Source organism: Bradyrhizobium sp. URHD0069 (assembly GCF_000701345.1).
GTDB lineage: Bacteria > Pseudomonadota > Alphaproteobacteria > Rhizobiales > Xanthobacteraceae > Bradyrhizobium.
This window is the reverse complement of the sequence record NZ_JNIJ01000022.1, coordinates 1-115,343: the sequence shown is the minus strand read 5'-3', so window position 1 is coordinate 115,343 and position 115,343 is coordinate 1. Positions and strand designations below refer to the sequence as shown.

The 115,343-nt window shown below is 59.6% G+C and carries 101 protein-coding genes, 1 tRNA gene and 5 pseudogenes (1 of these 107 running past the window's edge); 61 read left to right on the top strand and 46 right to left on the bottom strand.

Annotated features, from left to right (window positions below; genetic code table 11):
- From dnaG to N554_RS0115110, 3 genes are all read left to right on the top strand, one after another.
- Positions 1-1,866: the 3' portion of a DNA primase gene (gene dnaG, locus N554_RS0115125; protein ID WP_029584237.1), read on the top strand. It extends 165 nt beyond the left edge of the window; 1,866 of the gene's 2,031 nt are visible here — the last part of the coding sequence; the start codon falls outside the window, past its left edge; the stop codon is at positions 1,864-1,866.
- Between the two features lie 238 nt (positions 1,867-2,104).
- Complete coding sequence (gene rpoD, locus N554_RS0115120) at positions 2,105-4,252, top strand: RNA polymerase sigma factor RpoD (protein ID WP_029584236.1); 2,148 nt, start codon at positions 2,105-2,107, stop codon at positions 4,250-4,252.
- 450 nt (positions 4,253-4,702) lie between these two features.
- Positions 4,703-5,530, top strand: coding sequence for a lytic murein transglycosylase (locus N554_RS0115110; RefSeq protein WP_029584235.1), 828 nt, complete (start codon positions 4,703-4,705; stop codon positions 5,528-5,530).
- Between the two features lie 243 nt (positions 5,531-5,773).
- Here N554_RS0115110 and N554_RS43020 read toward each other — a convergent pair.
- Positions 5,774-5,914 (bottom strand): annotated as a pseudogene (locus N554_RS43020) (acetoin dehydrogenase); the annotation flags it as partial.
- A 273-nt stretch (positions 5,915-6,187) separates the two neighbouring features.
- Between N554_RS43020 and N554_RS39980 the strand changes: the two are divergent.
- From N554_RS39980 to N554_RS0115090, 3 genes are all read left to right on the top strand, one after another.
- The gene (locus N554_RS39980) at positions 6,188-6,490 is read left to right on the top strand and encodes a hypothetical protein (RefSeq protein WP_156041941.1); all 303 of its coding nucleotides are present in this window, start codon (positions 6,188-6,190) and stop codon (positions 6,488-6,490) included.
- A gap of 341 nt (positions 6,491-6,831) precedes the next feature.
- Positions 6,832-8,046, top strand: coding sequence for a GGDEF domain-containing protein (locus N554_RS0115095; protein ID WP_051677508.1), 1,215 nt, complete (start codon positions 6,832-6,834; stop codon positions 8,044-8,046).
- A 133-nt stretch (positions 8,047-8,179) separates the two neighbouring features.
- Positions 8,180-8,803 (top strand): peptidoglycan recognition protein family protein, encoded by a 624-nt coding sequence (locus N554_RS0115090; protein ID WP_029584231.1) that lies wholly within the window; start codon positions 8,180-8,182, stop codon positions 8,801-8,803.
- Positions 8,804-8,945: 142 nt separating this feature from the next.
- Here the strand turns inward: N554_RS0115090 and rpoH are convergent, their stop codons facing one another.
- Complete coding sequence (gene rpoH, locus N554_RS0115080) at positions 8,946-9,845, bottom strand: RNA polymerase sigma factor RpoH (protein WP_029584230.1); 900 nt, start codon at positions 9,843-9,845, stop codon at positions 8,946-8,948.
- Between the two features lie 216 nt (positions 9,846-10,061).
- On the bottom strand, positions 10,062-11,042 hold the full coding sequence (locus N554_RS0115075) for an RluA family pseudouridine synthase (RefSeq protein WP_029584229.1): 981 nt from the start codon (positions 11,040-11,042) through the stop codon (positions 10,062-10,064).
- Positions 11,043-11,127: 85 nt separating this feature from the next.
- Here N554_RS0115075 and N554_RS0115070 point away from each other — a divergent pair, with 85 nt between their 5' ends.
- The 3 genes from N554_RS0115070 to N554_RS0115060 all read left to right on the top strand — a co-directional run bounded on the left by N554_RS0115070 (position 11,128) and on the right by N554_RS0115060 (position 12,323).
- Positions 11,128-11,463 (top strand): hypothetical protein, encoded by a 336-nt coding sequence (locus N554_RS0115070; RefSeq protein WP_029584228.1) that lies wholly within the window; start codon positions 11,128-11,130, stop codon positions 11,461-11,463.
- A 132-nt stretch (positions 11,464-11,595) separates the two neighbouring features.
- On the top strand, positions 11,596-12,114 hold the full coding sequence (locus tag N554_RS0115065) for a DUF2846 domain-containing protein (RefSeq protein ID WP_029584227.1): 519 nt from the start codon (positions 11,596-11,598) through the stop codon (positions 12,112-12,114).
- Between the two features lie 134 nt (positions 12,115-12,248).
- Positions 12,249-12,323, top strand: a tRNA-Glu gene (locus N554_RS0115060).
- Between the two features lie 299 nt (positions 12,324-12,622).
- On the opposite strand, the gene N554_RS0115055 is transcribed toward N554_RS0115060, so the two are convergent.
- The 11 genes and pseudogenes from N554_RS0115055 to N554_RS0115005 form a co-directional block, all read right to left on the bottom strand.
- The gene (locus tag N554_RS0115055) at positions 12,623-13,390 is read right to left on the bottom strand and encodes an SDR family NAD(P)-dependent oxidoreductase (protein ID WP_029584226.1); all 768 of its coding nucleotides are present in this window, start codon (positions 13,388-13,390) and stop codon (positions 12,623-12,625) included.
- Positions 13,391-13,442: 52 nt separating this feature from the next.
- Positions 13,443-14,432, bottom strand: a complete 990-nt coding sequence (locus N554_RS0115050; RefSeq protein WP_029584225.1) for a quinone oxidoreductase family protein — start codon at positions 14,430-14,432, stop codon at positions 13,443-13,445.
- Between the two features lie 13 nt (positions 14,433-14,445).
- Positions 14,446-15,098 (bottom strand): annotated as a pseudogene (locus N554_RS35880) (sulfite exporter TauE/SafE family protein).
- 123 nt (positions 15,099-15,221) lie between these two features.
- A complete protein-coding gene (locus tag N554_RS0115040; protein ID WP_029584224.1) occupies positions 15,222-15,836 on the bottom strand; it encodes a glutathione S-transferase family protein in 615 nt (204 codons plus the stop codon).
- 74 nt (positions 15,837-15,910) lie between these two features.
- Positions 15,911-16,231 carry a Rieske 2Fe-2S domain-containing protein gene (locus N554_RS0115035; protein ID WP_029584223.1) on the bottom strand — a complete coding sequence of 107 codons (321 nt, stop codon included), beginning with the start codon at positions 16,229-16,231 and terminating at the stop codon, positions 15,911-15,913.
- On the bottom strand, positions 16,215-17,276 hold the full coding sequence (locus N554_RS0115030) for a 2Fe-2S iron-sulfur cluster-binding protein (RefSeq protein ID WP_029584222.1): 1,062 nt from the start codon (positions 17,274-17,276) through the stop codon (positions 16,215-16,217). The genes N554_RS0115035 and N554_RS0115030 overlap by 17 nt, the downstream gene beginning before the upstream one ends.
- Positions 17,273-17,638 (bottom strand): Rieske (2Fe-2S) protein, encoded by a 366-nt coding sequence (locus tag N554_RS0115025; RefSeq protein ID WP_029584221.1) that lies wholly within the window; start codon positions 17,636-17,638, stop codon positions 17,273-17,275. Before N554_RS0115025 ends, N554_RS0115030 begins: the two co-directional genes overlap by 4 nt.
- 3 nt (positions 17,639-17,641) lie before the next feature.
- Positions 17,642-18,715 (bottom strand): amidohydrolase family protein, encoded by a 1,074-nt coding sequence (locus tag N554_RS0115020; RefSeq protein WP_029584220.1) that lies wholly within the window; start codon positions 18,713-18,715, stop codon positions 17,642-17,644.
- Between the two features lie 33 nt (positions 18,716-18,748).
- Positions 18,749-20,296 (bottom strand): tripartite tricarboxylate transporter permease, encoded by a 1,548-nt coding sequence (locus N554_RS0115015; RefSeq protein WP_029584219.1) that lies wholly within the window; start codon positions 20,294-20,296, stop codon positions 18,749-18,751.
- Positions 20,297-20,306: 10 nt separating this feature from the next.
- Positions 20,307-20,852: a tripartite tricarboxylate transporter TctB family protein gene (locus tag N554_RS0115010; RefSeq protein ID WP_081851276.1), complete on the bottom strand. Its 546-nt coding sequence runs from the start codon at positions 20,850-20,852 to the stop codon at positions 20,307-20,309.
- Positions 20,853-20,914: 62 nt separating this feature from the next.
- Positions 20,915-21,880 carry a Bug family tripartite tricarboxylate transporter substrate binding protein gene (locus N554_RS0115005; RefSeq protein WP_245283613.1) on the bottom strand — a complete coding sequence of 322 codons (966 nt, stop codon included), beginning with the start codon at positions 21,878-21,880 and terminating at the stop codon, positions 20,915-20,917.
- 141 nt (positions 21,881-22,021) lie between these two features.
- Between N554_RS0115005 and N554_RS0115000 the strand changes: the two genes are divergently transcribed.
- Positions 22,022-23,104: a mandelate racemase/muconate lactonizing enzyme family protein gene (locus N554_RS0115000; protein ID WP_029584216.1), complete on the top strand. Its 1,083-nt coding sequence runs from the start codon at positions 22,022-22,024 to the stop codon at positions 23,102-23,104.
- Positions 23,105-23,164: 60 nt separating this feature from the next.
- On the top strand, positions 23,165-23,950 hold the full coding sequence (locus N554_RS0114995; RefSeq protein WP_029584215.1) for an IclR family transcriptional regulator: 786 nt from the start codon (positions 23,165-23,167) through the stop codon (positions 23,948-23,950).
- 241 nt (positions 23,951-24,191) lie between these two features.
- Here the strand turns inward: N554_RS0114995 and N554_RS0114990 are convergent, their stop codons facing one another.
- The 5 genes from N554_RS0114990 to N554_RS0114970 all read right to left on the bottom strand — a co-directional run bounded on the left by N554_RS0114990 (position 24,192) and on the right by N554_RS0114970 (position 28,574).
- Entirely contained in the window at positions 24,192-24,947 is a 756-nt protein-coding gene (locus tag N554_RS0114990) for an ABC transporter ATP-binding protein (RefSeq protein ID WP_029584214.1), read from the bottom strand.
- 12 nt (positions 24,948-24,959) lie between these two features.
- The gene (locus tag N554_RS0114985; protein ID WP_197033589.1) at positions 24,960-25,856 is read right to left on the bottom strand and encodes an ABC transporter permease; all 897 of its coding nucleotides are present in this window, start codon (positions 25,854-25,856) and stop codon (positions 24,960-24,962) included.
- 75 nt (positions 25,857-25,931) lie between these two features.
- Positions 25,932-27,206 carry an ABC transporter substrate-binding protein gene (locus tag N554_RS0114980; RefSeq protein ID WP_036053245.1) on the bottom strand — a complete coding sequence of 425 codons (1,275 nt, stop codon included), beginning with the start codon at positions 27,204-27,206 and terminating at the stop codon, positions 25,932-25,934.
- A 59-nt stretch (positions 27,207-27,265) separates the two neighbouring features.
- The gene (locus tag N554_RS0114975) at positions 27,266-27,757 is read right to left on the bottom strand and encodes an acetyl-CoA carboxylase biotin carboxyl carrier protein (RefSeq protein WP_029584211.1); all 492 of its coding nucleotides are present in this window, start codon (positions 27,755-27,757) and stop codon (positions 27,266-27,268) included.
- A 16-nt stretch (positions 27,758-27,773) separates the two neighbouring features.
- On the bottom strand, positions 27,774-28,574 hold the full coding sequence (locus tag N554_RS0114970; protein ID WP_210165379.1) for an IclR family transcriptional regulator: 801 nt from the start codon (positions 28,572-28,574) through the stop codon (positions 27,774-27,776).
- Between the two features lie 164 nt (positions 28,575-28,738).
- Here N554_RS0114970 and N554_RS0114965 point away from each other — a divergent pair, with 164 nt between their 5' ends.
- The 9 genes from N554_RS0114965 to N554_RS0114925 all read left to right on the top strand — a co-directional run bounded on the left by N554_RS0114965 (position 28,739) and on the right by N554_RS0114925 (position 39,133).
- Positions 28,739-30,100 carry an acetyl-CoA carboxylase biotin carboxylase subunit gene (locus tag N554_RS0114965; RefSeq protein ID WP_029584209.1) on the top strand — a complete coding sequence of 454 codons (1,362 nt, stop codon included), beginning with the start codon at positions 28,739-28,741 and terminating at the stop codon, positions 30,098-30,100.
- Positions 30,101-30,103: 3 nt separating this feature from the next.
- On the top strand, positions 30,104-31,546 hold the full coding sequence (locus N554_RS0114960; RefSeq protein ID WP_029584208.1) for a pyruvate carboxylase subunit B: 1,443 nt from the start codon (positions 30,104-30,106) through the stop codon (positions 31,544-31,546).
- A 26-nt stretch (positions 31,547-31,572) separates the two neighbouring features.
- On the top strand, positions 31,573-32,412 hold the full coding sequence (locus N554_RS0114955; protein WP_029584207.1) for a 3-oxoadipate:acetyl-CoA acetyltransferase: 840 nt from the start codon (positions 31,573-31,575) through the stop codon (positions 32,410-32,412).
- A gap of 62 nt (positions 32,413-32,474) precedes the next feature.
- Positions 32,475-33,836 carry an MFS transporter gene (locus N554_RS0114950; RefSeq protein WP_029584206.1) on the top strand — a complete coding sequence of 454 codons (1,362 nt, stop codon included), beginning with the start codon at positions 32,475-32,477 and terminating at the stop codon, positions 33,834-33,836.
- Positions 33,837-33,847: 11 nt separating this feature from the next.
- Complete coding sequence (locus N554_RS0114945; RefSeq protein ID WP_029584205.1) at positions 33,848-34,606, top strand: SDR family NAD(P)-dependent oxidoreductase; 759 nt, start codon at positions 33,848-33,850, stop codon at positions 34,604-34,606.
- A 315-nt stretch (positions 34,607-34,921) separates the two neighbouring features.
- On the top strand, positions 34,922-35,935 hold the full coding sequence (bioB, locus tag N554_RS0114940; RefSeq protein WP_051677505.1) for a biotin synthase BioB: 1,014 nt from the start codon (positions 34,922-34,924) through the stop codon (positions 35,933-35,935).
- A 173-nt stretch (positions 35,936-36,108) separates the two neighbouring features.
- On the top strand, positions 36,109-37,239 hold the full coding sequence (locus N554_RS0114935; protein WP_029584203.1) for an 8-amino-7-oxononanoate synthase: 1,131 nt from the start codon (positions 36,109-36,111) through the stop codon (positions 37,237-37,239).
- Entirely contained in the window at positions 37,236-37,877 is a 642-nt protein-coding gene (gene bioD, locus N554_RS0114930; RefSeq protein WP_029584202.1) for a dethiobiotin synthase, read from the top strand. Before N554_RS0114935 ends, bioD begins: the two co-directional genes overlap by 4 nt.
- Positions 37,874-39,133, top strand: a complete 1,260-nt coding sequence (locus tag N554_RS0114925; protein WP_029584201.1) for an adenosylmethionine--8-amino-7-oxononanoate transaminase — start codon at positions 37,874-37,876, stop codon at positions 39,131-39,133. The genes bioD and N554_RS0114925 overlap by 4 nt, the downstream gene beginning before the upstream one ends.
- A gap of 78 nt (positions 39,134-39,211) precedes the next feature.
- Here the strand turns inward: N554_RS0114925 and N554_RS0114920 are convergent, their stop codons facing one another.
- Together N554_RS0114920 and N554_RS0114915 are read right to left on the bottom strand one after the other, a co-directional pair.
- Positions 39,212-40,120 (bottom strand): LysR family transcriptional regulator, encoded by a 909-nt coding sequence (locus N554_RS0114920; protein ID WP_081851274.1) that lies wholly within the window; start codon positions 40,118-40,120, stop codon positions 39,212-39,214.
- 10 nt (positions 40,121-40,130) lie between these two features.
- Complete coding sequence (locus tag N554_RS0114915; RefSeq protein ID WP_245283615.1) at positions 40,131-41,051, bottom strand: YeiH family protein; 921 nt, start codon at positions 41,049-41,051, stop codon at positions 40,131-40,133.
- A 622-nt stretch (positions 41,052-41,673) separates the two neighbouring features.
- Here N554_RS0114915 and N554_RS0114905 point away from each other — a divergent pair.
- Complete coding sequence (locus tag N554_RS0114905) at positions 41,674-43,287, top strand: GMC family oxidoreductase (RefSeq protein ID WP_029584198.1); 1,614 nt, start codon at positions 41,674-41,676, stop codon at positions 43,285-43,287.
- A gap of 119 nt (positions 43,288-43,406) precedes the next feature.
- Here the strand turns inward: N554_RS0114905 and N554_RS0114900 are convergent, their stop codons facing one another.
- Positions 43,407-44,330, bottom strand: a complete 924-nt coding sequence (locus N554_RS0114900) for a bifunctional enoyl-CoA hydratase/phosphate acetyltransferase (RefSeq protein ID WP_029584197.1) — start codon at positions 44,328-44,330, stop codon at positions 43,407-43,409.
- Between the two features lie 11 nt (positions 44,331-44,341).
- Positions 44,342-45,103 carry an IclR family transcriptional regulator gene (locus tag N554_RS0114895; protein ID WP_029584196.1) on the bottom strand — a complete coding sequence of 254 codons (762 nt, stop codon included), beginning with the start codon at positions 45,101-45,103 and terminating at the stop codon, positions 44,342-44,344.
- A gap of 157 nt (positions 45,104-45,260) precedes the next feature.
- Between N554_RS0114895 and xsc the strand changes: the two genes are divergently transcribed.
- Positions 45,261-47,036 carry a sulfoacetaldehyde acetyltransferase gene (xsc, locus tag N554_RS0114890; RefSeq protein WP_029584195.1) on the top strand — a complete coding sequence of 592 codons (1,776 nt, stop codon included), beginning with the start codon at positions 45,261-45,263 and terminating at the stop codon, positions 47,034-47,036.
- A 58-nt stretch (positions 47,037-47,094) separates the two neighbouring features.
- Here the strand turns inward: xsc and N554_RS0114885 are convergent, their stop codons facing one another.
- Positions 47,095-47,991 carry a LysR substrate-binding domain-containing protein gene (locus N554_RS0114885; RefSeq protein ID WP_036053239.1) on the bottom strand — a complete coding sequence of 299 codons (897 nt, stop codon included), beginning with the start codon at positions 47,989-47,991 and terminating at the stop codon, positions 47,095-47,097.
- 167 nt (positions 47,992-48,158) lie between these two features.
- On the opposite strand from N554_RS0114885, the gene N554_RS0114875 reads away from it, so the two are divergent.
- The 8 genes from N554_RS0114875 to N554_RS0114835 all read left to right on the top strand — a co-directional run bounded on the left by N554_RS0114875 (position 48,159) and on the right by N554_RS0114835 (position 57,926).
- The gene (locus N554_RS0114875; protein ID WP_029584193.1) at positions 48,159-49,442 is read left to right on the top strand and encodes an MFS transporter; all 1,284 of its coding nucleotides are present in this window, start codon (positions 48,159-48,161) and stop codon (positions 49,440-49,442) included.
- Positions 49,443-49,517: 75 nt separating this feature from the next.
- Entirely contained in the window at positions 49,518-50,945 is a 1,428-nt protein-coding gene (locus tag N554_RS0114870) for an acylating sulfoacetaldehyde dehydrogenase (RefSeq protein ID WP_029584192.1), read from the top strand.
- A gap of 10 nt (positions 50,946-50,955) precedes the next feature.
- The gene (locus N554_RS0114865; RefSeq protein WP_029584191.1) at positions 50,956-52,083 is read left to right on the top strand and encodes a succinate--CoA ligase subunit beta; all 1,128 of its coding nucleotides are present in this window, start codon (positions 50,956-50,958) and stop codon (positions 52,081-52,083) included.
- Complete coding sequence (gene sucD / locus N554_RS0114860; protein WP_029584190.1) at positions 52,080-52,952, top strand: succinate--CoA ligase subunit alpha; 873 nt, start codon at positions 52,080-52,082, stop codon at positions 52,950-52,952. Before N554_RS0114865 ends, sucD begins: the two co-directional genes overlap by 4 nt.
- 89 nt (positions 52,953-53,041) lie before the next feature.
- A complete protein-coding gene (locus N554_RS0114855; RefSeq protein WP_029584189.1) occupies positions 53,042-54,250 on the top strand; it encodes a SorA family sulfite dehydrogenase catalytic subunit in 1,209 nt (402 codons plus the stop codon).
- Between the two features lie 5 nt (positions 54,251-54,255).
- Complete coding sequence (locus N554_RS0114850) at positions 54,256-54,588, top strand: SorB family sulfite dehydrogenase c-type cytochrome subunit (protein ID WP_029584188.1); 333 nt, start codon at positions 54,256-54,258, stop codon at positions 54,586-54,588.
- A gap of 106 nt (positions 54,589-54,694) precedes the next feature.
- Positions 54,695-55,051: a hypothetical protein gene (locus N554_RS0114845; protein WP_156041939.1), complete on the top strand. Its 357-nt coding sequence runs from the start codon at positions 54,695-54,697 to the stop codon at positions 55,049-55,051.
- 499 nt (positions 55,052-55,550) lie between these two features.
- A complete protein-coding gene (locus N554_RS0114835) occupies positions 55,551-57,926 on the top strand; it encodes a xanthine dehydrogenase family protein molybdopterin-binding subunit (protein WP_029584185.1) in 2,376 nt (791 codons plus the stop codon).
- A gap of 287 nt (positions 57,927-58,213) precedes the next feature.
- Here N554_RS0114835 and N554_RS0114830 read toward each other — a convergent pair whose 3' ends face one another.
- Positions 58,214-58,717: a hypothetical protein gene (locus N554_RS0114830; protein WP_029584184.1), complete on the bottom strand. Its 504-nt coding sequence runs from the start codon at positions 58,715-58,717 to the stop codon at positions 58,214-58,216.
- 210 nt (positions 58,718-58,927) lie between these two features.
- Between N554_RS0114830 and N554_RS0114825 the strand changes: the two genes are divergently transcribed.
- The 7 genes from N554_RS0114825 to N554_RS0114795 all read left to right on the top strand — a co-directional run bounded on the left by N554_RS0114825 (position 58,928) and on the right by N554_RS0114795 (position 66,148).
- Positions 58,928-59,803 carry a dihydrodipicolinate synthase family protein gene (locus tag N554_RS0114825; protein ID WP_029584183.1) on the top strand — a complete coding sequence of 292 codons (876 nt, stop codon included), beginning with the start codon at positions 58,928-58,930 and terminating at the stop codon, positions 59,801-59,803.
- Positions 59,804-60,095: 292 nt separating this feature from the next.
- Positions 60,096-60,293 (top strand): hypothetical protein, encoded by a 198-nt coding sequence (locus N554_RS0114820; protein WP_036053232.1) that lies wholly within the window; start codon positions 60,096-60,098, stop codon positions 60,291-60,293.
- Positions 60,290-61,375, top strand: a complete 1,086-nt coding sequence (locus N554_RS0114815; RefSeq protein ID WP_029584181.1) for a S1C family serine protease — start codon at positions 60,290-60,292, stop codon at positions 61,373-61,375. The genes N554_RS0114820 and N554_RS0114815 overlap by 4 nt, the downstream gene beginning before the upstream one ends.
- Before the next feature lie 189 nt (positions 61,376-61,564).
- On the top strand, positions 61,565-63,892 hold the full coding sequence (locus N554_RS0114810) for a xanthine dehydrogenase family protein molybdopterin-binding subunit (RefSeq protein ID WP_029584180.1): 2,328 nt from the start codon (positions 61,565-61,567) through the stop codon (positions 63,890-63,892).
- Positions 63,893-64,144: 252 nt separating this feature from the next.
- Positions 64,145-64,753 carry a LemA family protein gene (locus N554_RS0114805; protein ID WP_029584179.1) on the top strand — a complete coding sequence of 203 codons (609 nt, stop codon included), beginning with the start codon at positions 64,145-64,147 and terminating at the stop codon, positions 64,751-64,753.
- Positions 64,754-64,775: 22 nt separating this feature from the next.
- A complete protein-coding gene (locus N554_RS0114800) occupies positions 64,776-65,654 on the top strand; it encodes a TPM domain-containing protein (protein WP_029584178.1) in 879 nt (292 codons plus the stop codon).
- A gap of 2 nt (positions 65,655-65,656) precedes the next feature.
- A complete protein-coding gene (locus N554_RS0114795; RefSeq protein ID WP_029584177.1) occupies positions 65,657-66,148 on the top strand; it encodes a TPM domain-containing protein in 492 nt (163 codons plus the stop codon).
- Positions 66,149-66,225: 77 nt separating this feature from the next.
- Here the strand turns inward: N554_RS0114795 and N554_RS0114790 are convergent, their stop codons facing one another.
- Positions 66,226-66,837, bottom strand: a complete 612-nt coding sequence (locus tag N554_RS0114790; RefSeq protein ID WP_029584176.1) for a glutathione S-transferase family protein — start codon at positions 66,835-66,837, stop codon at positions 66,226-66,228.
- A gap of 464 nt (positions 66,838-67,301) precedes the next feature.
- Between N554_RS0114790 and N554_RS0114780 the strand changes: the two genes are divergently transcribed.
- Positions 67,302-68,264 carry a hypothetical protein gene (locus N554_RS0114780; RefSeq protein ID WP_081851273.1) on the top strand — a complete coding sequence of 321 codons (963 nt, stop codon included), beginning with the start codon at positions 67,302-67,304 and terminating at the stop codon, positions 68,262-68,264.
- Between the two features lie 165 nt (positions 68,265-68,429).
- Complete coding sequence (locus N554_RS0114775) at positions 68,430-69,989, top strand: hypothetical protein (protein WP_029584174.1); 1,560 nt, start codon at positions 68,430-68,432, stop codon at positions 69,987-69,989.
- Positions 69,990-70,089: 100 nt separating this feature from the next.
- On the opposite strand, the gene N554_RS0114770 is transcribed toward N554_RS0114775, so the two are convergent.
- The 3 genes from N554_RS0114770 to N554_RS40995 form a co-directional block, all read right to left on the bottom strand.
- Positions 70,090-71,295 carry a CaiB/BaiF CoA transferase family protein gene (locus N554_RS0114770; RefSeq protein WP_029584173.1) on the bottom strand — a complete coding sequence of 402 codons (1,206 nt, stop codon included), beginning with the start codon at positions 71,293-71,295 and terminating at the stop codon, positions 70,090-70,092.
- A 246-nt stretch (positions 71,296-71,541) separates the two neighbouring features.
- The gene (gene putA, locus N554_RS0114765) at positions 71,542-74,634 is read right to left on the bottom strand and encodes a bifunctional proline dehydrogenase/L-glutamate gamma-semialdehyde dehydrogenase PutA (RefSeq protein WP_029584172.1); all 3,093 of its coding nucleotides are present in this window, start codon (positions 74,632-74,634) and stop codon (positions 71,542-71,544) included.
- Entirely contained in the window at positions 74,631-74,807 is a 177-nt protein-coding gene (locus N554_RS40995) for a hypothetical protein (RefSeq protein WP_197033587.1), read from the bottom strand. Before N554_RS40995 ends, putA begins: the two co-directional genes overlap by 4 nt.
- Between N554_RS40995 and N554_RS0114755 the strand changes: the two genes are divergently transcribed.
- Positions 74,806-75,408: a hypothetical protein gene (locus N554_RS0114755; RefSeq protein ID WP_051677504.1), complete on the top strand. Its 603-nt coding sequence runs from the start codon at positions 74,806-74,808 to the stop codon at positions 75,406-75,408. The two genes, N554_RS40995 and N554_RS0114755, sit on opposite strands and share 2 nt — an antisense overlap.
- 142 nt (positions 75,409-75,550) lie before the next feature.
- On the opposite strand, the gene N554_RS0114750 is transcribed toward N554_RS0114755, so the two are convergent.
- Together N554_RS0114750 and N554_RS0114745 are read right to left on the bottom strand one after the other, a co-directional pair.
- Positions 75,551-75,751, bottom strand: a complete 201-nt coding sequence (locus N554_RS0114750; protein ID WP_029584170.1) for a cold-shock protein — start codon at positions 75,749-75,751, stop codon at positions 75,551-75,553.
- Between the two features lie 488 nt (positions 75,752-76,239).
- Entirely contained in the window at positions 76,240-77,976 is a 1,737-nt protein-coding gene (locus tag N554_RS0114745; protein WP_029584169.1) for an adenylate/guanylate cyclase domain-containing protein, read from the bottom strand.
- A gap of 406 nt (positions 77,977-78,382) precedes the next feature.
- Between N554_RS0114745 and N554_RS0114740 the strand changes: the two genes are divergently transcribed.
- A complete protein-coding gene (locus N554_RS0114740; protein ID WP_051677509.1) occupies positions 78,383-79,918 on the top strand; it encodes a glycosyltransferase family 39 protein in 1,536 nt (511 codons plus the stop codon).
- Here N554_RS0114740 and N554_RS0114735 read toward each other — a convergent pair whose 3' ends face one another.
- Positions 79,919-80,950, bottom strand: a complete 1,032-nt coding sequence (locus tag N554_RS0114735; protein ID WP_029584167.1) for a YcjF family protein — start codon at positions 80,948-80,950, stop codon at positions 79,919-79,921.
- Complete coding sequence (locus N554_RS0114730; RefSeq protein WP_029584166.1) at positions 80,947-82,416, bottom strand: YcjX family GTP-binding protein; 1,470 nt, start codon at positions 82,414-82,416, stop codon at positions 80,947-80,949. Before N554_RS0114730 ends, N554_RS0114735 begins: the two co-directional genes overlap by 4 nt.
- A gap of 182 nt (positions 82,417-82,598) precedes the next feature.
- Here N554_RS0114730 and N554_RS0114725 point away from each other — a divergent pair, with 182 nt between their 5' ends.
- A complete protein-coding gene (locus N554_RS0114725) occupies positions 82,599-83,294 on the top strand; it encodes a PAQR family membrane homeostasis protein TrhA (protein WP_029584165.1) in 696 nt (231 codons plus the stop codon).
- Positions 83,295-83,319: 25 nt separating this feature from the next.
- A complete protein-coding gene (locus tag N554_RS0114720; protein WP_029584164.1) occupies positions 83,320-84,114 on the top strand; it encodes an SDR family oxidoreductase in 795 nt (264 codons plus the stop codon).
- 140 nt (positions 84,115-84,254) lie between these two features.
- Here N554_RS0114720 and N554_RS42035 read toward each other — a convergent pair whose 3' ends face one another.
- The 8 genes from N554_RS42035 to N554_RS0114685 form a co-directional block, all read right to left on the bottom strand.
- A complete protein-coding gene (locus tag N554_RS42035; protein ID WP_245283611.1) occupies positions 84,255-84,671 on the bottom strand; it encodes a thiamine pyrophosphate-dependent enzyme in 417 nt (138 codons plus the stop codon).
- A complete protein-coding gene (mdlC, locus tag N554_RS35870; RefSeq protein ID WP_245283610.1) occupies positions 84,587-85,879 on the bottom strand; it encodes a benzoylformate decarboxylase in 1,293 nt (430 codons plus the stop codon). The genes N554_RS42035 and mdlC overlap by 85 nt, the downstream gene beginning before the upstream one ends.
- A gap of 170 nt (positions 85,880-86,049) precedes the next feature.
- Complete coding sequence (locus N554_RS0114710; protein ID WP_029584163.1) at positions 86,050-86,901, bottom strand: HTD2 family dehydratase; 852 nt, start codon at positions 86,899-86,901, stop codon at positions 86,050-86,052.
- A complete protein-coding gene (locus tag N554_RS0114705) occupies positions 86,898-88,028 on the bottom strand; it encodes a CaiB/BaiF CoA transferase family protein (protein ID WP_029584162.1) in 1,131 nt (376 codons plus the stop codon). Before N554_RS0114705 ends, N554_RS0114710 begins: the two co-directional genes overlap by 4 nt.
- A 9-nt stretch (positions 88,029-88,037) precedes the next feature.
- The gene (locus tag N554_RS0114700; protein ID WP_029584161.1) at positions 88,038-89,204 is read right to left on the bottom strand and encodes an acyl-CoA dehydrogenase family protein; all 1,167 of its coding nucleotides are present in this window, start codon (positions 89,202-89,204) and stop codon (positions 88,038-88,040) included.
- Positions 89,201-89,638, bottom strand: coding sequence for a PaaI family thioesterase (locus N554_RS35865; RefSeq protein ID WP_051677503.1), 438 nt, complete (start codon positions 89,636-89,638; stop codon positions 89,201-89,203). The genes N554_RS0114700 and N554_RS35865 overlap by 4 nt, the downstream gene beginning before the upstream one ends.
- A 123-nt stretch (positions 89,639-89,761) precedes the next feature.
- Positions 89,762-91,036 (bottom strand): cytochrome P450, encoded by a 1,275-nt coding sequence (locus N554_RS0114690; protein ID WP_029584159.1) that lies wholly within the window; start codon positions 91,034-91,036, stop codon positions 89,762-89,764.
- 30 nt (positions 91,037-91,066) lie between these two features.
- Positions 91,067-92,338, bottom strand: coding sequence for a cytochrome P450 (locus tag N554_RS0114685; RefSeq protein ID WP_029584158.1), 1,272 nt, complete (start codon positions 92,336-92,338; stop codon positions 91,067-91,069).
- Positions 92,339-92,573: 235 nt separating this feature from the next.
- Here N554_RS0114685 and N554_RS0114680 point away from each other — a divergent pair, with 235 nt between their 5' ends.
- From N554_RS0114680 to N554_RS35860, 3 genes and pseudogenes are all read left to right on the top strand, one after another.
- Positions 92,574-93,746 carry an isovaleryl-CoA dehydrogenase gene (locus tag N554_RS0114680; RefSeq protein WP_029584157.1) on the top strand — a complete coding sequence of 391 codons (1,173 nt, stop codon included), beginning with the start codon at positions 92,574-92,576 and terminating at the stop codon, positions 93,744-93,746.
- An 86-nt stretch (positions 93,747-93,832) separates the two neighbouring features.
- Positions 93,833-94,984 carry a DUF898 family protein gene (locus N554_RS0114675; RefSeq protein WP_029584156.1) on the top strand — a complete coding sequence of 384 codons (1,152 nt, stop codon included), beginning with the start codon at positions 93,833-93,835 and terminating at the stop codon, positions 94,982-94,984.
- Positions 94,985-94,987: 3 nt separating this feature from the next.
- Positions 94,988-96,105, top strand: a pseudogene (locus tag N554_RS35860) (M48 family metallopeptidase).
- A 4-nt stretch (positions 96,106-96,109) separates the two neighbouring features.
- Here the strand turns inward: N554_RS35860 and N554_RS0114665 are convergent.
- Positions 96,110-96,280: pseudogene (locus tag N554_RS0114665) on the bottom strand (DUF2927 domain-containing protein); the annotation flags it as partial.
- A gap of 260 nt (positions 96,281-96,540) precedes the next feature.
- Here N554_RS0114665 and N554_RS0114655 point away from each other — a divergent pair.
- A complete protein-coding gene (locus tag N554_RS0114655; protein ID WP_081851271.1) occupies positions 96,541-97,293 on the top strand; it encodes a tellurite resistance TerB family protein in 753 nt (250 codons plus the stop codon).
- A gap of 293 nt (positions 97,294-97,586) precedes the next feature.
- Here the strand turns inward: N554_RS0114655 and N554_RS0114650 are convergent, their stop codons facing one another.
- Positions 97,587-98,399 carry a DUF2927 domain-containing protein gene (locus tag N554_RS0114650; RefSeq protein WP_029584152.1) on the bottom strand — a complete coding sequence of 271 codons (813 nt, stop codon included), beginning with the start codon at positions 98,397-98,399 and terminating at the stop codon, positions 97,587-97,589.
- Between the two features lie 59 nt (positions 98,400-98,458).
- On the bottom strand, positions 98,459-99,040 hold the full coding sequence (locus N554_RS0114645; RefSeq protein ID WP_029584151.1) for a L,D-transpeptidase: 582 nt from the start codon (positions 99,038-99,040) through the stop codon (positions 98,459-98,461).
- A 282-nt stretch (positions 99,041-99,322) separates the two neighbouring features.
- Between N554_RS0114645 and N554_RS0114640 the strand changes: the two genes are divergently transcribed.
- The 4 genes from N554_RS0114640 to N554_RS0114615 all read left to right on the top strand — a co-directional run bounded on the left by N554_RS0114640 (position 99,323) and on the right by N554_RS0114615 (position 104,400).
- Positions 99,323-100,867 carry an acetolactate synthase large subunit gene (locus N554_RS0114640; RefSeq protein WP_029584150.1) on the top strand — a complete coding sequence of 515 codons (1,545 nt, stop codon included), beginning with the start codon at positions 99,323-99,325 and terminating at the stop codon, positions 100,865-100,867.
- Between the two features lie 194 nt (positions 100,868-101,061).
- On the top strand, positions 101,062-101,574 hold the full coding sequence (locus N554_RS0114630) for a hypothetical protein (RefSeq protein ID WP_029584149.1): 513 nt from the start codon (positions 101,062-101,064) through the stop codon (positions 101,572-101,574).
- Positions 101,575-102,340: 766 nt separating this feature from the next.
- On the top strand, positions 102,341-103,402 hold the full coding sequence (locus N554_RS39975; protein WP_156041938.1) for a hypothetical protein: 1,062 nt from the start codon (positions 102,341-102,343) through the stop codon (positions 103,400-103,402).
- Between the two features lie 695 nt (positions 103,403-104,097).
- Positions 104,098-104,400, top strand: a complete 303-nt coding sequence (locus tag N554_RS0114615; RefSeq protein ID WP_029584146.1) for a hypothetical protein — start codon at positions 104,098-104,100, stop codon at positions 104,398-104,400.
- Positions 104,401-104,487: 87 nt separating this feature from the next.
- Here N554_RS0114615 and N554_RS0114610 read toward each other — a convergent pair whose 3' ends face one another.
- On the bottom strand, positions 104,488-105,354 hold the full coding sequence (locus tag N554_RS0114610; protein WP_029584145.1) for a hypothetical protein: 867 nt from the start codon (positions 105,352-105,354) through the stop codon (positions 104,488-104,490).
- A gap of 437 nt (positions 105,355-105,791) precedes the next feature.
- On the opposite strand from N554_RS0114610, the gene N554_RS35855 reads away from it, so the two are divergent.
- From N554_RS35855 to N554_RS39970, 8 genes are all read left to right on the top strand, one after another.
- Positions 105,792-107,039 (top strand): DUF1214 domain-containing protein, encoded by a 1,248-nt coding sequence (locus N554_RS35855; protein WP_371259489.1) that lies wholly within the window; start codon positions 105,792-105,794, stop codon positions 107,037-107,039.
- A 17-nt stretch (positions 107,040-107,056) separates the two neighbouring features.
- Complete coding sequence (locus N554_RS40990; RefSeq protein ID WP_197033585.1) at positions 107,057-107,572, top strand: hypothetical protein; 516 nt, start codon at positions 107,057-107,059, stop codon at positions 107,570-107,572.
- Positions 107,573-107,793: 221 nt separating this feature from the next.
- Positions 107,794-108,276: a DUF1214 domain-containing protein gene (locus N554_RS0114600; protein WP_210165378.1), complete on the top strand. Its 483-nt coding sequence runs from the start codon at positions 107,794-107,796 to the stop codon at positions 108,274-108,276.
- 327 nt (positions 108,277-108,603) lie between these two features.
- On the top strand, positions 108,604-109,545 hold the full coding sequence (locus tag N554_RS0114595) for a sulfite exporter TauE/SafE family protein (RefSeq protein ID WP_081851270.1): 942 nt from the start codon (positions 108,604-108,606) through the stop codon (positions 109,543-109,545).
- A 163-nt stretch (positions 109,546-109,708) separates the two neighbouring features.
- Positions 109,709-110,776, top strand: a complete 1,068-nt coding sequence (locus N554_RS0114590; protein ID WP_029584142.1) for a Cj0069 family protein — start codon at positions 109,709-109,711, stop codon at positions 110,774-110,776.
- 76 nt (positions 110,777-110,852) lie between these two features.
- Complete coding sequence (locus N554_RS0114585) at positions 110,853-111,884, top strand: patatin-like phospholipase family protein (RefSeq protein WP_029584141.1); 1,032 nt, start codon at positions 110,853-110,855, stop codon at positions 111,882-111,884.
- Positions 111,885-112,153: 269 nt separating this feature from the next.
- Positions 112,154-112,549 (top strand): hypothetical protein, encoded by a 396-nt coding sequence (locus tag N554_RS0114580; protein ID WP_156041937.1) that lies wholly within the window; start codon positions 112,154-112,156, stop codon positions 112,547-112,549.
- An 801-nt stretch (positions 112,550-113,350) separates the two neighbouring features.
- Positions 113,351-113,584, top strand: a complete 234-nt coding sequence (locus tag N554_RS39970) for a hypothetical protein (protein ID WP_156041936.1) — start codon at positions 113,351-113,353, stop codon at positions 113,582-113,584.
- A 172-nt stretch (positions 113,585-113,756) separates the two neighbouring features.
- Here the strand turns inward: N554_RS39970 and N554_RS38320 are convergent.
- A pseudogene (locus N554_RS38320) lies at positions 113,757-113,939 on the bottom strand (zinc-finger domain-containing protein); the annotation flags it as partial.
- A gap of 277 nt (positions 113,940-114,216) precedes the next feature.
- Here N554_RS38320 and N554_RS0114570 point away from each other — a divergent pair.
- Both N554_RS0114570 and N554_RS0114565 read left to right on the top strand, forming a co-directional pair.
- Positions 114,217-114,981, top strand: coding sequence for a glycoside hydrolase family 25 protein (locus N554_RS0114570; protein WP_197033579.1), 765 nt, complete (start codon positions 114,217-114,219; stop codon positions 114,979-114,981).
- Positions 114,982-115,067: 86 nt separating this feature from the next.
- On the top strand, positions 115,068-115,343 hold a 276-nt coding region (locus N554_RS0114565), incomplete at its 3' end, for a hypothetical protein (protein ID WP_029584138.1).

The window sequence follows — 115,343 nt, the reverse complement described above, 5'->3', positions numbered from 1 at the left end:
TTTTACCACGACTTCTCCTCCGGCAAGCACGGCGACATCATCAGTTTCCTGATGGAGACCGAGGGCGTGGGCTTCACCGAAGCCGTCGAGCGTCTGGCGGCGATGGCCGGCGTGCCGCTGCCTGCCGCCACGCCGGATGCGGCGCGTCACGAGCAGCGCCGCAAGACACTGCATGACGTGATGGAGCTTGCCGCGAAATTCTTCGCCGACACGCTGGCCTCGCGCAACGGCGCGAAGGCGCGCGGCTATCTCGGCGACCGCGCCATTTCGCCGTCAGTGCAGTTGCAGTTCCGCATCGGCTATGCGCCCGGCGAGCGCTTCGCGCTGAAGGAGCATCTCGGCTCCCAGGGCATTCCCGTGGAGGACATGGTGGAAGCGGGGTTGCTGATCGCAGGCGATGACATCCCGGTGCCGTACGATCGTTTTCGCGACCGCGTGATGTTTCCGATCACCGACTTGCGCGGAAGGGTGATCGCGTTCGGCGGCCGTGCGCTGGAAAAGGACGTCGCGGCGAAATACCTGAACTCGCCGGAAACGCCGCTGTTTCACAAGGGCGACAATCTCTACAATCTGGCGCCGGCGCGGCTCGCCACCCATAACGGCGCGCCGCTGGTGGTGGTGGAAGGCTATGTCGACGTCATCGCCATGGTCGGCGCGGGCTTTGCCGCGAGCGTCGCGCCGCTCGGCACCGCGCTCACGGAAAATCAGCTCGCGCTGCTCTGGAAGATGGCGGACGAGCCGATCCTGTGTTTTGACGGCGACAAGGCCGGGCAGAAGGCGGCGTGGCGCGCCGCCGACATGGCGCTGCCGCATCTCAAGCCGGGAAAGAGTTTGCGGTTTGCGCTGCTGCTTGAAGGCCAGGACCCCGACGATCTCGCGCGCTCCGGCGGGCGCGGCGCGATCGAGGAAGTGATTGGCGCGGCGCGCGGGCTCGCCGACGTGATCTGGTCGCGCGAAATCGAAGCCGGCACGTTTGCGACCCCCGAGCGGCGCGCGGCGCTGGAGGCGCGGATTCGCGAATTGTCCAACGGCATCGGCGATGAAGTGGTGCGGCGCTATTACCGCCAGGACCTGGCGGAACGCCTGCAGCGGACGTTCGCGCCGGAAGCCGGGCGCGGCGGCTATGGGAGAGGCGGATATCGCGCGGCTGGGGGCGCTTTCGGTGGCGAATCAGGCCGGCGCTTTGCGCCGCGCGGCTCGTTCACTCCGGGCGCCGCAGGCCGATTCGAGCCTCGAGGCGGCCGCGCGCAAGCCTCGGCCAGCAGCCAAACCATCAACCGCGGGCCCTATCAGGCGGCGAGCCCCCAGCTTGCGACCAGCTCGATCATGCGCGGCCAGCGCAGCGCGATCTCCCGCCGCGAAGCCTTGATTTTGCAGTCCCTGATCAATCATCCTTGGCTGCTGCACGACCACCTGGAAGAGGTGGCGGCGCTGGAATTGGCCCATCCGGAGGCCCACAAACTGCGCGCCGGCATCATCGCCGCTTTCGCCAACGACCATCACCAGAGCCCGGAGCCCTCCGAACAAGCCGAGAAAATGCGCGCCGACCTCGCCGCGGGCGGATTTTCACAATCTCTTCAAAGGGTTGAACGAGCAATCACGACTTCGGCGGTGTGGGGCACGCAAGGCGGCGCCGCGCGGGAGGACGTTCTTTCCACTTGGCACCAGCTGGTATCCTTGCATCGTCAATGGCACTCATTACTTAGGGAATTGAAGGATGCCGAGCGGGCCTTGGGAGATGAGGCAAGCGAGGCGAATTTGGCGTGGCTGCGTGACGTTAAGGCCCGAATGGAGGAAGTCGACGGCACCGAGGCCCTGATCGAGGGATTCGGGGAGTCTTCGGGTCGGTTCCAGCGGAGCGTTTGATTAAAGAATCATGCGGATGGGCGCGGTTGGGACCGCGAAATGACTCGCCAAATCCATGATTTGGCTGCAAAAACAGGGTTAATCGAAGCTTAGAACGTTACAGCTAAGAGCTTGAAATCGACGCGAGCAATGCAGGGGTGGCGATGGTTTGCGCCGCCCTTTGCGCGTCGTAAGTGACATCAGTAATTCAAGCGGGCGCGGCAACGCACCCGACATGAGCGCGTTTCGGGAGCAATGAATGGCCAGCAAGGCAAAGACGCTGCAGGTAAAGGACAAGGAAAAAGACGACAAGGCAGCGGACGCTCCTGAGAAGGATTCGCCGGACGCGCCCTCGCCGTTGCTCGACCTGTCCGATGCCGCCGTCAAGAAGATGATCAAGCAGGCCAAGAAGCGCGGCTTCGTGACCTTCGATCAGCTCAATGAAGTGCTGCCGTCCGACACCACCTCGCCGGAGCAGATCGAAGACATCATGTCGATGCTCTCCGACATGGGCATCAACGTTTCCGAGGCAGAGGACGCCGACAGCGAGGAAGAGAGCAAGGAAGAGGCCGAGGACGAGACCGACAACGAGCTGGTCGAGGTCACGCAGAAGGCCGTCACCGAGGTCAAGAAATCCGAGCCCGGCGAGCGCACCGACGATCCCGTCCGCATGTATCTGCGCGAGATGGGCACCGTGGAGCTGCTGTCGCGCGAGGGCGAAATCGCGATCGCCAAGCGCATCGAGGCCGGCCGCGAGGCGATGATCGCAGGCTTGTGCGAGAGCCCACTGACCTTCCAGGCCATCATCATCTGGCGCGACGAACTCAACGAGGGAAAGATCTTCCTTCGCGACATCATCGATCTGGAGGCGACTTACGCCGGGCCCGACGCCAAGAACAACATGAACTCGGCCGCGCTGCTTGGCGCGCCGGTCGCCGCCGACGGCCAGCCGCTCGGCGAAGCCAATGGCAATGGCGCGGCGCTGTCGGCGCAGGCCACGCCTGCGCACGTTGCTCCGCCGGCCGCGCCGCCGGCGCCGACCCCGTTCCGTCCCGCGCCGGCCGTTGAGCCCGAAGCCGAGAAGGATCCGGCCGAAGCCGCCGCCGAAGGCGACATGGATGACGATGAGTTCGAAAACCAGATGTCGCTGGCCGCCATCGAGGCCGAGCTGAAGCCGAAGGTGGTCGAAACCTTCGACAAGATCGCCGACAATTACAAGAAGCTGCGCCGCCTGCAGGAACAGGATATCGCCAACCAGTTGCAGAGCGAATCGCTGTCGCCGTCGCAGGAGCGCAAATACAAGAAGCTGAAGGACGAGATCATCGTCGAGGTGAAGTCGCTGCGCCTCAACCAGGCCCGCATCGATTCACTGGTCGAGCAGCTCTACGACATCAACAAGAAGCTGGTCTCGTTCGAGGGCCGTCTGCTTCGCCTCGGCGACAGCCACGGCGTCGCGCGCGAGGACTTTTTGCGCAATTATCAAGGCTCGGAGCTCGATCCGCGCTGGCTCAACCGTGTCTCGAAACTCTCCGCCAAGGGCTGGAAGAATTTCGTTCACCACGAAAAGGACCGCATCAAGGATTTGCGCCACGAGATCCAGTCGCTGGCCGCGCTGACCGGGCTTGAGATCGGCGAATTCCGCAAGATCGTGCACGGCGTGCAGAAGGGCGAGCGCGAGGCGCGCCAGGCCAAGAAGGAAATGGTCGAGGCCAATCTGCGGCTCGTGATTTCGATCGCCAAGAAATACACCAACCGCGGCCTGCAGTTCCTCGATCTGATCCAGGAAGGCAATATCGGCTTGATGAAGGCGGTCGACAAATTCGAATACCGCAGGGGTTACAAGTTCTCGACCTATGCGACGTGGTGGATCCGGCAGGCGATCACGCGATCGATCGCCGACCAGGCGCGCACCATCCGCATTCCCGTGCACATGATCGAGACCATCAACAAGATCGTGCGCACCTCGCGCCAGATGTTGAATGAGATCGGCCGCGAGCCGACGCCGGAAGAGCTTGCCGAAAAGCTCGGCATGCCGCTGGAGAAAGTTCGAAAAGTTCTCAAGATCGCGAAAGAGCCGCTGTCGCTGGAAACGCCTGTCGGCGACGAGGAAGACTCGCATCTCGGCGATTTCATCGAGGACAAGAACGCGATCCTCCCGATCGACGCCGCGATCCAGTCCAACCTGCGCGAGACGACTACGCGGGTTTTGGCCTCGCTGACCCCGCGCGAAGAACGCGTGCTGCGCATGCGCTTCGGCATCGGCATGAACACCGACCACACCCTAGAAGAAGTTGGCCAGCAGTTCTCGGTGACCAGAGAGCGTATTCGTCAGATCGAGGCGAAGGCGCTGCGCAAGCTGAAGCATCCGAGCAGGAGCCGGAAGCTCAGGTCGTTCCTCGACAACTGATGTCTCGCCTTACCCTGAGGAGCCGCGCAAGCGCGGCGTCTCGAAGGGCGGGGTCGGCACTTGCTTCGAGACGCGCGTTCCGCGCTCCTCAGCATGAGGCTACCGGGTGATCGTCATGCTCAGGCTCGACCCGGCAATCCATCGAAACAAAACGGCGGGCGAAAGCCCGCCGTTTCAGTATTGGCCCTTGCTTCACGCTTGCCGTGAGATCCGCGCAATCAATTATTGCAAATTGGAACTGTTGCTTTTCATTTAAGTAGTGGGGCAGGGTGAATAAGAGAAAGGCAGATAGAGTTTTGGACGGCAGAACTTAGGCTGAGCATCCAGTCCGCAAAGCGACACCAGAACACTACGTCTGCATCTAAGGTCGCTCGCGGATTTGACTACGACTTTGAGTCTTGCGAGCGACATGGCATCATGAGCGTTTCGTTGAAAAATAAGGACGCTACAATGAACGTTTTCAGAAAAATTTGTTTCCCGGTTGTCCTTTGTACGCTTGCCTCCACCTTCCTCCTCTCCACCCCCACCTTCGCCGCCCGCTGCGGCGGCGACTTCAACAGCTTCGTGGCGAGCATGTCGGCGGAGGCGCAGGCGGCGGGGGTTTCGCCAAGCGTGATCAGCTCGGCGCTGTCAGGCGTGACGCCCGATCCGGCGGTATTGAGTTTCGACCGGCGCCAGCGCGGCACTTTCAACAAGACCTTTGAGCAATACATTGCAACCCGCGTCGGGCCGGGACGGATCAACATTGGACGGGCGATGCTGCAGCGTCACGCCGCGTTGTTGTCGCGGATCGAGCAGCGGTTCGGCGTGCCGCCGCAGATCATCGTCGCGATCTGGGGGCTGGAAAGCGATTACGGCAAGGGCGACCTCGGCAAGATGCCAGTGATCCGTACGCTCGCCACCATGGCGCATGATTGCCGCCGCACTGAATTATTCCAGGGCGAACTGCTGGCGGCGCTGAAAATCGTGCAGCGCGGCGATCTCCCGTTGCGGGATCTGATCGGCGCCTACGCCGGCGAAATCGGCCAGACGCAATTTTTGCCGTCGTCCTACATCAAATACGGCGTCGATTTCGACGGCAACGGCCATGTCGATCTGCGCCACAGCGTGCCCGATGTGCTGGCCTCCACTGCCAACCTGCTGCACGTCTCCGGCTTCAAGAACGGCGCGCCTTACAGCGAAGGCACCGCGAACTTCGAGGCGATGCGCGAGTGGAACAGGGCGACGATCTATCGCAAGACCATCGGTTATTTCGCGGACCGGCTGGTGGGGCGGTAAGGCAGGGCGGGTCGAATGATCTATGGCAGCGGAAGCCGTCAGCCATCGTGCCGAAACGCGAGGCCGCGGCGTAGCGATGAGCGCAACTGCGCTCACGCTGGGGTCCCCGCGCCCGTGCGCAATTGCGCACTAGGCGGGGACGACATTGAGAGGCTACATCCAAGGTCCGTTACGATGTGCTTCCCGTCATTGCGAGGCGCGTAGCGACGCAGCAATCCACGTTTCCTGACGTTGGCTGTGGGTTCAGCTCTTCCCCGCCCGCGCCATTTTCTCCAACCGCCGCGCCAGCACCGCCCAGTAGGTGCTTGGCCGAAAGCGCTGCAGCAGGTCCATGAAGCGGGCGTCGTTGCCGATCAGGATGCGCGGCTTGCCGCGCTCGGCGCCAGGCTGGCGTTCGCGGAGCGGTGATTCCTCACCGTCATGCTCCGGCCTGACCGGGGCATCCAGTACTCCGCAGCGTTTGTTTTGCACTGTGCTCCTCAACCAGCGCTCCGGAATACTGGGATCGCCCGGCCAAGCCGGCCGACGACGAGTGGAATCAAGACGAGTGGAATCAAAAGGCGGGCTCAAGGCCCGCCGTTTTGCTCAAAACTGTTTTCCGATCGCACCGGGTGCCCGGGCGGAGCGTGAGCTCCACCCGGGCTTGAAAGCTACTTCTTGGACTTTTTCTTCGACTTTGCCTTCTTCGCCTTTTTTGCCTTCTTCGCTTTCTTAGCCATAGCATCCTCTCAAGGTTTAATGGATGGAAACGCGACACGAGGCATGCTCAGCGGAGGGCCAGCCTTGCAATATCCTCGAATGCAATCCCAACAGATTCGCGGCGTGCTGCCCCACACTGTCACGCCGTTGTCATTGCGTTATCCACAGTTGTTATGCGTTTTGATGCACTTTCATCCCCGTGATGCGCTCGGCGTCGCCAAACGAGCGCCGCATACGATCGAATTGTCTCGGCAAGGTTAACGACGCGCCAACGCTGCGGCGTATTCTGTATCGATCCGGATCAGGCGCCAGAACGCGGTCCCAGCCAAACTACAAATCCGGTCTGCGTCCGATCACGCTCGATTTAAAAATGGCGCATGATCTTGTCACCAAGCCCCTCAAACCCTCGGGTCAAGCCCGAGGGCATGCTTTGGCGGATCACGCGCATCTTCATGATTTCAAAACCACGGCGCGGATTGCTCCGCTTTGGTGAGAGTCCGTTAAGCGGCGCGGCTGCACTTTACCCGCAAGACAACGGGGATCGACATGGGTGGGCTGTTCGAGAACGGGGGAGGCAGGGCCATGCGCGTTCTGGCTTCGCGATGCTGAGCGTTCCGACGCTGTGGACGGTATTCGTCGTCAACTTTCTCGCGCTGAGCCTGATCTGGGCCTATGTGATGCGCAGTTACCCCAAGTTCGAGGCCGCCCCGTTCTGGACCGGCTCGGCGTTTGCCGCAGCCCTTGGCGCGGCGCTGGCGATGCTGCGCGCGGTCTTTGTGGAATCGCTGGTGCCACTGCTGGCCGGCGCTGCCGTGCTGATTTTCGCCGCCTGCCTTGCCGCGATGGGCATCAAGCGGTTTTACCACCAGCCGACATCGTGGCGCGGCACCCTGCTGATCACCGGACTGAGCTTCGCCGGGGTCATGTTCTTCACCTTCGCCTACGACAGCATACCGATCCGGGTCGTCATCTATTCGCTGGGCCAGTCGCTGCCGTTCGCGCTGACGCTAAAACTATTGCTGTCGCGGCAGGATGACCGCAGAAGCCCAGGCGCCCGGCTCGCAGGCGTCGTCGCGGTTCTCATGATCACCGTTTATGTCATCCGTGCCGGCGGCAGCCTGCTGCAATCCGGCGGCGATTTCTCGTTCATGAGTAACGGCCTGGTGCAGGCCTCTATGAGCCTGGTGCTGATGTTTCTGTCGCTGGCGCTCAATTTCGGCTTTCTGCTGATGGCGATCGACCGGCTGCGTAACGAGGTCGCCGATCTGGCGCTGCTCGACGATCTCACCGGCGTGGGCAACCGGCGGCGCCTGTTGCAGCGGCTGACCGAGGAATGCGCGAGGTCGGAGCGCAACGGCGAGCCATTCGCCTTGCTGGTGATCGATCTCGACGACTTCAAGGCGGTCAACGACACCTACGGCCATGCCGCGGGCGACGCCTGCCTGCAGCATTTCACCCTGATGGCGCAGACCCGACTGCGGGCCGGCGACATGCTGGCGCGCACTGGCGGCGACGAGTTCTGCATCGTGCTGCCCGCCTCAACGCTGCGCGAGGGCGCGATGATCGCCCGCCGCATCCTGCAAGTTTGCCGCGATGACGCCGAGGGCTGCGTCGGCGCCGATATCCCGATCGCGGTCTCGATCGGGGTTGCGCAATGGACCAGGGAAATGGGCTCGTTTCCGGACCGGCTGATCGCCGCCGCCGACCACGCGCTTTACGCCGCCAAAAAGGATGGCAGGAATCGCCACGCGGTTTACGACCCCGCGCCGCCGCTGGTGCCCGCAAGCCACAGCGGGACGATGCCGCAGATGGCGTAAAGCTTTTTCGGTTCTGATTGAATCAGAACCAGGCTCCAGCTCTTTTGTTTGATGCGCTTCTTTCACGCGAACCGGTTTCCACTTCGCTCGAAAACGCTCTAGACCTATCTGCGGTAGAATACGCGCAACCAGTATGAACCTCCGCCTGCTTGTTACGGCGCTCTGCGTCGTCGCGATCCTCACTCCGGCGACGGCCGAGACGCCTGATGTCGCGGCGATCGCGCGTGTCTCGGGCAGGCCCGAAATCCCGGGGCTGAAAATGGTCTGGCTGGCGCCGTGGGGCGAGGTATCCAAAGCGCATCGATGGCGCAACATCATCGTCCACCAGACGGAGGGGCCGGCGGGCTCAGCTCGCTCTGGGGCGCTGGCGCAGGCCAAAAGCCCGGCGCGGCGCGGCGTCACGGTCTGGGTGGAAACCGATGGCACGGTATATTGGGCGGTGCCGGAGAATCTGGTGCCGACCCATGGCGACGGCGCCAACCGCAACGACAATAAGTACATCGACAACGCGCCGACCTTTCGCCAGGTGATCGGCAGCAATTCGATCGGCGTGGAGTTCGCCGGCAATTATCCCGACGTGGCGCGCGGCGCCACCGCGGCGCAGATCGCGGCGTGGCGGATCCTGGTGAAGGTGTTGCGGGCGCGTTACGACATTCCGCTCGACCGGGTCTATGCGCACAATTGGATCGACTACAAGGACGCGCGCTATTGCGAAGGCTGCGCGCTGGCGACCCTGGCGCGGCAGTCAGATTTTTAGCTTGGTCATTCCCCGATACGCAATTGCACCTCTGAGGGCGCCCCGCTTTCGCGGGGCATGCCGAGTGCATTGAAGCGGTTGCGCCCAACAAAAAAGCCGGCGTTGCCGCCGGCTTTCAAGTTTCGTCTCGACACCGCGAAAATTAAAGCGCGGCTTCCATAGCGGCCTGTTCCTGCCGGGCGATCGTGCCCTTCACGGCCGACTGCACCTTCTCGAAGGCGCGGACCTCGATCTGCCGCACGCGTTCGCGCGACACGCCGAATTCGGCTGCGAGGTCTTCCAGCGTCATCGGCTCTTCCGCCAGACGCCGCGCCTCGAAGATGCGGCGCTCCCGCGGGTTGAGCACGCCAATCGCGCCGTTCAGCGCCTGCCGGCGATGATCGAACTCCTCGTGCTCAGCCATAATGGCTTCCTGGTTAGGCGCGGTATCGACCAGCCAGTCCTGCCATTCGCCGGCTTCGCCGTCGTCGCGGATCGGCGCGTTGAGCGACGCATCGCCGCCGAGCCGGCGGTTCATGTCGATCACGTCCTGCTCCGTCACGCCGAGGCGCTTGGCGATCAGCTTCACCTGGTCGGGGTGAAGATCACCCTCGTCCAGCGCGGAGATCTTGCTCTTCGCCTTGCGCAGGTTGAAGAACAGCTTCTTCTGGTTTGCGGTGGTGCCCATCTTGACGAGCGACCACGAACGCAGAATGTACTCTTGTATTGACGCCTTGATCCACCACATGGCGTAGGTAGCGAGCCGAAAGCCCTTATCGGGCTCGAACCGCTTGACCGCCTGCATCAGGCCGACATTGCCTTCCGAGACGACCTCGGAGATCGGCAAGCCGTAGCCGCGATAGCCCATGGCGATCTTGGCCACGAGCCTGAGATGGCTGGTGACAAGGTGATGTGCCGCGTCGCGATCGTCATGTTCGCGCCAGCGTTTGGCGAACATGTATTCCTGCTGGGGTTCCAGCATCGGGAATTTACGGATCTCGGCGAGGTATCGAGATAGGCCGGATTCTCCATTGAGAACCGGCAAGGTAGCTGTACGGGCCATTCGAGCGCCCTCCAGTGGTTCAAGCCCCCGATAGCGGCGGGCCAGGCAGACGGACGCTGTGTTAAAGCCGCCCGGACTGCGATGTTCCGCGTTGGATATTCAACGCAAGTGCAGCATACACCAAATCGACCGGCATTTGGAAGGATAACGGGGGTCACGTCCCCGTGTGACAAGCTTAACTTATTGTCATGATAGCGCTTTTCCAACCGTCCTGCGTCATTGCGTCGCCCGCAGCGCGCTCTTCAGAAGCAGCAAATCCTTCGGCAGAGGCGACTCCCAATGCAAAATCTCCCCGGTTTGGGGGTGTTCCAATACCAGCAGGTATGCATGCAGCGCTTGCCGGTCGAGGGCGGCGAGGGCGGCCTGACTTTTCGCGCCCAGATGACTGGATTTGGTTTTGAAATGAGGGCCATAGACGCTGTCGCCCATCAGGGGATGGCCGATATGGGCAAGATGGACCCGGATCTGGTGGGTGCGGCCGGTCTCGAGCTGGCAGGCTAGCAACGCCGCGACCGGCTTGCCGGAGCGCCCGCCGAAGCTTTCCTGAATTTCCCAATGGGTGACCGCCTCACGCCCGCTGTCGCGCACCGCCATTTTCTCCCGGGCATGCGGATGCCGGTCGATCGGCGCGTCGATGGTGCCGCTCTGGCGGTTCGGCACGCCCCATATGAATGCCATGTAGCCGCGCCGCATCGCGCCGGTGCGGCCGTGGTCGGCGAATTGCTCGGTCAGCGATTGATGGGCGCGGTCGTTCTTCGCCACCACCATTAGCCCCGTGGTGTCCTTGTCGAGCCGGTGCACGATGCCCGGGCGCTTGACGCCCCCGATGCCTGAAAGGCTTGCGCCGCAATGGGCGATCAGCGCGTTGACCAGCGTGCCGGTCTCGTGGCCCGCGGCGGGATGCACCACCAGGCCTTTGGGCTTGTCGATGACGATGATGTCGTCATCCTCATAGACGATATCGAGCGCGATATCCTCGCCCGCGGGCTCGGCGGCGACCGCCTCCGGCACGTCGATTGTGATCGTATCGCCGACGGTGACATGATAAGCGGGGTCGCGGATGGGGGCGCTTCCCATGGTAACGGAGCCTGCGAGGATCAGCGCCTTCAGCCGCGAGCGCGACAGCTCCGGACGGCGCACTGCGAGCACGCGGTCGAGCCGGATCGATCCCTCGTCGCCGGCGACGGTAACCTCCAGTCTCTGACCGCTATTCGAAGATGAGCTTTGTTCCAAAGAAGAGCCTTGTTCCAAAGAAGAGCCTTGTTCCAAAGAAGAGCCTTGCATGACCGAAATAGTTGCGCCCGAACCGACCCCCGAGCAGGCCGCGTTGTTCGCGCGGGTGCGGCGGATGATGCTGATTGCGGGCCTTACCACGGCGCTGGCGGTTGCGGCCGTTCTGACCGCTATCGGCTATCGCCTTTTCCGCGCCGAGGGAAGCGCTGTTGCTGCCACCGACGTCACGGCGACACTGCCGAAAGGCGCCCGCATCGTCGCAACCGGGTTCGCGGGGGACCGGCTGGTGGTGACGCTGGATATCGGCGGCATTACCGAAATCCGCACTTTTGATGCGCATACGCTAAAGCCGACAGGCAAGCTGAAATTTGCCAACGAACCGTGAAAAACCGATCCCGAAAAGGACTGCTGCTGCCGCGGACAAAGGGCCGGGGCGCAAGCCCCTTTCAGGCGAGCGTTGCCAACCTAAACAACTTTTGATTTAGATCGCCGAAGGGGACATCGGCTGAGATTGGGAATGGGGAAACTCTATCGTATCGTCATCGCGTTCTGTGTTGCCTTCCAGTTGGCCGCATGCGCCGGAACTTCATCGATTGAATCTCAATCAAAGCAAAGGGACTCGCGGCTGGCGAGAATGTACTTCCTGCGCGAGCAGGGAGTTCTCGGCGCTTTGGGCGGAGCGGCACCTGCGGCAGAAATAAAGATCGATGGGAAAGCCGTCGGATCGGTAACCAACGGTTCCTACATCTTTGTCGATCGTTCGCCAGGGCTTCATAAACTTTCTGTTCAGTCTGGAATATCTCTCGCGTTCGAAACCGAAGTTCAGGTCGAGGCCGGCAGAGCGTATTATTTTAACATCGGGGTGCCGAAGACGGGGGCTCCCGGAATGGACCTTCTGAATCAAGCCTATGCGGGCGGCAGCGGGCAGCAGATGCGTGCTCAATCCCCAATGAGCTCCGGATTTTCAGGAGCAGTCTTTTACAGTCTTGACCCTTCCGCCGGCGCTGCCGCGATTGAACGCCTAAAAGCGCCCTAAACCAGATCCGCGGACACTTCCGTGCCCTGATCCCGGTCTGCTGAAGTTCGCTCGCAGATTCCCGTCGTGGGCGAGCCATGATCTTCAGCCGCCTTGCAGCCGGCCGCTTTCGAGGCTATTCCCTGAAGCCGCACGCTCCCTTCGTCTAGCGGTTAGGACGCGGCCCTCTCAAGGCTGAAACAGGGGTTCAATTCCCCTAGGGAGCGCCAGTGATTTCAAGGGCTTACCTGATGATTTCGTAAATCGCGGTGGCCTTCTTTTCAGGTCTTCCGCGCCGACTCCACTACTCTGGTTTCAGGATCCTCGTTGGTGGGGGATCGGCGCAACTGGTTTTCTCTCGGTGACGGGTCTCTTGCTTCAGTGGCGGTATCGCAGTTCGGACAAGAAAAACGATGCGGCTTCGGGGCTTTTCGATGGCGACATAGAGGACCCGATCATAAGCTTTTTCGCAAAAGCCCTATCAATTGCGTACTGGCTAAATTTTCCACAGTAACCGAGCTTCGCTATTTCAATCGAGCTCACCGGCGCGCGCTTTGGTCGATACCCAGCCACCATCCACCTTCAGCTCTGCACCCGTGATATAACTCGACTCATCGAGCGCAAGAAACAAAGCAGCATTCGCGATGTCCTCTGGTGTCCCCCAGCGCCCAACGGGGGTTTCTTTGCCCCAATTATTTTCTTCGTCGGTTGCTTGCGACGCATTCATCGGCGAATTGATCGATCCGGGCGCGAGCGCGTTTACCGTGATTCCCATGCCACCAAGATCGATCGCCATCGCGCGCGTCATGCCAAGCAAGCCCGCTTTGGCCGATACGTAAGCAACCCTGTTCGGCCGCCCAACGAAACTGGCGATGGAGGCAGTGTTGATGATTCTGCCGCTTCCACCCTGTTTCATGAACGGCACCACCGCGCGGGCGCATAAAAACGGACCCGTCAGATTCGTTGCGATCATGACGTTCCAGTCCGCATCCGAATGATCGAGGAACGGCTTCACGATGCGCACACCGACGTTATTCGCAAGAATGTCGATCCGTCCGAATTGCTTATGAATGTCCCGCGCCATCGCATTGGTTGAGGCCGAGTCGGTGACATCGACGCGGATACTCGTAGCCTTGCCGTGAGCTGCAATCTCGACCACAGCCGCCTGCGCCTTGCCCTCGTCGATATCGGCAACAACGACATTTGCGCCCTCGCGCGCGAAAGCCACGCACATGGCCTTCCCGATACCGCTCGCACCACCCGTGACGATTGCGACTTTTCCATTTAAGCGATTCATGAATTTCACTTTCTGTTTTCTTCGACGTGTATGCGCGTTTGATGCGTTGAGGTCAGGATACGCGAAGCAACAATTTGCCCCGCGTTTTGCCAGCTTCCAGATATCGATGAGCGTCCGCGGCGTCGGCCAAGGCAAACTCCTTGTCGATCGTCACGTCCAGCCTTCGTTCCAAGTACAGACGGAACAGATCGTCGGTTCGTTCGCGGATTTCCGCCGAATTCGCCATATAGTCCGCAAGATGAGGCCGTGTGAAAAATACCGAGCCTGCTTCTGCCAGCGCCAATGGCTCAACCGCATCAACGACTCCCGAGCTCGCGCCGAACAGTACGCAAAGACCGCGTCGTCTTACCGAGCGGATGCTTTTCATAATGGTGTCTCGACCGACCGAGTCGTAAACAACGTGAACACCCTCGCCCGATGTCAGGCGCATGATTTCTTCCTGAAAATCACGGTCTCGATAAAGAATGCAGTGATCTGCTCCTTGCTTGGTGGCGATCTCCGCTTTCTCCTTGGTGCTCACGGTTGCAAATACGGTCGCTCCCGCATTTTTGGCCAGTTGTATCAGCAACTGACCGACGCCACCGGCGCCCGCATGAACGAGGCAGCTCTGCCCCGGCTGAAGCGGAAACGCCGAGTGACTTAAATAGTGAGCGGTGCAACCTTGCAGCATGAGGGCCGCCGCGATGTTAAACGGCACATTGACCGGAACAGGAACCAGCTTCCACGCCGGAACGGAAACAACATCGGCGTAGGTTCCTCGCGACAGGCAAAACGAAACGCGTTGCCCACGTTCCAAGCCGATAACCTCCTCACCAAAAGCTTCAACGACGCCAGCCGCCTCCATCCCGATAATCATCGGAAGAGGAGTTTTGTAAGTGTGCGAGCGCGCATAGGTACCGTTGCGCATATAAACATCGATAAAGTTCACGCCCGCGTAAGCGATTTTTACGGTCGCCTCTCCTGGGGCAGGCTGAGGAGCCGAGACGTCTTCGATCCTGCAGACAGAGGGATCGCCAAATCTACCAATGCTGATTGCTTTCATCGACTCTTCATTCTCAAAAATATGGGACCAGTCCCTTGATCGTCACGAGTATTCCCGTAGCAGCTACAGAGAGGATCGAGATCGTCCGATATTTCTGCGCATCGATACGAACGAATAAATACGCTCCGAGGATCTGGCCCAATAGAAGTCCCGGCAGGCCACAGGCGGCGATGACGACGCATTCCCTCGTCACGACACCCCGCCAGACGCCAATAACCAGGCTTGCAGTCCCGAGCAGCAAGAAGAAAAGAGATAAAGTCGCCCTGCAACGCGCGGCCGTCCACGAAGACGCCAAAATCAGGACGATCAGCGGCGGCCCCGCCATTGCGACGGCGCCTTGCATGAGGCCACTCAGCGCTCCAGCCCCCAGCAATTCGATCGGCCGCGGCGGTCTGTTGATTTTGATCCGAACGCCAGAGTGATAGTCGACAAGACAACGGCCGCGCCAACCACAAGACGCATCACGTCGGCAGAAGCGTTCGCGACCAAATACAGACCGGGGACAAGCGCCGGCACCCCAGCGATCCAGGCGATTCCCGCCGCGCGAAAATCGGTATCCGGCCAATCCCGAAACACCGTCGGAAGCCCGGAGGGTATCTGGAGAAGAATCGCAACCGGCACAGCGATAGAAGGCGGCATCACAAACGCCAGCAACGGCGTCGCCACGATGGCAAACCCGAATCCTGTCAACCCCCGCAGAAATGATGCGAGAGCAATGAAAAATGCACCGCTCAGAACGATGGCCCAGTCCACGGAGCTAGCCTCTTCGTAACCGCATCTGGATCGTCTTCACGGCTTGCCGATCGCGACGTGCCTTTTGAACCCGCCCCGCCCGGCGAGTTCTTCATGGTATCGCCGGACACGGTCATCAAGAGAATCTGCGTTGAGAAGCGACACGTGACGATGCAACATCACGCCGAGACATACATCCGCTGCGCTCATTGCCGATCCGAACATGAAGTTTTTCGGCGGCAGGGCATTGGCAAGAACTGTCTTGAAAAGTTTGTTGAGGTTCGTTGTGGTGTCTACCACGATCCGCTCGTCGCGTTTATCACCGAGCCGGGTTTGAGCGAAAAGCGTCTGCAAAAGCGGATTGAGCGTGCCAAGCTGCCAATCCATCCATTGCGACACTTTCGCCGCGCTTGAGTGATCTCGACCGGCGAACTCCTTCTCCGGAACGCGCCCGGCGAGGTAACGAATGATGGTGTTGGATTCCCAAATCTTGGTATCACCATCGACGAGCACCGGAACGAGACCGGTCGGATTCATCTGACGATATTCGAGAGTATCCGTTTTTCCGAATGGGCCTCCGTAGTCCTCCCGCGACGCCTCCAATCCGAGTTCGTCCATGGCCCACAAAACTTTTCGTACATTCAACGAATCGGATCGCCCCAGAAGTTTCATCGCGGTTTTCCCGTTCTCTTATTTGATAGAACTGTTCGACGACATTTCCTTACCAACTCGCAATGTGGGGCGAATTAGGCGCGGATCAGCCATTTACCGTTCTCCTGACGGAGTTCGAAAATCTCGAGCGGCGCCTCTGCAACACCCATTTCTTCCCCTGTTTCGATGTTCCACTGCCAGAAATGCAGCGGACAGGTCAGGACGTTGCCGTCGAGCATTCCCTCAGCAAGCGGCGTCGCTTGGTGCGGGCAATCGGCACAACATGCGCGCAGACCACTCTCGCTTCTGATCAACAAAACCAGCTTGCCGCTCGGCAGCGCGACCTCTCTCATCTCGCCGACCGCGAGGTCATCGAGTTTACCTAGCGACTGCCAGACCTCAACCAAAACGGTCATATCGAATCTCCGTTGGGCTTATCCTGCGTTCGGCGACAAGGACACGCAGCGTTGCGTTGACCATGATGGGAGGCCCGGCAACGAAGAACAGCGGGCTTTTCATTTGAGCGAGACCTGAACTGCTGCCTGCATCGAAGCTCGCGCGCACGACGTCGTGGACGAAGCCTCCGGCAAAATCCAGCGAGGGATAGCGAGCAGCCAATTCTGCGGAACATGGTACATTCGAAAATGCGACCGTCACCCGCAACCGTCTCTCCGACCGGACGACAGCGGATGAAAGCTCATCGAGCAAATAGCCGCTCTCGGCATCGCGCAAACCGAAGAAAATATGCGACGGATGTTTTTCAAAATGGTCCTTGGCAAGAGCGTGATCGAGAATTGCAAGAACACCGGCAATCCCCGAACCGCCGGCGATCGCGATGAATGGGCGATCTTCATCGCTTGAAAAGGTCGCGCGGCCGAGTGGGCCAAAAACAGAAACCTCGTGGGACGTTGACGAATCGTTAAACAGCGCCCCCGTGAATGCACCGGCCGGGTCTTTGCGAATGAGAAAGCTCAGTTCTGATTTCTGCGGCTGATGCTCCGTCATTGAGTAGGCGCGTGGTCCGTTGACATCCAAACCCGAAATCAGGACAAATTGACCTGGCTTGTAAGCTATTGGATCGTCCAGCGTCACTGTGAACGATGAAATCTCCGGAGTGAGCACGCGCGTGCGTGATAGCGTGCCGCGCATCACGGCGCATGGCGGATCGCATGGCGGCGTGAAAGCCGCCCGCAATGTCAACGCGACCGGGCCATCGGCAGCCGACTGGCATAGCAATGTTTCCGCCGGATTGCGGCAAACCTTTGCGCCGGGGGCATTCGGCCACAGTCGACGCACCTCACCGCTCACGACGGTGGCTTTACAGTTGCCGCAAGTGCCTGTCGCGCATTCGTGCGGAAGACCGAGTCCTGCGGCCAGGCCTGCCTGAAGTAATCGTTGTCCGCTGGCAGCCGGGAACGACGCGAGAACACCATTTTTATCGGATATGTCGATGGTGATCATATCGTGACCACAACATCATCGCCTTCGACCTCCACATCAAAAAGGCGGAGCTTCATCGGCAGATGACCGGTGCCCGGGACAACCGAACGGCCGTCGATCAAAGAGAATTCGAAGCCATGCCACGGGCATCGCAATGTCTCACCATAGTCGCAGAACGCCAGCTCATTTGGCGCTTCGCTTTCGGTCCTGCCGGAAATGCACCCGTGTTCGAGTCCGGCGCCCTGATGCGGACACCGCCCTCCCATCGCACGAACCTGTCCCGAAGGTAATTTTGAAACGATAATGGGAGTCCGCCCGATTTTTGCTGGCGTGATCTTGCCGACATCCAGTTCGTCAAACCTGCATACGATGTGTTTTGCCATCTTCTACTCTGCCGCCTGGTTCGGGATTGTTTTGTCGTGCATGTCGAGCTCGTAGAAATTGGCGGCGTTCTTCCAAATGATTTTCTCGCGCGTTGCTTCAGGAATCGCTTTCGGAATCGCGGCATTCGGATCGTCGAAATCGAAGTGCGGATAGTCCGTCGAGAACACGAGAATGTCGTCGGTGCCCATGAGATCGATCAACTTCATCCAATCTCCGCTGGAAATATCCTCGGTCGGCTGCGTCGACAGCCGAAGTCGTTCGCGACAATGCTGGCTCGGCAATTTCTTGATCCAAGGCACCTCGACGCGGCCCTGACGATACTCACGGTCCATGCGCCACATCACGTGCGGGAGCCAGCTGAAACCGCCTTCGAGGATCATGAACCGAAGATTCGGATAGCTGTCGAACACGCCATTGGCGATCAGACTGATAACTTGCGGCATCAGCGAGATCGGGATGAGGCAGTGTCGCTCCATATAATGGAGTCCCATCCCATAGGGGCCTTGGGCGAATGTGGTGTGATGAAACGCGACCATCAGCCGGTTGCGCTCCGCAGCGACGAAAATCGGTTTGTACATCGGATGCCCGTAGGCGATGTCGTCCACGACCGGGAGCATGACTTGGCGCATCTGCGGGTGCGCCGCCATTCGATCGATTTCGCGCGCAGCCGCCTCGGGATCGCGAGCGTTGATCTGAATGCTTCCAATGAACCTTTTGTCCTTGGAAATCCAATGTTCGACGACATAGTCGTTGTAAGCACGAGCCAGTGCCGTTGCGAGGCCGTACTGCAATTTGAGACCGGTCGGATAAAAATATCCCGTCAATACTGCGTAGGTCAGGTTATACGGATCGAGCAATTGCGCGCGCATCACTGAGTAATCGGAAACCGAAGCCGATCCGTCCGCACTCCGCACGTCGGCGCGATTTCCATTTCCTGGCGAGGTATAGGCGAACGGCTGACTGAATCCTCTCCATGCGCCGGCTGCGATCCAGCTTTTGTAGGGTTCAGGAAGATACGGCACCAAGTCCGTCAAGCTTGAAAAACTTTCGTGGACGTCGGTATCGATGATGCGCATGGTTATCCTCGTAGTTTTCACAAAGGCAATTGCTTAGCCGGAGTTTGCCGATATCGCAGCCTCCACCAACGTCACCTGACGTGACCGCCGTCTTGACTGAAGTGCGCTCTTGATCATCGGGAACACCAGCGACACCAGCGACAGCAACATCAACACTGCGCTGATCGGTGATTGGAAGAACACCGTCCAGTCATCGTGAAAGGTGATCATGCTTCGCGTGAACGAATCCTCGGCAATGGGGCCAAGGATGGCGCCGAGCACCATCGGCGCGACCGGCAACTTCACACGCTCCATGATCCAGGCGATGACGCCGAAGACGACGACGATCCACAAATCCGACATGCTGTTGCGATCGGCAAATGCACCGATCAGCGCGAACAACGCGATGACGGCGATCAGAATGCCCTGCGGCACCTTCAGAACCTTGATCACGAGGCGGATCCACACGAAGCCAAGGAGGCACATGCCGATCACCGACACGAACATCGACGCCAGAATGGTGTAAACGATCTGCGCGGACTCCGGGTTCTTCAGCATGAACGGACCCGGCTGGACGCCATGCAGAAGAAACGCCGCGAGTATGACCGCGGTCGCACCGCTGCCTGGCAGACCCAGCGTCAGCAACGGCACCATGTGACCAGCGACAGATGCCGTCGATGCAATCTGCGGCGCGACAATTCCTTCAGGAATTCCTGTACCGATCTGGCGCCCGCGTTTGCCGTATTGCCTTTCGATGCCGTACGACACGAATGACGAAATCGTCGCTCCCGCGCCGGGAATGAGACCGAGCAACGTGCCGATAGCCGTGCTGCGCGCAAATGTTGCTCTCAGCCCCCATAACTCCGACCATGACGGAAGGCTCGTCGCGGTGCTTCCGACCGCCGGTAACGTGATGGATTTAGAGCCCTGCCCGATCTTGTCGAGAATTTCCCCAAAACCGTACATACCGACCAGCACCATCACGAACGGCACGCCGTTGAGGAGAACATCCGAGCCGAACGTGAAGCGTTCGGATCCATAGGTACTGTCGATTCCGATGGTAGAAATCAGCAAGCCGATGCACATGCTGATGAGCGCGTTGGGCAGAGATTTGCCGGCTAGCGCTACCACCGTGGTCAAGCCAAAGAAGACGGCCGCAAAATACTCCGGCGCACCAAAGCTCAATGCAAGCCGGCTCAGCGGGCCCGCCAAGCTGACCATGACGGCTGACGAGACAAGCCCCCCGATCAGCGCGGCGACGAGCGCCCAGCCGAGCGCCTTTGCCGCTTCTCCCCTCATCGTCATCCCCCATCCGTCCCATAACAGGGGAACGTCCATGGGCTCGCCCGGTATTTTATAGAGGATCGCCGTGTAGCAGCCCGCATATGTCCCAGACATATAAATGGCCGTGAGCAAGATGATCGACGTCTCCAAGCTCATTGAATAGGTGAATGGCAAGGCAAGAACGACGCCCATCACCAGACCAAGGCCAGGCAAGACCGATACGGCCATCCCGACACAAAGACCGATCACCAGCGCGATCATGTCCTGCCATTTGAAGACCTCAACAAAGCCCTTCAAAAGAAGGTCGAAGCTATCCATTTCATTGCCCTCAGCGAACGCCGACCAGTGTCATGACAACCAGGGAGATTTTCGCGAACGGCCCTTCACCCAAGGGCAGAGCGACGTAAATCAACTTCATGAAGAAGAAGGAGAATGCGAAACTCAGCACCACCGACATCAGGCTCACGAATATCGGCCGACGAATTCCGCCGAGCCACATCACGCATCCCAGATACAAGACCGTCGCAACGAAGAAACCGCAGATGTCGAGCAACAAAAGATAGGCGACTGTTGCCGCGGAAGCCCCCGCCACGAGCAGTGGATGCGCCTCCATCTGCTGCGAGAAGCCTCCATCCGTATCGTCCGCTTGCGTCGAGGCAGCGGAGCCTCTTCTTGCCACGGCGATCCGTCGAACAATCTCGAAGCCGCAAACTGCAATCAGCATGCCGATGATGATCTTTGGCCATCTTTCGGGACCCATCTGACCGGGGACCGCGGCGTAAGAGATTTGATCTGCGATGTAATAGAGACCAATGCCAACGCAGATGATGAAGACGTAAGGCCCGAAGTCTGCAAGCCACTTGGCGGCAGACATCGAACTGCCAGAGTCAGCATTGCCGGGCATAGGGGCGTTGTCTGAGCTGTCGAGCATGGCCGCTACTTCACGAGGGCGGCATCGGAATTGGCTTGCGAAAGCTGGCTCGCCTCGGCGAGCCAGTCCTTCATGAACTTCAGACTCTCCGCCGGCCCGATGAAGCTGTTTTTCTCGGCGTATTGCAGCTTCAGATAATCACGAAACTCATTGGTGTCCGCGGCCTTGGCGAGCGCTGCAGACAAAGTTTTCACGATCGCCGGATCCGTGCCGGCGCGAGCCACGATCACACGAAACTGTGGAAGAAAAACATTGTAGCCAAGCTTGCCGGAATACGGCACGTCCTCAAATCCCTCGACAGGCTTTTTGCTGAAGAAGAGAACCGGCTTGATCTGCTTGCCGTCGATGAAACTGCGAATGTCGCCGGCCTGCTCGTAAATCAGATCGCTCTGCCCGCCGACAACGGAAGCATACCGCATGCCCGGTTCGGCAAACGATACGCTCTGAAATTTCATCGCCTTGTTCTTGAAGTAATTGACGGACATGTCGTCGGGGCTGCCGTAGCCCGTCACCGCCATCCGCAATTCCTTATCGCCGACGATCTTCTGAACGTCGTCCCATGTTTGGAGGGACCCCGTCGCATTCGCGAAAAAACCCGACGGCTGCTGGATCATCACCGCGAGTGGCGTGATCTGATCGAGTTTAAAACGCGCATTTTTGGCGATGAACAGCGCGAATGTGTCGCCGGTCATGACCTCAACCGTGTAACCGTCGGCCGGGGACGTCACGAGTTTGGTGTGACCGGTCTGACCTGTCGCGCCGGGCATGTTGATGATCGGCACCGATACTTTCAGTTCGGGCTCGACCAATTTGCTGACAATTCGCGCCAACTGGTCGGCGCCGCCCCCGGCTCCCCAAGGCACGATGAAGGTGATGGGACGCGAAGGAAACGTCTCAGCCATCGCTGATACGGGGCCGCATACGCCAGCTATCAAAACCGCGACTTTGAGGACCATCCGAGGCCGCAACATGGTGTTTCTCCCTGATTTTATTTATGAATTTTTATTTTTAGGCCGTTTTGACCCATTCGATTGCCGCTAGCTTGACAGCTAAAAAACTCTTCGTCTACAAAAAAATGGTACAATACATTCCGGAAAATGAAACGGCGCAGAATGACCCATTCAAATGGCTCCTCAATCCGGCTCGCCGCAGCAAAGCTTCAGCTGCCGCTAACCGTCCCTTACCGCCTCGCCTTTGGGGAGCAACGGCAGTTCGACGTGCTGCTCGTGGCGGTCATCAGCGAGCAAGGAATTGGATGGGGGGAAGCAACGATCTTGCCCGGCTACACCGATGAAACTGTCGAAGACAGTTGGACGATCGCGGCCGAGCTCTCGCATTGCAAAACGACCGGGGAATTGAAGGCAAAAGCGAATGCTCATCTGCATCTCGCACCTTTTACCGCGACTGCATTTCTGACAGCGCTCGACTGGCTGAACGGCCACCAAAGTCTGAAGCGCACCGGCCGCTTCGAACTGCTCGGAACGGTCAACGGGAAAAGTGATAAAGTTGCCGAGCTCGAAAAGGAAATCGAAGCGCTCATTGCGAAAGGGTATAAAACTTTAAAGGTCAAAATCGGTTGGGAGCCCGATGCCGATCTGCAGCAGGTGGACGCTGTTCGACGCATTGTCGCCGGCCGCGCCAAAATGCGCATTGATGGCAACCAAGGCTATCGGCGCGATCAGGCCCTTTACTTTCTGCGAAAGCTCAATCCAGCCGGAGTCGAACTGGTCGAGCAGCCTTGTGCCGCCGGAGATTGGGATTCTGCCGTTGCACTTGTCGGCGCAGGAGATGTTCCGCTCATGCTTGATGAATCAATTTACACTCTGGAAGATATTGATCGCGCGGCCAAACTCGGGTGTGCGGATTACATCAAACTCAAGCTTATGAAGCTTGGTACGCTCGACACGCTTGAGAAAGGCCTCCGGCAGATTGCCGATCGCGGCATGAAAGCGGTTCTCGGTAATGGCGTTGCAACCGATCTCGGATGCTGGATGGAGATGTGTATTGGTCTAGACCGCGTCTCAACTGCCGGCGAAATGAACGGGTTTTTGAAAACGCCGGTACAGCTTCTTGCACCCTCGTTGAGGTGCGAGGGCGCCACAGTCGTACTGGATGGAGGTCCGAAAAGCATCGATTTGAAAGCCCTTGCTCACAACACAATCGAGCGTGTGGGCGCTTGGAGCGAACTGGACTAATGTACGATTGCCGCTCTCGAATATTGGGTAGACTTGGCGCACCTTGCAAAGGATTAAGAGATGCTGGCTAATCCTGATGATGATTTTCGTGACGTCGCGAAATCGACTGCGATTCAAAAGGCCGTTCGGCTGATGCAAGCGATCGCCGCAGCGAACGAACCCCAGCAACTCGCGGAGCTGGCCGAACACATCGGAATGCCTAAACCGACAGTTCACCGGTTGCTTTCGCAACTTGAAGAGGTTGGAGTGGTGGGCCGCGACCTTGGCGGAAAAGGCTATACCGTCGGAGCCACGTGGCTACAGCTTGCCATCGATGCACTCACGGTTCGTGCGCGGCAACCGGTTGTCCATGGGATCATGCGGAAGCTGGTCGATCAGGTACAAGAATCCTGCAATCTTGGAGTGCTTCAAGATCACGAGGTTCTTTATCTCGAACGTGTCGAATGCGACTGGCCGCTTCGTATGCAGCTACACGCCGGCTCGCGCGTGCCGATGCATTGCACAGCATCCGGAAAACTTCTGCTGGCCCAGATGAACGCCAAAACACGACAAAGGCTTCTTGCGGGTCTTCATCTACGGAAGTACACGAGTAATACCCTGACCGATCCGGACCAACTGGAAAAAGAATTCGAGACGATTCGGAATAGTGGAATTGCAATCAATAAAGAAGAATATCATTTGGGACTTATAGGCGTGGCCGTCCCGATCCGGCGAAGCGACCAAACTGTTGTCGCAACACTTTCTATCCATGCACCCAGCTTTAGAATGTCAGTGGAAACCGCGTTGAGCTATGTACCGCTGCTGGAAAAATCCGCATCTGAAATTGCCATTGAAACGAACCTCTAATAGCCTCTCATAGTATTTTTTTGGAAAGCTTGTCAGTTAAGAACTGATCCCGTTTCGGTGAAAGCTTGTCAGGCGAGAACTGACTCCATCCACCGACGTAGGTTTCGAGTGCCTTCGCAGCGCCATTAATGTCGTCGCGGCTGCAACCTGTGCGCATGTTGTTGCATTTAGCATGCCTGAATTGCCGCGCCACCGATTGCGGCTCGCCACCAGGTCGGACCCGGCGGGACCTCTTCTTCGTTCAGAATTCATCGTGCACCAGTCCACGAAGCTGCTTTTTAAGCGACAGGTATCGCGCGTCGTCCTCGTCACGCGGGCGGGGAAGTGAGATATCGATGATTGCCTTCACCCGTCCGGGTCGCCTGGTCATGACGATCACCTGGTCCGCAAGTTTGATCGCTTCGTCGATGCTGTGAGTGACCAGCATCACCGTCTTCGGCTCTCGTTGCCATATGCGAACGAGTTCGTCCTGCATCGCGCTGCGATTTTGCGCATCCAGCGCGGCGAATGGTTCATCCATCAACAATACTTCCGGCCGTACCGCGAGTGCCCGCGCGATAGCGACGCGCTGCCGCATGCCACCGGACAACTGATGCGGAAAGCGCCCTTCGAAGCCTTGCAAACCGACGAGATCGACATGCAGGCGAATGGCCTCCGCCCTTTTATGCGAAGGGAGGCTCTTCATTTCCAATCCAAACCCAATATTTTGCGCGACAGTTAGCCAGGGGAACAGCGCATATTCCTGAAAGATGATCGTGTTTTGCCAGCCTGGCTTAGTGATCGCGCGCCCATCGATCGTGATCTGGCCGGAGGTGGGCTGCTCAAATCCTGCGGCCATGTTCAGAAGAGTAGTCTTGCCACAACCGCTATGGCCAAGAATGGCGCAGAACGAATTGTGTTCGATTTCGAGTGTGACGTCCTGCAGGGCGACAACGGTGTTATCGGATGCTGGATTGCCATACATTTTTGTAACGCTCTTCACGGCGAGATGTCCCATAGGCTGGTTCCCTCATTCCGACTGCTGCGCCGACCAAGGCAATAGCCTGCGCGCCGTGTCCCTCAAGGCTAAATCGATCGACAGTCCAACGATGCCGATCGTCAACATCCCGACGACGATGATGTCCGTCCTCAGGACGCTGCGTGCATCGTTGATGAGAAACCCGAGGCCGGAGCTCGCGCCGACGAGTTCCGCCGCGACCAGCGCCATCCACCCGACACCAAGACCAATCCGAATTCCGGTGACAATCTGGGGGAGGGCCGCCTGCAATACGACCCTGGTCAGGACGCTGTATTCTGATGCGCCGAGACTTCGGGCCGCGCGCACGAGATTCCGCTCGACCTTGCGGACTCCATCGATCGTATTGATCAGAATCGGGAACACCATGCCGAGAAAGATGATGAATTCGTTCTGCTCGTCGCCGATGCCGAACCACAGGATGCTGAGCGGGATCCAGGCCAAAGGCGGAATCGGCCGCAACACCTCGATCACAGGGTCGAGCTGGGCGTGGATCAAGCGGAACCATCCCATGAACAGGCCGAGAGGCACTGCCGCCAGCGCGAAAAGAAATGCGACGCCCTCACGCTTCAGACTTGCGAGGAGGTGATAACCGAGCTCTCCCGATACGATCATCAAACCAGCCGTCTTCGCAACGACGCTTGGCGCGGGCATCAGCACGGCGCGGTAGGGATCGATGCGCGGTAACCAGACAGTCGAGGTAAACTGCCAGATCGCAACGAGAACGACGAGGGTCGCGAGCTTGGGAAGGTATCGAAGCGCCTGAATTGCCCAGCCGGCGATCATCAGCCGCATCGATCGTGGGCTCACTTCCGGCTTGACGCTGGAGTTTTCAAGCGGCGCCGCGGGTCTGTCGGAGGTCTGCGTAGCCGTTGCGCTGGATCGGTCCATCCATTCCATTCCTTCGGCAGCAGATCAGAGGACTCGGTGAATCCTGGAAATCCTCGGACCTGTCTGCGATGAGAACTACGGCTGATACGTTTTTCCAGCGAATGTCCATTCCCGGGTCAAGTCGCCGGGTTCCGGCCACGGCTGCGGCTGCTTGAGCGTCTCGACATTGGGATAGGGGGGATAGGGCAGGTGGCCGACTTTGCCCGGCCAATTTGCAGGGATAAACGACGGCTTTGTCGGTATCGCCCAGCCAAGTTTCTCGTATGTTTTTTGCATGAAACGTGGGTCAAATGACTGCGCGTAGTCATCGGCCGTCAGCGACCTGGTGATTCGGTTGCGCGCCTTTAGCCAGTTCGCGATCCGGGCGTCTTCCTCTCCCCAGAACCGGGCAAGCGGATAGCTGTAAGTCGGTTTGTAGAGGTTATTGTAGAACCGGATCTGCTGGAGAAGTAGTTCGCGGCCGTAGTTCTTCAGCATCGGTTCGGCGGCCAGGAAATCCGCCGCCTTCTCGGGATACATGCGAATCCAGAGCGATGCTTCGATAAACGCGTCGCTGATGGCCTGGACGACGTCGGGAACGTTGTCGATCAGCTCCTGCCTGACATAGAAGCGGCCTTCGTAGAAATTATACGCGAAGATCGTGTCGATCTCTTTGCCGTTCTTTCGCTCCTCGGTCATGATCGTAACCGTGGGTTCCCACGGCACCACGGCGGCGATGCCCTGAGCCATGGTCATCTGCTCTGAAGGCGGCATGTTTTTCAAGATGATGTCTTTGCCGATCACGAGACCGGTCGCTTCCGCCGCTTGCGTGAAATAGAACTCCGCCGATGAACCCGTCACGATGCCGATCGTCGCCGGCGGATTGCTTCCCTTCAGATCGGAAAGCGTCTTCAACTTGCTGTCCTTTGGCGCGACGGTCGAGTGCTTCAGGTTCGGAGCGACCACCGCGAGCGCCTTGACCGGGATGCTGCGATCGATCAGCGATGTGAATGGAAAGTTTCCTCCGTTGCCGACCTGAGCCCTTCCCGCGGCGACAGCCTCGTTGACGTCAGGACCGGCGGCGAATGCCTGGAATTTGGCTTCGAGACCGCGCTGTTTCAACAGGTCGGTTTTCGACAGCACAACATTGATCGTATTCTGACCCGAGAACGGGCCTTGCCAGCCGAAGACGACCGGCCACCATCCTTTCTGCTGCAGCCATGCGACCGACTTGTCGGAAATTTTTTCGTAAGGCACTGGCCAGCCCCAATCGGTGAACCGCTTGTCTTCGGCATGGGCTTGATAACCGGCCAACGAAGGCAGAATCGCAGCCGCCAGCGCGACAACCATCCAGCGTCTCGTGATACGCATCGTTATTCCCCCCTTGGGCGTTGATCATGTCTACGTCGCCGTGCCGCTCGGCATCTTCTTTAAGCAACTTCCTTGATGACAAAAATGACGCGTCCGTATTCGACGAGTTCAGCGTTTGTCGCGCAGATATCGACAACCCGTCCGCCAGTTTCAGCATAGACGGTCGTGAACAATTTCATGACTTCAATGATCGCGAGAGGGGCACCGGGCGCGACAATGGTTCCTATTTCCACGAACGGAGCTGCTTCAGGAGAAGCTGCCCGATAGAATGTGCCGACCATTGGCGCACGTATTTCGATCGTCCCTGCTATTATCTTTGCCGAATTCGGCGGTGCGCTCGGTTGTATTGCCGTAGCCGGGAGCTCCGCTACACGCGTCGCGACAGCATGCGGAGCGGGCGCAACGTGGATTGCCGGAAGGTCGCCCGTGTTTCGCGCGCCGTGGCGCCGAAGGATCAGCTTCAATTCCGGGGTTTCAAGCACTACCTCTTCGCAGGCACTCGCATCGACGATTTTTATGAGATCCGCCACCTGATCGTAACGCAACGCCATCTCCTGACTTCTCCAGTTATTTTTTTTCGCCTCGAATAAGTGGTTCAGAGGCCCGGTCGAAAGTATCGGCCATCCGCTCTGCGGCGGCGCGGAGGAGCGGGACGCATTGAATCGCGCGTTTCATCGACATGCGGGCCAAAGGCGCGGAGACGGCAAGTCCGGCGGCGACGCCGCCATTCTGCGCGCGAACTGGAACGGCGACACAGACGACGCCCGCCAGAAATTCTTGATCGTCGGTGGAGTAGTCTAAGGCCCGGATACGTTCGAACTCGTCTTCGAGCTGCGTCGGATCCGTGATTGTGTGTTCGGTATAATGGTGAAGCGGCGCGATCTTGAGAAGGCGCTGACGCTGAATCGGCGACATAAAGCTGAGGAACAGTTTTCCCATGGAGGTGCAGTGAAGCGGCACGCGCGAACCAGGCTCAAAGCGCAAACCGAACGGCCAAGCAGCCTCAACGCGGTCGAGATACATGAGATGATTGCCAACCCTGATCCCGAAATTGCACGTCTCGCCGATCTCCTTGGAGAGAGCCTCGAGAATTGCGCGGCGCGGTGCGGTTCGCGCCGATACCGACACCACGCCAAATCCGAGGCGAACAAGGCGCGCGCCCGGCACATAGCGGCGGCTTCCAGGTTCGCGTTCGAGGAAACCATCGCTTTCGAGCATATGCACAATGCGGTGTGCGGTAGGCTGTGGCACGTTCAGTAACCCGCTGAGTTCTGAGACGCTGAGAGCTCGTTCCGCCTGCGCAATCGCCTCAAGAAAAGCGAATGGCTTTAGTGTGGAAGAACTCCCGCCAGCGTCGTCCAGCCGCACGACTACTTCCGGTACGACGGCAAGCTCTGGCTGCGGACGGCTGCGTTTTCCAGTTGTCGCTTTGTCTGATTTGCGCATGGATTATCATAAACTGATAGGAAAAAACTTGCAATACGGATTTTGTGGACACAATATTGAATATCGATCCGAAAATCGAATTCCAGATGGGAGAGACAGTGAAACGAGTTCTCGTCGCAAACAGGGGGGAGATCGCGCTTCGGGCGATACGGGCCTGCCGTCGTCTTGGGATCGAAACCGTTGCTGTCTATTCGACGGGGGATACCAACTCTCCTCACATCTGGGCGGCCGATCGGGCAATCTGCATTGGTCCGCCCGCGGCGCGAGACAGCTATCTAAAGGCTGACGCGCTTCTAGAGGTCGCGAAAGCGACGGGCTGCGACACGGTGTATCCGGGATATGGCTTTCTTTCCGAGAAAAGCGCGTTCGCGTCTGCTTGCGCGGATGCGGGTCTCACCTTCGTGGGGCCGCGAGCCGATCAGATCGCGCTGATGGGCGACAAGGTCGCGGCGCGTCGCACTGCTGCATCTCTCGGCGTTCCCGTGGTCCCAGGATCGGAAATTGGATTCACAAGCGCGCTCGATGCCGCGCCGTTTGCGCATCAGATCGGTTATCCCCTGCTGCTCAAGGCGACCGGGGGCGGTGGTGGACGCGGTATGCGGATCGCCTCGTGCGCCGCCGAATTTGCGCCGCAGTTCGAGCAGGCGACCGCGGAGGCGGAGGCGGCTTTCGGGCAGCCGGAAATTTACCTGGAGCGGTTCTTTTCAAAGGTGCGACATATCGAGATCCAGGTCTTCGGCGATAGACATGGAGGTGCCGTTCACCTTTGGGAGCGCGATTGTAGTGTTCAGCGTCGCCACCAAAAGCTTGTTGAGGAGGCACCATCACCCTCACTCCGACCCGAGATACGGCGCAAGATGGCGGAGGCGGCGCTTGCGCTCGTTCGCGGCATAAAATACGAAAATGCAGGTACGATCGAATTCATCTACGATACTGAATCAGGGCAGTTTTTCTTTATCGAAATGAATACGAGGATCCAGGTCGAACATCCTGTGACCGAGATGATTTTTGATGTGGACCTCGTGGCTGAGCAGTTCCGGGTCGCTGCCGGCGAAAGGCTTTCCTTCGGCACGCCTGCCGAGCCGAACAGCCGCAGCGCGATCGAATTCAGGATCAATGCGGAAGACTCGAAAAACGGTTTTCGGCCGTCGCCCGGCATGTTGACGACTTGGCGACCGCCGAGTGGTCCGTCAATTCGCTTCGATACCCACGTCTATCAAGGCTATCAAGTGCCGCCTTTCTACGACTCCATGCTGGGCAAGCTGATCATCGTAGAGAACAGTCGCAATGAAGCGATTTCATCTGCGCGTGCGGCCCTGCGACGGTTCGAGGTCAGGGGTGTGCCCACGACTGTGCAGTTTCATGCAGAGTTGTTATCGAGACCTGAATTCGCCGCGGGCGACGTGCATACGCGCTGGGTCGAAAACAGTTTTTCAGAGGCGGAGTAGACATTGAACACCAAGACGGTTCGGTTGATCGACGTAACATTACGCGACGCGCACCAGTGCCTTTGGGCGACGCGCATGACAACTGCTATGATGGCGGATCTGGCGCCGCGGCTGGATCGCGCAGGATTCGAGGCGATCGACCTTGTTGGCGGCGCTGTCTTCGATGTTTGCGTTCGCTACCTACGTGAGGATCCTTGGGAGCGGATGCGCATTGTGAGCGGCTGGATGAAAGAGACGCCGCTGATCGTTATGACGCGTAGCCAAAGTCTATTTACCTTCGAGTTCTTTCCTGACGACATAGTGGCGTTAACTGCCGAACGCATTTTCGCCAACGGCATCCGATACCACACGCCATATGATGCGCTAAATGACATGCGAAACATGGAAGGGCCGGTTCGAGCGGCCAAAAGAGTCGGCCTCTACACGGCGGGCGGCATAGTTTTTACGGTGAGTCCAGTTCACACCGATGAATATTTCGTAAGGAAGACTCGCGAGCTGATCGCGCTTGGAGTTGATGCGATTTACCTGAAGGATGCGAGCGGTCTGTTAACGCCAGAGCGCATAGAGACGCTGATTCCCGTTCTCAAGGGGGTCTGCGGAGACTTGCCGCTTCAACTCCATTCGCATTGTCTTACAGGACTCGCTCCTTACGGGGCGATCAAGGCCGTAGAACTTGGTGTTGATGTCGTTCATACCGCGACCTCGGCGCTTGCCAACGGTGCTTCGCATCCATCGACGGAACAGTTTGTAGCAAACGCCCAAAGGCGTGGGTTTGATGTTGACCTGAATTTGGGCCCCGTTGAAGAAGTTGCCGAGCGGCTTCGCTATATAGCAAAACGCGAGGATAAGCCGCTTGGGGTGATCTCCGAGTACGATGCCTTCCACTACGAGCATCAAATGCCCGGCGGCATGATTTCCAACATCAAGTCGCAACTTGAGGCGCTTGGTCTTGGTCATAAGCTTCCCGCAGTCTTGGACGAGGCAGCGCGCGTGCGTCGGGAGCTCGGCTATCCGATAATTGTTAGCCCTTTCGCACAGTTCGTCATGACGCAGGCAGTCCTGAACGTTATGGGCCAGGAACGCTACGCCAATGTGCCGGACGAGGTGCGCAAATATGTACTTGGACACTACGGCGAGGTGGCCGGTCCAATCGATCAGAATATTTTTGACCGCATCACGCGCGGGGAGAGTCCTATAACGGCTCGGCCCGGAGACCTTCTCGAACCGGGGATCGCCAAGCTGCGCCGCGAACGCGGGCCCTTTATCTCTGACGACGATCTGCTGTTGGCGGCTTTTTATCCTGACTCGGTCGTGAGGCAACTGCGCGGCGCTGGACCGATCAACACGGATTATCCGCTTGCGGACACGCCGCTCGCGACGCTTCTTAAGGAAGTTGCGTTGCGTAGAGATATTCGGTCTTTCCACTTGATCCAGCATGCTTCGTAAATCGAACAGGATAGCAAGGTCATAGCATGAGTGAGCCTGTCATCATTACCGTCGCGATTACCGGTGCCATCCCCCGCAAGGCGGATTCGCCGGCGGTGCCGGTCAAACCGAGCGAACAGATCGAGTCGATTCACGAAGCTTTCGAAGCGGGAGCAGCATTGGCTCATATTCACGTGCGCAATCCGGACGAGAGCCCAAGCTCGGACCCGGATCTTTTTGCTGAGGTGCAGGAAGGTGTGCGGAAACATTGTCCTGGTATGATTGTTCAGCACTCGACCGGGGGCCGGGGCCGTAGCCAGTCGGAACGAGGGCGTTGTATCGCCCTTCGGCCCGACATGGCGTCGCTGTCGACAGGCTCGGTCAATTTTCCAAACCAGATCTATGAAAATCCGCCCCAACTCGTCGATGCACTGGCATCGAGCATGCTGGAAAATAACGTCAAGCCTGAAATCGAGGTCTTTGACGCGGCGATGTTGTATAACGCAAAGGCTCTGCTCCAACGTGGTTTGCTGAAGGCGCCGGTTCACGTTCAGTTCGTGATGGGCATTCCCAATGCTCTCCCGGGCCGGAGGAAGGTTCTCGAGTTTCTCGTCTCGGAGCTGCGCGAATTGATGCCGGACGCGACTTGGACCGGGGCAGGCATTGGCCGTCATCAACTCGAGATGAACCAGTGGTGCTTCGAACTCGGCGGACATACCCGAACCGGTCTCGAAGACAATCTCCGCTTCGATAAGACGCGCCTGGCTAGCAGCAATGCTGAGCTTGTCGCGCGAGTCGCCGATCTGGCGCATCAATATGGGCGTCGCGCGGCAACTCCGGCTGAGGCACGGCGGATATTGTCCCTGCCGTCGGCAGACAGCACCTAGCCGGTCCAGCAATTTTCAAGGAAAGAATGCGCACTAAAATAATAATCAAAGGGGAGGATCAAATGAGCGATAAACATGTCGAGGAAAAAGTATCGATCCGCTTGGTGGCATTTGCCAGCTCCGTCGGCGCCACGATTGAATGGTATGACTTTTTCCTTTATGGCGTTGTGACTCCACTGGTCTTCAACAAGCTGTTCTTTCCAAATTATGATCCGGTGGTTGGGACGTTGCTCGCCTATGCGACATTCTTCGTCGGCTTCATTTCCAGACCGATCGGCGGAATTATTTTTGGCCACTATGGTGATCGCGTTGGCCGTAAGGTCGTCCTGGTTCTTACCCTCCTCATCATGGGGTTGGCCACATTCCTGATCGGACTTCTTCCCACCTACGAATCGATCGGCATCTGGGCGCCGATTCTCCTCCTGCTGCTGCGCGTCTTTCAGGGCATCGGCATTGGCGGCGAGTGGGGCGGCGCAGTCCTGATGGCAGTCGAGCATTCCCCGGACAACCGTCGCGGATTTTACGGCAGTTGGCCGCAAATCGGCGTTCCGGCGGGATTGCTGCTGAGCTCCGGCATGGTTGCGCTGCTGTCGCTCCTGCCAGATGCTTCATTTCTTGCGTGGGGTTGGCGGGTTGCCTTCCTTCTCAGCGCGGCTCTCGTTGTAGTCGGCTTGTATATCCGCCTGAAGGTGCTCGAGACCCCCGCATTCGCACGTGTTAAAGAAAGGCAGCAGGAGTCAAAAGCGCCCTTCTTGGACCTCCTGCGCACCCATCCAAAAAACATACTTCTTGGACTCGGGGCTCGCTACATCGAAGGTGTCACGTTCAATATGTTCGGAGTCTTTTCAATCGCCTACGTTACGACGGCGCTCGGAATGCCCAGACAGGTGGCGCTGTTTGGCGTGATTATCGCTTCCGCGATCATGATCGTCATGCTGCCGCTCTGTGGGATGCTGTCGGATCGGTTCGGCCGCCGTAGAGTATTCGGCGCCGGCTCTCTATTGATTGGTCTGCTGGTTTTTCCTTCATTTTGGATAATGGAGTTGCGCTCACCGGGGCTTATTTGGCTGGCGATCGCCATTCCCTTTGCGTTCGCGTATCCGCTCGTCTATGGGCCGCAAGCCGCGCTGTTCGCCGAACTGTTCGACACGCGTGTTCGCTACACCGGAATTTCGTTCGTCTATCAGTTCTCCGGAATCTTCGCGAGTGGGTTGACACCGTTGATCGCGACCGAACTTTTGCGGATTAACGACAATCAACCTTGGTATATCTGCGCCTACGTTCTCGTGGTCAGCCTTATCAGCACGCTGTCGGTGTTTCTCATTCGAGAGACGCACAAACGAGACATGGTTGTAGACGAGGCTACACCTCCCGGAATTATGCCTGCGGACGGCGTAGTGAAGGTCGTTCCGAGAGCAGGCTGAGGATATTTGAAATGGAACTCGGTCTCCGGGGTCGTATCGCATTCGTTACTGGCGCCGCCGCCGGAATCGGAGCCGCTATCGCAAATAGCCTCGCAACAGAAGGATGCATTGTCTGGATCGCTGATCGCAATGGTGAGGAAGCGGAACGGACTGCTGCTTCCTTTAGAACAAAAGGCCTCAATGCGCGAGCTGTTCTCGTCGATGTCACTTGCGCCGCCGCCCTCACTGAGGCGGTCAAGTCTGTCGTCGAACAAGATCTGCGGTTGGATATATTGGTCTGCAATGCCGGCATATTGAGCACGGGATTGTTCCAGCGGTCTTCAAGTGCTGAATGGGAGCGTGTCATAGCCGTCAATCTTCACGGCGTTGCCAATTCTATACGCGCGGTCTTAGATACAATGATTGCGCAGGGACATGGGAGGATTGTGAATATCGCATCTATATCGGCCACGCGCGGGGGCGGCTCGATTGGTAACGTTCTCTACGGCACGAGCAAAGCCGGTGTCGTTGCTCTGACGATGGGACTGGCGCGCGAGCTCGGACCGTCTGGAATCACTGTCAATGCGATCGCGCCCGCAGTCGCCGACACTCCGATGACACACTCGAGCCTTACTGCGGAATCGGTCGACCGTATTGTATCGCGCATACCCCTACGCAGGTTAGCGACTGCTGCGGATATCGCAGACGCGGTAACCTTCCTCGCTTCGGACAGGGCGAGCTTTATCAGCGGAGCAGTGATACCAGTCGATGGCGGACTCCTCACAACTTAAGAAACGTCGTCGCATCGCTCGTAAGGTGATCGTTATCAGTCCTGACTTGATCCTGTTCCACCTCGTGTAATGTTGAAGGTCTGGCGAGTTCAGAATTTGTGGCTCGAGAGCAGATGACCATTGGGCGCAGCTAGGAAATACTGGCTGGGGCTGGGGCAGCGTGCTCCCATACTCCATCGCAGGCGGCCGACTATCTTGTGGGACTTCAGTTTGAAGTCCGCGACTGCCAGATCAGCTTTTCTCGAATAGGAGCCGTCGATGATACAACAGGTCGAAACGAAACGATCTTCTTCAGCCTCGAACAGCGATCGTAAAATGAAGGAGAACAATTCTCCCCAAGGGAGGGATTTGCTCACGATCCGCCATGACTGGTCGAGCGACGAAACTCTGGCGATCTACGATTCTCCCTTCATGGATATGGTCTTCAAGGCACAAACGATCCACCGCGCCGTGTTCGATCCCAACAAAGTACAGTTCAGCAGACTCCTGAACATCAAGACCGGCGGATGCCCGGAGGATTGTGGCTACTGCAGCCAGTCCGCCCATCACGACGTCGCGCGTCATGCATCCAAGCTAATAGATCCGGTGCGAGTGATCGAGCAAGCAAAGGCGGCATTGGCTGCTGGTGCGACTCGATATTGCATGGGTGCAGCCTGGAGATCGCCGAAGGCGCGCGATATGGCGCCAGTGATCGAAATGGTCAAGGGCGTAAAGGCACTGGGGATGGAAACATGCATGACTCTGGGCATGCTCAGCGCAGAGCAGGCGCGCCAACTCGCCGACGCAGGCCTCGAATACTACAATCACAATATCGACACATCGGAACGATTTTATGATCAGATTGTCACGACGCGCTCTTTCGCTGACCGCTTGAATACGCTCAGGCACGTCCACGAAGCGGGTATGAAGGTCTGCTGCGGCGGCATCCTCGGGTTGGGAGAACAACCGCTCGACCGCGTGGAAATGCTGAGGACGCTTGCGAATCTTCCCGAACATCCGGACAGCGTGCCCATGAATATGCTGATTCCAATTGAAGGGACGCCACTCGCCAAGGCCGAACCCGTCGATCCGATTTCCTTTGTACGCGCCGTCGCGTTGGCGAGGATCCTAATGCCGATGTCCGATATTCGGTTGTCTGCAGGGCGGACTGCGATGACCGATGAAATGCAGGCGCTTTGCTTCCTGGCCGGGGCCAATTCAATTTTCATCGGCGACACGCTTCTGACCGCGACCAATCCCAGCGAAGACAAGGACCACCACTTGCTTCGGCGGCTCGGCATGGAAAGAGCGGAAGCAAGGACGATGGTGACTTTGTCGGCGTCGACTTAACTGTCGTCGCTCCGAATCGTGGCAGTCAATTCAGGAGCGGAAAGAACTGATCTTGAGGTTTGGTAGCGATCCATCCAACGGACGAAGCTGAGTGCCTTATTGAGACGCGGACAATTCCGGGCTCGGTCAACCGTGCGCGCTCGCGCGGGCGCGCGCGAGAGAGAGAGACGAAGATGCATGAGGGATTTGAGAGCGATTTGCGCGAACTCGCAGGGCGGGGCCGGTTACGGGCGCTTTGCGAACGGTCTGGAGTAGATTTCACATCGAACGATTATCTCGGTTTGGCTGAATCCGAGGAATTGAGGCGCGCCGCTGCCGACGCGGTGGCGCGTGGCGTGCCCGTGGGATCGGGCGGATCGCGTCTCTTGCGCGGTAACCATCCAGAGCATGAAGCGCTTGAGAGCGAAGCGGCGGCCTATTTCGGCGCCGATACGGCGCTCTATTTTGGCGGTGGCTACATCGCCAATTTCGCGATCTTCTCGACCCTGCCGCAGCCTGGGGACCTTATAGTCCATGACGAACTAATCCATGCGAGCGTCCATGAAGGACTTCGTCGGGGACGTGCTGATTTCGTCGGGGTTCCGCATAATGATATCGGCGCCTTCAACGCAACGGTTGTCCGTTGGCGCGCAGCCGGTGGCAAAGGCCGGCCCTGGCTTTCGGTCGAAAGTCTATATAGCATGGATGGCGACAGCCCGAACCTTGCTGAGTTATTTGCAGTTGCGGATCGCCACGAGGCCATGGTCGTGATCGATGAGGCGCACGCGACCGGCGTGCTTGGGCCGCAGGGGCGGGGACTCGCTGCAGCCTTCGAGGGCCGCGACAATGTCATCACCCTGCACACTTGCGGCAAGGCACTAGGGACGGTCGGCGGCTTTATCCTTGCGCCGAGAATCATCCGCGACTTTCTCGTCAACCGTGCTCGTCCCTTCATCTTCGCGACTGCACCCTCGCCATTTGTTGCCGCAATCACACGAGTAGCCCTCGAAGTCTCTAGGACCAATTCGGAACGCCGTGATCGACTCGCACGTCTGGTTCAATTCGCGGGAAGCGAGCTTCGCCGTCGTTGCAATATCGAGCCGTCCGGTTCGCAAATTCTTCCTGTGATCATCGGCGCCGATCAGGCGGCTGTCGCTCTCGCAGCTTCTTTGCAGCGCAGGGGCTTTGATATCCGGGCGATCCGTCCGCCGACCGTCCCAGAGGGCACCGCGCGTCTTCGCATCGCGCTCACGTTGAACGTCAACGAAGCTATTGTGGTGGACTTGTTTAAGGCCTTGGCTGAGGACATGCGGAAAGCCGCATGACCACGCGCATAATTGTAACCGGCACCGATACTGGCGTTGGCAAGACTGTTTTTGCAGCCGCGCTCGCCGGTGCTCTGGATGCGGTCTATTGGAAACCAATTCAGGCCGGCGTCCAGGAGGAAACGGACAGGGAGACGGTTCTGCGGCTGTCCGGTCTTCCCGGCGAACGGGTGTTGCCCGAGGCCTATCGGCTGAAGACACCGGCATCACCGCATCTTGCTGCCGAGCTCGATGGCGTTGCCATCGATCCTGCGGCGCTCGTTCTGCCGAATACCGACCAGCCGCTGGTCGTGGAGGGGGCTGGCGGGCTGTTCGTGCCGCTGACACGCGAAGTCGTCTATATCGACCTCATCGCGCAGTGGCGCGCGCCAGTGCTGCTTTGCGCCCGCACCACGCTCGGAACAATCAACCACAGCCTCTTGTCGATCGAGGCTCTGCGTGCTCGCGGTATAGCGCTTCTCGGTATCGTATTCACTGGAGACGAGAATGTCGAAACCGAGCGCGTCATCGTCCACATGGGTCGTGTGCCGCGTCTTGGTCGTCTTCCGCATGTTGCGCCGCTGACGGGCGACGTGCTGCGGGCAACCTTTGCCCGCCATTTCGATATCGGCGATTTTCTGAAGGAGCCGATCGGATGAAATCGACATCTGCCGTATGGCATCCGTTCACCCAGCATGCCGTGCAGCCCGAGGCGACGCCGATCTCCAAAGGCGAGGGTGCCTGGCTCGAGACTGCCGATGGTCGCCGAATATTCGACGCCATTTCGTCGTGGTGGGTCGTGACTCATGGTCATCGTCATCCGCATATCGTTACGGCGATCAAGGATCAGGTGGACCGTCTCGATCAGGTGATCTTCGCCGGTTTCACGCACGAGCCCGCGGAAAAGCTCGCGCGTCATCTCATTGCGATCACGCCACCAGAGCTTGAATACGTTTTTTTTTCCGACAGCGGATCGACGTCGGTGGAAGTCGCGTTGAAAATGGCGCTGGGCTTTTGGCGACATTGCGGCGAGAAGCGCAGCCGCATCCTGGCTCTGGAGGGCGCCTATCATGGCGACACCATCGGCGGCATGTCGGTTGGCGCACGCGGCGTCTTCAATGCACCCTATAGTCCCCTGCTTTTCGATGTCGAGCGGATTCCGTTTCCGTCCATGGAGCGCGAAGAGGCGGCGCTGGATGCGTTGAACGCAGCATGCCGGCGAGGAGGAATCGCTGCGCTCATCGTTGAGCCCTTGGTTCTCGGCGCAGGCGGCATGCTCATCTATCCGCCGTGGGTTCTCGCAGAGATGAAGCGCGTTTGCAAAACGCACGGCGTTCTCTTCATCGCCGATGAAGTGATGACAGGGTGGGGCCGGACAGGCACGCTGTTCGCTTGCGAGCAGGCCAATGTCACGCCGGATATAGCGTGCTATTCCAAGGGTCTTACCGGCGGTTCGTTGCCGTTGGCGGTGACCCTCTGCCGCGCGGACATTTTCGAAGCGCACTATTCGACGGATCGCACCCGGACCTTCTTCCACTCCAGTTCCTATACCGCGAACCCGATCGCGTGCGCGGCCGCCCTCGCAAATCTGGAGATTTGGGAGAGAGAGCCAGTAAGGGAGCGCATCGCGGGTATTGCCCGCCTTCACACAAAGGGACTCGATCGCTTCCGTGAGGATGGGCGCCTTACAAATGTTCGCCAGATCGGAACCATTGCCGCGCTCGACATCGCAGATAGTGACGCAGGCTATATGGCTGATATCGGTCCCCGTCTCTACCAAGGCTTTCTCGCGCGGGGTTTGCTTATCCGGCCGCTTGGCAACACCATTTACCTGATGCCGCCATATTGCAGCACGGCAAGCGAACTCGACCTGGTCTATGAAGCGATCAGTGAAGTAGCGGATGAGATCGAGTGAGGTGAGAAGGGAGAAAGTTGGCGGCGACGCGACCAATGCCGCGATGTTCAACGTGGACCCCGTCAAAGAATAAACGCTTCATTCTCTGGGCTTCAGCAGACTGCTGGTTTTTGCTTGCAGCATTTTGGTAAAGGCCGTCACAACCGGCGGCGGATGCCGGTCCCGATGACGGACGAGCTTGAAATGCCGGCAAGGTTGTAAGAGATCGGATTTGCTCAGCACGCCAGCCTCGATCCGCGATGCAACGACCAATTCCGATATCATTGTGGCGCCTGCACCGGTTTCGACCGCCGTTCGAACTGCCTCGTTGGACGAAAACTCGAACGCGATCCTGAGCTGGCTCTTGTCGATCTTGGCATCGGTCAAGGCAGTTTCAAAAACCGAGCGCGTCCCGGATCCCGGTTCGCGGAGTACCCAATCCAGTTCGAGCAAATCGGGGATCGCCTTCATGGGCAGCGTTGCCCATCGACTGGTGCTGCCGAACACCAGCAACATCCGGTCCTGCGCGATGGTCTCCTCGGACAGCGCGTCGTTGTCGATGGCGCCCTCGGTGAAACCGAGATCGGCCTGACCTGATGCGACGGCATCGGCCACCTGCGCAGTATTGGCGATCCCCATCTGGATTTCGATGCCAGGATATTGCCGTTTGAACCGAACGAGGTGCGGCACCAGCCAATAACTGGCGATGGTCTGGCTGGCATGAACGGCGAGCACGCCGCGACTGAGGTCGCCAAATTGATCGAGAAACTGTTCCGCATTCCGGGTGCGAATCACGACATCGCGTGCTTCGGCCAGGAAGGACTTTCCAGCCCGGGTTAGTTCGATGCGGCGCCCGACTCGATCGAATAGCCGTACATTGTGGCGGGTTTCGAGAGCCTGGATGGCGGAGCTTACGGTTGATTGCGTCAGATTGAGATTTTGGGCCGCCCGCGTGACGTGCTGAAGCTCGGCAACGGCAATAAAGATGCGAAGCTGTTCGAGCGTCATTCGATCCAGGTCACGTGAGGAGTTTTAGCAGTCCGAGACTCAAGCCGGCGATGAAAACTGATGCGGCCACTCCGAGCAACAGCGGTTTGGCGCCTCGTTCGCGCAACTTTTTGACATCGGCGGCGAGGCCGATGGCGCCAAGGGCCACCGTAAGAAGAAATGTAGAAATCGTTGCAATTGTCAACTTAGTATCAGCAGACACCGCCACAAAGCTGTTTATCACGATGACACTCAGAAACAAGACGATAAACATCGGAACGAGCACCCGCCGCCCCGCATCCGACGCGCCTGCATTGGCGGCGCCGCGCTGGTTGGCCAGGCCAAGCACAAGGATCACCGGCGCAAGCATCAACACCCGCGTCAGCTTCGCAATTGTTCCGAACTCACCTGCCGCTTGACCGCCCTGGAAGGCCGCTCCGACCACCTGACCGACTTCGTGAATTGCTGCGCCCGACCACAGACCATAATGATAGCCGTCAAGATGGGCGACCGAAATGGCCATCGGAAAGACCAGCATGGCGACCGTGCCGCAAAGCGTCACGCAAGCCAAGGCATAGGCAACATCCTCCTCGTCGGCTTTGGTAACGCAGTTCGTTGCAACGATGGCCGACGCACCGCAGATCGCTGTTCCCGCGGCGATCAGTTGCGCAAGCTTGCGGTCGACGCCGAGGAGGCGACCCATGATCTGGGTCACGACCAAGGTCGAAGCCAATGAAACGACAATGACCGCCATGCCCATCAGTCCGACTTCGCGGATCTGGGTCAGGGTCAACTGAAATCCAAGGAGGATGATTGCAAAGCGCAGCAAGGGCCGGGCTGCAAATGCAAGCCCCGGGCGGGTGCTGGGACGAACCAGACCTAATCCGTTAAACGCAATTCCCGCGACCACGGCCACGATCATCGGACTGAACAGCTTAAACAGCGGCAGCATGTGCAGCGCGGTTGCGGCAAGGGCGATACCACCGCAAAGGGCGAGACCGGGCAGCAAAGTGGTCGCGGAAGCCAGAAAAGAGCTGGCGGAGCGGCTCTTGGCGAGGGGGGCGGAGGAGATGGGCGCCATGGAGAACTCCTGTTCGGGATGATCTCGCAGCAAGGGAGCCCGTCAGTCCAACAGATTGATTGGATCAAATTGATCGTTCCAGTCGCTCAATAACTTCTACGAAATAGGGGATTTCGGGATTTTTTTTCGGTAGCCCCCTTATGCGGGCAGGCGCCTGAACACGGTCCGGACGGCCTCGGCAATGGGGAGCGCGCGATGAATTTGGATGCTGCCGATATCGCCAGGGCAAGGCCGTTATTCGGACCTCGCAGCCCAATGTGACGTTGTGCTGGGTAGCTCGATCGATGTTCTGGGTGGCTCGATCGACGCAGCCATGCGGGCGCAGATCCTCGTCCGTGTAATTTTCAATGATCCGAATCCAGCAAAAAGAAGCGGGGATCACGGTAGCCAAACTCACGCCGGCGCTCTCGATGATTGACAAGTCTTATCGATAAATTCAGCTTGGGCGGCATCATGTTCATGCGGCGAAACGTATTTGCAGGTGAGTCCGGGTATGGCTGAATTCGATTATGTTATCGTGGGTGCCGGATCGTCTGGTTGTGTGCTGGCCAACCGGCTGAGTGCCGATGGCCGTTACAAGGTCCTGCTTTTGGAGGCCGGACCGAAGGACAATTACATCTGGATCCATATCCCCATGGGATATGGAAAGACGATGTTTCATAGGACCTACAATTGGGGATTTCACACAGATCCCGAGCCTAACATGCATGATCGAGAAATATATTGGCCGCGCGGAAGAGGGCTAGGCGGATCAAGTTCGATCAACGGACTCGTTTTCATTCGCGGCCAAAGCAACGACTACGATCATTGGGCGCAGCTCGGAAATATCGGCTGGGACTGGAAAAGCGTTCTTCCCTATTTCATAAAATCAGAACACAACAGTCGAGGCGCGAGCGACACTCGTGGTGGCGATGGTCCGTTGTGGTCGTCGGACATCGAAGAAAAAAGCGAGTTGATGGAGGCCATCATTCGCGGGGCGCAGGAACTCGGGGTTCCCCGCACAAGCGATTTCAACAATGGAAACCAGGAAGGCGTCGGTTACTTTCAGTTGTTCACGCGCAAGGGTTGGCGCATCAGCTCCGCGGTGGCCTATCTCAAACCGGCGCGGACTCGAAAGAACCTGCGTGTCGAAACCGATGCGCAAGCAACCGGCCTCATCCTCGAAGGCCGAAAAGCGTCGGGTGTGCGCTACTGCAAACACGGCGTCATGCATGAGGCCCGGGCGGCGCGCGAAGTCATTTTGTCCGCGGGTTCGCTGCAGAGCCCGCAACTGTTGCAGCTCTCAGGGATCGGACCGGCGGAGCTTCTGCGTCGTCACGGCATCGATGTCGTTCACGATCTCCCGGGCGTCGGGCAGAACCTGCAGGACCATCTGCAGTTCCGGCTCATGTATCGCGTTTCGAAACCGATCACGACCAATGATGATCTGCGCACCCTGGCAGGGCAGGCGAGGATCGGTCTGAAGTGGTTATTGAAGGGAACCGGTCCTCTAGGGATTGGAATCAATCAAGGCGGACTTTTCACACGTATTTTGCCCGGCTCGGAAACGCCGGACATTCAGTTTCATTTCGCGACCCTGTCTGCTGAACTTGCAGGCGCCAACCCGCATCCGTGGTCCGGATGCACCTTCTCGGTTTGCCAGCTGCGACCCGAATCGCGGGGCAGCGTCGAGATAAGGTCGGCGGATCCGATGGAAGCGCCGTCGATGCGTCCGAACTATCTGGCCACCGAAAAGGATCGCGCTTGCGCGATAGAATCCATCAAATACGCGCGCAAGCTGGCGGCGACGGATGCACTCAAACCTTACATTCAAAGCGAATACAAGCCCGGCTTGGCGGTGCGATCGGACAGCGAAATCCTTGAGTTCGCGCGTGCGAATGGCGCGACAATCTTTCATCCCACAGGTACCTGCAAAATGGGGTCGGATCCCATGGCGGTGACCGATGCCGGTCTCCGCGTTCATGGAATTGGCGGTCTTCGGGTGGTCGACTGTTCGATCATGCCGACCCTTGTGTCCGGCAACACTCACGCACCGGCAGCGATGATCGCGGAAAAAGCGTCCGACATGATCTTGGCGGCCGCAAAAGCCGAAACCAAGGCAGCGTAAGTCGATAAAATGAAAATAGGGCAGCAACGAAACGGAGCAGAATCCCTGCCAAACCGTGTCGTTCGCGTCGTCGCGTCCGCCGAAATTCGTTCGGACCGTTCATAATTTTCAGAACGGCCTCACTGCAAGCTGAGTTGCGCCAAGGCGCACGACGCAATGCGAGCGCGCCGCGAATCCGATCGGCTTGTGAGAATAATCGGCACGCGCGCGCCCAGGACAACGCCGGCGCACTCCGCGCTCCCCATATAGACGAACGATTTGTAGAGGACGTTTCCGACATCGAGGTTCGGCACCATGAGGATGTCGGGATCTCCAGCAACGAGGGAGGAGATTCCCTTCGTCGCCGCGGCCGCGGTCGAAATCGCGTTGTCAAAGGCCAGGGGACCATCGACTATTGCGCCGGGGATTTGTCCGCGATCTGCCATTTTCGAGAGTGCCGCTGCATCCATGCTTGAGACATGGTCCGGACTGACCGTCTCGATGGCCGACAACAGTGCGATCTTGGGAGCTGCGAGCCCGATCGCCTGCGCAAACCCGATCGCGTTTGCGAGGATGTCCACCTTGTCCTTCAGGCTAGGTGTGATGTTCACGACAGCGTCGGTCACCATAAGTGGTTTGTGGTAAGCCGGGAGATCGAACCAAAAGACATGACTCATGCGCCTCGAAGTTCGCATGTTGCCGTCGCGGGACACGACGGCGCCCAAAAGCTCGTCAGTATGCTGCGATCCCTTCATCAACGCGCTGGCTTCGCCTGCGCCGACCAGTGCCACGGCCATACGCGATGAGATGATCGGATCGTCCTCCGCCTCCACAAACCGAAGTCCCTCAAGACTCACTTTTAGGATGCTCGCACAGGCTTCGATCCGGCGGCGTGGTCCAACGAGCACAGGCTCGATCATGCCGTCCTCGCGCGCGGAAAGTGCCCCAGCGAGAGAGTCGGCCGAGCAGGGGTAGGCGACCGCGACCGAAAGGCGCCCCCTGCTGCGGGCCGCGGCTTCGAGGGCGTCAAGCTTCGGAAATGCTCGTTCAGTCTGCGGCTTCATGGCGTTCTTGGCTACTCGGTGAGTGTGGCAGCGATCGTTTCGGCGGCCCGTTGAAGGATCGGCAGCTTTGACACGATGTCTGTGTGCGACACCCGCGTCACCGGCGCTTGAATGGCGAGCGCGGCGACGCAGGCGCGCGACCGTCCTTTTTGCTGATGGATCGGGACAGCGAGACACACGAGCCCGGTCATGAATTCTTCCCTGTCGAGGGCATACTTGTCGCGACGAATATTGGAGAGCTCTTTGAGCAGTTCGGATTTGTCAATCACCGTGTTGTCGGTCAGGCGCTCAAGCGGCATTTGACCGAGGAGGAGATCGCGTTTGGCCGGTTGCATCAAAGCTAGAAAGAGTTTGCCGCTGGCGGAGCAATAGGCCGGAACCTTTGACCCCTGTTGAAACGTGATCCGCAGCGGCCAATTCGATTCGACGCGATCCAAATATTTCACCTGCGTCCCGTCGAGCACGGTCAAATTGCAGGCTTCGCCGACCTCCTGGACAATGCGCTGAAGAATTTCATGCCTTGTCGAGCCGCCCGGCCTATTCCCGAGGATCGAGAACGCAAGTTGGGACGCTCGTGGAGCGAGCTCGAACCGTCGACCATCGGGAGTCCTTTGAAGAAGTCCTGCCGCTTCGAGGGAGGCGAGCCAACGATGCACCGTTGGCTTCGGTACGCCAACGCTCGCCACTAATTCTGCGAGCGTCGCGGGATGCTGCATCGCTGCAACGGCCTCAAGCAAACCGAGTGGTTTCAATGCGCCCAACAAGTCGTTCATACTGGAGTTCTAACAGAAAATTCCGAAATATGAAACGTCTATATTGAAAAAATGAGATATTAGTTGCAAGATGAGAATTGGCGTGCGATTGGTCGGCTCCTCAAAGATCAGTCTTGCGCACGCCGTCTGCGTTGCACGCAATAGAAGGATGCCACCCATGAAGATGACGACGGAAGAAGCCTTCGTGAAAGTTCTGCAGATGCACGGCATCGAGCATGCGTTCGGCATCATTGGTTCGGCCTTCATGCCGATCTCCGATCTTTTTCCTCAGGCCGGCATTACGTTCTGGGACGTCGCGCATGAAACCAATGGCGGTCTGATCTGCGACGGCTACACGCGATCGACAGGGAAGATGGCAATGGCCATCGCCCAAAACGGCCCCGGCGTTACCGGCTTCGTCACGCCGATCAAGACCGCTTATTGGAATCACACGCCGATGCTGCTCGTGACGCCGCAGGCCGCGAACAAGACGATCGGCCAGGGCGGCTTCCAGGAAGTGGAGCAGATGGCCCTGTTCCGTGACATGGTCTGTTATCAGGAAGAAGTGCGTGACGCATCGCGCGTCGCAGAAGTGCTCAATCGTGTCATTCTGAAAGCGAAACGTCTTTCGGCCCCGGCCCAGATCAACATTCCGCGCGATTTCTGGACCCAGGTTATCGACATCAACCTGCCGGCCATCGTCGAATTCGAGCGCCCGGCCGGTGGCGACGCCGCGGTCACCGAAGCGGCCAAATTGTTGTCGGAAGCAAAGTTCCCCGTCATTCTGGCCGGCGCGGGGGTCGTTCTCGGAAACGCGATTGATGCTTGCGCGGCGGTGGCCGAGAAACTCGATGCTCCCGTTTGCAATAACTATCAGCATAATGACAGCTTCCCCGGAAGCCATCGTCTCGCCGTAGGCCCGCTCGGTTACAACGGTTCGAAAGCGGCGATGGAACTGGTGGCGAAAGCCGATGTCGTCCTCGCGCTTGGCACTAGGCTCAATCCGTTTTCAACGCTTCCGGGCTACGGCATTGATTACTGGCCGAAAACGGCGAAGATCATCCAGGTCGACATCAATGCCGATCGTATCGGTCTAACGAAGCCGGTCACTGTGGGAATCTGCGGAGACGCAAAACTGGTTGTCGAGGGCATTATGTCCCGGCTCACGCCAGCCGCCGGCAACGCGGGTCGCGAAGAGCGAAAAGCGCTGGTGCACTCGACCAAGTCCAAATGGCTTCAGGCGCTTTCCAGCATGGACCACGAGGAGGATGATCCCGGCACGACGTGGAACGAGGACGCTCGCAAGCGAGATAAGGAACTGATGTCGCCGCGGCAGGCCTGGCGCGCCATCCAGGCAGGATTACCGCGCGACGTCATCATATCGAGCGACATCGGCAACAATTGCGCGATCGGAAATGCCTATCCGGCCTTCGAAAAGGGACGAAAGTATCTGGCGCCCGGACTGTTCGGCCCGTGCGGTTACGGTTTTCCTTCCATCATCGGCGCAAAAATCGGCAATCCCGACACGCCTTGCGTCGGTTTTGCCGGCGATGGCGCATTCGGAATTTCGATGAACGAGATGAGTTCGATCGGTCGCGAGGAATGGCCGGGCATTACCATGGTCATTTTCCGCAACTATCAGTGGGGAGCGGAAAAGCGCAATTCGATCCTCTGGTACGACAACAACTTCGTCGGCACCGAACTCGACATGAATTTGAGCTACGCCAAGGTCGCCGAAGGCTGCGGACTGAAGGGTGTCGTGGTCAAGACGCAGACCGAATTGACCGATGCGCTGCGCCAATCCTGCGAAGCTCAAAAGAAGGGCGTCACGACCTTCATTGAAGTGGTTCTCAATCAGGAACTCGGCGAACCGTTCCGTCGCGACGCCATGAAGAAGCCTGTCGTTGTTGCCGGCATCAAGCGCGAGGACATGCGGCCGCAGAAAGTCGCGTGAGGTAGGCTCATTGCGCTTGGAATGGCTGCGCTCGCCGCAGCCATCGGCACCGCGGTGATCATCGACTGCCGGCGATATTCGCCGGCAGCGAACCAACGGTGGAGTCCCCGAGTTCACGAGCGATATATTGCGCGAGTTGCTCCGCGGCGTCGGAGGTGCCTTGGGTTTTGCGATGCATGACAAGTTCAACCGGGGGCAGCTTCGGCAAACCGTCCGCCTCACCGAGACAGCGCACATTCGGAATAATGGCGCAACGCGGAAAGACCGACACGGCAAGACCTGCGAACACGGCGGCCTGCAATCCGGCGATGCTGTCGCAGACTGAGCGTATCGACCATTGTTGGCCTGCAGAACCGAGCGCCTCAAACGCCAGTTGCCGATAAACACTGCCCTGAGGGAGGACCGCCAGGGGCAGGGGTTTTCGCAATTCCGGGCTGCTTCCAACGCCCGCGACCCACACCAGAGGTTCATGACGAATGAGTTGGCCTCGCCGGAACTCTGGCTGGTTTGTCATCAGCGCGATGTCGATCTCATTGCGCTCCACCGCGGCATGAAGGTGAATGCTGCGCGTGCACCGCAACTGAATCTCGACGTTCGGGTGCGAGCGAGAGAAATTCTCGAGTACTTCCGGTAAAATGTACGAGGCGTAAAGATCCGGTGTCCCCAGCGTCACGTGACCGGCTATGTCGGGCGCCGAGAACCGGTCGCGTGCTTTATCGTTCAATCGCAGCATCCCGCGAGCGAATTCGAGCAGCACCTCGCCATCATGCGTCAGACTGAGCTTACGGCGGTTGTCTTCAAAAAGGGTGCGCCCGACCACTTCTTCCAGGCGCCTGATTTGATGGGTGATCGCCGGCTGCGTGCGGCCGACCTTTCGTCCGGCGGAGGTTAATCCTCCCGTATCGACGATCGCAACAAACGTTCTGAGCAGCGCAATGTCGAGGTCCTGGTTCAACGATAAATTCCGCGAATGGTGACGATGCAGAATATCGATTTCGTCACGGCTGCCCCGTCTTGTAGCATAGCGATAACGATGGCCATGCCAAGCGCTTGAATTTGGATCACTGAATTCGAGCTGACGAGCAGAGGCAAAAATCGAATAAAGATTGTTAGGGAGAAACCATGACGCTCGTGAAGAAGCAGGCTAGTCGTCTCGTCCTGTTAACCATTTGCCTTATGTATCTCATTTTTTACGTCGACCGCGTCAACCTTTCCACCGCTGCACCGATTATGCAGAAAGATCTTGGCCTTACTGCAACGCAACTTGGAATCGCATTTTCTGCTTTCGCTTATCCCTACGCCTTCTTCCAGATTGCCGGTGGCTGGCTCGGCGATCGGATAGGACCGCGCGTAACGCTTTCCCTGTGCGGAGTGCTGGTGGCCGCATCGACGATCTGGACAGGCCTAGTTGGCGGATTGTTGGCGCTGTTTCTGTCCCGACTTGCTCTTGGCATCGGTGAAGGACCTTCGTTTCCAACTGCGACCCGAGCGTTGTCGAACTGGATGCGGCCCGATCAACGCGGGTTTGCGCAGGGCATTACCCACGCTTTTGCGCGATTCGGCAACGCCGCGACGCCCCCGCTAATCGCTGCAATTATCGTAACGTTCTCCTGGCGGGTGTCGTTTTATGCGCTGGGCATAGTGAGCCTAATATGGGCAGCGTTGTGGTGGTTTTATTTCCGCGACGATCCGCGTACGCATCCTGGCATTACAGCTGAGGACCTGGAGGGATTGCCGCCATCGACGGTTGCCGCGACGCGAAAGGCTGTGCCATGGATCCCCTTGCTGAAGCGCATCATGCCGGTGACGTTGACCGACTTTTGCTACGGCTGGATCCTGTGGCTTTATCTCAACTGGCTGCCGTCCTTCTTTCTGCATCAATATAGGCTCGACATCAGAAAGTCGGCGCTGTTCGCGGCGGGTGTGTTCTTCGCAGGTGTCGTCGGAGATACGGTCGGCGGAATCCTCAGCGACCGTATTTTGAGAAAGACAGGGGACGTCGGGAAGGCAAGAGTATCCGTCATCGTACTCGGCTTTCTTGGATCGTTCTGCTTTATGTTGCCGATCGTATTCAGCCACGATCTCACGGTTGTCTCGATTTGCCTCAGTCTGGCTTTCTTCTTTGCCGAACTGATCGTGGCGCCGATCTGGGCTATCCCGATGGACATAACGCCGGAATATTCAGGAAGCGCCAGCGGCTTCATGAACTTTGGTTTTGGAATGGCCGGCATTATATCTCCGGTCGTATTTGGTTATGCGATCGATTTGACGGGACGATGGGACGTGCCGTTCATCGGATCACTCGGGGTCCTCCTGGTCGGTGCTCTGTTAGCGCTGAGATGCAAGCCGGGACAGCGCTTTGTCGATGTGCGCGACAATCGTGCGCCGATCCTAAAAATTGCCTGATATGATCAACGCTCATCGAGCCAGCCTCAATAGCGCGCCTGATGTGTGCCGAACAATTTGAAAAGGGAGTGAGCCATGAGCGCGTCTGTCGAAATGCAGGGTCGAATCTCGGATGCTCAAGAAATTGCAGCCGATCTCATGCGGCGCGCGCGGATCGCACATACGACCTTTGCAAATGCCGATCAGGCGCGCGTGGACGAGGCCGTGCGTGCGATCGCGTGGTCTCTCTACAAGCCGGAGCATGCCCGCGAACTCGCGGAGCTCGCGGTCGAGGACACCGGTCTGGGCAACGTCCCAGACAAGATCATCAAGAAGCAGCGTAAGACATTCGGTGCACTTCGCGATCTTCTCCGCGTCAAATCCGTCGGCGAAATCGAGCGCGACGACAAGCGGGGCATCGTCAAGTTCGCCAAGCCGATGGGGGTCGTTGGAGCTATTACGCCATCAACAAATCCCGGCGCGACGCCGGTCAACAAGGCGATGATGGCTATCAAGGGCCGCAATGCGGTGATCATCGCTCCATCTCCGCTTGGCTACCGGACAACGGCGCTGACCGTCGAATACATGCGTGAAGCTCTTGCCCAGATCGGTCTTCCGAAGGACCTTGTCCAGATCCTTCCGGCGCCGGTCACGAAGGATACAACGCAGGCGATCATGGAAGCGGTCGACCTCGTCGTCGTCACCGGCTCGCAGGACAACGTCCGCCGCGCTTACAGGAGCGGCACGCCGGCGATCGGCGTAGGTGCGGGAAATGTTCCGGTCATCATAGATGAGACGGCTGATCTCGCGTCGGCGGCGCAAAAGATCTGCGCCTCCAAGATTTTCGACAATGCCACCTCGTGCTCCTCGGAAAATTCCGTCGTGATCGTATCTTCAGTTTACGACGCGGCGATCGAAGCCTTGAAGAACGCGGGCGGCTATCTCGTGGATGGGGCGCAGAAGGCGCGCGTCCAGAGCCAGTTGTGGAAGAATGGCAAGCTCAACCGCGATCTGATCGCGCGCGACATGGCGGTTCTCGTAGAGAGCTTCGTGCTGCCGGCGGAGGCTGCGACGTCGAAATTCCTGCTGGTGGAGGAAACCGGGATTGGAAAAGCGTTCCCGCTATCGGGCGAGAAGCTTGCGCTCGTGTTGACGGTCTACCGGGCGCCCGATTTCAAGGCAGCGACAGAGACCGTGCGCAAGATCCTGGATTTTCAGGGACGCGGTCACTCCATGGGCCTTCACACGACCAACATGACTCGGGCAAGAGAGCTTGCTGAAGACCTGCCGGTCGTCCGCGTGCTGGTCAATTTCGCGCATACTTTCGGCAATGGTGGCGGCTTCGACAGCGGACTCGAGTTTACGCTGACGATGGGATGCGGCTCGTGGCAAAAAAACAGCATCTCGGAAAACCTGAACTACAAGCACTTCCTCAACATTACCCATCTCGTAGTTCCCATCCCCGAAGACAAGCCGTCTGAAGAAGAGCTTTTCGGTCCTCATTGGACCCGGTACGGACAATAGGGCCATCGCGATGAATCTCGAAGAATACGCCGCCAAGCAGAACGTCCTCGCGCCCGCGGGAGTGCCAATCCCGAACGGAACAGTTTGCAGGAGTGCGGAAGAAGCATCTGTCGCCGTCGCAAAAATTGGGCCGTCCGTTATCAAGGCCCAGGTGCCAATCGGGAAACGTGGAAAGTCCGGTGGCATCAAGATGGCGGATACGCCGGCAGATGGCGCTGCTATCGCAAGCGAGATACTTGGCATGACAATTGGCGGCAGCCGTGTCGAGCGTGTCCTCGTCGAGGAGCGCTGCGCGATCGAACGCGAGTTGTACGCCGCGGTTCTGGTGGACGTGACCAGTCGAAGTCCCCTTGTCCTGTTCTCTACGGAAGGCGGAATGGACATCGAGGAGGTCGCCGACAAAAAGCCAGATGCGATCAGACGGCATGTCGTCGACGTTGCGCGCGGCTTCGGCGTGTCGGACGCAGCCGTGCTCCTTGGGGATCTGGATCTCGGGCCGGCGGCCGACGCCGTCGCAGACGTGCTAGTCAAGCTCTATCGCGTCTTTTGCGAGAAGGACGCCGAGTTGTTGGAGGTCAACCCGCTTGCGCTTCTGCGTGGAGGCAAGGTCGTTGCGCTGGATTGCAAGTTCGTCCTGGACGATGCCTCAACAGCCCGGCAGCCTGAACTCGTCAAGGTGGCCTCCGCTCCCAAAATGACATCGCTGGAGGAACGCGGCGCAGCGCACGGGCTGCGATTCATCCAACTCGACGGAAATGTTGGCGTTCTCGCAAATGGCGCGGGTCTAACGATGACGACGATGGACGTCATCGATCATTTCGGGGGACGACCTGCAAATTTTCTTGAGATAGGTGGCGAGGCCTATACCAAGGCAGAGGTGGCGTTGGATCTTGTGCTGTCAAATCCCGGCGTCAAGAGTCTTGTAGTCAATTTCTGTGGCGCGTTTGCGCGTACGGATGTCATGGCGGATGGGGTGGTTCGGGCGTGGGAGACGTTGAAACCAAAAGTCCCGGCCTTCTTTACCATTCATGGAACTGGCGCAGATGAAGCCGTGAAGCTCGTCCGGGAGCGGCTTGGCATTGAACCTTACGATCTCATGGAAGATGCCGTCAAAGCGGCTGTCGAGGCGGCACAATGATCTATCGACGCGGTCAAAAAGTTCTCGTTCAGGGGATCACCGGCAAGCAGGGTTCGTTTTGGGCGGAAAAGATGCTGGAGTGCGGCACAGACGTCGTGGCCGGTGTCAATCCAAAGCGGGCCGGCGACTCGCATCTTGGCATTCCGATCTTTCGCTCCGCCGTGGAGGCGAGCCGAGAGCAGCGTTGTGATATTTCGGTGATCTTCATTCCACCGACGATGGCGCGCGACGCGGTCATTGACGCGATCGATGCTGGCGTTGGCACGATAGTCGTGTTGACGGAGCACATTCCGAGCCACGATGTCTTGGAAATTTTTGCAAGGGCGCGGACTTCGCACAGCAGAATTGTTGGGCCGAATACGGCCGGTATCGTAACGCCGGGTGAAGGATTTATTGGAATTATGCCCGGCCATAATCCGAATATCTTCATGCCCGGCAACGTCGGCGTAATTTCGCGCAGCGGCAGTCTTGGGACGCTGATGTGTCTAAATCTGACACGCGCGGGTCTTGGGCAATCCGCTTTCATCGGTATAGGGGGCGATCCGATCATCGGCACGACGACTCGCGACGCCCTTGAGACTCTGGATCGGGATGAGCGGACCAAAGCTGTCGTTCTTGTCGGCGAGATCGGTGGCGCGATGGAAGAAGAGGCCGCGGAGTATGCCCGCACGATGAAGAAGCCTGTTGTTTCGTTCATCGCGGGGCGTTCGTCGCCGCCGGACAAGAAGATGGGGCACGCCGGAGCGATCGTTACCGGCGGCCGCGGCGGATACGCTTCAAAACGGGCTGCGCTTGAGGCGGCGGGTGTCAGGGTTGCGGATACGCCGTCCGAGATTGCCGAGTTCCTTTCGCAAGCGCATGTAGGCTGATCGTCTCACCGCGGAGCTTTTGTTAGACGACCGGCGGTCTCGCGCAAAATCGCGACTATTTGGCGGTAATTACTAGGAGCGAAAAGCCAATGATGAGCCGACGAACACTTCTGCGGGGCGGAGCAGCTTTGGTGGCTGGAAGCGGCGGGATCAGCGGATCGTCGCTTGCAAGCTTTGCGGCTGAGACGGTGGTTCTGCCATTCGAGAATGGCGAGCGACCGATCGTCAAATATCCGCAGAAGCGGCGGATGATTGGACTTACGAGCCGTCCGCCGCAGCTGGAGACGCCATTCGCGGTATTCAATGAGAACGTGATCACCCCGAACGATGCGTTCTTCGTGCGTTACCACCTAGCGGACGTGCCGCTCGACATCGATCCCGACAAGTTCTCAGTTGAGATCAAGGGAAATGTAGAAAAACCTACGAAATTGTCACTAGCCGACATCAGGAAGATGCCGGCGACCGAGGTTGTAGCGGTCAATCAATGTTCAGGAAATAGCCGCGGATTTTTCACGCCGCGCGTGGCAGGCGGTCAGCTCGGCAATGGCGCAATGGGCAATGCGCGATGGAAGGGTGTGCCGCTGAAGACCGTGCTGGACAAGGTCGGCGTCAAGGCAGGAGCCAAGCAGGTGGTGTTTGGTGGCATTGACGGTCCCGTCAGCGACAAGACGCCGGATTTTGCCAAGGCGCTCTACATCGATCATGCGCGCGACGGGGAGGTGATGCTGGCCTATTCCATGAACGGAGAGGACCTGCCGGTTCTTAACGGATTTCCCCTGCGCCTTGTCGTGCCCGGCTATTACGGCACCTACTGGGTCAAGCATCTCAACGAGATCAACGTTGTCGACAGCATATTTGACGGCTTCTGGATGAAGACGGCTTACCGGATTCCAGACAATGACTGCAACTGCGTCGAGCCCGGAACCGCGCCCAAGGTTACAGTCCCGATCAATCGCTTCACTGTCCGTTCGTTCATCACCAACGTAACGGATGGCGCAAAGCTGAAAGCGGGCGGGACGACCTTGAAAGGTATTGCGTTCGACGGCGGCAGGGGCATCAAGAATGTTGCCGTCTCGACAGATAGCGGGAAAACGTGGGAGACCGCGCGACTCGGCAAAGATTTCGGCAAGTACTCGTTCCGCGAGTGGCGCATGCCGGTGAATTTATCCGCTGGTCCCCACGAGTTGAAGGTCCGTGCGACCAGCAACGATGGCAAAACGCAGCCTATGGAAGCCTTGTGGAATCCGGCAGGGTATTTGCGCAACGTGGTCGAAACAGTCCGGGTCACGGCGACTTAAGGAGAATGATCATGAAGCGATCAACCATCGTCGCAGCCAGGGCCCTCGTCGTGATGTCTATAGTCGGTTGCAATATTGTCGAGGTAAACGCCAGACCGGTTTCTTACAAGCTTCCTGATGAGACCGCAGCATTCAAACCAGGTTCGAACCTCGAAATTGTTCAGAGCAATTGCACGGCCTGCCACTCGGCCGACTACATCAAGACCCAGCCCCAAGGCCCAAAGTTCAAGAAGGACTTCTGGCAGGCCGAGGTGACCAAGATGATCAAGGTGTATGGGGCGCCTATCGAAGACGAAGATGTGGGCAGGATCGTCGACTATTTATCGCAAACCTATTGATTGGGTGGTGCGGTGGGAGACCTAGCACGTTCGACCGGACTTTTTATCAAAAAGCTTAGCCGAGAACCTGGAAGGTCGGAGGTAAGGCTGGAATTGGGAGGTCAACGTGACAACTTCGGAACTACAGTCGCGGCATTTGATCGAATGCCCGCAATTTTGTGGAGTGGCTATTTACGGTCCGAGACGCGAGCTAATGGGTTCGATCGCGAAAATCTTTATCGAAAGTGACAATGCAAGAGTATCGTATGTTCTGGCGAAGTTTGACCTTCTAGGTCTTGGCAGCGACTATTTTACGCTCCCGTGGTTGGCCTTGAAATACAATTCTGCGATTTCTGGATATCAAACACACCTCATCAAGAGGCAGCTGCTTGCGGCGCCTAGATATCCAGCTTCAAGCGATTTCAATCTGAAAAGGGTGGAGATTGAAACGGCGATTTATGAGTATTATGGGCGCTGCTATTGAGGCGATGATTAAGGGTGTCATAATAGGCCGGGTATTTGGGATCGCGCAGCGCGGTCATTCTGGGGTAAGTGCGGTATGGGCGCCCATTCGATCTTATTTTCAAAATGGTAGCGAAGTCGATAAAGAGCGCTTCGCCTGAAATGAAGGCCGCGGAACCGGGAGGGGACGTGGAAGAGCGTGCGTCGCGCGAAATATTCGCCGCCGACTTTCTCACTAGCCCCGTTTGAAAGTTTGCGGAAAGGCAACGGTCGCGTTCTTCAGTGCGATGATGCGCGACTTTTGGCGCTGCGCGGCCATCTCGGCAAATGCGGTCAACAGTTTGCCGTTGCAAGTCAGAAATTGAAGGTTGACCCAAACGACAAGCGCTCCACCGATCCCGTTAGAAAACTGCCGCACACATGGTAGCATGCCTAAACCAGCGTTGTCGTTCCAGCGGCGCTGCGTTATCTGAAGGCCTAGCCCGGAAACCGCACAAGAACTGCCGTTTTAGAGATTTGCAATGCAAGATCACACCTTCCGGGATTTTCAGGTCCCCACTATCGCACTGCAAAAATACGGCGTCGGACAGCCGGTCCGCCGCAAGGAAGATGACGCGCTGGTGCGCGGCAAGGGCAAGTACACCGACGATTTTAGTCTGCCCGGCCAGCTTTACGCCTGGATGGTTCGCAGCAGCCATGCCCACGGCGTCATCCGCGGCATCGATACATCAGCCGCCAAGGCGATGCCGGGAGTCCACGGAGTGTGGACAGGTGCGGATTTCACCGCGGACAACTACGCCCCCTTCACCTGCGCCATGCCGCTGAAGAACCGCGATGGCTCGCCGCTGCTGCAAACCAATCGCCAGGCCTTGATGACCGACAGGGTTCGCTTTGTCGGCGATCCCGTGGCGTTCGTCGTGGCCGATTCCGTCGCGCAGGCGCGCGATGCGGCGGAGGCTGTGGTACTCGGCATCGAGCCGTTGCCGGCCGTTACCCGCGCTGACGCCGCCGCCGAGTCTGGTGCCCCGCGGCTTTACGAGCACATCCCCGACAACGTCGCGCTGGACTACCACTACGGCAACACTGCCGCGGTGGAAGCTGCGTTCGCCGGCGCGGCCCATGTCACAAAGCTCGATATTGCAAATACCCGCGTCGCCGTTGTCGCGATGGAGCCGCGCGCGGCGCTCGCATGTTGGGATAAGTCCAGCGAGCGCTATACCATTCATGCGCCGACCCAGGGGGTTGCGGGTAACAGTGCTGCGCTGGCGCAGCTTCTGAAGGTGCCCCGCGACAAGGTTCGGCTGCTGACCGCCAATGTCGGCGGTTCGTTCGGCATGAAGAACATCCACTATCCCGAATATATCTGCATCCTGCACGCTGCGAAGTCACTTGGCCGTCCGGTAAAATGGACCGACGAACGCTCCGGCAGCTTTCTGTCGGACAGTCAGGGTCGCGCACAGAAGATCCTCGCCGAACTGGCGTTGGACAGCAACGGCAAGTTTCTCGCGGTACGCGTCAGCGGTTATGGCAATCTCGGAGCCTACATTTCAAACGTGTCGCCGAACCCGCTATCGGCGAACATCGCCAAGAATATCACCAGTGTCTATTCTACGCCGCTGCTGACCGTGGACATCAAATGCATGCTCACGAACACCACCCTGCTGGGTGCCTATCGCGGCGCCGGACGGCCCGAAGCCAATTATTTCATGGAGCGGCTGATCGATCGCGCCGCCGCCGAGTTGGGTATCGACCGGCTGGCGCTGCGCAAGCGCAATTTCGTCAAGTCATCGCAGATGCCGTTCTCGACCGCCTCCGGAGTCACCTATGACAGCGGCGACTTTCAGGGCGTATTCAGCAACGCGTTGGAATTGTCCGATCATGCCGGTTTTGGCAAACGGAAAAAGGAGAGCCGTAAACGTGGCAAACTCCGCGGCATCGCTGTGGGGTCCTACCTTGAATCCACCGCACCCCCGAGGAACGAACTCGGCAAGATCGTGTTTGAGGCGGACGGCACGGTGACGCTGATCACAGGCACGCTGGATTATGGGCAGGGCCACGCAACGCCGTTTGCCCAGATCCTTTCGGCGCAACTGGGCGTACCCTTCGAGATGGTTAAACTCGAACAGAATGACAGCGACATCGTGCATGCCGGCGGCGGCACTGGCGGATCACGCTCCATCACCGCCACCGGTATGGCCATCGTCGAAGCTTCCGCGCTGGTCATCGCTAAGGGCAAGCTGGCGGCTGCGCACCTGATGGAAGCCGCGGAGGGTGACATCGAGTTCACCAATGGCCGTTTCACCATCGCCGGAACCGATCGCGGCATCGACATCATGGAACTGTCGCGCTGCCTGCGCGAAGGCAAGATGCCCGAGGGAGTACCCTCCTCGCTCAGCGTAGATCACAACAGCAAGGAAGTTCCCTCGACGTATCCAAATGGCTGTCACGTGGCAGAGGTCGAGATCGATCCCGACACCGGCGTCGTGCACGTGGTCCGTTACACCGGCGTCAATGATTTCGGCACCATCATCAATCCGATGCTGGTCGCGGGACAACTGCATGGCGGCGTTGCCCAGGGCATCGGACAGGCGCTGATGGAAGAGGTAAGCTACGATTCAAGTGGTCAGCCGATCACGGGCTCATTCATGGACTACGCGATGCCGCGCGCCGAGGATATTCCGTTGATGACGGTCGGCAATCATCCGACGCCGGCGAAATCCAATCCGTTGGGTACCAAGGGCTGCGGCGAGGCCGGCTGTGCAGGCAGTCTCACCACAATCGTCAATGCGGTGATCGACGCGCTCTCGGAGTTCGGCGTCGCGCAAATCGATATGCCGCTCACCCCGGAGCGAGTGTGGCGCGTCATCCATGACGCGCGCAAGGCCAAGGCGGCTTGACGTCGAATGCCCGATGCCTGCCGTTTGCTGAAACGCTCGACCAGGTTCGCTCCCCGTGTCCGGTCCGGGCTACGGTAAGTCCCGCGCAGCAACGGCTGGAACTGAATGTCGTTCTCCGGCACATGCACGAGGAGGTAATGGGCCCGTCCACGTTCTACAACGCAGTCGTCAACTTCTGTCGAAATCCCGGAAGCTCCCGGGCCTCCCCGAGCCGCTCCGGGCACTCCACGAGCCCACGGAGTGCCCGGGCATTGTCGGGGTGTTGTGTGCAGCGCTGAACCCTACCGCTAAGGGCGGCCTTGGTGAGGATGCGGTTGGCGGTAGCCTTGCGGGCGCGGCGGGCGTCCTCGTCGTCGGCGACCGCACGGGTGGCGGGGGCTCGGCCGCGGCGCGTTTGGAGCGCACCCGCCTGGGCTGGGTGGCCAGCTTGTTACGCCAGCGAGATAGTCCTTCACGGCGTCCGCGACGCTGTAGGGTGCCTTCGCGCACCATGCCCTCGCAATCAGCCGCTGCCGCTCGCCCCAGCGCCGGGCGTGCTCCTGGGCCTGCCAGTAGTCGAGCACCTTGACGCCGTCGGCATCCAGCGTGTCATCGGCGACGCCGAGCGCCTCGGTGGCGTAGACGCCGGCGCCGCGATAGCAGCGTGCGACCCAGGAGCCGGCGATCTGGCCGCGGTAATAGCCAAGCCGCAAACCCTTCGCGATTTTCGCAAAATACGGCGTGCGGCGAATGCGCAGCCGTGCGCGCGCGGTTCGGGTTTCGAGGGAGGAATTGCGGGCCGTGCGCGCCATCCGGCTTCTCCAATTTCTTCAACTTTTCTCCAACAAACGGAGGAAAGTCGAGCTGGACCCTAGCGGACGCGCACGCGCTAAGTAATTGATTTTGTTAGATTTATAGACGTCACTTGACGTCCGCCAAAGTCCTCTCAAGGCTGAAACAGGGGTCAATTCCCTAGGAGCGCCAGCGCTGCTCGAAGCGCCGATTAGGGTACAGTCCCCACCATGGCTGATTTCCACGGCGTCTTTCCCTATCTGATCTCGCCGGTTGATGCCGATGGGCACATCCGCACTGATGTGCTCGGCCGTCTGTGCGACGATCTCATCACATCAGGCGTGCACGGGCTGACGCCGCTCGGCTCGACCGGTGAATTCGCCTATCTCAACAACGCGCAGCGTACAGCGGTGGTGCGAGCAACGATCGAGACCGCTAATGGCCGGGTGCCGGTGGTCGCCGGCGTCGCCTCGACATCGACATCCGATGCGGTAGCACAGGCGAAGGCCTACGAGAGGCTCGGAGCCGACGGGATCCTCGCGATCCTGGAAGCGTATTTCCCGCTCGGGGACGCGCAGGTCGAATCCTATTTTCGCGCCATTGCCGATGCAGTCGACATTCCCGTCGTGATCTACACCAATCCGCAATTTCAGCGCTCCGACCTGACGCTTGACGTGATTGCACGGCTCGCCGCGCATCCCCGCATCGGCTACATCAAGGACGCCTCGACCAACACCGGGCGTTTGCTCTCGATCATCAATCGCTGCGGCGACGGCATCAAAGTGTTCTCGGCATCCGCGCATATCCCGGCGGCAGTGATGCTGATCGGCGGGGTAGGGTGGATGGCGGGCCCGGCCTGCATCGTTCCCCGCCAAAGCGTCGCGCTCTACGATCTCTGCAAGGCCAAGCGCTGGGACGAAGCGCTTACCCTGCAGCGACAGTTGTGGCGCATCAACGAAGCGTTCGCGCGCTATAATCTTGCCGCCTGCATCAAGGCCGGGCTTGCGGTCCAAGGGTATGAAGTCGGCGATCCCATCGCGCCGCAGGCCGCGCTCACGCCGGACGAGCGCAAGGCGGTGGAAGCGGTGCTGCGGGATATCGGGTGAAAGCAGCATTGGACTCATGCTGACTTTTTGCATCACCCGGACCCTGTAAAGGCACCCGGCGCCACACACCGTGTGGCAGCGTAGGACCTCGAAGCATGCGATTTGGTATCAAGAGGCGACAAAAGGACTTGCGTGCCAAAGCGCGGATGCGAACGTAGTCCAGGCACAGGACGAAGCCGGGGCTGCTACGAGGTACCACGGCCGATTAGGGCGGTGCCGTCCCGACGCCCGCCGTCTGATCAGAAACTTCTGGCCTGTGGCGACGTTGTTTGATTTTGCAGCGGAGAAGGCTATGGCCGACCGTCCATTGCCCGACGAAGAACTGGATTTCATCCTGGAGCAGACATTCCCGGCCAGCGATCCGCCGTGCTTTATGGCCGGTGCTGACATAGTGGGCAGCCCGCATAACGTGCCGCCCAGTAGCAGGAGCCCGACGCTTGACGGCGTATCGGCGCAGGCGGCGAGGAGCAAACGGGTGGGCGACCTATGAATCGTCGCTATGTCCTCGCACTGGCCGTTATTGCAGCGCTGGTGCTGACGCTGACCGCCGTGCATCGCCGCTACACGCCATGGACAAGCTCGGTCGCTCGAACGATAGACCAACGCGGGCCGCTTTCCGAGGCGGAACGGGTAACAATTGAAATTTTCGAGCGGGTATCTCCTTCGGTCGTGCAGGTTGCCGCACGGTCCACCTCCAATCCGCTGTCCGAGGAAGAAGAACCATCGTCGTCGGGAACCGGCTTCATCTGGGACGACGGAGGTCATGTGGTCACGAACGATCACGTCGTGCAAAATGCGAAGGCGGTCGCGCTTCGTTTTGCGTCAGGTGAGGTGGCCGAGGCCGAGGTTGTCGGGCTTGCACCTAACTATGACCTTGCGGTGCTGCGGATCAGGAGTGCGCGTCAGCCGCCGCCTCCTTTTGCGCTTGGAAGTTCGACCGACCTGAAGGTCGGTCAATCCGCATTTGCGATCGGCAATCCGTTCGGGCTCGATCAATCGATGACCAGCGGAATCATCAGCGCGCTCAAGCGCCGGCTGCCGACCAGCAGTGGCCGCGAGATCGCCAATGTCATTCAGACCGATGCCGCGATCAATCCCGGTAATTCGGGAGGACCGCTGCTGGACTCCGCGGGGCGATTGATCGGAGTCACCACGGCTATCGTGTCTCCGTCGGGCTCCAACGCCGGAATCGGCTTCGCGATACCGGCCGACATCGTCAACCGCGTCGTGCCTGAGCTCATTCGAACCGGACGCGTGCCCACGCCCGGGATCGGTATTGTGGCGGCCAGCGAAGCAGTCGCGACGCGGCTAGGGATCGAAGGGGTGATCGTCGTTCGCACGGCGCCGGCAAGTCCGGCGGAACGCGCAGGGATTCGCGGCGTCGACTTCGCTTCAGGCACGCTCGGGGATGTCATAACGGAGGCCAATGACAAATCCGTTCGGCGCCTCTCCGACCTTACAGACGAGATCGAGCAGATTGGCACGGGTCGATCGGTGAAACTGACTGTGAAAGATGGCTCGCGGTCGCGCGATCTCAACGTGGACATCGTCGACATCGGCCGATCGCAATAAAAAAATACGTTCGCCAGGTCGGTCTGGTGGGGCTGCGGATGTCCCTACGCCCGCGGTAGATTCCTGGTCTATGCTGACGCGCGCTTTTAAATGTGCAATTGCACATCGGGAATGACAGGCGGCGAGTTGTTTCGAGCCAGAAATCCGCTAAAACCTGCCCCATTCGAAAAAAGACTCGAAGGACAACTGATGAATATTCTTCCCGGCAATATGCGTTTCGGTGCGGGCCAGCCTGTCAAGCGACTTGAAGATCAGAGACTTCTCACCGGGAAGGGGCAGTTCATCGACGACAGGCCCGAAGACGGCGCGCTGTGGCTGCATGTGCTGCGCTCGCCGCACGCCCATGCGAAGATCGTGTCTGTCGACATCAAGGCCGCCGCGGACATGCCGGGCGTTCAAGCCGTCTACACGGGCGCGGACCTCATCGCCGACGACATCGGGACCATCCCGACGTTGTCGGTGTTCAAGCGGCCGGACGGCTCGCCGATGACGGTGCCGCCGCGCCGGCTGCTGGCGCATGAAATCGTGCGGTTTGCCGGCGAGCCCGTTGCAGCGGTGGTGGCGACGTCGCGGGTTGCGGCGCAGACCGCGGCCGAAGCGATCTCGGTCGAATACGAGGTATTGCCGGCGGTCGTCGATCCCCTGGAGGCGAGCAAGCCCGGCGCCCCTGCGGTGTGGGTGGAAGCGCCCGACAACATCGTGGCTGCGATGAGCTATGGCGATGCGGACGCGGTCGAAGCGGCGTTCGCTAACGCCGCGCATGTGGTCTCGCTCGATCTCGTCAGCCAGCGGCTGGTGCCGTCTGCGATGGAGCCGCGCAGCACCATTGCCGAGGTCGACAAGAAATCCGGACGGCTGATCCTGCACGTGCAATCGCAGACGCCCGGCTCGACCCGCGACGTGCTCGCCGAAGCCGTGCTGAAGCGGCCGAAGGAAAGCGTCCGCGTGCTGGTCGGCGATATCGGCGGCGGTTTCGGGCAGAAGACCAACCTCTATCCGGAAGACGGCGTGGTGGCCTATGCGGCGGTCAAGCTCGGCCGCAAGATACGCTGGCGCGGCGACCGCACCGACGAGTTCGTCGGGGGCACCCATGGCCGCGACCTGACATCGTCAGGCGAATTCGCGCTCGACGCCAAAGGCCGCGTGCTCGCCTATCGCGTGCGCTCGGTCGGTGGCACTGGTGCTTACCTCACCGGTGCCGGCACCATCATTCCGCTGGTGCTCGGTCCCTTTGTGCAATCCGGCGTGTACGACCTTCCGCTGGTTCACTACGAGGTCAAGACCGTCATGACCAACACCGCTCTGGTCGGCGCCTATCGCGGCGCGGGGCGGCCCGAGGGCGTGTTTATCGTCGAGCGGTTGATGGATGCCGCGGCGCGCCAGATCGGGATGGACCCGCGCGCCATTCGCAAGGTGAATTACATCAAGCCCGCGCAACTGCCCTACACCAACCCTGTCGGCCAGGTCTACGATTCAGGCGCGTTCGCGCACATGCTGGAGCGCGCCTCCAAGCTGGCGGACTGGGATGGCTTTGCCGCGCGCAAAAAGGCGGCGAAGAAGAAGGGGCTGCTCTACGGCCGCGGCCTGACCAGCTACATCGAATGGACCGGCGGGCGCGCGCATACCGAAAAGGTCAGCCTGCACGCGACCGCCGAGGGCCGCGTCATCCTGCATTCGGGCACGATGGCGATGGGACAGGGATTGCAGACCACCTACACGCAGATGGTGTCGGAGTCGCTCGGCATCCCCATGGACAAGATCGATATAGTGCAGGGCGACACCGATTTGGCCACCGGCTTCGGCAGCGTCGGATCGCGCTCGCTGTTCGTCGGCGGCACGGCGTTGGCGGTGTCAGCCAATGATCTGATCGCCAAGGCCCGCGAGAGAGCGTCGAACGTGCTCGAAGCCTCGGTGGAAGATATCGAGTACCGCGACGGCACGCTCACGGTGGTCGGCACCGACAAGCGGATCGGTCTGTTCGACATTGCCAGGAAAGAGAATGGCGCGCGGCTGAGCGTCGATAGCGAGGGCGAAGTCGACGGCCCCAGCTGGCCGAACGGCACCCATATCTGCGAGGTCGAGATCGATCCGGAAACCGGCGTCAGCCGCGTGGTGCGCTACACCACGGTCGACGACGTCGGCGTCGCCGTCAATCCGATGCTGGTGACGGGGCAGGTTCACGGCGGCGTTGCGCAAGGCATCGGCCAGGCGCTGTACGAGGGCGTGGCCTACGACGCCGAAGGGCAGTTATTGACCGCGAGCTATCAGGATTACTGCCTGCCGCGCGCCGACGATATTCCGCCGATCCAGGTCACGCTGGATGAATCCGCGCCGTGCCGCACCAATCCGCTGGGCGCCAAGGGTTGCGGCGAATCCGGCGCGATCGGCGGCCCGCCCTGTATCACCAACGGCGTGATGGATGCGTTGAGCGAGCTCGGCATCAAGACGCTCCACACGCCGCTGACGCCGCAAAAGGTCTGGCAGGCGATTCGGGAGGCGAGAGCGGCGCAGGCGTAGCAGACTAGACGCACTCGTCATGCGCGGCCTTGTGCCGGGCATCCACGCCTTAGCGCAGAGGGAAGAAAGACACGGATGGCCGGGAGCGCAGACACGTTTAGTAGTCTGCGCAAGCAGACTACGATGCCCGGCCATGACGGAAAAAAGTTCATTGCATTCGCCGCAAGATAAACGAGGGAGGCGACGTTTCGCCTGCTTACCCGGCGGGATCGTTCTGGTACCTTGCGCAGACAACGTAACAGGAGGTTCCCGATGCGCAGACTATGGACCGTGCTGGCGGCGCTGGCGACGTTGAGTCTCACCAACTGCGGCTACAATACGATTCAGACCAACGACGAACAGGTCAAGTCAGGTTGGTCGGAGGTTGTGAACCAGTATCAGCGCCGCGCCGATCTGGTGCCCAACCTCGTCAATTCGGTGAAGGGCTTTGCGCAGCAGGAAAAGGATGTGCTGCTCGGCGTCACCAACGCCCGCGCCAAGGTCGGCAGCATCCAGGCGACGCCCGAGGTTCTCAACGATCCCGGCGCGTTCGCAAAATTCCAGGCCGCGCAAGGCGAACTGACGAGCGCTCTTTCGAGGCTGCTGGTGGTAACCGAGAACTATCCGCAGCTTAAATCCGACGCGTTGTTCCGTGATCTGGTAGCGCAGCTCGAAGGCACCGAAAACCGCATCACGGTGGCGCGCAATCGCTACATCAAGGCGGTGCAGGACTACAATGTGACGATCCGCTCGTTCCCGAGCAACCTGACGGCGATGGCATTTGGCTATAAAGAGAAGCCGAACTTCTCGGTCGAGAACGAAAAGGAAATCTCGACCGCGCCGAAGGTGGATTTCAATCCGCCGGCTGCACCCGCGAAGTAGTTCGACAACCAGATTGCCCGCGATGAACGCTGCAAGAGCCTCCATTCTTGCGCTGCTGCTGTGCTGGGCTTTTGCAGCCTTGGCCGACGTCGCGGTACCGCCGCTGTCAGGCCGGGTTGTCGATCAGACCGCGACGCTCACCAGCGGCGACATTGCCTCGCTGACGCAAACCCTGAGGGATTTCGAAGCGAGGAAAGGCAGCCAGCTCGCGGTGCTGATCGTGCCGACCACGGCGCCTGAAACCATCGAGCAATATTCGATCCGGGTCGCGGAAGCGTGGAAGGTCGGGCGCAAGAAGATCGACGACGGTGCGATCCTTGTCGTTGCCAAGAACGACCGCAAGCTTCGCATCGAAATTGGATATGGCCTTGAAGGCGCGCTTAACGACGTCACCGCCAAGCGCATTATCGACGAAGTCATCACGCCGAAATTCAGGACCGGAGATTTCGCCGGCGGCATTTCGACGGGCGTCGATCGCATCATCCGGGTTGTCGACGGTGAACCACTGCCCGCGCCGGCGTCGCGGCAGGATTCCAGCTTCCTCAGCCATATCGATCCGTTCAATCCGTTTCTTATCGTCGCAGTGATCATTGCCGGCGGCATTTTTCGCCGTGTGTTGGGAAGGCTGTTCGGCTCGCTCGCGACAGGAGGCCTGGTGGCCGCCATATTCTGGTTTGCCGCGGCGTCACTGGCGTTGTCGATCATCAGCGGCCTCATCGCGTTCGTGATCACCATGTTCAGCGACGCCATGACATCTTCCGGTGGCTCTCGCAGAGGCGGCTGGGTAGGAGGCGGATATTCCGGCGGCGGCTATTCGGGCGGTAGCAGTTCTAGCGATGGCGGCGGCTTCAGCGGAGGCGGCGGCAATTTCGGCGGCGGCGGCGCGTCGGGGAGTTGGTAACCATGGGCATCAAGCGTATCGGCAAGCATCTTCTGGCTAACCGCTCGCGGGTCCGACGGGCGTTTTCGGCAAGGGCATTGGCCAATATCGAGCAGGCCATTAAGGCCAGCGAGGCGACGCATGCCGGGCAAATCCGTTTTGTCGTTGAAGGCGCCCTGGACGGTGCGCCGCTGTTGCGAAATCAGTCAGCGCGCGCGCGAGCGCTCGACGTTTTCTCGCACTTGCGGATATGGGATACAGCCCACAACAACGGCGTGCTGATCTATCTGCTGCTGGCAGATCGCGATGTCGAGATCCTCGCCGATCGCGGCATTGACGCCTTGGTGGGCGCCGCCGAATGGCAGACGATCTGCAACATGATGGAAGTGGAGTTCCGACAAGGAAATTTCGAAAGCGGAGTCATCAGAGGTGTCGAGGCGGTGTCACGGCACCTGGCGAGGCATTTCCCCCCGCCGGGGCGAAATGAACTGCCGGATGCACCAGTGGTGATTTAGAGATGTTTGTCATTCCGGGGCGCGAGCAAAACGAGCGAGCCCGGAATGACAGTGATTGAACTCCATTCGGTCGGCTTCTACGCCTTCACCGAAGGCCGTTCGCCGACGCGCGCGAACCAGGCCGCGATGTTGGTGTTGGCGGGATCCAAGGGCTGGCCTACCCGATTGCCGAACTCGACGTTGCAGTAGAGCAGGATATCCGCCAGCGTGAAGCGCGTTCCGCACAGGTATTCCTTGCCTGCCATCTGGCCGTTGAGCCATTGTAGGCGGTTCGCCGCGATCATTTTGAGGCCGGGTGAAGCTTCGGGCACGCAGGGAATCCGGTTCTGAAAAAACTTCAAGGCTTCGCCGAAGCGATAGCCGTTGACGAGTGGCTCGCAGATGTTGAGATCGACGCGGCGGGCCCACATCCTGCACTCGGCGCGCTGTTCCGGCGTCGATCCGATCATGGCAGGCGTGGGCTTTTTCTCTTCGAGATATTCGCAGATCGCGGTGATCTCCGACAGATAGCTGCCGTCATCGAGTTCAAGCGTCGGCATCTGGCCGAGGGGATTGCGCTTCAGATACTCCGGCTGGCGATTTTCGCCGCCGCGCAGGTCGATGGTCTGCTTGGGCATTTCGATGCCCTTCTCCGCCATGAACATGCGGACAATGCGCGGGTTGGGCCCGATCGAGTCGTAAAGCTTCATGGTTTGTTTCCCCCACAGGTTGTTTTCAGGATCTTCGTCGGCTGCTTTTGAGCAGACCGTCGAGTCATTTGTCAAACGCACGAAAAGCGCTCAGGCGTCGTTGATCTTGGCGATGTCGACTTTGCCCTCGATCACCACGAGCAGCTCCCGCCCGGTCGAGCCTTCCTCGAAAATGACATCATCCACGTCAAATTCGTTGATGCATCTTTCGAGCGATGGAGGACCCCGCCTTCTGGTCGGTCCGGCCGTGTTAGTTGGGAATCCAGCGGCGCAAATGATGCATCCGGACTGTTCACGTGATTGCCGCAGGGCAGCAACGGGCCAGTTCGAACCGGCGCTCGCTGCGGCGCGGGCTCCTTGCGGGCCGAAACCGGACCGGATGAGTTCCTAAAATTTCGGCCGACGGCCGGTAACGATTTCGCAAGCAATAAAAGTTACCAAATGGTCAACCTTTTCCGGAGGTTTTGAACGTGAGCGAACATCAACCCGAGCAGACGAGCGGTACACCCGGTTCCCTCAATGCGGGGCCGGCCGCTTCCCCTTCGTCGGACGCGCACAGCGAACCGGTAGCGGCTTCGGCTTCCGAAGGGACCGACGTCGAATCTCCCAAGCCGGTGCCGGAGCAGGCCCTAGCCAGCGCAACCTCGAAGCTGGATGCGCCGAAAGCGGAAGCTCCCAAACCTGACGCGCCGCCTATCCCCGGCAAGCTCATGATCATGTCCGCCGGCGAGCGTAGCTGGGAAGGCAATGAAGACACCGGTCCGGCAGCAGAGGCCGGGCAGGGTCAGGGAATGTTGGGCAAGCGCCGGCTCGCAGCGCTGGCGGCCGTAGTCGCACTGGCGACGGTTGCAGGCGCGCTCGGTGGCGCGCTGGCGACTGCCAGTCTCGGACATTTTTCTCGCGATGAGGTAACGAGCGCCGGAACTCGTGCGCTCGAAGCGACTGTTTCGCGGATCGATGCCGACATCGCGAAGCTCAAGGTCACCGTCGAACATACTTCCAAGATGGGCATGAGCCAGTTCAACAAGACCACCGACCGCCTCGACAAGCTCGAGAAGGCGCAGGCCGAGCCGGCCGCCAAGCTCGCCAAGCTCAGCGACGCCGTGGAAAAACTGCGCGCCGCGCCGCCGGCCGTTCCGGCCGCCGCCGCGGCGCCGAATGCGGCAAAGGAAGTGACCGGCTCGATCGCGCCGCCAGTGCCAACCCCGGCAGAGGCGCCCAAGAACGAGGTGGGCAGGCTGCCCACGGTGGAAGGCTGGGTGCTGCGTGAGGTTGCCAACGGCGTCGCGCTGATCGAGAACCGGCGAGGCATTTACGAAGTCTATGCCGGCGATCCCGTCCCGGGCCTCGGCCGGGTCGACGCTATCCGCCGCCAGGACGGCCGCTGGGTAGTCGTGACCAGCAAAGGCTTGATCGTCGCGCGCTAGAGATGCACCGCTTCACCGCGACGTGAAGCGATGGTCTTGCGGCATACGGATTGTCGCGAGACAGGGTCGCTAGTTTTCGGCTATTTTCCTGATTACAAAACGCTGCCGCCAGGCGCCGATGGGTGTCCTTGATAGGCGGCTTTCGTCAGGGCATGGACCGCAGGTTTGCGATTTCTCGTCACCATCATTGTTCTGCTTTGCAACGCCTTGCCCGCATCCGCCGAGCAGGGCGCCGCGCTGGAGCGCGGTACTGCAATCACCGATCCCTTGGCGTTGCGCGAGCTCGATCGCGGCAGATTTGGCCTCGGCCACGTCCTTTCGCCGATAGGATCGGCTGACGCGCCGATCGACAACACCCAATTGTTCGCCTTGCCGCCGATGGCTCCCGTCCGCGCGGCAATAGACGGCGAGTTCGATCGATATATCCTCAAGCACAAAGCCGATCTTCCGGGCGAAACCATCGGCGTCGAAACAGCTTACGATTTTCAGCTGTTCGACCGCACGCTGCTTTATTCGCAGGATTCTCGCTTCGTGCTGGCCGGCATCGTCAACCGGATGGATCGCGCGTATCTTGGCGAAGCGAACTGCGGTGAAATCCGGCTGATTTATCGCCCGACGCGGACCAGCGCACCCGAGAGCGGCGATGGCGCGGCCTCGTCGCGCCTGCCGATGACGCTGATGGTCCTGCTGAGGGCCAAAGCGGATGACGCGACCGACCGCAGCGGCGCGAAGATTACCTGTGCCGAGATCGCCCGCCGCTGGCTGGCTGCCGGCGATTCGCCGCTTACCGGCGCGGAGCTTGCGGCAAAATTGATTTCGAAGGACGGCCCGCTGGATCTGATCCGGCCCGAAAACATCGATCGCATCGAAACCAATCTTCAGATCGCGCACGCCCCGAAATCGGCCGTCCGCGATTTCCGCACCGACTATCTCTTGAAGGTGTTTCGCTACAACGCGCAGGCGCAGCTGTTCGAGCAGGCACCGCTCGAGAACCAGATCGACCGCGAGCGGATTTTCGCGGATGAAAAGCTCAAGCAGGATTTCAAGGCGTGGCTGCTCGATCCCGCGCATTTCTCCGAGCTCGATCGCGGCACGATTTTGATCCCGGAAAAATTTCTTGCGACAGGCGCGATTGCACCGACCCCGATCGGATTTGCGGCCTCAAACCTGCAGCCGGCGTTTGGGTTTGTGCAGGGCGAGGGCGCAGCGGCTGACCCGGTGTTCAAGGAAACCGACGTCGTTGCGGCATTGAAGAAGGCAGCCGACAGCGGCGTGACACTGCAAAACATCCGCTCGCCTGCAGGCTTTGAGCGCCGGCTCAACGACGTGACATGTTCGGGCTGCCACCAGACGCGCGGCATCGGCGGCTTTCATTTCCCGGGCGTCGATTGGATGGCGAGTAGTCCCTCCAATTCAGCGGTCGTTCCCGCGTCGCCGCATTTCTTCGGCGACCAGATTCGCCGCCGCGATATTCTCACTGCCATGCGCGACGGCAGGCGTCCCGATTACTCCCGCGGCTTCTCCAGCCGCCCGCAATTGCGCGGTAGCACCGAGCTTGCCGGAACCGAATACGAAGACGGCTGGGGCGCGCATTGCTATCTGCAACGCGCCAATGCCGCCGACAACGACAGGAGTTTCAAGTCGTGGACCTGCGCCGAGGGACTGGCCTGTCACGTGGCCGGCAAGGCAACGCGGATGGGGATGTGCTTCGTTAAGGACCGCTAAAACTTCGGTGCTGGCGGCGCCCCGACGCAACTTCTGTCAAAAGCTGCACCTTTTGCAGCTGATCGGTGGTTGAGTAGCCTGACAATGCACCTCTATGGCATCAGCCTACCGAGCCCGACGCCCGCAATTGACGGATCGCCGCCTCGTCATAGCCGGCCTCTCGCAAGACTTCATCGCTGTGCTCGCCGATGCGGGGTGGATGCCGCGGTGGGATTTTCTTGCTGCCGTCGATCCAGATCGGGCTGTTGACGGTGAGCATGGTGTCGTTCTCAAAAGGCACCAGCACTTCGTTCTCGATCATTTGCTTGTCGGTCGGGATATCGTCGAGGATTCCAACCACGCCGAATACCAGGCCGTTGCCGTCAAGTATCTTGCGCCATTCGGCGAGGTCTCTAGTGGCAAAAATCTCGTCGAAAACTTTTATCAGCTGCAGCGACCGCGCGTGGCGGTCGGGCTTGGTGGCAAACCGGGGATCGGTAATGAGATCCTCACGCCCGAGACAGCGCGCGAGTGTCGGCCATTGCCGGTCTTCGTTGAGCAGCGACAGGATGAGCCAGCGGCCGTCTTTGCACCGGTAGTGATTGGTCACCGCGTTCAGCGCGCGCTCGCGCGGACGTCTCTCCCCGAATTTCGCGCCGCATAATTTGGCTTGGGCAAGTATGCCGTTGGCCCAGATGCCGTTGGCCATCAGGTTCGAGCTCACATGCGAGCCCTTGCCGGTGCGCTCGCGCTTGTAGAGCGCGGTGACGATCGCGCCGTACAGCGCCATCGCGCAGGGGTGATCGCCCATGCCGGCGACCGAGCGGGCCGGCGTGGTGTCGATATCCGCGCGCACCAGATCCATCAGACCCGAGCGCGCCCAATAGGCATTGCTGTCGAAACCGGGCTTGTTGGCTTCGTCGCCTTTCTCGCCGTAGCCGGTGAACGAGGCATAGATCAAACGTTCGTTGAGCGGCGCCAGCTCTGCGTATGTCATCCCGAGCCTCTCGCGCACCGCGGGCGGAAAATTGGTGATGAAGACGTCTGCCTCGGCAGCGAGGCGATGCAACACCGCCTGGCCTTCGGGTCTAGAGAGGTCGAGCGCAAGGCTTCTCTTGTTGCGCGACTCCAGCATCCACGCGAAATTGTGTGAACTGACGGGATATCCCGGCAGGTTCGGCAGGTTTCGGTAGGGATCGCCCAGGCCCGGCGGCTCGATCTTGATCACCTTGGCGCCGAAGTCCGACAGCACGGTTGCGGCCGCGGGTGCTGCGATGAAGCTCGCGCAGTCCAGAACCTTAAGGCCTTCGAAGATGCCGTCTTCCATGATCAGGTTGCTCCCGTGACGTTTGTTGGTTTTGTCCGTGCGCTGGAATTATCTCGGCCAATGGCGGAAGATCACGCCCATTTGGCCCAAGTTGGGCATGCGATGCAACGACAAGTTTCCACGGCATGGCGAGCCAACGGGTCGCGCAAAGCGTGCCCGATGACAGGCTCCGCGAAGCAATTCGGAGCGGCAAACAAGGACTGGATTGCTTCGTCGCTTCGCTCCTTGCAATGACCGAAACCTACTCTATTCCGTGTCCGACATCAGCGCGGCGTTGCCGCCGGCGGCAGCGGTGTTGATCGTGACGGTCTGTTCGGTTGCGAAGCGCGTCAGGTAATGCGGTCCACCGGCCTTGGGCCCGGTGCCCGACAATCCATGGCCGCCAAACGGCTGGATGCCGACCACCGCGCCGATCATGTTGCGGTTGACGTAGACGTTGCCGACCGGAAGCCGGTCGATCACCGCCTCAATCGTATCGTCGATGCGCGAGTGAATGCCGAGCGTCAGCCCGTAGCCGGAACGTTCGATCGATTGCAGCACGCGACCGAGATGATCGGCGCGGTAGCGCACCACATGCAGGACGGGCCCGAACACCTCCTCGCTCAGTTGACCGGCATCGGACAATTCGAAGATGTGCGGGGCAACATAATTGCCGTCAGGCGCCATGCCGGCGAAATGCACGCGAGTTTGTTTCTTCATGCGCGCAATATGCGTCTCAAGCCGCTGCTTCGCCTCAGTGTCGATCACCGGCCCGACATGTGTGGCGAGGTCGCGCGGGTCGCCAATCCTGAGTTCGCGTGCGGCGCCGGATATCATCTCGATCGTGCGATCGGCGACGTCGTCCTGCACGAACAGCAGACGCAGCGCCGAGCAGCGCTGGCCGGCCGACCGAAATGCCGAAGTCACGACGTCGTCGGCGACCTGCTCCGGCAGCGCGGTCGCATCGACGATCATGGCATTGATGCCGCCGGTTTCCGCTATCAACGGCACAATCGGGCCGTCCTTGGCGGCCAGCGTGCGGTTGATCGACTGCGCGACCTCGGTCGAGCCTGTAAAGACGACGCCGGCTACGTCCCGATGCGCGACTAGCGCTCCGCCGATCTTGCCGTCGCCCGGGACCAGATGCAGCACTGAGGCCGGCACGCCTGCCTCAAGCAGCAACCGGATCGCCTCCGCCGCGATCAATGGCGTTTGTTCGGCGGGTTTCGCCACGACCGCATTTCCAGCCATCAAGGCGGCCGCAACTTGCCCCGAAAAAATCGCCAGAGGAAAGTTCCACGGCGAGATCGCGATGAACACGCCGCGGCCGCGTAGCAACAGCACGTTGCTTTCGCCGGTCGGCCCCGGCAGCGCTTCGCCTTCGCCGAACAGCTTGCGGCCTTCGGCGGCGTAGTAGCGGCAGAAATCGCTCGCCTCGCGGACTTCCGAAAGCGCATCATCGAGCGTCTTGCCGCCCTCGCGCTGCAACAACGCCATGAAGTGCGCGCGCCGCTGCTCCAGCAGGTCTGCTGCTCTTCCCAGGATTTCCGCGCGCGTCGCGGCTGGCGTCCTGCTCCAGCTTTCGAAACCTGCACGCGCCGCGGCGATGGCTTCATTCGCTTGCTCCGCCGTTGCTTCGATAACGCTTCCAACGGATGTCGTCTGGTCGATCGGGCTGACGACCTGTCGCGCTGCGCCTGCTCTCGTGCGGCCGTTGATAAGCGGCGCTGCCGTAATCGGCGCGGTTTCCGCGGCGACGGCGGCAACTAGCTCGTTCAACGCAGCGCGCGCGCCGAATTCGATGCCGCGCGAATTTCGGCGCTGCGGCTGAAAGAGATCGCGCGGAATGGCGATGTTCGGATGCCGGGCGTTGGCGGCGACGCCGACGATATCGGCCGGGCGCCATAGCAGCGTTGCAACCGGAATCGCTTCGTCGGCAGCGATCGCCACGAATGACGAGTTGGCGCCGTTCTCCAACAACCGCCGCACCAGATAGGCCAGCAGATCGCGATGGCTGCCAACCGGCGCATAGGTCCGATAGGCCAGCTTGGGGCGATCTTCGCTCAATTGCGCGTACAGCGCTTCCCCCATGCCGTGCAGCCGCTGAAACTCGAATCCGCTTTCGCCGCCGGCAAGCTCGAGAACGGTTGCAACCGTCAGCGCATTGTGGGTTGCGAATTGCGGGAAGACGCGGGGCCGCAACGCCAATAGCTTTTGCGCGCAGGCGACGTAGTTGAGGTCTGTCATCGCCTTGCGCGTAAACACCGGATAGTCGTCAAGGCCACGCTCTTGCGCGCGCTTGATCTCGCTGTCCCAGTAGGCACCTTTGACAAGCCGCACCATCATCCGCCGGTTCAGGGCTCGCGCCAGATCGTCGGTGTAGCCGATCACGGCTTCGGCGCGTTTTTGATAGGCCTGGACAGCGAGCCCGAAGCCATCCCAACCCTTAAGCGATGCGTCGCTGAACGCGGCCGCGATCACCTCTAACGATAGTTCGAGCCGATCCGCCTCTTCGGCATCGACCGTGAAATTCAGATCGTACGACTTGGCCCGTCGTGCCAGATCAATCAGCCGCGGCACCAGTTCCGCCATTACCCGCTGATGGCTCACCGCCTCGAAGCGGGGATGCAGCGCGGAGAGCTTGACCGAAATGCCGGGGCGATCGGGCAGGGGCCGATCGTCGGCAGTGCGGCCGATGGCCTGGATCGCACTGGCATAGGAATTGAAATAGCGTTCCGCATCGGTGGCGGTGCGCGCACCTTCGCCCAGCATGTCGAAAGAATAGCGTGCGCTACCTGCCGAATTCGGCTGCGCCCGCGCCAGCGCTGCTTCGATGGTCTCGCCCAGCACGAAGTGGCTGCCCATCAGCCGCATTGCCTGTCTTGTGGCGGCGCGCACCGCCGGAACGCCCAGCCGTTTCGCGAGCCGGCCGAGCGTGCCTTGCGGGGTTTCGCCGGGCTGAATCACGCGCGCCGACATCCCGAGCGCCCATGCCGACGCATTGACCAGGAAGGCGCTGGATTTCGTCTCGTGATGCACAAAGTCGCCCTGGCCGAGCTTGTCCTCGATGAACTGGTCGGCGGTCCGCGCATCCGGCACGCGCAGCAAGGCTTCCGCGAGCACCATCAACGCCAAGCCTTCTTTGGTGGAGAGCGCGAACTCGCGAAGCATGTCCTCGACGCCGCCGAGCCGGTCGTCGTTCGCGCGAATGGCGGCGACCAGGCGCGTGGCGGTGCGGTCGATTCGCGCGTCCTGTTCCGCGCTCAGTCGTGCTGTCTCGAGAAGCCGGGCCGCAATGATGCCATCGTCCGGCGCGTAGGGCGCCGTAAATTGCGGAAGGCGTGGCGAATCGGATTTCATGGCATGCTCAAGGTCTCGTGCGCCATCATGCAGGCGGTCTTGGCATCATGAAACCGCTGCGATAGCTTTGGCGAGATTTTTTTGCTTGAGGTGTGGCGACGGATGAGGCTGACGGACAGTCGCAAACGACCCGGCGGACACGGCAAGACTTTGGCGTTTTGCGCTTCGGCCATGACCGTGATCGGATTGGTCCTGATCGCCACGTCATTGCCGGCGCTCGCGCTCGAGTTGAGCGCGCCGCAGGCGGCTCTATACAGCACGGTATCGATTTTTCCGCCCTCCGCGCAGCGCATGACGGTCTGCTACGGCTTCGTTTGTCGACGTCGCGAGATTCTGGATTTCACGCCCGGCGACCGCAACACCCTGACGCAGACCCTCGCGGCAGGCCGCGCGTCGGCCCCCGCCGAACGCGCGGCGGTGCAGAAAGCGGTCGTCTGGTTCGATCGCCGCATGGGCCCGGTGATCGGGACCGACAAACGCGTCGCGAAAGCGGATTTCCGCTACTTCGATGACAAGCACAATTATGATTGCTGGGACACTACCCGCAACACCACCAGCCTGCTGTTGGTGCTGCAGCAGTGGGGCCTGCTGAAATATCATGTGGTGGGCGACCCGCATTATCGCGGCAACGCGCTGGTGTTGCAGACGCCGCACAACACCGCGGTGCTGGTCGAGCGCGCGACCAAGGTCGAATGGGTCGTGGACATGTGGCCGCGCAGCTATCTGCAGCCACCGGATGTCATGACAGTTGAAAAATGGGTCAAGGAAGATTGAACCAGCGCACTTTGCGCCGGTTCAATACACGAAAGGCGATGCCCACGCCCGCCGAACGCACTCAGTCTTATTTGAGATTTGCTGGAAAGCCCCACTCCCGGATCGTGTCCGAGAGGGCGCTGTCACTGACCGCGCTTTAGCGTCAAACCTTGAGGTTCTCGGCCGAGGTCTTGCCGCGATTGGCAACCTCTTCGTATTCCACCGTCTGTCCTTCGTTGAGCGAGGAAAGACCAGCTTTCTCGACCGCCGAAATATGAACGAAGACGTCCTTGCCGCCGCTAGAGGGTTGGATAAACCCAAAACCTTTGGTCGCGTTGAACCACTTCACAGTACCTTTAGCCATACGTCGTCTCCGCGAGATCAAAAAACAATAACGAACTGCCGGTCCCCGCAAACCGGGCATGCCCGACCGGCGCACGATACGCGGTATGGGACAAGCTTGATAGCTTAAACGACAGCTCGATTTCGGCGGAAAACGATCATTATCCCGACGCATTTGCCCTTTTTTGCCGGTTTTGCGATCATTTGGCGCGGCGAGCGACCGCCAGCGTGATCAATTTCCGATTTTTGGAGCGGAACCGGCCCCCCCCAGCCCTGCCGCGCAAACCCGCCGCGCGAGGTCCGGTTTCGGTCGAATTATCGCCAAAACCGCTCGCAAGGCCGGTCGGGCCGAGGGCATGCTTTGGCGGATATGTGCCAGGCCGGCAAGCCAGCGCACATCCGTCGCATCGCTTCGGTCAGCGGTCCAAGAGAATTGTATTTTCATTCGATGACAATTTTCTGAACGAATGTTCAAGTGTGAAAACCTCACACATCGATATCGCGCTCGCGCTAAGCTGCGACAACTTCCACATCGCCGGCAAGCGCGGACAGCTTTTTCGCACTTGCAACAGTGCGGACAATCATCGGCTCGGCGCGGCCGCGGATTGCGACTTCATGCCGGGGCAAAGCACCGGCAGGAAGACTTGCGGTGACGCGAACCTCCTCGGAGAGGACCACTTCGCATGCGAGACTCTTTGTCATGTCCTGCAGTCTTGCCGCGACATTGACGGCGTCTCCGAGTGCGGTGAACACCATGTGCTCGCGATAACCTATGTCGCCAATGATCACTTCGCCGCCATGAATGCCGATGCCGAACCGGATCGGTTCACGCAGATCGTGACTCAGAAATTGATTCAGTTCATCGACGTTTGCAGCGATCCTGGCTGCCGCCTTGAGCGCCTGGCGACAGGCGGTTTGCGGGTCGGCCGCGAGCCCGAACAGCGCCAATTGGCCGTCGCCGACGAACTGGTTCGGTTGACCGCCGGATTCGATCACAGCCTGCGACACCGCGCCGAGAAAGCGGTTGACGATGAAGACGGTATCGAACGGCAGCCGCTTTTCCGCAAGCTTGGTCGAGCCCCGCATGTCCACGAACAGGCTGACGAGATAGCGCTCCTCGCCGATGCGGGAGGGATTTGACGTTCGCAAGCTCGCTGCCGTGATCTGCGGCAGGAATATCTGGAAGAAAGAGAGATCGGCCTCGGGCCTCAGCTGGCAGGCAAGCCGGATTGCCGGATCCAAGCCGGCTCCGACGCGGTCAAGCACGAAGGCCTCCCGCTGGGATGGCTTCGGCAACGATGCGCAGTCGCCGATCACGCGAATGCGGCAGGTGGAGCACCGAGCGCGGCCGCCGCAGACGCTGGCATGCGGGACGTTGTTGCGCAGGCTCGCCTCGAGCACGCTGAGTCCCTTCGGGACGCGAACCGTCCTGCCGTTGCCGTAAGACAACGTGATCATGCCGCCGCGGCGCTCATTCAGGGCACGCACGGCCCTTGCCAGCAGGACAAATCCGATCAGGCCGAGATAGCCGATCAGGAAATAATCTTCGATGCTGTTCAGGGTGGCCTGTTCGGCTGGCGTGCCGACCTTGCGTCGCGAAAGATTATCCGCCCTCCATTCGGCGCTATCGCTGTCGATGACGCTTCGTTCGCCCTGATAGAGACCGAGCATGGCCAGCGTCGGAACCAGCACTGCCGCGGCAAGCAGAAATGGTGCGGCGTTCTGGTAGAACGCTTTCATCCGCAGCCAGAAATAGAGGCCGATGCAGCCGTGGATCCAGGCGATGATCATGACGGCCAGCATCAGCCAGATTTTGTACGGCCATACGAACCAGTACGCAAAAAGCACCTGCGGATACAGCTTTTCATGTCCGAACAGAGTGTGTCCGAGCCGCACGCCGGCAATGTGGGTGATGACTAGCGCCGGGATGCTCAATCCAAGCACGAGCTGAAGCGGCTCGATCGCTTTCCAGCGAAATTGGCGGCGCTCGTAAAGCGCCCAGATCCCAAGGCCGGCGTGCACGAGCGCCGCGGTATAAAATGCGATCGCGACCGGGAGAAATTGCCAGAAAGCGGTGTGGTAGTAGACCCCGGTGGCAAGGGCATCCATGGAGACGTTGCCGAGCGCGTGGTTGAGGAAATGGCTGACCAGATAGGCAAACAACACCAGCCCGCAGCCGAGACGAAGCTGCCGGATGCCGATGCCGCGGAGGGCCCTTGTGATCCGTTGTTGAGGAGAGGGAGCCATACGGTTCGATCGAACACTCATCGTCACTATATCGACGATAGCTGAGTTTAATTCCCTCGGCGACCACCTTTGCACGCGTCGTCCCGGCGAACGAGCTTAAGCCGGCGCTTTCTTTCCCTCTCCCGTTGCGGGAGAGGTGCCTGAGCGAAGCGAAGGGGGTGAGGGGTTACGGTCTATCAATGGCCCACATCCCTCACCGGGCTCAATCTCGCTGTGCTCGATTTCGCTACCCTCTCCCACAAGGGGGAGAAGGGAAGATGAGTCCGATGGCTCGCCGACACGTTGACACCCTATCTGGAGTCGGGGAGAAAGCACCGTGACGATCGCCCCACCCGATAGCATCAGCACCAAACCGGACAGTCCTGCCTTTCGGCAATTGCTTGCCGTGGTCGCGTTGATCGCTGCGATGACTGCGATGCGGGTAGTTTACGCAAGCCTGCTCGATCTACGTACTGACGAGGCCTATTACTGGACCTGGTCGAAGGAGAACGTGCTTTCTTTTCTCGACCATCCGCCGATGATCGCCTGGTTCATCCGCTTCGGCACCGCGATCTTCGGCGACACCAATTTCGGGGTGCGGTTCGCCGGCATCCTCGCGATGCTGATCACGCAACTGCTGCTCGCGGATATCGTCCGGCGAGTGACACATGACGTCCGTGCGATCGTGCTCGCCGTGCTGATGCCGGAGGCCGCGCTTTATTACGGGCTGCTGATGGCCAAGGTCTCGCCGGACGTCGCGCTGATTCCGTTTGCCGTCGCGATGCTGTGGGCGCTGGTCCGGCTCAGCGAAAGCGGCAATCCGCGCTGGTGGCTGGCCGCCGGCGTGTTCGCCGGACTGGCGCTGCTGTCGAAATTCACCGCCGTCATGCTGGTTCCGGCTGTAGTGGCTTTCATGCTGGTGCCGGACTGGCGCCGGCGCTGGCTGCTTAGCCCATATCCCTGGCTCGCCGCGCTGATCGCTATCCTGGTGTTCCTGCCGGTCTTGATCTGGAACGCTCAGCATGACTGGGCGTCGTTCAAATTCCAGTTCGTGCGTGCCACCGCGACCCATGAATTGTCGCTGCGTACCGTCGGCGATTTCGTCGGCCTGCAGTTCGGGCTGGTCGGGTTTATTTTGCTGCCGGTGGTCTTGTCGGGCGTGACGCTAACGGCGTGGCGGGGATATCGGCGGGCCGATGCCGTGGCCATTCTGCTTTCGACCGCTGTGATCGTTCCCTTCGGTTATTTCTTCTGGAAATCGCTGAGCTTACGGGTCGGTGATACCTGGCCAATGTTCATGTGGCCCGCCGGGTTTGCCGCCGCTGCGATCAACATTGCGATGCTGCCGCGGGAAGGCTGGCCGGCATGGATCATCAAATCGACCATCTCGTGGGCCAACGCGGCCGTGGCTTCCGGAATCATCTTCGTCGTTCTGGTCTTTCTCTATTATGTCGCCAGCCCCTGGAATTTCATCGGCAGAACCGATCCGATCGGCGGTGAGGCGGGTTACGAGCAGGTCGTGGACCGCGCGCAGGCGGAGTTGCAGAAGATCGGCGCGACCTGGATCGCAACCACGGACTACCGGACCTACGCGATGCTGCGCTGGTTTTTGAGAGATCGCGTGCCGGTGATCCAGATCAATGAACGCGGCCGGTTTATGGGTTTTCGCGATCCCGGCATCAGCAAGATCGGAGGCCACACGGGTCTCTACGTCGCGCGCGAACCCGACAATGCCAGTCCGTTGTGGGCGGCTACCACGGCTGTCCGAGAACCGCTCGAACGCGTCGACCGCAGCTGGCGTGGCATCGTGATGGATACCTATGCGCTGGAGAAACTGACGGGATGGACGCCGGAACTTTCACCACCGCCGGATGCGCCGCTCTATCGCTGGCGCGTGTTGGCGGAGGAGTCGGGAACGCTGCGGGGTAGTCGGGGCTTTGTCGTCGCAGCTTCGGCTCGATGATCATTCGTCGGCGTCGCGCTTGCGCAACAGGTCCTTGGCGAGGTCGGCGAGCGCCGGTCGGGGTAATGCCGTGAACGGCAGCGGACGCGTAACGTCTATTGCCGCGAGCCCGAGCCGCGCGGTCAGCAGTCCGTTGAGAACGCCTTCGCCGAGACGTTGCGACAATTTCGCCGCGATGCCATGGCCGAGCATCTGTTGAATCAGACTGTCGCTCGCCGCCATGCCTCCCGTGATCGCAAGATGCGCAATGACATGCCGCAACAGCCGGATCATGCCGAGTGCGCCCGGCCGTCCGCCGTACAGCCGTGCCAGCTGCCGGATCAGGCGCAGCGAGGCTACGAATACGAAGAGAACGTCGATCAGTGCGCGCGGACTGACCGCCGTAACGATCGACACGCGCTGCGCGGCCGATGAGACCAGCCGGCGCGCCTCCTGGTCGAGCGGCGCCATCAACTCGCGCTCCGCCAGCCGGATCATATCGGCGCCGTCGATGATGTCGTCGGTATGGCCCTGCAGCGCGGCGCGTGCCCGCGCCAAATGCGGGTTCTGGTGCTCAAGTTTCAGGAGATCCTGTACGATGGTGCGGCTCTGCGCGCGATCGTCGCTCACGAGGACCGCGGCCGCGCGCAGGTGCAGTTTTTCGATAGTCGCAAGCCGGGCAAGACCGAACGCCTCGCGTGCGACAACGACGATGAGCGCGACCGTGGCGGCAAAGGCAAACGCCAGTCCGAGGTAGCCGAGGCTCTCGCTACGCGCGAACAAGTCCTCGATCAGGCGGGTCACGCCAAGTCCGAGTCCGAGCAGGATCAGTCCACCGATCGCGGTCCAGAAAACCGCACCCCAGCGGAAGCCCCGTTGCGCCGGAACGACCGGCGCCTCAAGGCGGACCGGCAGCAGCGCAGGGTCAGCTTCCGGCGTGATCTGGACGGTGCCGCGAGGCGGGCGGCTTGTATCGTCAGCATCAATCACGACTACGCCGGGATCGTCGAGCTTGAAAGTCACCGGCCGTCGGTGATGAGATCGCTCGCTCATTGCAGTCTGTCTCCGATCAGGAACTGGAGGGCGCGGTCGAGGCGGATGTGAGGCAGAGCGGGCTCGTCGGCGCCCTCGCGTTCGAGTTGCGGCGGCCGAAAGCGAAGAAAGCGAAAATCGGTTTTGTCGGTCGTGGCGCTGGAAAGGCCGCGAAACGCACCGTCGCCCTTGAAAAGCTCTTCCGGGTCAGCCGGCAGATCGCCTGGAAAGGTCGCGACCTCGGTCTTGCCGTCGAAGGCCTCGCCATTGGCCGTCTCGCCGGGGGCAGGGGTTCCGAGGATCGAGGGCAATTTGTCGCGCCCGCGTTGCACTTGCGCCTCGCGGGTGGCGCGTACCGCAGCCAATGCGACGACGTCGATCTCGGCGCCGGTATCCTCGGCGCGTGATGCAGCCTTGGCTACGGTTCGCCGCAACACCGCCTCCAGGCGATCGTGGCTCGAATGATGCAGATGATCGGCCTTGGTTGCGGCGAACAAGATGCGATCGATCCGCGGACGGAACAAACTGCTCAGCAGCGTGCTGCGCCCGATCCTGAAGCAATCCAGAATCCCCGCCAGCGCTGCCTCAAGGTCGTGCAACGCTTCCGGGCCTGAGTTGAATGCGGCCAGCGCATCGACCAACACGATCTGGCGATCGAGTCGCGAGAAATGGTCGCGAAAGAACGGGCGAACCACCACGTCTTTGTAGGCCTCGTAACGCCTCACCATCATGGCCCACAGCGATCCATCGGGCGCCGATCCATCGACCGGCACCTCAAGCGGCGCAAACGTCAGGGCCGGCGAACCCGCGAGATTGCCCGGCATCAGGAAACGGCCGGGTGGAAGCAAGCTCATGGCGAAGCGCTCGTCGCGGCAGGCACGCAAATAGTCGGTGAACAGCCGCGCCGCCGCCAGCGCCGCCTGCTCGTCCTCGCGGCTCTCGGCGTTCAGCGTCGCCAGATGCTCATGCCAGTGCGCCGCGAGCCGCGCGCGCGGCCGTTCCCGCGATAGCGCAAGGCCTTCATGCGCCCATTGCTCATAACTCTTGTTAAGCAGCGGCAGATCGAGCAGCCACTCGCCGGGATAGTCGACGATGTCGAGCGTCAGCGTTCGGTCCGCGCCATTCTGCCGCTGATAGTCGATAACCAGCCGCAGTTCGCTGATATCGACTGTGGAGTTCGGCCAGCGGCGCTCCTCGATCAGGGTGCGCACATGGTTCTCATAGTCGAACCGCGGCACCGCATCGTCAGGTTGCGGCTCCAGCCGGGCGCGGGCGATCCGCCCCGTGGCGAAAGGTTCGAAAATGGGAAAGCGGCCGCCGCGGGTGAGGCCGTGAATCAGCGCCGTGATGAAGACGGTCTTGCCGGCACGCGACAGTCCGGTGACGCCGAGCCTGATCGTGGGATTGAAGAAGTGATCTCCATAGTCCAGCAAAGCTCGCGCCGACAGCCGCGCTTCCTCGACAATATCGGAAAAACTAAGGGCCATGCGGGCGGGGAGAACTCGATTTGAGGAAGGCAATTTGTGGGACTGTCCGAAAAGTGGAGATTAGCCGGCAGAAATCAAGTTTCCATACTTAGGTCGCGATTTGAGTCCAGGAATTTGAGGGTTCGTTGACCTCCCCGGAGGCATCCTTTATCGCTTCACTGGAAAGCTTGCCGGGCTGTGTCATGACCATTTTCAAACTAAAACAACTCGCCTCGGCCTCCGTCCATGCGGCGGCTGGCAACGTCCGCTGGAATTACGATCGGGCCGAACTGATCGCAGACGGCGTCGTGCATGGGATTGGCGTGTGTTTCGGCTTGATCGCCGCGACCGTGCTGGTTGTGCTGACCGTGATCTATGCCACCGCGTTCCAAGTGGCTGCGGTGTCGGTCTACGTCGCGGGATTGCTGGCAATGCTGGTGCTGTCGGCCACCTATAATTTGTGGCCGATCTCGCGGGCCAAATGGGTGCTGCGCCGCTTCGATCACTCGGCGATCTATGTGCTGATCGCAGCCACCTACACTCCGTTTGTCATGCAGCTGAGAGACAGCATTTTCGCCGTCGCGTTGTTGATCGGGGTGTGGTGCGTCGCGATTGTCGGCATCGTGCTCAAGCTGCTGCTGCCGGGCCGTTTCGATCGGCTGTCGGTCGGGCTCTACCTGGCGATCGGCTGGAGCGGCGCGATGCTCTATGATGCCGTCGCGGCGGCGCTGCCGACCATGGCGGTCTGGTTCGTGATCGCCGGTGGTGCGCTGTATAGTCTCGGCGTGGTCTTTCACGCCTGGCAGCGGTTGCGTTTCCAGAATGCTATCTGGCATTCGTTTGTGCTGCTGGGCGCGGCTTGCCATTATACCGCGGTGCTCGATCTCGTCCTGGCCTAGAGATTTTCAAACAGCTGAGGTAACGATGCAGGTCGCCGGTAAGGTAGTGGTTGTCACCGGCGGCGCCAACGGCATTGGCCGCGCACTCTGCGAAGTCTTTCACCGCGCCGGCGCTGCCACGGTGGTGGTCGCCGATCTGGATCTGGCGGGCGCCGAAGCGGTCGCCGCCTCGGTTCAAGGCGCGGCGTTCAAGTGCGATGTCGGGCAGGAGAAGGATATCCGCCACGTCATCGAGGAAACCGAACGAAAGTTCGGCCCGATTGGGCTGTTCTGCTCCAATGCCGGCATCGGCGGCGGGTTCGATCCGCTGTCCGAGAACGCCGGCGGAACTTCCGACGAGCCGTGGGCGAAAAGCTGGGCGATCCATGTCATGGCGCATGTGTACGCCGCGCGACATTTGATCCCGCGCATGAAGGCGCGCGGCGGCGGCTATTTCCTCAACACGATTTCGGCCGCGGGGCTTTTGTCGCAGGTCGGAAGCCCGGCCTATTCGACGACGAAGCATGCGGCCGTGGGTTTTGCCGAGAACCTCGCGATCTCGCACAAGGCCGACGGCATTCACGTTTCGATTCTCTGTCCACAGGGCGTCGATACCAATATGCTCCGCTCGATTCCGAAGGGTCCGCAATCCGGCGACGGCGATCTGACGCCGGAGCAAGTGGCAAGGGATGCGCTAGCGGGCATCGAGCAGGAAACATTTGTCATTTTGCCGCACCCGCAAGTCCTCAGCTACATGCGCAAGAAGACCGAGGATTACGATCGCTGGATATCTGGCATGGCGAAGATCCAGGCCAGGATGCGGGAAGCGCGAGGGAAGTAAGAACAGCTCGTGGCGAGAAGCACTGTTAAATCCTCAAACGTCATTGCGAGGAGCACTTGCGACGACGCAATCCATCTTTTCCCCACGCCGCGACATGGATTGCTTCGCTTCGCTCGCAATGACGTGGAGAGAGCTTTGTCCTAGCCCTTCTGCGCATAGAGCACCGGCACCGCGGAATCCACCATCACTTCGACCAAACTTACGCCGTCATGCGCGAGGCCGCGCTTAAGCGCAGGCGCGAGTTCGGATGATTTTCTGACCCGCACGGCATCGCAGCCGAGGCCCTGCGCAACCTGGACAAAATCGATGCCGGGCAGCTCGAGGCCGGGGACATTGCGCACCTGCATCACCTGGCTGAACGAGCGCATCGCGCCGTAGCCGGCGTTGTTGATCACAACGACCGTGAGCGGCAGCTTGCGTTGCGCTGCGGTCCACAGGGCCTGGATCGAATACATTGCGGAGCCGTCGCCGATCAGGCAGACGGTCCTGATATCAGGGCGGCCAAGTGAGATGCCGACCGCGGCCGGAAGGCCATAACCAAGCCCGCCGCTTGCCATGGTGTAAAAACTGTCCTGTCCGCGCATCGGCATGAACTTTTGCATCGCCGGCGATGTGAGGGGGCTTCCTCCACCAGCGCGGCGTCGTCAGGCATGGCCGCCGAGAGGGTGTGCAGCAGGTATTCAACCGGGATCGGATCGGCTGAGTGGGGTGCCGCAGGCAAGGTCCGGCCCGCCGGCATCGTGCGTTTGGTCTCAGGTAGTAGCTCAAGCAGCACCGTCAGCGCCGGCTTCATGGTGGCGACGATGCTGGCGCCGCTCGGCGAGACCGCGGCCGCGGTCGGATCGTCGGTGATCTGGAAGATGGTGGTCGCGCCATCGAAGATCGAGGCGTGACCTTCGACATGGAAGGTGAACACCGGCGCGCCGATCACGACTACCAGATCATGGTCGCGCAAGGCCTCCGAAAGCTGCGCGGGCGAGGCATGAAGAAACCCCGCGAACTGCGGATGCCGCTCCGGGAAGCTGCAGCGCGCCGAAAACGGGCTGACCCAAACCGCGGCCCTCGACTTCTCCGCAACGCGCACCATCAGATCGACGGCCTGCGCGCGATCGACGCCGGGGCCGACCACGAGGGCAGGACGCTTGCTCTCGGCAAGCGCTGCGGCAAGCGCCATCATCGCACCCGGGTCCGGGCCGAGCTCGCGGCTGACGTGGCGGGCTTCTAACGTCTGCGTTTGATGCGTCCAGTCGTCGATCGGCACCGAAACAAACGTCGGTCCGCAGGGCGGCTGCATCGCCACGTAGTAGGCGCGCGCAATCGCCGCGGGGACATCTTCGGCACGCGCCGGCTCGACGCTGAATTTGACATAGGGGCGCGGAAATTCCGACGCCCGCTCGGCATAGAGAAATGCCTGCAGCGGCAGCATGCTGCGCGCCTGCTGGCCCGCGGTAATCACAAGCGGCGTCTGATTGCGGTGCGCGGTGTAGATGTTGCCGAGCGCGTTGCCGACGCCTGCGGCGGAATGAAGATTGACGAAGCCGGCGTTGCGGGTGGCGTGCGCGTAGCCATCGGCCATGCCGATCACGGAGGCTTCCTGCAAGCCCAGCACGTAGTCGATGTCGTCAGGCCAGTCGCTCAGGAATGGCAGTTCCGTCGAGCCGGGATTGCCGAACACCTTTCGGATTCCGAAGGCCCGCAACAGGTCGAGCGTTGCCTGCTTGACGCTAACGGATTTGTTGCTCGCTTTGGACTTCTCATGCGGCAAGGCGAGTCACTCCCGGCGCGTTGGCGTCATCTTCACCTCTCCCATTGGGAGAGGTCGGCGCGAAGCGCCGGTTGCGGGGATGCGGACCATCGACAGACCGTAGCCCCTCACCCCAGCCCTCTCCCCATGGGAGAGGGAGCAGACTTCCGTTGACGCGGGCTTGGTGCCCCTCACCACGTTGCGGTGCCCTTCATGGTCGGCTGGCCGGCGGAGTTCGCTGTCCACAGTTCCATGCCGCTGGCGCCGTCGTTGGCGTTGATCGAGAACTCGCTGCCCTCGAACAGCGGCTGCAACCCGCGATAGCTGAACTTCTTCGGCGCGGTGCCGCCATGGAGCTTGGCGGCCATCTCGACAATGAATGCCGCCTGCAGCGGACCATGGAAGATCAGGCCGGGATAACCCTCGACCTTGGTGACGTAGTCGCGGTCGTAGTGAATGCGGTGGCCGTTGAACGTCAGCGCCGAATAGCGAAACAGCAGCACGGGGTCAGCCATGTGGCTTTCGCGATGCTGCGCGGCAGGCGGCGGCGTCGCCGGCTTGGTTGGCGCGGACGGCGCCGCCGACATGTCGCGATAGACAATATCCTGCCGCTCGCGGATCGCGGTGCCGCGCGGGGTCTTGACCAGATGTTCGACCGAGACGAAGCACAGCACACCGGTGCTGCCGGTCTTCATCGTCACATCCGATATGCGCGAGGTCCGCGCCATCTCATCGCCAACGCGCAGCGGCTCGAAAAACTCCAGCTCGCCGCCGGCCCACATCCGGCGCGGCAGCGGCACCGGCGGCAGGAAACCGCCGCGCGTGGGATGGCCGTCGGGTCCCAGTTCCGACATTGGGAAGACCGGCTGCGCCAGGCACCAATGCACCGTGAACGGCGCGGCGTCGCCCGACTTGGGATCATCGATCTTCATGAACAGCGTCGCACGCAGGCCCTTCACCAGTTGCGCCGTGACGATGTCGGAAGCCTCACTGGTGCGGCCGATCCATTGCCGCAAATGGTCGATATCCAGCTTGTCGCTCATGACGATTTGGTCCGGATTGGGGAGGGCTTGGCGGTGCCGATGCGCTCGCCGATGCCGGGCACGGCGCCGTAGTGACGCGGCTGGTCGACGACGATCGCAGCCGGCGCGGGATAGGTCACCAGCCCCGCCGGCGTGTCTACCTCGATGCGGCGCAGATGCGGATGCACCGCGAGATCGGCCATGGCGTTGACCTCGGCAAACGCAATGTCGGCATCGGCCAAGCGCTGCAGCAGGTCATCACGCGTCATCGTCGCGAAGATGTCGCCGACGGTCTGGTCGGTCAGCTTGCGGTTGCGAACGCGCTCGACCATGTTGGAGAATCTGGGATCATTGGGCAGGTCAGGCTGGCCCAACACGTCCGCGCATAACTTCTTCCATTCGCGCTCGCTCTGGATCGAAATCAGGATGTCCTTACCGTCCTTTGAGCGAAATACGCCGTAGGGCGCGATCGATGGATGAGCGAGGCCCATCCGCTGCGGCGGATTGCCGGCTTCGGCATTGAGCAACGGCACGGTCAGCCAATCGGCCATCACGTCGAACATCGAAATCCTGATATCCGCACCCTTGCCGTTCCGCGAGCGGGCGATCAGCGCTTCGAGGATGGCGGCATGTGCGGTGGCGCCGGTGGCGACGTCGACGATCGACATTCCGACGCGCGAGGGGCCATCCGGGCCTCCGGTGATCGATGCCAGCCCGCTCTCGGCCTGGATCAGGAGATCGTAAGCTTTGCGATGCGCGTAGGGCCCGTCGTCGCCATAGCCCGAAATGGTACAGCAGATCAGTTTTGGATAATCTTTCCGTAAGCGCGCAAGCGAGAAGCCGAGCTTGTCCATCGAGCCGGGTTTGAGATTCTGGATCAGCACGTCTGCGCCGGCGATCAGCTCTTCAAGGCTCGCGCGCCCTTCTTTGGTGGCAAGGTCGATCACCACGGAATCCTTGCCGCGGTTGAGCCAGACGAAATAGCTGCTTTGTCCCTTCGCAGCCGCATCATAGCCGCGCGCGAAATCGCCCTCGGGCCGCTCCACCTTGATGACATGGGCGCCGGCATCGGCCAGCCGCGAGCTGCAGAACGGTGCTGCGACCGCCTGTTCGACGGCAATGACGGTCAGTCCCTCAAGCGGCAGCATCTGATCTTCTCAATAGGAGCGGGGCATGCCCAGCACGTGCTCGGCCAGGAACGACAGGATAAGATTGGTCGAGATCGGCGCCACCTGATAGAGCCGCGTCTCGCGGAACTTGCGCTCGACGTCATATTCTTCTGCGAAGCCGAAGCCGCCATGGGTCTGCACGCAGGCATTGGCGGCTTCCCAGGAGGCATCGGCCGCCAGCATCTTGGCCATATTGGCCTCGGCGCCGCAATCGAGCCCGGCTTCGTATTTCCGGGTGGCTTCCTTCACCATCAGTTCGGCCGCGCGCATCGATGCATAGGCTTTTGCGATGGGAAACTGGATGCCTTGATTTTGGCCAATGGGGCGGTCGAACACCGTGCGCTCCTTGGCGTAGCTTGATGCCTTGGCGATGAACCATTTGGCGTCGCCGACGCATTCCGCCGCGATCAGGATGCGCTCGGCATTCATGCCGGAGAGGATGTAGCGAAAACCCTTGCCTTCCTCGCCGATCAGATTTTCCGCCGGTACCCGCATGTCGGTGAAAAACACTTCCGTGGTGGAGTGGTTCATCATGGTGCGGATCGGGCTGATGGAGAGCCCGTTGTTCTTGGCCGCCTTCATATCGACGATGAACACCGACAGGCCGTCGGTGCGCTTCTTGGATTTCTCCTTTGGCGTGGTCCGCGCCAACAGGATCATCAGGTCGGAATATTCGGCACGGCTGGTCCAGATTTTCTGACCGTTGACGATGTACGTGTCATTGCCCTCGCGCCTGGCAAATGTCTTCAGCGAAGAAGTATCGGTGCCGCTGGTCGGCTCGGTGACGCCGAACGCCTGCAGCCGCACTTCGCCGCTGGCGATCTTCGGCAGCCATTTCGATTTCTGCTCGTCGCTGCCGTGCCGCAGCAGCGTGCCCATGGTGTACATCTGGGCATGGCAGCCGCCGCCATTGCATCCGGCGCGCTGGATCTCCTCAAGGATCGCGGCCGCGGCCGACAATTTCAGCCCGGCGCCGCCATATTCTTCCGGAATCAATACCGAGAGATAGCCGGCCTGCGTCAGCGCATCGACGAAGGCGCTGGGATAGGCCATCTCGCGGTCGAGTTTGCGCCAGTATTCGCCGGGGAATTGGCCGCAGAGCTTGGCGACAGCGTCACGGATGTCGGCATATTCGTCTTGTTCTGTTGCGTTCATCGGAACTCGGCTGGCAGATCGAGGGCGCGCATGGTGGCGGTGCAGAATGCGCAGAGGCGTTCGGAGCTGTCGTTTTTGCTGAAGACTTCGACCGTGGCAACCCCGATCGAGCCTGACATTTGCAGGGTTTTGGCGCGGGCCACGAGTTCGCTGCCATCGGCGGGACTCAGAAAATTGACCTTGATCTCGACGGTGACCCCGATCCGCCCCTTGGGCAGTCCAGAGGTAACCGCAATCCCGGCAGCCTGATCGGCCAGCGCGGTGATGACGCCGCCGTGAAAATGACCGAAGAACTGCAGCAGATCCGGCCGGCGCGGCAGTGAAACCTCGGCGCTCCCCAATTCGACGGCGATGATGCGGAACCCTGCCGCCGCTGTGAATCCCGTCGCCGTAATGGCTTCGGCAAGGCTCGGCGGATTGAGGGCGGTACTCAAGGTGTTGGTCTGTTCATGTCGGTATATCTCGACCCGGCGAACGGAGGGTACGGCGCAGATGCGCCGTTGCCCACCCTAGGATCTCAGCACGTAGCGTGGGCAAAGCGCAAGCGTGCCCCACCATCACGCTGGGATGCGTACCGGCAAGGACTCGATGCCTCGCACAAAGCTGGAATAGACCCGCTTCGGTTCGCCGACCACCTCGATCCTGTCAAACCGTTTCAGCATTTCCTGCCAGACGATCTTGAGCTGCAGCTCGGCAAGCCGCATGCCGACGCAGCGGTGGATACCGAAGCCGAACGACAGATGCGTGCGGGGGCGGGGGCGATCGATAATGAAGTCGTTGGGGTTCTCGATGACCTCTTCGTCGCGATTACCCGAGACGTACCACATCACGACCCGGTCGCCCTTGCGGATTTTCTTGCCGCCGATCTCGGTATCGACAAGCGCCGTGCGCCGCATATGTGCGAGCGGCGTCTGCCAGCGGATAACCTCCGGCACCATGGAATCGATCAGCGCCGAATTGTCGCGTAGCTTCTGATACTGGTCGGGGTTTTCGTTGAGTGCCAGCACCGAGCCGGTCATGGTATTGCGGGTGGTGTCATTGCCGCCGACGATCAGCAGGATGATGTTGCCCATCAGGTTGTCGGGGTCCATGTGCCGGGTGGCTTCGCTGTGCGCCATCATCGAGAGCAGGTCGTTGCGCGGCTCGGCATTGACGCGCTCGTTCCAGAGTTTGGTGAAATAAGCCGCGCACTCGTCCATCTCGGCGCGGCGCTGTTCGGCCGATTCAACGATGCCGCTTTTCGGCAGCGCGGTCGAGACGTCGGACCAGCGCGTCAGCTTGCGGCGCTCTTCCCAGGGGAAGTCGAACAGCGTTGCCAGCATCTGGGTGGTCAGTTCGATCGAGACGCGATCGACGAAATTGAAGGTCTCGTTACGGGGCAGGCCATCGAGCACCTTGCCGGCGCGTTCGCGGATCAGCACGGCGAGTTCGTCGAGATGCGCCGGCGTGAACATCGGCGACACGGTCTTGCGCTGGGCGGAGTGCCGCGGCTGGTCCATCGCGATGAAGCTTGGATAGTCATAGCCCGGTGGTACGTCACGGAGCAAGATGCCGCCGAGGCTGACGTCGGAAGAGAAGATGCCGTGATTGGTGTCGACATGCATGATGTCGTTGTATTTGGTCACCGACCAATAGGGTTCGATCGGCGAGCTGGAGCAGTAATGCACCGGCTCTTCCTTGCGCAGCCGCTCGAACCACGGCCACAGCGTGTCGTTCTGGAACAGCCGTGGCGCGCCGGGATGGAAATCCTTCAGTGCCGTGGAATAGGCCTCCTCGCGCGCCTGGCGCTGAAGCTCGGCCTTGTCGGCTCGGACTGTTCTCTGGACGTTCATCGTCGATCGATCCCAAAATGTTTGAGCCAGTCAGCCAGCGATGCGCACCGGCAGGGTCTCGTAACCTTTGACAAAACTCGAATACACCCGCTTGGGTTCGCCGACCACCTCAATATTGTCAAAGCGTTTCATGATTTCTTCCCAGATGATCTTCAATTGCAGCTCGGCTAATCTGATCCCAACGCAACGATGAATGCCGAAGCCGAAGGAGAGGTGGGTGCGCGGTCGGGCCCGGTCAACAATGAACTCGTAGGGACGCTCGATCACCTCTTCGTCACGGTTGCCCGAGACATACCACATCACGACCTTGTCACCCTTCTTGAACTGCTTGCCGCGGAATTCGATGTCTTCGAGCGCGGTCCGGCGCATATGCGCCAATGGCGTCTGCCAGCGGATCACCTCCGGCACGAAACTATCGATCAGCGCCGGATTTTCGCGCAGCTTCTTGTACTGATCCGGATTCTTGTTCAAGGCATAGATGCTGCCCGACAAAGTGTTGCGGGTGGTATCGTTGCCGCCGACGATCAACAGGATCAGGTTGCCGAGGAAATTCTTCGGATCCATGTCGCGCGTGGCTTCGCTGTGCGCCATCATCGACAACAGATCGCTCTTCGGCGGCTGATTGATGCGCTCTTTCCAGAGCTTCCCAAAATACGTCGCGCATTCCAGCAGTTCGGCCTGTCGCTCGTCTTCCGTCGCGACGACGCCGTCCGGACCGGGAAGCGTGGTTGCGACGTCGGACCAGCGCGTCAGTTTACGTCGGTCCTCCCATGGGAAGTCGAACAGCACGGCGAGCATCTGCGTGGTCAGCTCGATCGAGACCCGATCGACCCAGTCGAACACGTCGTTGACAGGCAGATTGTCGAGGCATTCGGCCGATCGCTTGCGAATGTTGATCGCGAGTTGGTCGAGATGCGTCGGCGTGAACATCGGCGCGACGGTCTTGCGCTGCGCGCTATGGCGCGGCTGATCCATCGCGATGAAGCTTTCGCGGCGCAGGTCGGGTGCGACGTCGCGGATGGTTATGCCGCCGAGCGATGCCGCCGACGAGAACACCGAATGATTGGTCTCGATGTCCATGATGTCGTTGTATTTTGTCACCGACCAGTATGGCCCGAACATGCTGTCCTTGCAGTAGTGCACGGGGTCTTCCTTGCGCAGCCGGTCGAAATACGGCCAGAAGGAATCGGTCTTGAACAACTCGGGCTGGCTGACGTCGATATCCGCGAGGGGGATGGAATGGGCTCGGTCCCGAGCGGCCTTCTGATGGGGATCTCCGGCGAGATCGATCGTTCCGTGCATGGGGCGGCTCCCTGATATTCCGCTTTGCGGTTTACGTCCGGAAGCGGTCATTTGGGTGAATTACATCCCCTTGCGCGCGCCAGGGCAAGGGAGTGTTTGCCGCATTCGAATCGTCCGGCCGGCGCCCATCCGCCGGATGCCCCCTTCTCAGCAACTTCGGCCCGTGACAAGCTCATTTCCAAAGAATAAGGCTGTGCGCGAGACAAGCCACCTATTCGCCCGGAGGCCGCCCGCCATGATCCCCAACGCTTATCGGATGTTCAATTTCGATCTTGGCGAAACCGCGGATGCTATACGCGAAACCGTGCAGGATTTCTCGAGCCATGAGATCGCGCCGCGGGCCGACGAGATCGACAAGAGCAACCAGTTTCCGCGCGACCTCTGGCCAAAAATCGGCGCGCTCGGCCTACACGGCATCACCGTCGAGGAGGACTACGGCGGATCAGGTCTGGGGTACCTCGAGCACTGCGTCGCGGTTGAGGAAATCTCGCGCGCGTCGGCGGCGGTCGGGCTATCCTATGGCGCGCATTCCAACCTTTGCGTCAATCAACTGCGCCGCAACGGCAACGAGGCGCAGAAGCGGAAGTATCTGCCGAAGCTGATTTCGGGCGAGCACGTCGGTGCGCTGGCGATGTCGGAACCCGGCGCCGGCTCTGACGTGGTGTCGATGTCGACCCGTGCCGAGAAGAAGGGCGACCGCTACGTCATCAACGGCAGCAAGATGTGGATCACCAACGGTCCGATCGCGGAAACGCTGGTGGTCTATGCCAAGACCGATCCGGCTGCCGGGCCGCGCGGCATCACCGCGTTCATCATCGAAAAAGGCATGAAGGGATTTTCCACCGCGCAAAAGCTCGACAAGCTCGGCATGCGCGGCTCCGACACCGGCGAACTGGTATTCGAGAATTGCGAAGTGCCGGAAGAAAACGTGCTTGGCGAGGTCGGCCGCGGCGTCAACGTGCTGATGTCCGGCCTTGACTACGAGCGCGCGGTGTTGGCCGCCGGTCCGCTCGGCATCATGCAGGCCTGCCTCGATGTGGTCATGCCCTATGTGCACGAGCGCAAGCAGTTCGGTCAGCCGATCGGCAGCTTTCAATTGGTGCAGGGCAAGATTGCCGACATGTACACCACGATGAATGCGTCGCGCGCTTACGTCTACGCAGTGGCGAAGGCCTGCGATCGCGGCGAGACCACTCGCGAGGATGCAGCCGGCGCCATTCTCTATGCCTCCGAAAAGGCGACACAATGCGCGCTCGACGCCATCCAGTTGCTCGGCGGCAACGGCTATATCAACGATTACCCGACCGGCCGGCTGCTGCGCGACGCCAAGCTCTACGAGATCGGCGCCGGCACCAGCGAGATCCGGCGCATGCTGATCGGCCGGGAGTTGTTCGACAAGTCGGCCTGAAATCGTCGAACCGGATCTGTCTGGGCCGGTAAATCTGTGGTTTAATCCTGATTTGCCGCTGCCCTGGAGTTGATTCCGTGAACGAGATGAAGTGGACCCCGTTGGGGCCGCCATCGCCTTCGCCCTTGCCGCCTCCGCTTTCCGTGCCGGTGGCGTTTTCCGGCGATCGCGGTGAGTTTTTCCGGCTAGTGAGGCGTGGCGCCGCCCTCGAATTCGTCACCCTGGGTTTTTACCGGTTTTGGCTCGTCACCGATATCCGCCGTCATTTGTGGTCGAATACCCAGATCGACGGCGATGCAGCGGAATATACCGGCCGGGGCAAGGAACTGCTGATTGGATTCCTGTTCGCGCTCGCCATTCTCGTGCCGATATATCTGCTCTATTTTCTTGCCGGCCTTGAAGCTGAACGCCATCAGGCGTTCGCCGGTCTTCCCCTGATCGCGTTTTTCTATCTGTTGGGACAATTCGCGATCTATCGCGCGCGGCGCTATCGCCTGACACGCACGGTATGGCGCGGGGTGCGGTTCTGGATGGACGGTTCGGGCTGGTCCTATGCGGGACGCGCCACGCTCTGGGGCCTGCTGACCGTGTCGACCCTCGGACTGGCACTGCCATGGCGGGAAGCCGCGCTCGAACGCCACAAGATGCGGCACTCCTGGTACGGCGATCTGCAAGGCCGTTTCGAAGGCCAGGGCCTGGAATTCTTCAAGCAAGGCTGGTGGCTGTGGCTGCTCGCGCCGGTGGCGATCGTCGTGTTTCCGCTGGCGCCGTTCTTCTATGCGGCGTTCAAGGCGGTGCAGTGGCGCTGGTGGCTTTCTGGGATCCGGTTCGGCGGGGTGCAACTCGAATCGACTTTGCGGCGCGGCGCGCTGCACGGCCTTTACTGGAAGGTGATCGGCTGGGCCCTTTTGTTGTCGACGGTCTTCGGCCTCTACGTGTTCGGTTGCACCATGCTGGTCGCGAACGTCAGCGGCGCGACGTTCGAGCAAACCATCGGGCCGAGCGGGATATCGCAAAGCATCCCGGTCCTGATCCTGACCGCGATCGGCTATCTGGCGCTGGCGCTCGCGCTCGGCGTGGTGACGCGGCTCTATCTGATGCGCGATCTCTGGGTGCGGGTGCTGGCTTCGACGACGGTGCGCAACATCGCGGCGGCGGCGAATGTTTCCTCGAGAGGAACTCCCGCCAGTGCGCTCGGCGAAGGCTTTGCCGACGGGCTCGATGTCGCAGGCTTTTAGGCCATGAGCGACCATGCGACGGACAACGACTCCGGGGACGGCGGCGCCTCGCCACCGCCGTCGGCGGTGTATTTCGACGGGCTGTCGAACCGTCGCCACGTCGTTTCGCTCGCCTTCAACGACGGCCTCGAAATCCACGAGGATGACGGCACTCTGGCGAGATGGTCCTACGCCGATATCCGCCGCGTCGACAGTCCGGCCGGGATCCTCCGCGTGACCTGTCTTGCGGCACCCGCGCTGGCGCGGCTGGAGATCCGCGATGCCGGGGCGGCGGAGCATATGACGAGCCGCTGCCCCAAAATGGACGAGAATCTTGCCGACCGCCGCGGTATCGCTGCCATCATCGCCTGGTCGCTGGCGGCGGCGATCTCGATCATCGCCGTGGTCCTGTGGGGAGTTCCGCTCGCCGCCGACCGCCTGACGCCGCTGGTGCCGCAGAGCCTCGAACGCCGGCTGGGCGATGTCGCGGACTCCCAGGTCAAGACCGTGTTCGGCGGCAAGGTTTGCGACCATGCGCCGGGGCAAGCGGCTTTCACCAAACTCGTCAATGCCGTTCGCGAATCTGCGGGACTCGATACATCGGTGCAATCAGCGGTGATGTCGAACCCGATTCCAAATGCCTTCGCGCTGCCCGGCGGCAAGGTGTATGTATTCGACGGGTTGCTGGCTAAGGCCGACAATGCTGACGAAATCGCCGGCATTCTGGCGCACGAACTCGGCCATCTCAGCCATCGCGACAGCACGCGTAACCTGATCTACAACGGCGGCACGTCGTTTCTGGTCGGATTGCTGTTCGGCGACGTCATCGGCTCCGGCGCGCTGATTTTTGCTTCGCGTTCGCTGCTGACCGCGTCCTATTCGCGCGAGGCGGAGCAGAATGCCGATACGTTTTCATCGATGTGATGCACCGGCTCGGCCGTTCGCCAAAGCCGATGGGCGAATTGATGTTTCGCGTCACCGGAAAGGAAGGCGACAAGGGCCTGTCGATCCTGGCGAGCCATCCGCTGACCGAGGACCGGCTGGCGCGCATGAGCAAGGAAGATCGCCCGCCCAGCAGCCAGCCGCTGCTGACGGAAGCGGAATGGACGGCGCTGAAGGCGATCTGCAGCGCAAAGAATTGATCGCCTATTCCGCCAGGTTATTCGCTTTCCGCACCCAGACGCGGACGTCGGCGAGGACGTCGGGCAGTACCGCCTTCACCTCAGCAACGGTCATGCCAGCCTCGATGCGGGGGTCGTACAGAATGTTTATCAGGTACTGATCGTAGACATCGAAATATCCCGCCGACACATTGTCAGTGCTGCCGAACGCGGTGGCAGCCAAAGCGATCGCGAATAGGCGTGCAACATGAGAAGACCGGTCAGGTGCGTTTATCGCAAACGACGCTGCCGCAATCGGCCGCGGTTTCCTATTTTCAAACTCATCAGGCACAATTTCCGCGCTTGCAGGTAGAGCGGATTGATTTGCGGGACATTTGGCCGCATTTGCGAGCCGTGAATTCGTCGCCGGTCTTTCCTGAGTAACGTGGCGGGAGAATCACAGGAGAGATAACCACCATGCTCGACGCGAAGCGTTTGCTTGACCAGTTTATCGGTACGCCCGGCGGTCCAGAGGCCAATCGCGAGCCCGGTGCGGGCGGCATGGGCACTCTCGGCAACATGCTCAGCGGTAGCTTGGGTGGCATCGGCGGAGGCGCCGTTGCCGGGGGGCTCGCAGCATTGGTTCTCGGCTCAAAGCAAGGCCGGAAGCTCGCCGGCAGCGCCTTGCAGCTCGGCGGCGTGGCTGTCGTCGGCGCGCTTGCCTATCGCGCCTATCAGAATTGGCAATCGGGCAAGAATTTCAACCAATCCACTGTCGGCAGCAATTCGGCAGGCCTCTTGCCGCCACCATCCGATACTCCGTTCGCACCGGCGCGCGAATCCGAACAGCAAATCCTTGGACGGCATTTGCTAGGTGCCATGATTTCAGCGGCGAAGGCTGACGGTCATGTTGATGCGAAGGAACAGGCGACCATTTTCGCCGAAATGGACAAATTGAATCTGTCCGCCGACGACAAAGCCTTCGTGATCGACGAATTGCGCAAGCCACTCGACGTCGATGCGGTGGCGAAAGCTGCGCGCACGCCCGAAGAAGCCGCCAGCATCTACGCGGCATCGCTGCTCGCGATCGATGTCGACAACCCTTCCGAACGCGCCTACCTTGGATTGCTCGCGGCCCGTTTGGGATTGGACAGCGCGCTCGTAACTCACCTGCACGCAACCGTAGAAGGCGTCACCGAGCCCGCCGCACGTACAGCCGTGGCTGGTTAACCCACCGCAGGATCGTGTCCGCTTCACACAAAAGAGGGAAACGGCGGGAACACGCACGAGCAATCCTGTCGAAGCAATTGAATGAATGTCGAATGGTGGGCACGTTTCGCTTTGCCCGCTACGAGCTGCTTTCGTCTGATCTCTTTACGCGCCGTCCCTGCGAACGGAACGCAGGGATCCATAACTACTGGCCTCGATACTGAAAAAGAAGACCTCTGCGTCAGTGCTGAAACGAAGTTGCCGCGCGGTATGGGTCGCTGCGTTCGCAGGACGACCTGCGGAGAGAGCATACACTATTCCGCCAGGTTATTCGCTTTCCGCACCCAGACGCGGACGTCGGCGAGGACGTCGGGCAGTACCGCCTTCACCTCCGCAACGGTCATGCCGGCCTCGATGCGGGGGTCGTACAGAATGTTTATCAGGTACTGATCGTAGACATCGAAATATCCCGCCGACACATTGTCGTTGAACATGGTCCAGGGCACGTTGGTATCGTTGATCGGGCCCAGCGACTGCAACAGTTCCTCATAGGCGCAATCCAGGAACGTGAAGTCGCCATTGTCGACGGTCAGGATCACATCGGAGTGCTCGATTTCAAACCGGTCGTTCTTGCGAAAGCCGGACAGGCATTGCGGATCGAGCGAGGTGCGTATTTGGCGAGCCCGTTCGCTGCCGTAGAATGTCGACATGGTACGGAACAGGTCGCGGTCGCGCACCAGCTTGACCAGGACATTGGCGCTGTCGCTGGTCTCTGCCATGGCGATGTCAAGATGCCGAACCCGTTTGGCGATGTCGGCCACAATTTTTGAAAGCTGCGCCTTTCGATCGGGACGGTTGCCATCGGCGAACACGCGCACCGGCGCATGATATTTTCTGATGCGATCGACCCGCCCGGCAAGATGATATTCGGCGCCGAAGGCGGTCTTCAGAAACCCCTCAATGATCTCGCTGTCGGTGAATGTCTTTTTTTCAGTGCGCTGACGCGAGGCGACGGCGGGAATTTCGGCCGATGCCGATGGTGGCCAGACAGCGCTGCCGAACGCGGTGGCAGCCAAAGCGATCGCGAATAGGCGGGCAACACGAGAAGACCGGTCAGGTGCATTCATCGCAAACGACGCTGCCGCAATCGGCTGACGCGCGCAAGGCTCGAGTTCCCGCGTCTGCCCTAGTTTTTCACGATCACGGGGGTGCCGACGGACACGCGACTATAAAGATCGGTCACGTCCTCATTGGTCATGCGGAAGCAGCCGGAGGACACCGCCTGGCCGATCGTTTCCGGCTCGTTGGAGCCGTGAATGCGATAGAGCGTCGAGCCCAAATACATGGCGCGCGCACCGAGGGGATTGTCGACGCCGCCGACCATGTGGCGTGGCAGATCGGGCCGCCGCGCCAGCATCTGGCGGGGCGGAGTCCAGCTCGGCCATTCCTTCTTCGCGGAGATGCGGTGGGTGCCGGCCCAGCGAAAGCCGTCGCGGCCGACACCGATGCCGTAGCGAAGCGCCTGGCCATTGGGCAGAACGAGGTAAAGCCGCCGCTCGGCGGTGTTTATGAGAATGGTGCCGGGCGCATAGTTGCTGGCAAAGCTCACGGTCTGCCGCGGAATCGGGCTTGATCTGCCGATGCCGAAGTTGCTGAAGTTGGGGCCGCCTCCCATGATATCGCGCGTATCAAAGCCCTGGGCTCGCGCGTGGCCGACGCCGGCCAGCAAGCTCACCGCCGCAAACAGCAAAGCAAAAACCCGGGTCATCTTGGTCCTCTCAGGGAAAATCGATTTGGCCGCCAGAGACGGCCATAACTGGCGCGATTTCGCAAGCCACGGCCGCGTGAATCGCCGATTTTCAAACGCCGCCGTTACCGAAAGATGACCGCGCCTGGGGCGATGGCAGCAATGCTCCCGTACCCTTTGACGAAAGGCGCTGGGAATGATTGATCGTCAATGAACCCAAAAAGCGCGATCAGCAAAGTGGGGTCCGGTTTTGCGTGCGATCGCGCGCTAAACTATTAAAACGCCGCGAACGGGAGTGGAACGATGAATGGTGCGGAAAGTCTGGTGCGGACCTTGGTCGCGGGCGGCGTTGACGTCTGCTTCGCCAATCCCGGCACCTCCGAGATGCATTTTGTTGCCGCACTGGACCGGGTCGAGGGCATGCGCTGCGTGCTCGGCCTGTTCGAGGGCGTGGTGACGGGCGCGGCGGACGGCTATTTCCGCATGAAGGGCACGCCGGCATCGACGCTGCTGCATCTCGGCCCCGGCCTCGCCAATGGCCTTGCCAATTTGCACAACGCCAAGAAGGCGAATTCCGGCATCGTCAACATCGTCGGCCAGCACGCGACCTATCACATCGACTATAACGCGCCGCTGACCTCCGACATCGAGGGCCTAGCGCGGCCGATGTCGGCATGGGTGCGGACCTCGCCGGATGCGAAATCGGTCGCCAAGGACGGCGCTGCCGCGATCGCCGCGGCCAAGAGCGCGCCGCCGCAGATCGCCACCCTGATCCTGCCCGCCGACACCGCGTGGAATGAGGCCGACGGCATCGCGAAGGTGCCGGCGGAATCCCAGCGCGCGGCCTACTCCTTGCAGGCGGTCGAGGCCGCGGCGAAGGTGCTGCGCGGGGGCGAACCGACGCTGCTGCTCTTGACCGGCAGCGCGCTCACCGAGCGGGGCCTGGCGCTGGCGGCGCAAATTGCCGGCAAGACCGGCTGCAAGGTGATGGGCCAGACCTATAATCCGCGGATGGCGCGCGGGCGGGGACGGTTCTCGATCGACCGGATTCCCTATGTGATCGAACAGGCGCTGCCGATCCTTAAAGATTTCCGCCATATCGTGCTGGTCGAAACCAACGATCCCGTGGCGTTTTTTGCCTATCCGAACAAGCCGAGCCTGTTGAAGCCGGAGGGCTGCGAGGTTCATCGCATGACCTCGGGGGGAGAGAACTCGGTCGCGGCGCTGGAGGCACTGGCATCCGCCGTGGGCGCCAAGCCGGCAGATGCGAAACCGCAAGCCTTGACCGAAATCGCCAAACCGACCGGGGCGCTGACGCATGCTTCGATCGCGCAGGCGATCGCAATGGCGATCCCGGAAAACGCCATCGTGGTCGATGAATCCATCACCACGGGGCGCGGTTTCTTTCCGCCAACGGCGGCCGCCGCCCCGCACGACTGGCTGCAGAACATGGGCGGCTCGATCGGATTTTCGACGCCGGTCGCGACCGGGGCGGCTGTCGCATGCCCGGATCGCAAGGTGATCTGCATGGTCGGCGACGGCAGCGCGATGTACACGCTGCAATCGCTGTGGACGCAGGCCCGCGAAGGCCTCAACGTGACCACGATCGTGTTCGCCAATCGCATCTATCAGATCCTGCGTGGCGAATTCGACGGCGTGGGCGCCGGCGAGCCGGGGCAGCGTGCCCAGGACATGCTGAAAATCGATCGGCCGACGCTCGATTGGGTCGCGCTCGCCAAGGGCATGGGGGTTCCGGGCCGCGCGGTCGCTACTGCCGATGATTTCAACAAGGCGTTGGCGGAAGCCATTGCCGACCACGGACCGCGGCTGATCGAAGTGCAGATGTGAGGGACGACGAACGACATGGAGCGTGGTCGGAAATGCCGCGGATGATAAGATCATCATTGCGCTGCAGCGGGTCGGAGCAAAGCGCCGCTCGATGACAGGCTCCGCGAAGCAATCCATCGGAAGGATGTCGTAGTTTCTGGATTGCTTCGTCGCTTTCGCTCCTCGCATGACGGAAGGATTTGGTCGGGGGCAACATGCAAACCGAGCTGAACAAGGTCGCAATCGCGCTGGCCGAGTTCTATGCGCATGAAACCTTTTTGTTTGAAAGGGATCTCGGAGAGCGCACGCTGACGCATCGGCTGGCGGTGCATCTGGAAAAGCAATTTCCGGGATGGAGCGTCGATTGCGATTACGACAGGCTGGGCGGACGGACGCTGCGGCTTCCGCATGGAACGATAGTCTCTACCGACGATCACTTCGCAAAATCGGTTTATCCCGACATCGTCGTGCACCAGCGCGAGATTCCCAATAACCTGCTCGCGATCGAAGTGAGGAAGGCAAGCAATCATCAGCGGCCGGAACATGACCGGCACAAGCTGCGGGCGCTGACCGATCCGAATCTGTGGTTCGCTTACTGGATCGGGGTCTATCTCGTCCTGGGCAAGAAGAGCGTCGTATCCGACGTTTACGTCGCCGGCGTGATCGACAAGTCCTTATCCGGCTGGCTGGCCGGGCGGCTCAAGGATGTGGGCCTGAGTGTGGGATAAAGTTTGATTGGCTTGGGGTTGAAGTGTTGCATCGAGATCGCGATGACCGCGGAACGACCCGGACTCAGTCTCAAAATCCTGCTAGGGTTAGCAGTGCGCATACCAAAGGACTTCCGATGAGAATTTCCTTTGCACTAGCCACCATGGCAACGCTGCTGCTCGGTCAGGTGCCCGCGCTTGCCGCTACTATTTATCCGACACGGCCGTGTCGTGTGTACGTAGACACCGACTACACGCAGATTCCGGGGCAATGCGGGACCGTGGGGCGATTCTATCCCCGCAGGCTATTTTTGCGGGCTGCAAGGCGGCCGTTATATTATTGCGGCCCATAGTACGCGTTACAAATGACCGGCGCCGCCGCCTTGGAGCGCAACGCCGTTCAACTCGGAGCAATCCAATAGAAAGCGAGAGTTTTGACTGCCCTCAAGAACGAGCGCTCGGATCTTTCGGATGATTTAGCCGCTGGAATAGCGAAGCCGATAGAACGGATCGGAGTGCTTTAGAGAAAATCCCGCAGTCGGACAATTTCAACGATGTCCTCAGCGTACAAAATCTCACCTATCAGCGCTGGCTGCGCCGCCGTATGGATCTCGTACAAATGATGCTGAGTTTTGGGTATCGTCATGAACTTCCGAATACATTCATCGAGTGTACCGTCGATTACTATATAGGGACGCGCGCCGGCTGAGGCGCTAACGCGTTCATTGTTGACTGATGGCCATTTTCTGAGCGTTGCGGGCGCATCAAAATTAATTTTAGCCTCCTGATGGACATCCTGGCGTTCGCCCTTTCAGTCGCTTTTCTTGGTGGTTTCTTGGTGTTCTTTTTCAGCCTTCTTGACGCCCGCTGTGGATGGCGGGCATTCCGTTCAGATGAAGCCTGCTTCGCCGGTGAGTCAATGTTCGAAGCCGGGACGGCCGCTCTTGTCGTTGTTTGTGCAAGCGCCCCGCTGAGATATTCGCTCAAAAAAATAGTGGAAATGTTGGTCGCGATTGTATTCTGCGAAGTAAAGGTGGCACAATCCAACCGGCTTTGTCGGTCAACAGGAGTTGGCCGCTTTTTTGGGGGGAGTTTTATTATGCGGTTGTTCGCAATTTCTTTGTGTTTGTTCCTTATTCCAAGTGCCCCGTTCGCTCAGTCGGTACCTACGACGCAACTTGGTAGCTGGTCTTCTGTCTATCCGGGCGCTGTCTATGTATCGCCTCAAGATTCATCGCTTAAAGCGCCTGGAATTTATCGATCTTTAAGTCGCGCAACACGTCTAACCAGTCCAATAGAAATTGCGCAGATTTGTGTTCGCGACTTCAGAGAAACAAAAACTCTAAATTCTTTATACTCTGGCACCAGCGAAGCGGCGGGCTTGACGGATGTCGTGCACAAAAATTTTGGTGCGAAGCTAGCTGGCTTGAATTTGAAGTACGTAAAGTTGGGAGCTAACGTGGAGATCAAAGACGAAGCCAGTTTTACTGCTACGCCTTTGACAATCTGGAGTGCCGACGACGATATTTCTTCGGTCGTTCTGGCGAACATCGGCGAAAGCTGCAAGACGATTATTTTGAGCCACCTTCGTCAAGGTCGGGCGGTCTTCATTGCGGGCAAAGCAATTCAAGCAAAGAATTTCGAAGTATCGCTCAACGCTGGTCCAAAAGCTAGCGCGAGTATTTCTTGTTCAATTCCGATTTTTTGTTCTGACGACACGGGCATCTCAGGCGACATCGATCGGATAAGGCAGCTGAAGCGTTCGGCTGTTCAGCCGGTTACTTTTGCAATTGTTCCCGCAGAAATCTCTGGTGCGAGGCGCGAGTTAAGGGAAGCTGATTTGAGATGAACGTCGTCCTCCACTGGCGCGAGCTATAGCTTTTGCTTTCGACTTAGCTGTCTTCGGCGAACGCCGGACCCATAATCACCAATCTCAGGTATGGATGGGATTGTGGCCCCAGCTTCACACAATGTAGACCCCCGGTGGCTGGGGCCCGGATCACATTCGCGGAGCCTGTCATCGGGCGGCGCTATGCGCCGACCCGGTGGCGGACGATGACGGCTGGGAGGGTCGCGATACGAGTCGGCGATCCCGCGGCGCGAAGCGCCCGAGTCGTGCTGGAATTTTTCGCCCTGGAAAACAGAGGGCGTGGGGAATGCCGGGTGCACGGTGCACCCGCAGCCCGTGTGCAATGGTAGTAAGCACACGGTAGTCACCGCAGGTCACCGGAACACCCGGCATTCCCGCACGCAATGGTTTTAACGGCTTATATCGTGCTCTCCCCGGCGACGAATTCGTCTTGTCACCGTCATCGGCGGATTGAAGGTTTTGCCGAACCCGGTCGGGCCAACGAAAACCTCCGCCGACTTGACACCAGCAACGGGTGCCAGGACCACACGGTTTTGCCGTACGCGACCCGTCTTCGCCAAGAGGCTTCGCCGGGCTGTGCACCTCCGGCGAAACTTTAAGGAAAACGGAAGCAGCGCCGTTCGTCTGCGCGCCGCAAATCGCTCACGAGGTTCAACCCGCCCTGCGATTGCGAAATGCGCGCCCGACGCTGCCGCGTCCACCGCATCCCACCCCGCGTCCGTGACGATCGCGATACGCCCCTCTCATGGGGTGAGACGGCGAGGGTTCTAGATTTGATTTGGGTAAAACGGGAAGCGGAATATTTTTGCGAACAGGACTGGACTACCCAAATCAGATTGATCCCGTTCAACAAATTCACCTGGCTCGACTCGCAAGTCCTCGCCAACTTCCTTGAGGAGGGGGAGCATCCGACGACGAAAGACGAGCGCACCGTGCCCTCAGCCACGCGCCATTCCGCCTTTGCATCCGCCGCCTGAGCGCACTGCTTAAGCGGCGAGGAAGAAGGTCGGTAGCGACGGGCTCGCGGTTGCCTTTTGGGAAGCGGGATTGCGGCCTTCGATCAATCAATCCGAGGCTCTGACCTGTTGGTCTGAATCATTCCATGAAACAAGCCCGCGAGCCGTCTCACTGTTCGCCAAAATCGAGAACATAAAGATCGTGAAGCTATAAACGATGAGGCCAAAAAACGGATAGCCAAAATATCCAAGAAGCGGCATTTCGAATATCTTCCAGAAGCCGACGTAAGGAACTGTATAGACCCATTTTGGGAGAGAATAAAAATTCCACATTTCCCAAAATATCCCGGTCACAACAGTTGCAAGCATAATTGCAACAGGAAGAGTCCAATCACCCTTCTTTACTTTGGCCAGGAGCGATGGATATCCCAACGAATAAATAAATGGCTCGACGATAAGTATGGGAGCGATCCAGACCAGTGGAAATGTCCGCTCTGGAAAAAGGCCGAGCAGGCACAACGACACAGCTCCGATTAGAACAGAAACCGATAGCCACCGTCGGCGGATTTCAAAACTTGGAAACCTAATGCCTGTTCGGGCACTAAGAATCTGAAACGCCAGGAAACTTGTCGAAAAGACAGCTGGTACTACTGTTGAAAAGTCGATCGATGCTTGGATGGCAAAATTGGTCTGAGAGATCGGATGCGGGAAAATATAATTCCAATTCTGGACTGTTAGGTTGAGAAACTCAAAAAACCACCAGAAGGGTATTGAGACTAAAAAAAGTAGCAGGAAGGAAAGCCGCATTCGGCGAATGAGTGAGTCGCGGTAAATCCATTCGGCGAAACCATTGGCGACCAAAATATACCCAAGCCACAAAGGGAAGAAAGTATATTCACTATAAAGCGGCACCCCCGACCACGCGACTGCCCAGGATGTTGCGCACAGTAAAATGCCGGTTATCAGCAAGCCCATGGCAATTTCAGCCTATCACACGATGGCTGGCTGGTGTGAGCCACATGGAATAATCATTGCAGCGTTTGTCGACTGTATTCAGCTATGCAGCTGAGACCCGGCACTGCCCTGCGCATGCAGGCAAACAGGTTCCACAAACATCCTCACGGTAATCGACATCGACCAGCATATCGTCGGCACGCGAATGACTGTTGCATCGCGACATCGAGCCGCGATTGCTGATTTTCGACGAGGGTACTCGCGAATGTAGTGCTAATCTCTAATACCAGCGTGCCAGCCGGGAGTTTGAGCTATGAAAGGATCAGTTCTTTCAGCACTCGCGCTAATCTGCACAATAACGTCGTCGCACGGGCAGAACCTCTCCGCTGAAGACCTTGCGCGCCGTACCCTCGAGCGCCGGGCTGTCGAGGCTGTGATCTGGCGGATGCCCGCGGTCAATACGGAGCTCATGTACCAAGCTCGGAGGCAAGCCCAACCAGATTGTTTACTGGTCCGGTCTGCTCGACTGGCGCAACCAGACCCTGACTCCCAATCCCGATGTCATCTACTTCATGGCCTTCTTCAACACGAAGGATGGGCCAGTGGTGATCGAGATTCCGCCGGCCAGCGATGGCGTCATCAACGGCAGCATCATGGACCCCTGGCAGGCCGCATTGGAGGATGTCGGCCCGGCCGGCGCGGACAAGGGCGCGGGCGGCAAATATCTGATCACGCCGCCGGGCCATCAGGGCGCGCCCGATGGCTTTATCGTTCTGCCGTCCGGCAATTATCAGGGCTATGCCTTGCTCCGTTCGATCCTGAAGGGCGGCGGCGACGCCGACGTCAAGGCCGCTGTCGCCTATGGCAAGCGGATCAAGATTTATTCGTTCAGCCAGGCGGCCAATCCGCCCGAGACCGTGTTCATCGACGCCATTGGCGCCGCCTACGATTCCACGATCCCCTATGACGTGCGATTCTTCCAATCGCTCGACCGCTTTGTGCAACAGGAGCCATGGCTTACCCGCGACAAAGCGATGATCGATCAGTTGAAGTCGATCGGCATCGAGAAGGGCAAGTCGTTCAGTCCCGACGAAAATGCCCAGCGCATCCTCAATGCGGCGGCGGCCGAGGCCCATGCGTGGCTCGACCTGAAATACGAAACCATGTTCCCGCCCTATTACGAAGGGCGCAGATGGGTCTTTCCCGTCGCGCCGGATGTTATCGGAGGTCTTCAGACCCAATTTGCGAATCCGGACAGCTACCCCGTCGATGGCCGCGGCGTCACCTACACGATGGCATTTTTCAGCACCAAGCATTCGGGGATCGGCCAGTATTACCTGATGACGATCAAGGACAAGGACGGACAGAATTTCTCCGGCGCGAACACCTATCGTCTGACTGTGCCGGCGAACGCGCCAGTCAGGCAATACTGGTCAGCCACGGTCTATGACCGCGCAACGCATGCTCTCATTCGCGATATGGTCCGCGCGGGCCGTTCATCACAAAGTCCCGGACTGCAAACCAACGCAGATGGGTCCGTTGATATCTGGTTTGGACCGAAGGCTCCGGCGGACAACCAGACCAACTGGGTCCCGACCAGTGCGAACGGGCAATTTGAAGTCTTGTTTCGCTTCTATGGTCCCGAGAAGCCGGTTTTCGACAAGACGTGGAAGCTGCCGGATATCGAGCGGATCGCAGCTCCCTAATTGGAGGAGAAGGGTGCATGAGAACCAATCGTCGAGAAGCGATCCCTTTATTGGTCGGCGCCGCCCCTGCTGTGCTTGGAATGCTCTCCGCAGCGGGCGTGACAACCCCTAGCCACGCTCAGCAAGCGAGGCGCGTAGCGACGACCGGCCAAGACCAATCGCAAGGGATCGAGACACGCATTGGCAGGCTCGAATTCACCCACGACTTCGCGAACGGCTATCCAACCGACGCGACGATTGAGAAGCTTTACGACGAGCGCGATTTTCAGCGCGCCTGCCAGGCTTATCTCTGGTCTCTTCCGGCAGTCTCGTTCGCGTCCTGGCAGCGCGGTGTGACGAAGGACCTCAATGCAAAGAACGGACAGATCGTCGCTATTCTGTCTATCGAGGCCAGGCGCTGGCGCAGTTGCAGATGTACCCTTACGCCCAGCATGACAATCCGCCGAAGATGGACATTCTGGACGCGGGTACCAAGACGTGGAGTGGGCTGCCGCCGCGCGGGATGGAATATTGGCAGCGACTCAATGAAGTGATTCAGGCCGAGCCGATTGAGACGCGCGACATCTTCTTTCATGCGATGTTGCGGCCGCTTGGCTTGGAAAAGGGCAAACCCTTTAAGCCGGATGTGCGGCAGACGAAAATTTTGACCGACGCTGCATTGGTCGGAGAGGCCATGGCAAAGGCTAATTCCGCGGACAGGCGTTTCGCGGGCGGAGGATATAGACCCGACGCGCATTGGGACTTCGCGCTGCAATTGGACGCCGATGATCCCGACGCTTTCTGGAACCTGCTCGACGAGCGCGCGTCCTGGTTCTACGAGGCCGTAGGCGCGGGCGCGGCGATGGCGCCCAAGCGCCCTGGGCCTTCATCGGCTTACCTTAGTGCGTACAAGGATAAGGCCGGGAATTGGCTGGATGGCGGCGCGACTTATCGTTTGCGCGTTCCGCCCGATCCACCAATCAAGCTCTTTTGGTCGGTCACCCTCTACGACGTCGATACGCGCGCGTTGATCCTGAACGAGCAAAACATCACCGATCGTTCGTCGCGGATGGACCTGCGCAAGAACGCGGACGGTTCGATTGACATTTATTGCGGACCGAAGGTGCTGGCCGGCTTTGAGACGAATTGGATCCCGACCGTCCCCGGCAAGAACTGGTTCGCGTATTTCCGGTTCTACCAGCCGACCGAGGCCTACTTCGATCGGTCCTGGCCACTACCAGACTTTGAGCAACTCTAGACGGGCACAACGCCCCATCCGCCTATTGCACAAATGCCAAGGCGCGCTGAGCATTGATGAGTGGGTCGTTGGCATTGTACCATTGTCCCGGCGCCCCGCGCGTTTGCTGAAGGCCGCGTTGTTGCGGTGCATGGGTCCGGAAAATGGGCCAATTGCAGACTTCAATGATACGGCTAGCCGCGCCAGATTTTGGTTGAACATCCGACGCCGGACCCATTGCCAAGCCGAAGTCAATGCCGATAGAGTATTGCTAGGGGATGTCGCAGCCTCCCCGTGAAGTGGGTGACCCCATGCAAGCGCTGCTCGCTTTTCTATGGAGCGAGCAACATGGATGGAAACCTCTTAATTCTCTTTATTCTTGCAACATTTCTTGGCGGCTTCGTCAGCGGGTTTTCCGGTTTCGCGATGGGCCTGGTCGTGTCCGGCATATGGCTGCACATCACTACTCCGATTCAGACCGCCGCTCTGATTGCCGGCTACGGGCTACTTACGCAAGGTTACGGCATCGCGAAGCTGCGGCATGAGTTGAGCTGGCAAGACATTTGGCCGCTTACGCTGGGTACCACAATCGGCATCCCAATCGGCGTGATGCTGTTGACCCTTATCAATCCGACCTATTTGCGTTTCGGCGTCGGAGTGCTGCTCGTCCTTTACGCGACCTACAGCCTTGCACGCCCACCCATAAAGCCAATGAAGATCAGCGCGCCGGCCGACGTCGCCATTGGGATTTCCAACGGGTTGCTCGGAGGCCTCACTGGTCTCGGCGGCATCATCTCAACTATCTCCTGCCAATGGCGCGGATGGTCAAGAGACAAGCAACGCTCCGTGTTTCAACCGGTGCTGTTTGCGGCATTTGTGATCATCTCGATCTCGCAACTCGTCGCGGGGTCGTACACGATTGAAACCCTCAAATTGTACGGCATCGGGCTTCCGTTCATGATTGCCGGCATATGGATCGGCTTCAAACTCTACGGAACAATCAACGACGAAACGTTTCGCAAGGCCGTGTTAATACTCGTTCTCCTGGCCGGTGTGTCACTGATGATTCGGCATCAGGACTTATGCCTGTCTCCCAAAGTCGAAACTGAAAGGAGATTGCGCGTGGACAAACGAAACGATCACTCAATTCCACCATTCGGACACGACAAAGGGATCGATCCGAAGTTGATTTCGGCCGATCCTGCCACTGCAGGATCGAGCGTTGTTTTTTGCGGTGATCCGGCACAGGTCACGGCAGGCTTTGCGATTGCGCTGCAACTGATGGAATAGATGCACCAGTGCCGGATGTCAGCGAGCACGATCCGCCAAAGCAAGGAGATTAAAACGAAAATCACAAACTAGAGTAGATTTCGAGTACGGGGAAAAAGCAGACTCCCCGTTAGACATTCGTCCAAGCTCTGCGCGTCACACGATTTGTCGTGGAGAAACGCACATGGACGCCGATAACTCCTCCTCTTTCCGTCAATCTGTCGCAATCGTCTGGCGAGGCGACGCTGCTGCTCGGAAAGATGCGACACCAGAGAATAACCGCTTCGTTCGCGTGTTCGAGGCTCTCGCATCTTCGGGTATCAACGCGCAGCCCGCCGTCTACGACGAAAGCTTCTCGGATGCAGTCCGCGAACAACTGCTGGCGGTTGACGGCGTGCTCGTATGGGTCGATCCAATCCATCAGGGCAAGACACGCGCCGCGCTCGATCAGATGTTGCGCGAGGTCGCCATGCAAGGTCCGTGGATCAGCGCCCATCCCGATGTCATTCTCAAAATGGGCGTCAAGGATGTTCTTTACCGCACACGTCACCTAGGCTGGGGCGCGGATACCCATCGCTACGATAGCGCCGGCGCCTTTCGCTCAGAGCTTCCTTCGCGTGTGCGGATGGCCGGCCCTCGCGTGATCAAGCAAAACCGCGGCAATGGGGGTCAAGGTGTCTGGAAAGTCGAAGCGCTTGCAGATAGCGGCGGGCAAGTTGAAGTGCTGCACGCACTGCGCGGAAGTCAACCCGAGCGGATTTCACTGGACGACTTTATGGACCGCTGCGAGCCGTATTTCGGCTGGGGTGGGTGCATCATCGATCAAGCGTTTCAGCCACGACTGCCCGAGGGGATGATCCGTTGCTACATGAGCGGCGGCAAGGTTTCTGGTTTCGGGCATCAACGGATCAAAGCGCTCGTACCCCCGCCGCCGGAAGGGCCAGAGTCAGCCGAAGCTCAGCCTGGGCCACGTATCATGTATGGGCCTGATTTCGAATCCTTCCAGGCGTTACGGACACTGATGGAAAACCAATGGACCCCTCAGATGATAGGAACGCTTGAGATTGACGAAGCGTCCCTTCCTGTCATTTGGGACGCGGATTTTCTGTACGGTCCGCGAGACGCCTCCGGCGCCGACACCTATGTGCTCTGTGAGATCAACGTGAGTTCCTGCTTCGCAATTCCCGACGATGCGCCCAAGACTATCGCCCGAACGGTGAGGGGTCGCTTGTCATCGCGGGGCGATCCCTAGTATCGCGGTTCCATCAATCATATTTAACCGTTGGTCGGTTGCCGGCACGAGTGCTATTCTTGCGAAGAGAGATCTAATGGCCAAAGCAGCCATCACTCACGATCCCATCCTTGTCGACCTTGCGTTGCAGGGCGGTGGCTCGCATGGGGCATTTACTTGGGGCGTGCTCGATCGTCTGCTCGAGGAGCCGTGGCTTGGAATCGATGGCATTTCCGGCACATCGGCGGGGGTGATGAATGCCGCGGTGCTTGTCGATGGTCATGCCAAAGGCGGGGCCACGGGTGCCCGGGCAGCTCTGGAGAATTTCTGGCGCCGCGTCTCCGAGGCGGCTCGCTTCAGTCCTTTGCGGCGCGGCCCCCTTGATGTGATTCTCGGCCGCTGGACGTTGGACTCTTCGCCTATCTATGTCGCCATGGATCTCATGTCTCGCCTGGTTTCGCCCTATGACTTGAATCCGATGGGCAAAAATCCATTGCGTGAAATTCTGGCCAAAACAATCAATTTCGAGCGGCTGGCACGAGCACCGACGAAACTCTTCATCACGGCAACCAATGTCCGGACCGGCCGCGGTCACGTGTTCAAGAACAACGCTGTTACGCCGGACGTTCTGCTCGCCTCCGCCTGTCTGCCCACCATGTTTCAGGCTGTAGAGATTGACGGCGAGCCCTACTGGGACGGAGGCTATTCTGGCAATCCCACGATCACGCCTCTCATTCGAGAGTGCAAGTCACAGGATACCATTCTCGTTCAGATCAATCCGGTTGAACGCGAGAGTTCGCCGCGCTCCGCCTCTGAGATCCTCAACCGACTGAATGAAGTATCCTTTAACGCGGTTCTGCTGAAGGAGCTGCGCATGATCGCCTTGCTTCGGCAGGTCGCCGATCCGGGCGACAGCGAGGGCGCGCAATGGGCCGGCATGCGCATCCACCGCATTGCGAGCGAGATACTGACCGAGCTCGGCGCTTCCTCCAAGCTCAACGCGGAATGGGAATTCTTGTCCTTGCTGCGCGATGAGGGGCGAAGGTCGGCGCAAGTCTTTTTGGAGAGCCATGCATCGAATCTTGGACGCCGCTCCACTTTGGATCTTGATGTCTTAGAACAGATCTGACGAATGGCTGCTCGGCGTGCTTGTTACCCGCGGTGGTTCGGTGATCGTCGTCATTCATGTAAGGCGACCTCGAATTTGGTGGCTGCATTTGTCCAGCATTGGGTTGAAACGAGCGGATCTCCGCGAAGCAGGGTTGCCCGCCCGTGCCGACGCGGTGATCGAATATCCCTTTGCTTCGGTGCATGAGTCCGCATGTGGCACTTCTCGGAAGTGCGGTGGGACCGTCTTGACGGCTGCTTACCGCGCAACAGCAGACGCGGGATGCGTCGATGTTCGTCGCTAGGGTTGCTTCACCGGCCACACCAATTAAACGCATGGGCAAGCAGACGCGGCACCGGCAAATCCCCGATCACGTCGGCAGGAGCTTCTCGCCTTTAGGGCTTCGGGGCATTCTGGTCCTCGACCTTGGTAACGGAATATCCGGCTTTGCGAAGAGCAACCAGCACAGCCTTGGCGAGATGGATACTTTCTTCGTCACTTTTCGTGACTTGGTCCCACGTCGTGCCGTGCCCAGAACCGGGATGATCAATGAAAGCGGTTTTGATGGCGCTTGTTATAACGATAAGGGCATCTTCTGGCATCTAGGTTTCCCGCTGCTTTCCGCTAATCATATCACGCTTTTGGCAGGTACGATGGCTCAACGGCACCATGCGCAAGCATCGTAGTCGTCAGCGCCAAAACCGACCGTTACAGGTCTTGTTACATCCCGTTCCAGCAGTCGCGGCTTTTTCGGCGCGATCGAAAAAGATGGACTACGTCAGCAGCGCTGTCTTGAAGTCGCCTCGCGACCAGCCATGTTGGGTTGGTCGATGAGACGCGTAGGACTTATCGACATCAAGGTAGGCAACGCGGCGCGCCTCGGCGCATCGCAACGTTCTACCACGCGACGCTGCGCGTCGCACCACATCGCTACGCAACGCGCGAGCCGCTGGGGACAGCCCGGCGGCTCTCGCGCGTTAGCGCGGACGGTCCGCCTCAAGCGCCTGTGGCTCCGAGAGGGTCATGTGAAGCGAAATACATGCGAGCGGATGAATTCGCCGCTTCGCGACGTGCCGTGATCGAACGCCGGTATCGGCCAGAGCGTTGATCAAAAAAATTGGTACTGACCTACTTCCATCCCCAGTGGCCTAGTTTGATTTCAACTCAGGACGCCTCGCGGCAGTAAGTACCGGGATGGTCACCGTGCCTGCACCCCGCTCCAACCACGAAGACGCCTATTCGATAGACGACGCTTGCACCGATTGGGCAGAGCAGTTTTTCTCGCGTATGTGCAGCGCGGAGATTGGCATCCGTCACCACATTGCCGGTGCGCACCTTTTGCGGTAGGCTCAAGAGAGGTCTTGGAGAGGGGACAACCGCCGTCTGTCGAACGGTGAGCAAGTCAACCGCCTCGCAGCTTTGTCTTTGAAGCGTGGCAAGTCAGTTGATTTTGGTGGCTATTGGCAGCGGCACATCGAAAGATGTTCATGCCTAAGCAAAAGCTTCACACCCACGAAGAAGTCTTTAAAGATCATGTCTCCGGTCAGTATGACGAAACCATATTTCGTTTCAGAGTGCCGGGTGGCTGGATTTATACGCACACTATTACCCGGTTTGGTTCGGTCGATAAAAACTATGTAGCAGATACTTTCGTTCCTGACTCTAAAGTGGACATGGATCTTTCAATTCATCCCACGGGTGATCCGCAACGCGATCTATGATTTGGTCGCGCCAAAGCGCTATCGCTGGTTCGGCCGTCGTGACGCTTGCATCCTGTCGAATTCGGATCGTTCGCGGCCATCGTGAACCGCCCCGAGACTGCCGGACGATGGCGCCTGACGCTGGTTGGCTGCGGCCGGTATGACGAAGGAAGCAGTGTTACTGCGATTCGACTCAGTCTTTATCTCCGTAAGCACAATCTGCCGGATCAGCTTCGTGTGCGCCCAAGCTCGGATCGAAGCGGAATAACGTAGAGCAATAGGGGCAGACGATCTCACTGGCATCGCCCATCTTGAGGCAGATGTGTGGGTGATCTTGCAGCGGTTTATCCCCAATGCACTTGAACTCGCGGCAGCCATGCGCCCTTCAATTCAATCGACAAGCTTTCAACGTCATGCGTGGCGGCAATGAACGTCTGTTGTGTGGTTCCAATGCGGACAAGTAGTGCTTGCAAAGCATCGGACATTGATTTGGATCAACGTGAGACGACCCAACATCGCGAACGATCTAGCGCGTTCGAGTCCGCGGTCTCTCTCAGCATCAAGTGAGTGTGATATGTGAAGCAATTCACATGCATGCGTCGCGGCTCGAGCTAATTAAAGTGCAGGCTTTTCTTTGCACGAGGAGACACCTCATGGGCGAGCGCAACTTGTTAGTTGATGTTTATTCCGGAGATCTTGGTGGCAAGCCAAATTGGCAGGCTGTAGTAGATGCGCCCAATTTCGTCGGCGGGATAATCAAGGCTACTGAAGGCGTCTCCTTTACCACCAACTGGTTCAAGACGAACTGGGGCGCCGTTAAGGACATAGGTGCTGATCGATACGGGACAACTTGGTTCCGCGGCGCATACCATTTTCTCAAATTTGATCATGACGGAGCGGCGCAAGCTGACTTCTTCTTGGATACCCTGGATAGCGCCGGCGGGTTTGACGTTGGCGACATCATCCCAATTGTGGATGTTGAACTCGGCAACGATGGAAAGCCCGATGCACAGGGTCGGACCAAGCCACGCAATTCCAACTGGGACGCATCTGCACAGCAAATCATAGACTGCACGACTGCCTGGGCGGAGCGTGTCAAGGAACGCTCGGGGCAAGAGGTCATGCTCTATGGCAATGGTACAATGCGCGACAAGTCGATCAACGATCGAATGGGGTGCGATTGGCTTTGGATTCCGCGCTACACCGCAACCTTGCCCGCTGAGATGTACGAGCGCGCTGGCTGGACTCTCGATCGTGTAGCCATCTGGCAATATTGCGGTGATGGATCTGCGGCACTGCCCGGTTATCCCCGCCAAATAGAAAATTTCGGGAAAGTCGACATCAGCGTCATTCTATTCGGCACGCTGTCAGACTTTTTGAACAAAGTGTGCGCCCAGGTGATCACTGTCGATCGGTGAACTGTACGTGTCCGGTTGCCTGATGCTCACATCATAGGAGCTGCCGCAATCGGTGCGGCGAGGCCATTTTTACGGGAGGGAATGCCATGCCCACTTTAAACGAACTTTCAGAAGCGCTCCGCGCCCAGTTAGTGGAAATCCTCATTGGTGGCGATGATGAGGTGAAACCGTCGTCCAACTCGTTTGTGACTTGGTTCTCGCCTGGCGTTCCGTTCGAGGCAACCGACTTCGACTTCGCTTCAAAGGGTCTCGGATCGGGAGCCACGGCAGAAGAGGAAAAGCGGCTGCTCGACCAGTCTTACCTCTTCTCAACACTCGTAGACTTTGCTCCGGATGCATCCGGACTGCTCGATCTCGATCAA

Coding starts and splice junctions, on each gene's coding strand:
- rpoD (WP_029584236.1), top strand. CDS start 2,105: ATGGCCAGCAAGGCAAAGACGCTGCAGGTAAAGGACAAGGAAAAAGAC.
- N554_RS0115110 (WP_029584235.1), top strand. CDS start 4,703: ATGAACGTTTTCAGAAAAATTTGTTTCCCGGTTGTCCTTTGTACGCTT.
- N554_RS0115095 (WP_051677508.1), top strand. CDS start 6,832: ATGCTGAGCGTTCCGACGCTGTGGACGGTATTCGTCGTCAACTTTCTC.
- N554_RS0115090 (WP_029584231.1), top strand. CDS start 8,180: ATGAACCTCCGCCTGCTTGTTACGGCGCTCTGCGTCGTCGCGATCCTC.
- rpoH (WP_029584230.1), bottom strand. CDS start 9,845: ATGGCCCGTACAGCTACCTTGCCGGTTCTCAATGGAGAATCCGGCCTA.
- N554_RS0115070 (WP_029584228.1), top strand. CDS start 11,128: ATGACCGAAATAGTTGCGCCCGAACCGACCCCCGAGCAGGCCGCGTTG.
- N554_RS0115065 (WP_029584227.1), top strand. CDS start 11,596: ATGGGGAAACTCTATCGTATCGTCATCGCGTTCTGTGTTGCCTTCCAG.
- N554_RS0115055 (WP_029584226.1), bottom strand. CDS start 13,390: ATGAATCGCTTAAATGGAAAAGTCGCAATCGTCACGGGTGGTGCGAGC.
- N554_RS0115050 (WP_029584225.1), bottom strand. CDS start 14,432: ATGAAAGCAATCAGCATTGGTAGATTTGGCGATCCCTCTGTCTGCAGG.
- N554_RS0115040 (WP_029584224.1), bottom strand. CDS start 15,836: ATGAAACTTCTGGGGCGATCCGATTCGTTGAATGTACGAAAAGTTTTG.
- N554_RS0115035 (WP_029584223.1), bottom strand. CDS start 16,231: ATGACCGTTTTGGTTGAGGTCTGGCAGTCGCTAGGTAAACTCGATGAC.
- N554_RS0115030 (WP_029584222.1), bottom strand. CDS start 17,276: ATGATCACCATCGACATATCCGATAAAAATGGTGTTCTCGCGTCGTTC.
- N554_RS0115025 (WP_029584221.1), bottom strand. CDS start 17,638: ATGGCAAAACACATCGTATGCAGGTTTGACGAACTGGATGTCGGCAAG.
- N554_RS0115020 (WP_029584220.1), bottom strand. CDS start 18,715: ATGCGCATCATCGATACCGACGTCCACGAAAGTTTTTCAAGCTTGACG.
- N554_RS0115015 (WP_029584219.1), bottom strand. CDS start 20,296: ATGGATAGCTTCGACCTTCTTTTGAAGGGCTTTGTTGAGGTCTTCAAA.
- N554_RS0115010 (WP_081851276.1), bottom strand. CDS start 20,852: ATGTCTGCCGCCAAGTGGCTTGCAGACTTCGGGCCTTACGTCTTCATC.
- N554_RS0115005 (WP_245283613.1), bottom strand. CDS start 21,880: ATGTTGCGGCCTCGGATGGTCCTCAAAGTCGCGGTTTTGATAGCTGGC.
- N554_RS0115000 (WP_029584216.1), top strand. CDS start 22,022: ATGACCCATTCAAATGGCTCCTCAATCCGGCTCGCCGCAGCAAAGCTT.
- N554_RS0114995 (WP_029584215.1), top strand. CDS start 23,165: ATGCTGGCTAATCCTGATGATGATTTTCGTGACGTCGCGAAATCGACT.
- N554_RS0114990 (WP_029584214.1), bottom strand. CDS start 24,947: ATGGGACATCTCGCCGTGAAGAGCGTTACAAAAATGTATGGCAATCCA.
- N554_RS0114985 (WP_197033589.1), bottom strand. CDS start 25,856: ATGGACCGATCCAGCGCAACGGCTACGCAGACCTCCGACAGACCCGCG.
- N554_RS0114980 (WP_036053245.1), bottom strand. CDS start 27,206: ATGCGTATCACGAGACGCTGGATGGTTGTCGCGCTGGCGGCTGCGATT.
- N554_RS0114975 (WP_029584211.1), bottom strand. CDS start 27,757: ATGGCGTTGCGTTACGATCAGGTGGCGGATCTCATAAAAATCGTCGAT.
- N554_RS0114965 (WP_029584209.1), top strand. CDS start 28,739: ATGGGAGAGACAGTGAAACGAGTTCTCGTCGCAAACAGGGGGGAGATC.
- N554_RS0114955 (WP_029584207.1), top strand. CDS start 31,573: ATGAGTGAGCCTGTCATCATTACCGTCGCGATTACCGGTGCCATCCCC.
- N554_RS0114950 (WP_029584206.1), top strand. CDS start 32,475: ATGAGCGATAAACATGTCGAGGAAAAAGTATCGATCCGCTTGGTGGCA.
- N554_RS0114945 (WP_029584205.1), top strand. CDS start 33,848: ATGGAACTCGGTCTCCGGGGTCGTATCGCATTCGTTACTGGCGCCGCC.
- bioB (WP_051677505.1), top strand. CDS start 34,922: ATGAAGGAGAACAATTCTCCCCAAGGGAGGGATTTGCTCACGATCCGC.
- N554_RS0114935 (WP_029584203.1), top strand. CDS start 36,109: ATGCATGAGGGATTTGAGAGCGATTTGCGCGAACTCGCAGGGCGGGGC.
- bioD (WP_029584202.1), top strand. CDS start 37,236: ATGACCACGCGCATAATTGTAACCGGCACCGATACTGGCGTTGGCAAG.
- N554_RS0114925 (WP_029584201.1), top strand. CDS start 37,874: ATGAAATCGACATCTGCCGTATGGCATCCGTTCACCCAGCATGCCGTG.
- N554_RS0114920 (WP_081851274.1), bottom strand. CDS start 40,120: ATGACGCTCGAACAGCTTCGCATCTTTATTGCCGTTGCCGAGCTTCAG.
- N554_RS0114915 (WP_245283615.1), bottom strand. CDS start 41,051: ATGCTGCCGCTGTTTAAGCTGTTCAGTCCGATGATCGTGGCCGTGGTC.
- N554_RS0114905 (WP_029584198.1), top strand. CDS start 41,674: ATGGCTGAATTCGATTATGTTATCGTGGGTGCCGGATCGTCTGGTTGT.
- N554_RS0114900 (WP_029584197.1), bottom strand. CDS start 44,330: ATGAAGCCGCAGACTGAACGAGCATTTCCGAAGCTTGACGCCCTCGAA.
- N554_RS0114895 (WP_029584196.1), bottom strand. CDS start 45,103: ATGAACGACTTGTTGGGCGCATTGAAACCACTCGGTTTGCTTGAGGCC.
- xsc (WP_029584195.1), top strand. CDS start 45,261: ATGAAGATGACGACGGAAGAAGCCTTCGTGAAAGTTCTGCAGATGCAC.
- N554_RS0114875 (WP_029584193.1), top strand. CDS start 48,159: ATGACGCTCGTGAAGAAGCAGGCTAGTCGTCTCGTCCTGTTAACCATT.
- N554_RS0114870 (WP_029584192.1), top strand. CDS start 49,518: ATGAGCGCGTCTGTCGAAATGCAGGGTCGAATCTCGGATGCTCAAGAA.
- N554_RS0114865 (WP_029584191.1), top strand. CDS start 50,956: ATGAATCTCGAAGAATACGCCGCCAAGCAGAACGTCCTCGCGCCCGCG.
- sucD (WP_029584190.1), top strand. CDS start 52,080: ATGATCTATCGACGCGGTCAAAAAGTTCTCGTTCAGGGGATCACCGGC.
- N554_RS0114855 (WP_029584189.1), top strand. CDS start 53,042: ATGATGAGCCGACGAACACTTCTGCGGGGCGGAGCAGCTTTGGTGGCT.
- N554_RS0114850 (WP_029584188.1), top strand. CDS start 54,256: ATGATCATGAAGCGATCAACCATCGTCGCAGCCAGGGCCCTCGTCGTG.
- N554_RS0114835 (WP_029584185.1), top strand. CDS start 55,551: ATGCAAGATCACACCTTCCGGGATTTTCAGGTCCCCACTATCGCACTG.
- N554_RS0114830 (WP_029584184.1), bottom strand. CDS start 58,717: ATGGCGCGCACGGCCCGCAATTCCTCCCTCGAAACCCGAACCGCGCGC.
- N554_RS0114825 (WP_029584183.1), top strand. CDS start 58,928: ATGGCTGATTTCCACGGCGTCTTTCCCTATCTGATCTCGCCGGTTGAT.
- N554_RS0114820 (WP_036053232.1), top strand. CDS start 60,096: ATGGCCGACCGTCCATTGCCCGACGAAGAACTGGATTTCATCCTGGAG.
- N554_RS0114815 (WP_029584181.1), top strand. CDS start 60,290: ATGAATCGTCGCTATGTCCTCGCACTGGCCGTTATTGCAGCGCTGGTG.
- N554_RS0114810 (WP_029584180.1), top strand. CDS start 61,565: ATGAATATTCTTCCCGGCAATATGCGTTTCGGTGCGGGCCAGCCTGTC.
- N554_RS0114805 (WP_029584179.1), top strand. CDS start 64,145: ATGCGCAGACTATGGACCGTGCTGGCGGCGCTGGCGACGTTGAGTCTC.
- N554_RS0114800 (WP_029584178.1), top strand. CDS start 64,776: ATGAACGCTGCAAGAGCCTCCATTCTTGCGCTGCTGCTGTGCTGGGCT.
- N554_RS0114795 (WP_029584177.1), top strand. CDS start 65,657: ATGGGCATCAAGCGTATCGGCAAGCATCTTCTGGCTAACCGCTCGCGG.
- N554_RS0114790 (WP_029584176.1), bottom strand. CDS start 66,837: ATGAAGCTTTACGACTCGATCGGGCCCAACCCGCGCATTGTCCGCATG.
- N554_RS0114770 (WP_029584173.1), bottom strand. CDS start 71,295: ATGGAAGACGGCATCTTCGAAGGCCTTAAGGTTCTGGACTGCGCGAGC.
- putA (WP_029584172.1), bottom strand. CDS start 74,634: ATGAAATCCGATTCGCCACGCCTTCCGCAATTTACGGCGCCCTACGCG.
- N554_RS0114755 (WP_051677504.1), top strand. CDS start 74,806: ATGACCGTGATCGGATTGGTCCTGATCGCCACGTCATTGCCGGCGCTC.
- N554_RS40995 (WP_197033587.1), bottom strand. CDS start 74,807: ATGGCCGAAGCGCAAAACGCCAAAGTCTTGCCGTGTCCGCCGGGTCGT.
- N554_RS0114750 (WP_029584170.1), bottom strand. CDS start 75,751: ATGGCTAAAGGTACTGTGAAGTGGTTCAACGCGACCAAAGGTTTTGGG.
- N554_RS0114745 (WP_029584169.1), bottom strand. CDS start 77,976: ATGGCTCCCTCTCCTCAACAACGGATCACAAGGGCCCTCCGCGGCATC.
- N554_RS0114740 (WP_051677509.1), top strand. CDS start 78,383: ATGACTGCGATGCGGGTAGTTTACGCAAGCCTGCTCGATCTACGTACT.
- N554_RS0114735 (WP_029584167.1), bottom strand. CDS start 80,950: ATGAGCGAGCGATCTCATCACCGACGGCCGGTGACTTTCAAGCTCGAC.
- N554_RS0114730 (WP_029584166.1), bottom strand. CDS start 82,416: ATGGCCCTTAGTTTTTCCGATATTGTCGAGGAAGCGCGGCTGTCGGCG.
- N554_RS0114725 (WP_029584165.1), top strand. CDS start 82,599: ATGACCATTTTCAAACTAAAACAACTCGCCTCGGCCTCCGTCCATGCG.
- N554_RS0114720 (WP_029584164.1), top strand. CDS start 83,320: ATGCAGGTCGCCGGTAAGGTAGTGGTTGTCACCGGCGGCGCCAACGGC.
- N554_RS42035 (WP_245283611.1), bottom strand. CDS start 84,671: ATGGCAAGCGGCGGGCTTGGTTATGGCCTTCCGGCCGCGGTCGGCATC.
- N554_RS0114710 (WP_029584163.1), bottom strand. CDS start 86,901: ATGAGCGACAAGCTGGATATCGACCATTTGCGGCAATGGATCGGCCGC.
- N554_RS0114705 (WP_029584162.1), bottom strand. CDS start 88,028: ATGCTGCCGCTTGAGGGACTGACCGTCATTGCCGTCGAACAGGCGGTC.
- N554_RS0114700 (WP_029584161.1), bottom strand. CDS start 89,204: ATGAACGCAACAGAACAAGACGAATATGCCGACATCCGTGACGCTGTC.
- N554_RS0114690 (WP_029584159.1), bottom strand. CDS start 91,036: ATGAACGTCCAGAGAACAGTCCGAGCCGACAAGGCCGAGCTTCAGCGC.
- N554_RS0114685 (WP_029584158.1), bottom strand. CDS start 92,338: ATGCACGGAACGATCGATCTCGCCGGAGATCCCCATCAGAAGGCCGCT.
- N554_RS0114680 (WP_029584157.1), top strand. CDS start 92,574: ATGATCCCCAACGCTTATCGGATGTTCAATTTCGATCTTGGCGAAACC.
- N554_RS0114675 (WP_029584156.1), top strand. CDS start 93,833: ATGAAGTGGACCCCGTTGGGGCCGCCATCGCCTTCGCCCTTGCCGCCT.
- N554_RS0114655 (WP_081851271.1), top strand. CDS start 96,541: ATGCTCGACGCGAAGCGTTTGCTTGACCAGTTTATCGGTACGCCCGGC.
- N554_RS0114650 (WP_029584152.1), bottom strand. CDS start 98,399: ATGAATGCACCTGACCGGTCTTCTCGTGTTGCCCGCCTATTCGCGATC.
- N554_RS0114645 (WP_029584151.1), bottom strand. CDS start 99,040: ATGACCCGGGTTTTTGCTTTGCTGTTTGCGGCGGTGAGCTTGCTGGCC.
- N554_RS0114640 (WP_029584150.1), top strand. CDS start 99,323: ATGAATGGTGCGGAAAGTCTGGTGCGGACCTTGGTCGCGGGCGGCGTT.
- N554_RS0114630 (WP_029584149.1), top strand. CDS start 101,062: ATGCAAACCGAGCTGAACAAGGTCGCAATCGCGCTGGCCGAGTTCTAT.
- N554_RS39975 (WP_156041938.1), top strand. CDS start 102,341: ATGGACATCCTGGCGTTCGCCCTTTCAGTCGCTTTTCTTGGTGGTTTC.
- N554_RS0114615 (WP_029584146.1), top strand. CDS start 104,098: ATGCGCGCCCGACGCTGCCGCGTCCACCGCATCCCACCCCGCGTCCGT.
- N554_RS0114610 (WP_029584145.1), bottom strand. CDS start 105,354: ATGGGCTTGCTGATAACCGGCATTTTACTGTGCGCAACATCCTGGGCA.
- N554_RS40990 (WP_197033585.1), top strand. CDS start 107,057: ATGAGAACCAATCGTCGAGAAGCGATCCCTTTATTGGTCGGCGCCGCC.
- N554_RS0114595 (WP_081851270.1), top strand. CDS start 108,604: ATGGATGGAAACCTCTTAATTCTCTTTATTCTTGCAACATTTCTTGGC.
- N554_RS0114590 (WP_029584142.1), top strand. CDS start 109,709: ATGGACGCCGATAACTCCTCCTCTTTCCGTCAATCTGTCGCAATCGTC.
- N554_RS0114585 (WP_029584141.1), top strand. CDS start 110,853: ATGGCCAAAGCAGCCATCACTCACGATCCCATCCTTGTCGACCTTGCG.
- N554_RS0114580 (WP_156041937.1), top strand. CDS start 112,154: ATGTTCGTCGCTAGGGTTGCTTCACCGGCCACACCAATTAAACGCATG.
- N554_RS39970 (WP_156041936.1), top strand. CDS start 113,351: ATGCCTAAGCAAAAGCTTCACACCCACGAAGAAGTCTTTAAAGATCAT.
- N554_RS0114570 (WP_197033579.1), top strand. CDS start 114,217: ATGGGCGAGCGCAACTTGTTAGTTGATGTTTATTCCGGAGATCTTGGT.